This window comes from Streptomyces sp. NPDC091281, from assembly GCF_044757425.1.
Classification (GTDB): domain Bacteria; phylum Actinomycetota; class Actinomycetes; order Streptomycetales; family Streptomycetaceae; genus Streptomyces.
The window spans coordinates 663780-777170 of the sequence record NZ_JBIVUY010000002.1 but is presented as its reverse complement, the minus strand read 5'-3'; the positions used below and the strand labels follow the sequence as shown (position 1 = coordinate 777170).

General features: G+C 72.4%; 98 protein-coding genes, 1 tRNA gene and 4 pseudogenes (1 of these 103 cut by a window edge). 45 read left to right on the top strand and 58 right to left on the bottom strand.

The window, feature by feature from the left end; genetic code table 11:
• Positions 1-565: the 3' portion of a TetR/AcrR family transcriptional regulator gene (locus tag ACIQPQ_RS07995; RefSeq protein ID WP_401301087.1), read on the top strand. Its footprint begins 50 nt before the window's first position; only the last 565 of its 615 coding nucleotides appear in the window; its start codon lies beyond the left edge, outside the window; it ends in the stop codon at positions 563-565.
• Between the two features lie 140 nt (positions 566-705).
• Here ACIQPQ_RS07995 and ACIQPQ_RS07990 read toward each other — a convergent pair whose 3' ends face one another.
• The 4 genes from ACIQPQ_RS07990 to ACIQPQ_RS07975 all read right to left on the bottom strand — a co-directional run bounded on the left by ACIQPQ_RS07990 (position 706) and on the right by ACIQPQ_RS07975 (position 4914).
• A complete protein-coding gene (locus tag ACIQPQ_RS07990; RefSeq protein WP_401301084.1) occupies positions 706-2406 on the bottom strand; it encodes a methylmalonyl-CoA mutase in 1701 nt (566 codons plus the stop codon).
• A gap of 180 nt (positions 2407-2586) precedes the next feature.
• Positions 2587-2925: a DUF3817 domain-containing protein gene (locus ACIQPQ_RS07985; protein WP_401301081.1), complete on the bottom strand. Its 339-nt coding sequence runs from the start codon at positions 2923-2925 to the stop codon at positions 2587-2589.
• A 121-nt stretch (positions 2926-3046) separates the two neighbouring features.
• The gene (locus ACIQPQ_RS07980) at positions 3047-3556 is read right to left on the bottom strand and encodes a MarR family winged helix-turn-helix transcriptional regulator (protein WP_383779304.1); all 510 of its coding nucleotides are present in this window, start codon (positions 3554-3556) and stop codon (positions 3047-3049) included.
• Positions 3557-3567: 11 nt separating this feature from the next.
• Positions 3568-4914: an MFS transporter gene (locus ACIQPQ_RS07975; protein ID WP_401301077.1), complete on the bottom strand. Its 1347-nt coding sequence runs from the start codon at positions 4912-4914 to the stop codon at positions 3568-3570.
• 105 nt (positions 4915-5019) lie between these two features.
• Here ACIQPQ_RS07975 and ACIQPQ_RS07970 point away from each other — a divergent pair, with 105 nt between their 5' ends.
• Entirely contained in the window at positions 5020-6006 is a 987-nt protein-coding gene (locus ACIQPQ_RS07970; protein ID WP_401301074.1) for a DUF5937 family protein, read from the top strand.
• A 109-nt stretch (positions 6007-6115) separates the two neighbouring features.
• On the opposite strand, the gene ACIQPQ_RS07965 is transcribed toward ACIQPQ_RS07970, so the two are convergent.
• The gene (locus tag ACIQPQ_RS07965; RefSeq protein ID WP_401301071.1) at positions 6116-7162 is read right to left on the bottom strand and encodes a matrixin family metalloprotease; all 1047 of its coding nucleotides are present in this window, start codon (positions 7160-7162) and stop codon (positions 6116-6118) included.
• Positions 7163-7489: 327 nt separating this feature from the next.
• Between ACIQPQ_RS07965 and ACIQPQ_RS07960 the strand changes: the two genes are divergently transcribed.
• From ACIQPQ_RS07960 to ACIQPQ_RS07950, 3 genes are read left to right on the top strand one after another with little or no spacing between them, the layout of a single operon-like run.
• Complete coding sequence (locus ACIQPQ_RS07960; RefSeq protein WP_401301068.1) at positions 7490-8248, top strand: hypothetical protein; 759 nt, start codon at positions 7490-7492, stop codon at positions 8246-8248.
• Positions 8245-8925 (top strand): DUF4166 domain-containing protein, encoded by a 681-nt coding sequence (locus ACIQPQ_RS07955; protein WP_401301065.1) that lies wholly within the window; start codon positions 8245-8247, stop codon positions 8923-8925. Before ACIQPQ_RS07960 ends, ACIQPQ_RS07955 begins: the two co-directional genes overlap by 4 nt.
• Positions 8922-9575 (top strand): TetR/AcrR family transcriptional regulator, encoded by a 654-nt coding sequence (locus ACIQPQ_RS07950; protein WP_401301062.1) that lies wholly within the window; start codon positions 8922-8924, stop codon positions 9573-9575. The genes ACIQPQ_RS07955 and ACIQPQ_RS07950 overlap by 4 nt, the downstream gene beginning before the upstream one ends.
• Positions 9576-9652: 77 nt before the next feature.
• Here the strand turns inward: ACIQPQ_RS07950 and ACIQPQ_RS07945 are convergent, their stop codons facing one another.
• Positions 9653-9955: an MTH1187 family thiamine-binding protein gene (locus ACIQPQ_RS07945; protein WP_401301059.1), complete on the bottom strand. Its 303-nt coding sequence runs from the start codon at positions 9953-9955 to the stop codon at positions 9653-9655.
• On the bottom strand, positions 9952-10299 hold the full coding sequence (locus tag ACIQPQ_RS07940; RefSeq protein ID WP_383779291.1) for a DUF3817 domain-containing protein: 348 nt from the start codon (positions 10297-10299) through the stop codon (positions 9952-9954). The genes ACIQPQ_RS07945 and ACIQPQ_RS07940 overlap by 4 nt, the downstream gene beginning before the upstream one ends.
• 217 nt (positions 10300-10516) lie before the next feature.
• Between ACIQPQ_RS07940 and ACIQPQ_RS07935 the strand changes: the two genes are divergently transcribed.
• The 4 genes from ACIQPQ_RS07935 to ACIQPQ_RS07920 all read left to right on the top strand — a co-directional run bounded on the left by ACIQPQ_RS07935 (position 10517) and on the right by ACIQPQ_RS07920 (position 13260).
• Entirely contained in the window at positions 10517-11149 is a 633-nt protein-coding gene (locus ACIQPQ_RS07935) for an AIM24 family protein (RefSeq protein WP_383779331.1), read from the top strand.
• Position 11150: 1 nt separating this feature from the next.
• Positions 11151-11801, top strand: a complete 651-nt coding sequence (locus tag ACIQPQ_RS07930) for an AIM24 family protein (RefSeq protein ID WP_401301056.1) — start codon at positions 11151-11153, stop codon at positions 11799-11801.
• Positions 11798-12691, top strand: a complete 894-nt coding sequence (locus ACIQPQ_RS07925) for an AIM24 family protein (protein WP_401301053.1) — start codon at positions 11798-11800, stop codon at positions 12689-12691. Before ACIQPQ_RS07930 ends, ACIQPQ_RS07925 begins: the two co-directional genes overlap by 4 nt.
• 92 nt (positions 12692-12783) lie before the next feature.
• Positions 12784-13260, top strand: coding sequence for a MarR family winged helix-turn-helix transcriptional regulator (locus ACIQPQ_RS07920; RefSeq protein WP_383779285.1), 477 nt, complete (start codon positions 12784-12786; stop codon positions 13258-13260).
• Between the two features lie 34 nt (positions 13261-13294).
• On the opposite strand, the pseudogene ACIQPQ_RS07915 reads toward ACIQPQ_RS07920, so the two are convergent.
• Both ACIQPQ_RS07915 and ACIQPQ_RS07910 read right to left on the bottom strand, forming a co-directional pair.
• Positions 13295-14455, bottom strand: a pseudogene (locus ACIQPQ_RS07915) (sensor histidine kinase); the annotation flags it as partial.
• 443 nt (positions 14456-14898) lie between these two features.
• Positions 14899-15567 carry a response regulator transcription factor gene (locus ACIQPQ_RS07910; RefSeq protein WP_383779282.1) on the bottom strand — a complete coding sequence of 223 codons (669 nt, stop codon included), beginning with the start codon at positions 15565-15567 and terminating at the stop codon, positions 14899-14901.
• A 136-nt stretch (positions 15568-15703) separates the two neighbouring features.
• On the opposite strand from ACIQPQ_RS07910, the gene ACIQPQ_RS07905 reads away from it, so the two are divergent.
• Positions 15704-16426, top strand: a complete 723-nt coding sequence (locus ACIQPQ_RS07905; protein WP_401301049.1) for a PepSY domain-containing protein — start codon at positions 15704-15706, stop codon at positions 16424-16426.
• A gap of 692 nt (positions 16427-17118) precedes the next feature.
• Here ACIQPQ_RS07905 and meaB read toward each other — a convergent pair.
• Together meaB and ACIQPQ_RS07895 are read right to left on the bottom strand one after the other, a co-directional pair.
• On the bottom strand, positions 17119-18078 hold the full coding sequence (meaB, locus tag ACIQPQ_RS07900; protein ID WP_383779280.1) for a methylmalonyl Co-A mutase-associated GTPase MeaB: 960 nt from the start codon (positions 18076-18078) through the stop codon (positions 17119-17121).
• Positions 18079-18126: 48 nt separating this feature from the next.
• Positions 18127-19329, bottom strand: coding sequence for an acetyl-CoA C-acetyltransferase (locus tag ACIQPQ_RS07895; RefSeq protein WP_401301045.1), 1203 nt, complete (start codon positions 19327-19329; stop codon positions 18127-18129).
• Between the two features lie 151 nt (positions 19330-19480).
• On the opposite strand from ACIQPQ_RS07895, the gene mce reads away from it, so the two are divergent.
• The 7 genes from mce (at position 19481) to ACIQPQ_RS07860 (ending at position 29400) form a co-directional block, all read left to right on the top strand.
• A complete protein-coding gene (mce, locus tag ACIQPQ_RS07890; RefSeq protein WP_383779277.1) occupies positions 19481-19921 on the top strand; it encodes a methylmalonyl-CoA epimerase in 441 nt (146 codons plus the stop codon).
• 233 nt (positions 19922-20154) lie between these two features.
• Positions 20155-24036: a polarized growth protein Scy gene (gene scy, locus ACIQPQ_RS07885; protein WP_401301042.1), complete on the top strand. Its 3882-nt coding sequence runs from the start codon at positions 20155-20157 to the stop codon at positions 24034-24036.
• Between the two features lie 221 nt (positions 24037-24257).
• Positions 24258-25193: a cellulose-binding protein gene (locus ACIQPQ_RS07880; RefSeq protein ID WP_383779273.1), complete on the top strand. Its 936-nt coding sequence runs from the start codon at positions 24258-24260 to the stop codon at positions 25191-25193.
• Between the two features lie 192 nt (positions 25194-25385).
• Positions 25386-26354, top strand: a complete 969-nt coding sequence (locus ACIQPQ_RS07875) for an ABC transporter ATP-binding protein (RefSeq protein WP_401301038.1) — start codon at positions 25386-25388, stop codon at positions 26352-26354.
• Positions 26351-27127, top strand: a complete 777-nt coding sequence (locus tag ACIQPQ_RS07870; protein WP_401301566.1) for an ABC transporter permease — start codon at positions 26351-26353, stop codon at positions 27125-27127. Before ACIQPQ_RS07875 ends, ACIQPQ_RS07870 begins: the two co-directional genes overlap by 4 nt.
• A 111-nt stretch (positions 27128-27238) precedes the next feature.
• Positions 27239-28531 (top strand): ATP-binding cassette domain-containing protein, encoded by a 1293-nt coding sequence (locus ACIQPQ_RS07865; protein ID WP_401301035.1) that lies wholly within the window; start codon positions 27239-27241, stop codon positions 28529-28531.
• Complete coding sequence (locus ACIQPQ_RS07860; RefSeq protein ID WP_401301032.1) at positions 28531-29400, top strand: ABC transporter permease; 870 nt, start codon at positions 28531-28533, stop codon at positions 29398-29400. Before ACIQPQ_RS07865 ends, ACIQPQ_RS07860 begins: the two co-directional genes overlap by 1 nt.
• Positions 29401-29433: 33 nt before the next feature.
• On the opposite strand, the gene ACIQPQ_RS07855 is transcribed toward ACIQPQ_RS07860, so the two are convergent.
• Positions 29434-29766, bottom strand: coding sequence for an ATP/GTP-binding protein (locus ACIQPQ_RS07855; RefSeq protein WP_401301029.1), 333 nt, complete (start codon positions 29764-29766; stop codon positions 29434-29436).
• 243 nt (positions 29767-30009) lie between these two features.
• Between ACIQPQ_RS07855 and ACIQPQ_RS07850 the strand changes: the two genes are divergently transcribed.
• Positions 30010-31038: an LLM class flavin-dependent oxidoreductase gene (locus ACIQPQ_RS07850; protein ID WP_401301026.1), complete on the top strand. Its 1029-nt coding sequence runs from the start codon at positions 30010-30012 to the stop codon at positions 31036-31038.
• Between the two features lie 76 nt (positions 31039-31114).
• Here the strand turns inward: ACIQPQ_RS07850 and ACIQPQ_RS07845 are convergent, their stop codons facing one another.
• Complete coding sequence (locus ACIQPQ_RS07845; protein ID WP_383782060.1) at positions 31115-31507, bottom strand: SCO5389 family protein; 393 nt, start codon at positions 31505-31507, stop codon at positions 31115-31117.
• 269 nt (positions 31508-31776) lie between these two features.
• On the opposite strand from ACIQPQ_RS07845, the gene nucS reads away from it, so the two are divergent.
• Positions 31777-32448: an endonuclease NucS gene (gene nucS, locus ACIQPQ_RS07840; protein ID WP_383782062.1), complete on the top strand. Its 672-nt coding sequence runs from the start codon at positions 31777-31779 to the stop codon at positions 32446-32448.
• 100 nt (positions 32449-32548) lie between these two features.
• Here nucS and ACIQPQ_RS07835 read toward each other — a convergent pair whose 3' ends face one another.
• Positions 32549-35251 (bottom strand): ATP-binding protein, encoded by a 2703-nt coding sequence (locus tag ACIQPQ_RS07835; protein WP_401301022.1) that lies wholly within the window; start codon positions 35249-35251, stop codon positions 32549-32551.
• A 470-nt stretch (positions 35252-35721) separates the two neighbouring features.
• Positions 35722-36045: an STAS domain-containing protein gene (locus ACIQPQ_RS07830; protein ID WP_383782066.1), complete on the bottom strand. Its 324-nt coding sequence runs from the start codon at positions 36043-36045 to the stop codon at positions 35722-35724.
• 459 nt (positions 36046-36504) lie between these two features.
• Between ACIQPQ_RS07830 and ACIQPQ_RS07825 the strand changes: the two genes are divergently transcribed.
• The gene (locus tag ACIQPQ_RS07825; protein ID WP_401301019.1) at positions 36505-37077 is read left to right on the top strand and encodes a cob(I)yrinic acid a,c-diamide adenosyltransferase; all 573 of its coding nucleotides are present in this window, start codon (positions 36505-36507) and stop codon (positions 37075-37077) included.
• 221 nt (positions 37078-37298) lie between these two features.
• On the opposite strand, the pseudogene ACIQPQ_RS07820 reads toward ACIQPQ_RS07825, so the two are convergent.
• Positions 37299-37841 (bottom strand): annotated as a pseudogene (locus ACIQPQ_RS07820) (hypothetical protein); the annotation flags it as partial.
• A gap of 161 nt (positions 37842-38002) precedes the next feature.
• Between ACIQPQ_RS07820 and ACIQPQ_RS07815 the strand changes: the two are divergent.
• The 3 genes from ACIQPQ_RS07815 (at position 38003) to ACIQPQ_RS07805 (ending at position 41881) form a co-directional block, all read left to right on the top strand.
• Entirely contained in the window at positions 38003-39208 is a 1206-nt protein-coding gene (locus ACIQPQ_RS07815) for a sensor histidine kinase (RefSeq protein ID WP_401301016.1), read from the top strand.
• A gap of 64 nt (positions 39209-39272) precedes the next feature.
• Positions 39273-39914 carry a response regulator gene (locus ACIQPQ_RS07810; protein WP_401301013.1) on the top strand — a complete coding sequence of 214 codons (642 nt, stop codon included), beginning with the start codon at positions 39273-39275 and terminating at the stop codon, positions 39912-39914.
• A gap of 146 nt (positions 39915-40060) precedes the next feature.
• A complete protein-coding gene (locus tag ACIQPQ_RS07805; RefSeq protein WP_401301010.1) occupies positions 40061-41881 on the top strand; it encodes a glycosyl hydrolase family 18 protein in 1821 nt (606 codons plus the stop codon).
• 124 nt (positions 41882-42005) lie between these two features.
• Here the strand turns inward: ACIQPQ_RS07805 and ACIQPQ_RS07800 are convergent, their stop codons facing one another.
• From ACIQPQ_RS07800 to ACIQPQ_RS07675, 26 genes and pseudogenes are all read right to left on the bottom strand, one after another.
• Positions 42006-42452, bottom strand: a complete 447-nt coding sequence (locus tag ACIQPQ_RS07800) for a DUF2550 domain-containing protein (RefSeq protein ID WP_401301008.1) — start codon at positions 42450-42452, stop codon at positions 42006-42008.
• Between the two features lie 142 nt (positions 42453-42594).
• Positions 42595-42969 carry a F0F1 ATP synthase subunit epsilon gene (locus ACIQPQ_RS07795; RefSeq protein WP_383778521.1) on the bottom strand — a complete coding sequence of 125 codons (375 nt, stop codon included), beginning with the start codon at positions 42967-42969 and terminating at the stop codon, positions 42595-42597.
• 130 nt (positions 42970-43099) lie between these two features.
• Positions 43100-44536: a F0F1 ATP synthase subunit beta gene (atpD, locus tag ACIQPQ_RS07790; RefSeq protein ID WP_383778520.1), complete on the bottom strand. Its 1437-nt coding sequence runs from the start codon at positions 44534-44536 to the stop codon at positions 43100-43102.
• On the bottom strand, positions 44536-45453 hold the full coding sequence (locus tag ACIQPQ_RS07785; RefSeq protein WP_401301003.1) for a F0F1 ATP synthase subunit gamma: 918 nt from the start codon (positions 45451-45453) through the stop codon (positions 44536-44538). Before ACIQPQ_RS07785 ends, atpD begins: the two co-directional genes overlap by 1 nt.
• Before the next feature lie 20 nt (positions 45454-45473).
• Positions 45474-47063, bottom strand: a complete 1590-nt coding sequence (gene atpA / locus ACIQPQ_RS07780; RefSeq protein ID WP_383778516.1) for a F0F1 ATP synthase subunit alpha — start codon at positions 47061-47063, stop codon at positions 45474-45476.
• A gap of 126 nt (positions 47064-47189) precedes the next feature.
• Positions 47190-48005: a F0F1 ATP synthase subunit delta gene (locus ACIQPQ_RS07775; protein WP_401301001.1), complete on the bottom strand. Its 816-nt coding sequence runs from the start codon at positions 48003-48005 to the stop codon at positions 47190-47192.
• The gene (locus ACIQPQ_RS07770) at positions 48002-48559 is read right to left on the bottom strand and encodes a F0F1 ATP synthase subunit B (RefSeq protein WP_383778513.1); all 558 of its coding nucleotides are present in this window, start codon (positions 48557-48559) and stop codon (positions 48002-48004) included. Before ACIQPQ_RS07770 ends, ACIQPQ_RS07775 begins: the two co-directional genes overlap by 4 nt.
• A 43-nt stretch (positions 48560-48602) precedes the next feature.
• Entirely contained in the window at positions 48603-48842 is a 240-nt protein-coding gene (locus tag ACIQPQ_RS07765) for an ATP synthase subunit C (protein ID WP_005311859.1), read from the bottom strand.
• A 75-nt stretch (positions 48843-48917) separates the two neighbouring features.
• On the bottom strand, positions 48918-49754 hold the full coding sequence (atpB, locus tag ACIQPQ_RS07760; protein ID WP_383778524.1) for a F0F1 ATP synthase subunit A: 837 nt from the start codon (positions 49752-49754) through the stop codon (positions 48918-48920).
• A gap of 210 nt (positions 49755-49964) precedes the next feature.
• A complete protein-coding gene (locus ACIQPQ_RS07755; RefSeq protein WP_401301563.1) occupies positions 49965-50411 on the bottom strand; it encodes a hypothetical protein in 447 nt (148 codons plus the stop codon).
• A 327-nt stretch (positions 50412-50738) separates the two neighbouring features.
• Complete coding sequence (locus tag ACIQPQ_RS07750) at positions 50739-52100, bottom strand: MraY family glycosyltransferase (RefSeq protein WP_401300998.1); 1362 nt, start codon at positions 52098-52100, stop codon at positions 50739-50741.
• Positions 52101-52240: 140 nt separating this feature from the next.
• Positions 52241-53503, bottom strand: coding sequence for a serine hydroxymethyltransferase (glyA, locus tag ACIQPQ_RS07745; RefSeq protein WP_401300995.1), 1263 nt, complete (start codon positions 53501-53503; stop codon positions 52241-52243).
• Between the two features lie 103 nt (positions 53504-53606).
• Positions 53607-54284: a protein-tyrosine-phosphatase gene (locus ACIQPQ_RS07740; RefSeq protein WP_383778506.1), complete on the bottom strand. Its 678-nt coding sequence runs from the start codon at positions 54282-54284 to the stop codon at positions 53607-53609.
• Positions 54281-54928, bottom strand: coding sequence for an L-threonylcarbamoyladenylate synthase (locus ACIQPQ_RS07735; protein ID WP_401300992.1), 648 nt, complete (start codon positions 54926-54928; stop codon positions 54281-54283). Before ACIQPQ_RS07735 ends, ACIQPQ_RS07740 begins: the two co-directional genes overlap by 4 nt.
• 52 nt (positions 54929-54980) lie before the next feature.
• Complete coding sequence (prmC, locus tag ACIQPQ_RS07730) at positions 54981-55826, bottom strand: peptide chain release factor N(5)-glutamine methyltransferase (protein ID WP_401300989.1); 846 nt, start codon at positions 55824-55826, stop codon at positions 54981-54983.
• A 139-nt stretch (positions 55827-55965) separates the two neighbouring features.
• A complete protein-coding gene (gene prfA, locus ACIQPQ_RS07725) occupies positions 55966-57033 on the bottom strand; it encodes a peptide chain release factor 1 (protein ID WP_383778502.1) in 1068 nt (355 codons plus the stop codon).
• Between the two features lie 108 nt (positions 57034-57141).
• Entirely contained in the window at positions 57142-57363 is a 222-nt protein-coding gene (gene rpmE / locus ACIQPQ_RS07720) for a 50S ribosomal protein L31 (RefSeq protein ID WP_383778500.1), read from the bottom strand.
• 174 nt (positions 57364-57537) lie between these two features.
• Positions 57538-58740, bottom strand: a complete 1203-nt coding sequence (locus tag ACIQPQ_RS07715) for an LCP family protein (protein WP_401300986.1) — start codon at positions 58738-58740, stop codon at positions 57538-57540.
• 332 nt (positions 58741-59072) lie between these two features.
• Positions 59073-60806, bottom strand: coding sequence for a trypsin-like serine protease (locus ACIQPQ_RS07710; protein WP_401300984.1), 1734 nt, complete (start codon positions 60804-60806; stop codon positions 59073-59075).
• Between the two features lie 235 nt (positions 60807-61041).
• Positions 61042-63075, bottom strand: a complete 2034-nt coding sequence (rho, locus tag ACIQPQ_RS07705; protein ID WP_401300981.1) for a transcription termination factor Rho — start codon at positions 63073-63075, stop codon at positions 61042-61044.
• Positions 63076-63480: 405 nt separating this feature from the next.
• Positions 63481-64410, bottom strand: coding sequence for a homoserine kinase (gene thrB / locus ACIQPQ_RS07700; RefSeq protein WP_401300979.1), 930 nt, complete (start codon positions 64408-64410; stop codon positions 63481-63483).
• Positions 64411-64757: 347 nt separating this feature from the next.
• Positions 64758-65816: a threonine synthase gene (gene thrC, locus ACIQPQ_RS07695; protein ID WP_401300976.1), complete on the bottom strand. Its 1059-nt coding sequence runs from the start codon at positions 65814-65816 to the stop codon at positions 64758-64760.
• 6 nt (positions 65817-65822) lie between these two features.
• Positions 65823-67121, bottom strand: a complete 1299-nt coding sequence (locus tag ACIQPQ_RS07690; RefSeq protein WP_383778523.1) for a homoserine dehydrogenase — start codon at positions 67119-67121, stop codon at positions 65823-65825.
• Between the two features lie 175 nt (positions 67122-67296).
• Positions 67297-68688 carry a diaminopimelate decarboxylase gene (lysA, locus tag ACIQPQ_RS07685; protein ID WP_401300973.1) on the bottom strand — a complete coding sequence of 464 codons (1392 nt, stop codon included), beginning with the start codon at positions 68686-68688 and terminating at the stop codon, positions 67297-67299.
• A 24-nt stretch (positions 68689-68712) separates the two neighbouring features.
• Positions 68713-69867: an ArgS-related anticodon-binding protein NrtL gene (gene nrtL, locus ACIQPQ_RS07680; RefSeq protein ID WP_401300970.1), complete on the bottom strand. Its 1155-nt coding sequence runs from the start codon at positions 69865-69867 to the stop codon at positions 68713-68715.
• Between the two features lie 447 nt (positions 69868-70314).
• Positions 70315-70683: pseudogene (locus tag ACIQPQ_RS07675) on the bottom strand (response regulator); the annotation flags it as partial.
• 147 nt (positions 70684-70830) lie between these two features.
• Here ACIQPQ_RS07675 and ACIQPQ_RS07670 point away from each other — a divergent pair.
• A tRNA-Arg gene (locus tag ACIQPQ_RS07670) sits at positions 70831-70902 on the top strand.
• A 322-nt stretch (positions 70903-71224) separates the two neighbouring features.
• Here the strand turns inward: ACIQPQ_RS07670 and ACIQPQ_RS07665 are convergent.
• From ACIQPQ_RS07665 to ACIQPQ_RS07645, 5 genes and pseudogenes are all read right to left on the bottom strand, one after another.
• On the bottom strand, positions 71225-71404 hold the full coding sequence (locus ACIQPQ_RS07665) for a hypothetical protein (protein WP_401300967.1): 180 nt from the start codon (positions 71402-71404) through the stop codon (positions 71225-71227).
• Between the two features lie 405 nt (positions 71405-71809).
• Positions 71810-72744: pseudogene (locus ACIQPQ_RS07660) on the bottom strand (tyrosine-type recombinase/integrase); the annotation flags it as partial.
• Positions 72745-72889: 145 nt separating this feature from the next.
• Positions 72890-73903 (bottom strand): HNH endonuclease, encoded by a 1014-nt coding sequence (locus ACIQPQ_RS07655; RefSeq protein ID WP_401300965.1) that lies wholly within the window; start codon positions 73901-73903, stop codon positions 72890-72892.
• The gene (locus tag ACIQPQ_RS07650; protein WP_401300962.1) at positions 73900-74556 is read right to left on the bottom strand and encodes a class I SAM-dependent methyltransferase; all 657 of its coding nucleotides are present in this window, start codon (positions 74554-74556) and stop codon (positions 73900-73902) included. The genes ACIQPQ_RS07655 and ACIQPQ_RS07650 overlap by 4 nt, the downstream gene beginning before the upstream one ends.
• A 256-nt stretch (positions 74557-74812) precedes the next feature.
• Positions 74813-76018 (bottom strand): DNA sulfur modification protein DndB, encoded by a 1206-nt coding sequence (locus ACIQPQ_RS07645; RefSeq protein ID WP_401300960.1) that lies wholly within the window; start codon positions 76016-76018, stop codon positions 74813-74815.
• A gap of 688 nt (positions 76019-76706) precedes the next feature.
• Here ACIQPQ_RS07645 and ACIQPQ_RS07640 point away from each other — a divergent pair.
• The 4 genes from ACIQPQ_RS07640 (at position 76707) to ACIQPQ_RS07625 (ending at position 80753) form a co-directional block, all read left to right on the top strand.
• Complete coding sequence (locus ACIQPQ_RS07640; RefSeq protein WP_401300957.1) at positions 76707-77213, top strand: hypothetical protein; 507 nt, start codon at positions 76707-76709, stop codon at positions 77211-77213.
• Positions 77214-77414: 201 nt separating this feature from the next.
• Entirely contained in the window at positions 77415-79838 is a 2424-nt protein-coding gene (locus ACIQPQ_RS07635; RefSeq protein ID WP_401300955.1) for an RICIN domain-containing protein, read from the top strand.
• A 199-nt stretch (positions 79839-80037) separates the two neighbouring features.
• On the top strand, positions 80038-80502 hold the full coding sequence (locus ACIQPQ_RS07630) for a hypothetical protein (protein WP_401300952.1): 465 nt from the start codon (positions 80038-80040) through the stop codon (positions 80500-80502).
• Entirely contained in the window at positions 80499-80753 is a 255-nt protein-coding gene (locus tag ACIQPQ_RS07625) for a hypothetical protein (RefSeq protein WP_401300949.1), read from the top strand. The genes ACIQPQ_RS07630 and ACIQPQ_RS07625 overlap by 4 nt, the downstream gene beginning before the upstream one ends.
• 40 nt (positions 80754-80793) lie before the next feature.
• Here the strand turns inward: ACIQPQ_RS07625 and ACIQPQ_RS07620 are convergent, their stop codons facing one another.
• A complete protein-coding gene (locus ACIQPQ_RS07620; RefSeq protein ID WP_401300945.1) occupies positions 80794-81843 on the bottom strand; it encodes a Ku protein in 1050 nt (349 codons plus the stop codon).
• Between the two features lie 87 nt (positions 81844-81930).
• Here ACIQPQ_RS07620 and ligD point away from each other — a divergent pair, with 87 nt between their 5' ends.
• Positions 81931-82851 carry a non-homologous end-joining DNA ligase gene (gene ligD / locus ACIQPQ_RS07615; RefSeq protein WP_401300942.1) on the top strand — a complete coding sequence of 307 codons (921 nt, stop codon included), beginning with the start codon at positions 81931-81933 and terminating at the stop codon, positions 82849-82851.
• A 73-nt stretch (positions 82852-82924) separates the two neighbouring features.
• On the opposite strand, the gene ACIQPQ_RS07610 is transcribed toward ligD, so the two are convergent.
• The gene (locus tag ACIQPQ_RS07610; protein WP_401300939.1) at positions 82925-83725 is read right to left on the bottom strand and encodes a nuclease-related domain-containing protein; all 801 of its coding nucleotides are present in this window, start codon (positions 83723-83725) and stop codon (positions 82925-82927) included.
• 126 nt (positions 83726-83851) lie between these two features.
• Between ACIQPQ_RS07610 and ACIQPQ_RS07605 the strand changes: the two genes are divergently transcribed.
• The 7 genes from ACIQPQ_RS07605 (at position 83852) to ACIQPQ_RS07575 (ending at position 90971) form a co-directional block, all read left to right on the top strand.
• Entirely contained in the window at positions 83852-84358 is a 507-nt protein-coding gene (locus ACIQPQ_RS07605) for a protein phosphatase (RefSeq protein WP_383778474.1), read from the top strand.
• Positions 84359-84592: 234 nt separating this feature from the next.
• Positions 84593-85462 (top strand): hypothetical protein, encoded by an 870-nt coding sequence (locus ACIQPQ_RS07600; protein ID WP_401300935.1) that lies wholly within the window; start codon positions 84593-84595, stop codon positions 85460-85462.
• Positions 85459-86811 carry an ATP-binding protein gene (locus tag ACIQPQ_RS07595; protein ID WP_401300933.1) on the top strand — a complete coding sequence of 451 codons (1353 nt, stop codon included), beginning with the start codon at positions 85459-85461 and terminating at the stop codon, positions 86809-86811. Before ACIQPQ_RS07600 ends, ACIQPQ_RS07595 begins: the two co-directional genes overlap by 4 nt.
• Positions 86812-86957: 146 nt before the next feature.
• Entirely contained in the window at positions 86958-87317 is a 360-nt protein-coding gene (locus tag ACIQPQ_RS07590; RefSeq protein WP_401300931.1) for an SH3 domain-containing protein, read from the top strand.
• 89 nt (positions 87318-87406) lie between these two features.
• The gene (locus tag ACIQPQ_RS07585) at positions 87407-88777 is read left to right on the top strand and encodes an FtsW/RodA/SpoVE family cell cycle protein (protein WP_401300928.1); all 1371 of its coding nucleotides are present in this window, start codon (positions 87407-87409) and stop codon (positions 88775-88777) included.
• A gap of 95 nt (positions 88778-88872) precedes the next feature.
• Positions 88873-90333 (top strand): penicillin-binding transpeptidase domain-containing protein, encoded by a 1461-nt coding sequence (locus tag ACIQPQ_RS07580; protein ID WP_401301560.1) that lies wholly within the window; start codon positions 88873-88875, stop codon positions 90331-90333.
• 101 nt (positions 90334-90434) lie between these two features.
• Positions 90435-90971 carry a DUF3291 domain-containing protein gene (locus tag ACIQPQ_RS07575; protein WP_401300925.1) on the top strand — a complete coding sequence of 179 codons (537 nt, stop codon included), beginning with the start codon at positions 90435-90437 and terminating at the stop codon, positions 90969-90971.
• Between the two features lie 30 nt (positions 90972-91001).
• Here ACIQPQ_RS07575 and ACIQPQ_RS07570 read toward each other — a convergent pair whose 3' ends face one another.
• Complete coding sequence (locus tag ACIQPQ_RS07570; protein ID WP_401300922.1) at positions 91002-91322, bottom strand: hypothetical protein; 321 nt, start codon at positions 91320-91322, stop codon at positions 91002-91004.
• 187 nt (positions 91323-91509) lie between these two features.
• Here ACIQPQ_RS07570 and ACIQPQ_RS07565 point away from each other — a divergent pair, with 187 nt between their 5' ends.
• The 4 genes from ACIQPQ_RS07565 to ACIQPQ_RS07550 all read left to right on the top strand — a co-directional run bounded on the left by ACIQPQ_RS07565 (position 91510) and on the right by ACIQPQ_RS07550 (position 94777).
• The gene (locus ACIQPQ_RS07565) at positions 91510-92448 is read left to right on the top strand and encodes a diiron oxygenase (RefSeq protein ID WP_401300919.1); all 939 of its coding nucleotides are present in this window, start codon (positions 91510-91512) and stop codon (positions 92446-92448) included.
• Between the two features lie 59 nt (positions 92449-92507).
• Complete coding sequence (locus ACIQPQ_RS07560) at positions 92508-93158, top strand: TetR/AcrR family transcriptional regulator (RefSeq protein WP_401300916.1); 651 nt, start codon at positions 92508-92510, stop codon at positions 93156-93158.
• A gap of 36 nt (positions 93159-93194) precedes the next feature.
• Complete coding sequence (locus ACIQPQ_RS07555) at positions 93195-93470, top strand: hypothetical protein (RefSeq protein ID WP_401300913.1); 276 nt, start codon at positions 93195-93197, stop codon at positions 93468-93470.
• 158 nt (positions 93471-93628) lie between these two features.
• The gene (locus ACIQPQ_RS07550) at positions 93629-94777 is read left to right on the top strand and encodes an NlpC/P60 family protein (RefSeq protein WP_401300910.1); all 1149 of its coding nucleotides are present in this window, start codon (positions 93629-93631) and stop codon (positions 94775-94777) included.
• A gap of 46 nt (positions 94778-94823) precedes the next feature.
• Here the strand turns inward: ACIQPQ_RS07550 and ACIQPQ_RS07545 are convergent, their stop codons facing one another.
• From ACIQPQ_RS07545 to ACIQPQ_RS07525, 5 genes are read right to left on the bottom strand one after another with little or no spacing between them, the layout of a single operon-like run.
• Positions 94824-96077, bottom strand: coding sequence for a styrene monooxygenase/indole monooxygenase family protein (locus tag ACIQPQ_RS07545; protein WP_401300907.1), 1254 nt, complete (start codon positions 96075-96077; stop codon positions 94824-94826).
• Positions 96078-96108: 31 nt separating this feature from the next.
• A complete protein-coding gene (locus tag ACIQPQ_RS07540; protein ID WP_401300904.1) occupies positions 96109-96753 on the bottom strand; it encodes a GTP-binding protein in 645 nt (214 codons plus the stop codon).
• On the bottom strand, positions 96734-97162 hold the full coding sequence (locus ACIQPQ_RS07535) for a DUF742 domain-containing protein (RefSeq protein ID WP_383778448.1): 429 nt from the start codon (positions 97160-97162) through the stop codon (positions 96734-96736). Before ACIQPQ_RS07535 ends, ACIQPQ_RS07540 begins: the two co-directional genes overlap by 20 nt.
• Complete coding sequence (locus tag ACIQPQ_RS07530; protein ID WP_401300900.1) at positions 97159-97692, bottom strand: roadblock/LC7 domain-containing protein; 534 nt, start codon at positions 97690-97692, stop codon at positions 97159-97161. The genes ACIQPQ_RS07535 and ACIQPQ_RS07530 overlap by 4 nt, the downstream gene beginning before the upstream one ends.
• Complete coding sequence (locus tag ACIQPQ_RS07525; protein WP_401300897.1) at positions 97689-100631, bottom strand: nitrate- and nitrite sensing domain-containing protein; 2943 nt, start codon at positions 100629-100631, stop codon at positions 97689-97691. The genes ACIQPQ_RS07530 and ACIQPQ_RS07525 overlap by 4 nt, the downstream gene beginning before the upstream one ends.
• Positions 100632-101009: 378 nt before the next feature.
• Between ACIQPQ_RS07525 and ACIQPQ_RS07520 the strand changes: the two genes are divergently transcribed.
• Positions 101010-101795 (top strand): hypothetical protein, encoded by a 786-nt coding sequence (locus ACIQPQ_RS07520; RefSeq protein WP_401300894.1) that lies wholly within the window; start codon positions 101010-101012, stop codon positions 101793-101795.
• Between the two features lie 48 nt (positions 101796-101843).
• Here the strand turns inward: ACIQPQ_RS07520 and ACIQPQ_RS07515 are convergent, their stop codons facing one another.
• From ACIQPQ_RS07515 to ACIQPQ_RS07505, 3 genes are all read right to left on the bottom strand, one after another.
• A complete protein-coding gene (locus ACIQPQ_RS07515; RefSeq protein ID WP_401300891.1) occupies positions 101844-102335 on the bottom strand; it encodes a MarR family winged helix-turn-helix transcriptional regulator in 492 nt (163 codons plus the stop codon).
• A 260-nt stretch (positions 102336-102595) separates the two neighbouring features.
• Positions 102596-105019 (bottom strand): endopeptidase La, encoded by a 2424-nt coding sequence (lon, locus tag ACIQPQ_RS07510; RefSeq protein WP_401300889.1) that lies wholly within the window; start codon positions 105017-105019, stop codon positions 102596-102598.
• A 204-nt stretch (positions 105020-105223) separates the two neighbouring features.
• Positions 105224-106069, bottom strand: a complete 846-nt coding sequence (locus tag ACIQPQ_RS07505) for a rhomboid-like protein (protein ID WP_401300886.1) — start codon at positions 106067-106069, stop codon at positions 105224-105226.
• A 256-nt stretch (positions 106070-106325) separates the two neighbouring features.
• On the opposite strand from ACIQPQ_RS07505, the gene ACIQPQ_RS07500 reads away from it, so the two are divergent.
• From ACIQPQ_RS07500 to ACIQPQ_RS07485, 4 genes are all read left to right on the top strand, one after another.
• Positions 106326-107021 carry a spermidine synthase gene (locus ACIQPQ_RS07500; RefSeq protein ID WP_401300883.1) on the top strand — a complete coding sequence of 232 codons (696 nt, stop codon included), beginning with the start codon at positions 106326-106328 and terminating at the stop codon, positions 107019-107021.
• 133 nt (positions 107022-107154) lie between these two features.
• Positions 107155-107895, top strand: coding sequence for a response regulator transcription factor (locus ACIQPQ_RS07495; protein WP_383778432.1), 741 nt, complete (start codon positions 107155-107157; stop codon positions 107893-107895).
• Between the two features lie 197 nt (positions 107896-108092).
• Positions 108093-109145, top strand: a complete 1053-nt coding sequence (locus ACIQPQ_RS07490) for a sensor histidine kinase (RefSeq protein WP_401301557.1) — start codon at positions 108093-108095, stop codon at positions 109143-109145.
• A gap of 324 nt (positions 109146-109469) precedes the next feature.
• Positions 109470-113297: a multifunctional oxoglutarate decarboxylase/oxoglutarate dehydrogenase thiamine pyrophosphate-binding subunit/dihydrolipoyllysine-residue succinyltransferase subunit gene (locus tag ACIQPQ_RS07485; RefSeq protein WP_401300879.1), complete on the top strand. Its 3828-nt coding sequence runs from the start codon at positions 109470-109472 to the stop codon at positions 113295-113297.
• Positions 113298-113391 lie beyond the last annotated feature (94 nt).

Genomic DNA, 113391 nt, shown 5'->3' with positions numbered 1-113391 from the left:
CGCCGACGCCGCCATCCTGGCCGCGACGCGGGAGGCGCTGGTGGACCTCGGCTGGTCGAAGCTGACGCTCGGGGACGTCGCCACGCGGGCCGGGGTGGCGAAGACGACGCTCTACCGGCGCTGGGCGGGCAAGAACGAGCTGGTGCTCGACGCGGTGGCGGAGCTGTTCCACGAGCTGGAGCTGCCCGACCGGGGCAGTCTGGCCGCCGACATCGAGGGCGTGGTGCTCCAGTTCGCCGCGATCCTCGCCCGGCCGGAGGCGCGCAGCGGGCTGATGGCGGTGGTGGCGGAGTCGACGCGGGACGACGCGTTGCGGGAGCGCATCCGGGCGGCGGTGGTCGATCCGCAGAAGGATCTGGTGACGGAGGGGCGGGCTCGGGCGCGGGAGCGGGGGGAGATTCCGCCGGATGTCGATGCCGCGGAGGCGGCTCGGAAGGTGGATCTTGTGTTCGATGTGGTGGCGGGGGCTGTGGTGCATCGGACGTTGGTCAGTGCGGAGCCTGCGGACGAGCGGTGGGTGGGGGAGTTCACGCGGCTGCTCGTGCTGGGGTTGGCGGGGGCTTGAGCCCCGGGGGTGGTTCGCCCCCGCCGCCCCTTCCCGTCCCGAACCTGGGGGCTGCCGCCCCCAGACCCCCGCTTCGGCCCTTAGAGGGCCTCGTCCTCAAACGCCGGACGGGCTGAAAAGATCCGGCGTTTGAGGGGGTTCTAGAAGCCCGCGGGCTCCACGTAGATGCCCCACTCCTCCCTCAGGACTCCGCAGATCTCGCCGAGGGTGGCCTCGGCGCGGACGGCGTCGAGCATGGGGGCGATCATGTTGCCGCCGTCGCGGGCGGCGGTGAGCATGGCGGTGAGTCCGGCCTGTACGGCCGCCTCGTCGCGGTGGGTGCGGCGGGCGGTCAGGGCGCGGACCTGTTCGCGTTCGACCTCGTGGCTGACCCGCAGGATCTCCAGGTCGCCGGTGACCGAGCCGGTGTGGGCGTTGACGCCGACGACGCGCTTCTCGCCCTTCTCCAGGGCCTGTTGGTAGCGGAACGCCGACTCGGCGATCTCGCCGGTGAACCAGCCGTCCTCGATGCCGCGCAGGATGCCGGAGGTGATCGGGCCGATGGGGTGGCGGCCGTCGGGGTGCGCCCGCAGGCCGCGTTCCTTGATCTGCTCGAAGATCTTCTCGGCGTCGGCCTCGATGCGGTCGGTGAGCTGCTCGACGTACCAGGCGCCGCCCAGCGGGTCGGCGACGTTGGCGACGCCGGTCTCCTCCATGAGCACCTGCTGGGTGCGCAGCGCGATCTCGGCGGCCTGCTCGCTCGGCAGGGCGAGGGTCTCGTCGAGGGCGTTGGTGTGCAGCGAGTTGGTGCCGCCGAGGACCGCGGCGAGCGCCTCCACGGCCGTACGCACCACGTTGTTGTACGGCTGCTGCGCGGTCAGGGAGACCCCGGCGGTCTGCGTGTGGAACCGCAGCCACTGCGCCTTGTCGGTCCGCGCGCCGTAGACCTCGCGCATCCAGCGCGCCCAGATGCGGCGCGCGGCACGGAACTTGGCGATCTCCTCGAAGAAGTCGAGGTGCGCGTCGAAGAAGAAGGAGAGGCCGGGGGCGAACACGTCGACGTCCAGGCCGCGGGAGAGGCCGAGTTCGACGTACCCGAAGCCGTCCGCGAGGGTGTACGCCAGCTCCTGCGCGGCCGTCGCCCCGGCCTCCCGGATGTGGTAGCCGGAGACGGAGAGCGGCTTGTAGGCGGGGATGCCGGTCGCGCAGTACTCCATCAGGTCGCCGATCAGGCGGAGATGGGGCTCGGGCTGGAAGAGCCACTCCTTCTGGGCGATGTACTCCTTGAAGATGTCGGTCTGGAGCGTGCCGTTGAGGACGCCCGGGTCGACGCCCTGGCGTTCGGCGGCCACCAGGTACATGCAGAACACGGGCACGGCGGGCCCGCTGATCGTCATGGAGGTGGTCACGTCGCCGAGCGGGATGTCCTTGAAGAGGACCTCCATGTCGGCCGCCGAGTCGATGGCGACCCCGCAGTGGCCGACCTCGCCGAGCGCGCGCGGGTCGTCGGAGTCGCGGCCCATGAGGGTCGGCATGTCGAAGGCCACCGAGAGTCCGCCGCCGCCGTTGGCGAGGATCATCTTGTAGCGCTCGTTGGTCTGCTCCGCGTTGCCGAACCCGGCGAACTGGCGGATGGTCCAGGTCCGGCCCCGGTACCCGGTCGGGTGCAGCCCGCGCGTGTACGGGTACTCGCCGGGCCAGCCGATCCGCTCGAAGCCCTCGTAGGTGTCCCCGGGGCGTGGCCCGTAGACCGGCTCCACGGGGTCACCGGAGAGCGTGGTGAAGTCGGCCTCGCGGGTGCGCGCGGCGTCGTACCGGGCCTGCCAGCGTCGGCGGCCCTCCTCGATGGCGTCAGCGTCCATGCCACCGAATTTACTAGGACGTCCTAGTAAATGTCGATGGCAGACCGCCGTACGGGTTTCCGTACGGCGGCGGGCGGCCGATCGCCGCAGGTCCGGGCGCCGGGCCGGGAGCGGCGGGCGCCGGGCCGTTTCCGCCTCGGGCCTTCGCCGTTTCCGCCTCGGGCCTTCGCCGTGTCCGGCTTACGCCTTGGCCGTGACCGGGGATGCGTCGGTGGCCTTGGCGTCCAGTTCGCGCGTGATGTTCCGCTCGACGAAGAACGCGGCCGTCGGCACGGTCCCGGCGAGCAGCACCCACAGCTGCTTCCGTACCGGCCACTTCGCCTTGGAGCCCAGGTCGAAGGCGAAGACGAGGTAGACGACGTAGAGCCAGCCGTGCGCGATGGAGACGACACGCGTGACGTCCGCGGCCCCGTCCAGGTCCAGCACGTATTTGCCGATCATGCACAGGCACAGCAGCACCAGCAGCACACCGGTGACGTAGGCCATGACGCGGTAGCGGGTCAGCACGCTTCGTTTCATGGCGTCGAGCGTATCCAGGCGTTCCGGGCGATCTTGCCCCGGGGCACCCCTCGGGGCACCCGTCGGGGCATCTCTCGCGGCGCCCCTCGCGAGGGGTCCGCGCGGGCCCCTGCGGGTGGGCTCAGCTCTCGTCGAAGTCCTGGGCCGAGACCCGCAGCGGCCGGAGCATCGCGAAGATCTCCGCGCACTCCTCCGCGTCGTACGCGCCCAGCCCGAAGTCCATCGCCATCAGGTCGCGGGTGGCCGCCTCGACCACCTCGCGGCCCTTGTCGGTGATGACGGCGAGGGTGCCGCGGCCGTCGTTGGGGTTGGGGCGGCGGGCGACGAGACCGGACTTCACCAGGCGGTCCACGGTGTTCGTCACGGACGTCGGGTGCACCATCAGCCGCTCGCCGATCTTCGACATGGTCAGCTCGCCCTCCTTGGAGAAGGTGAGCAGCACAAGCGCCTCGTAGCGCGCGAACGTCAGACCGTACGGCTTGACCACCGCGTCCACCTCGGCGAGGAGGATCTGGTGGGCGCGCATGATCGAGGTGATCGCGGCCATGGAGGGCACGCTGCCCCAGCGTCGCTTCCAGAGTTCGTCGGCGCGGGCGATGGGGTCGAAGGGGAGGCTGAGCGGCTTGGGCACGGCACCAGACCCTACCCGGCGGTCATATCGCGGTCAGCACCGTCTCGTTCCTCGGTCCCCCGGGCCCGCCGCGCGCCCTTCCGCGGTCCGTCGGCGCCCGCCCCGGCGCGGCGCGCCTCCCACGCGAGCAGCACGCACACCGCCGTACCGAGGACGCCCGCGCCCGCGACGGCCGCCGGGACGCCCGCGACCTCCGCCGCGACCCCCGCCAGCGCCATGCCGACGCCCTGGAAGGTCATCAGCCCGGCCGAGAGCAGCGTCATCGCCCGCCCGCGCAGCTCCTCCGGCACCGCCCGCACGAACCACTGGTCCACGCCCAGGGTGTACGCCGCTCCCGCGCCGGAGACCACGAGCAGCAGCACGGACACGACGAGGCCGGGCCGCAGGGCGTAGCCGAGGTACGGCAGCAGGGTCAGGCAGACCAGCGGCAGCGCGATCCGTTCCCGGACCGCCGGGCGCAGCCGGGCCCCCGCGAACACCTCGCCCGCCAGCGTCCCGACGGGCAGCGCGCACATCAGCAGGCCCAGACCGGCCGATCCGGCGCCCAGTCCGTCGGCGTACGGCGCCGCCAGCGCCTCGGGGGCCACGGCGAAGGTGGGCGGCAGCCAGAAGAGGAGCAGCAGGACCCGCACCCGGCGGTCGGCCAGGACGTGCCGGGCACCGCGCAGCGAGTCGGCGACCAGGGCGCCGCCGGTACGGGCGCGGGCCGGGCGGCGGCGGGTGCCGACGCGCAGGAACGCCGCCGAGGCGAGGAAGGTGCCGACGGTGATCAGCAGGGCCTGGCGGGGCGAGGCGGCCGTGAGGAGCAGTCCGCCGAGGCCGTAGCCGACGAGGAGGCCGCTCTGCGCGGTGATCCGCAGCAGGGAGCGGCCGAGGACGAAGAGGTCCCCGTCGCCGAGGATGTCCGCGAGGGTGGCCATCCGGGTGCCGGAGAAGACCGGCGCGACGGCGGCGAGGCAGCAGCGCAGGACCAGCAGCACCGCGATCGGCGCGCCCGGCGCCGCCATCGGCACCACGCAGGCCGCGCAGACCAGGTCGCAGACCACCAGCACCCGGCGGGCCGGGAAGCGGTCCGCGACACCGGAGAGCAGGGTGCCGCCGACGACGTACGGCAGGAAACCCAGCGCGAGGGTGAGGGCGCTCAGCAGCGGGGAGCCGGTCAGGTCGTAGACCAGCACGGAGAGGGAGATCTCGGCGACGACCAGGCCGAGCATCGACAGCACGTGCGCGGCGAACACCGCGCGGAACTCGCGCACGGCGAAGACGGCCGCGTAGCCGGTGCGGGGCGGGGTGGGAGCGGCGGAGGGGGTGGACGCGGTGGAACCGGTCGGGGCCGGTGGTGGGGGCGGGGCTGACATGAGGAGCAGCGTGCGGGGTGGGCGGCGGGCGGCCTAGAGTTTCGGGCAGGGCCGAATGTTCGGCTCGGGAGATCCGGGTGTCAGGGCTCGGGAGAGGGGCGTGGGATGCCGTCGCTGCTGCACTTCGGGCAGGAGGACCTCCTGCGCTGCCGGTTCGCGGTGTCGGCGCTGTGGGAGACCCAGGAGATCGTCCGGACGCTCGCCCGGCCCCACCGGCAGGGCTACCACGGGCCCTGGCTGCGGCGGGCACGGGCGGTCGCGGACACGCTCGACCTGTCGGGGCTGTGGCTGCTCATGCCCCGCCGCGGCCACACCCCCGACTGGCTGTTCCCGCCCGCGGTCGGTACCGCCGCCGGGTTCGAGGAGGAGATCGCCGCCGTACGGTCCGCCGACCCCGACGCCGGCCGCGCCGACTCGGCCCGCTCCCTCGCGGACACCCCGGGCGCGCTGGAGACGCCGACGGCACGGGCCTGGCTCGCCGACCCCGCCCGCATGATCGAAGAACTGGCCGACACCCTCGAAACCGTCTGGCACGCCCTGCTCGCACCGGACTGGCCCCGGCTGCGCGCCCTCCTCGACGCCGACGTCGCCTTCCACTCCCGGCGGCTCGCCGAGGTCGGGCTCGGCGGACTGCTGCCCGAGATCGACCGGCGCTGCGGCTGGCGGTCCGGGACGCTCACCATCGACGGGCAGGCCGAGCACGAACGGCACCTGGGCGGGCAGGGGCTGGTGCTCATGCCGAGCGTCTTCGTCTGGCCGGACCTCGTCAGCGGCTTCGAGCCGCCCTGGCAGCCGACGCTGGTCTATCCGGCCCGCGGCATCGCGGGACTGTGGGCCGACCCCGCGGAGGGCTCCGCCGCGTCGCTCGTACGGCTCCTGGGGCGGGGGCGGGCGGCGGTCCTGGGCGGGGTGGACGAGCCCGTCGGTACGACCGTGCTGGCCGCGCGGTTGGGGCTGGCCGCGTCGTCCGTGTCGGAGCATCTGACGGTGCTGCGGGAGGCGGGACTGGTGGTGGGGCGGCGGTACGGCCATCAGGTGCTGTACGAGCGGACGCCGCTGGGGATGGCGTTGGTCGCGGGGGGCGGTGCGTGAGGGGGCTTCGCGGATGTGCGGGCAGGCGGGGTCGGGGTGGGGGTGCGGGGAGTTCGCCGGGTGCGGGTGGGTGGGGGCTCGGCGCGCGGTTCCCCGCGCCCCTTCGGGGTCAGTACAGGTCCCGCAGGCCCAGGACGTCTCCCTTGCCGAGGGTGCGGGCGGTGGTGGAGCAGGTGAAGGAGTTGGTGTACATCGTCTGGGTCTCGTGGCCCGCGCCGACGTGGGCCAGGCCGAAGACGTGGCCGGCCTCGTGGGTGGCCACGCTCCGCAGGTCGTACTCCTTGTCGCAGCGCTCGCCGGGGCGGTCGGTGAAGGCGTGGTCGCGGATGTTGAAGCGGACGTCGGCCTCGCGCAGTTCGTCGGGGCCGCCGCCCTCCGCGGCCCGGCTCCAGGAGCAGGTGGTGGCCACCACTCCGGGCACCAGGTCCCCCGCGTCCCAGACGCTCACCCCGTCCCGCGCCATGCAGCGGGCCTCGCGGTCGATGTCGGCCTCGCTGCCGGTGCGGGAGAGATAGCGGGCCCGCGCGCCGACGGTGTCGCCGAGGCCGCAGTCGTTGCGGCTCGCGGTGATGGTGCCGATGGCGTCCTCGAAGGCGCGGCGGACCTCGTCGGCGGAGAGGTTCCCGGGCAGCGGGCCGTCCCCGAGGAACCACTCGTACGTGCCGTACTCCTTGTGCCCGGCGGTGGCGTAGGCGCCGTCGGCGCACGCGGCGCGGGCCGCCCCGGCGGGGGACGCGGGTGCCGCGTGGGCGGAGCCGTGGGAGTGTGCCGCGTCGCCTGGCTCCTCGAAGGCGTAGGAGACCGTTCCGTCGGCCGCCACCGCCACGGTGAAGCCGTGCCGGGAGCCGTTCACGGTGAGGGCGTCGACGGTGGCCCGCTCGCCGGGGGCGGGGACCGTGAGACCGGCCCCCTCGTGGACGACGAGGCGTCCCACGGCCGCGCAGTCCACCGCGGAGGCACCGTCCGGCAGGTCCGACGGGGTCAGCGGGTCGGTCGGCGGCAGGCCGCACGCGCCGGCCGGGATCGCCCGGACGGGTGACATCGGGCGGGGTGCCGGGTGGACAGGTCCCGCGTCCTCGGGCGGCAGCCACGCCAGGGCGAGGGCCGACGACGTCGCGGCGACCGACACCGCCACCGCGCCCCGGACCCACCACACCCCCCGGCCCGTCCGCCCCGGACGGGCCGTCCGCGCCGTCCGTCCTGTCCCGCCCGCCGGTACCGGCCCGCGCCGCCCTGCCACTTCGCCTCCGTCTGACTGCCCGTCCGACCGGTCGCCCGACCGCCGTCCGTCCCCGGACGGTCCTCGCCCGGACGTGTTCCGGACCGGCGTCTGTTCCCGGCCCCGGGAGAGGTTAGCCATACCGGGCGACCGGTAATCCCCTCCCCACCTCACCTGTTTGAGCGACCGCTCAAACAGGTGTACCGTCCCGGTCACAGAGTTTGAGCGATCGCTCAAACAAGCGTGTACCCAGGGGGGACACACATGGGGCTCTACATCGAGGCACGGATCCGCGCCGACCTGGACGAGCTGTGGCACCGCACCCAGGACCCGGCCCACCACCAGCGCTGGGACCTGCGGTTCACCGAGATAGCCCACCTCCCGCGCGCGGAGGGCGACCCGCAGCGGTTCCGGTACGCCACGCGCGTGCTGCCGTTCCTGACCGTCGCGGGGACCGGCGTCTCGGCGGGCGAGCGGGAACGCCCCGACGGCACCCGCACCTCCGCGCTGCGCTTCTCCTCCCCGCACCCCCTCTCCCTGCTCGCCGAGGGCAGCGGCTACTGGCGTTACGTCCCCGACGGCGACGGGGACGGCGTGCGGTTCCTCACCGGCTACGACTACCGGCCCCGCTGGGGCGCCTTCGGCGCGCTCACCGACCGGCTGGTGCTGCGCCCGCTGATGGGCTGGGCCACGGCCTGGTCGTTCGACCGGCTGCGGCTCTGGCTGGAGCGGGGCGTCACTCCGGAACGCGCGCTGCGCAACTGGCTGCTGGAGCTGACCGTGCGCGCGCTCGTGATCGCCGTCGCCTGCACGGGGCTCGGCCTGGAGTCGGCGCTGCTCCTGCTCGGCCCGTTCGCCGCGTCGATGGCGTACGCCTGTCCGCTGCTGCTGAGCGTCGCGGTGTGCGGGGCGCTGTTCGCGCCGCCGCGGGCGCACACGCCGGCGGCCCGCCGCTGTCTGCGCACCCCGCCGGGCCGCGTCCGCGCGCCCCGGCTCCTCGGCACCCTGGAGAGCCCGCGATGACCTCGATCTTCCGTACCGCGATGGGCGCCGACTTCGAGCGGCTGCACCCGGCGCTGCGGCGCCGCTTCTCGGTGGGCCTGGCGAGCGGGGAGGCGTGCACCGGGCGGGGCGTCATGGACCGGATCTGGCACGGCGGGGCGTTCGTGAAGCCGTTCCTCGCCCTCGGCGCGACGCGGAACATCCTCGTGCCGCGCACGGGCCGCCGGGTGCCGTTCGTGATCGAGAACGTGCCGTACGCGGACGGCTTCGGCCGTGAGACGGTGAGCTTCGTGCGTACCTTCGACCTGCCCGGACGGCCCGCCCGGTTCGACGCCCAGATGGTGCTCGGCCCCCGCGGCGACCGTGTCCTCGACTACCTGGGCACCCATCAGCACCTCGCCACCGACCTCCACTTCCGGGCCGAGCCCGACGGCTCGCTGCTGATCCGCTCCGGCGAGCACCGTTTCCGGGAGGGCGTGATCGACGCGCGCGTGCCCGACCTGATCGGGGCGACCGCTCAGGTGCGGGAGTCCTACGACGACCGGACGGGCCGCTTCCGTGTCCGGGTGGATGTGGTGAACCGCCGCTTCGGCCCGCTCTTCGGCTACGAGGGGTCCTTCACGGTGACGTACGCCGACGTGCGGTCCCAGGGCGTGCGCGCGGGGCTGCGGCCGGTGCGCGAGGAGGCGCGCGCGTGAGCCCGGAGACCGCCAAGTCGGCGGAGACCAAGGCGCGGCTGCTGGAGGGCGCCCTGCGCACCCTCACCGAGCAGGGCATCGCCCGGACCTCGGCCCGGACGGTCGCGGCGGCGGCCGGGGTCAACCAGGCGCTGGTCTTCTACCACTTCGGCTCGGTCGACGAACTCCTCGCCGCGGCCTGCCGGTACGGCGCGGAGTCCTCGGTGTCGCGCTACCGGGACCGCTTCGCGGCCGTCGCCTCGCTCTCCGAGCTGCTCGCCCTGGGACGGGAGATCCACGAGCAGGAACGGGCGGCCGGTCATGTGGCGCGCCTCGGGCAGCTGCTGGCGGGCGCGCAGACCCACGCGACGCTCGGACCGGCCACCGCGGCGGGCCTCGACCTGTGGATCACGGAGATCGAGCGGGTCCTCGAACGGGTCCTCGCGGACACCCCGTTCGGCGAGTTCGCCGACCCGCCGGGCCTCGCGCGCGCGGTCGCCGCGTCCTTCGTGGGCATCGAGCTGTACGAGGGCGTCGACGCGGCGGGCGCCACGGCCGCCCTGGAGGCGCTGGAGCAACTCGGCCTGCTGGTGGGCGCCCTGGAGGAACTGGGCCCGGTGGCCCAGCGGGCGGTACGGCAGTATCTGCGGCGCGCTTCGGGCCGCCGCTGAGAGGCCGGGGGGCCGGCAGTCACCGAGGCGCGGCGCCCCGGGGACGCCGTACGCCCCGGCGACGGCTCAGGGGCCGCTCACGCCTCCGGAGTCGCCAGGTGCCGTTCGACGGTCTCGATCTTGGAGGTGAGGCCGTCGGTGACGCCGGGGCGGATGTCGGCCTTGAGGATGAAGGAGACGCGCGGGGCGCGCGCCTCGACGGCGGCGACGGCGCGGCGGACGACGTCCATGACCTCGTCCCACTCGCCCTCGACGGTGGTGAACATGGCGTCGGTGCGGTTCGGCAGGCCGGACGCGCGGACCACGCGCACGGCGTCGGCGACGTACTCGCCGACCTCCTCGCCGACGCCGAGCGGGGTGACGGAGAAGGCGATGATCACGACGCCTCCACCACGCCCTGGTGGCGGGCGCGGGAGGCGATGACCGCGTCCTCGGCCTCGCGGCGCAGCCTGCGGTCGGCGAAGAAGCCGCCGGTCGGCAGGACGGACAGGACCAGGTAGAGGGCGGCGATCGGCAGCGACCACTTGGCGCGCACCCAGGCGTCCAGCCAGAACAGCAGGTAGAGCACGAACAGCACGCCGTGCACCATGCCCATCACCGGGACCGCGTTGAACTCCGTGGTGCGCTTGAGCACGGAGCAGACGAGCAGCAGCAGGAACGAGATGGCCTCCGGGCCGGACACCAGGCGGAGGCGGCGGAGGGCGGAGGCTGTCTTGAGGTCCACGGGTCCCCTTCGGTGGGAAGGCGCGCCACTGATCTTTTGTGAACGCGCGCACAAGCGTTCCGCCATTGTGGCAAACGTCAAGAACGGGCAAGGAACGGGGTCCGGGCCTCCCGGTCACCGTGCCGCCGGGGTCCCCTAAGGGGACACTCAGGGACGATCTCCACCCCCGGGACCTGTCGGTGGAGGCCCCGCGGGGGCTACCTTTCGCAGCGTGGCGATGTTTCGACTCCAAGGCAGCAAGGTGCTGGCCGTCGACATGACCGGGGACGCCGTGAAGGCCAAGAACGGCTCCATGGTCGCGTACGACGGTCAGATGGCCTTCAAGAAGATGAGCGGCGGCGGCGAGGGCCTGCGGGGGATGGTGACCCGGCGGCTCACCGGCGAGCAGATGACGGTGATGGAGGTGAAGGGGCAGGGGACCTGCTGGTTCGCCGACCGGGCGTCCGAGATCAATCTCGTGAGCCTCCAGGGCGACAAGCTGTACGTCGAGTCCAGCAACCTGCTGGCGACGGACGCGGGCCTGCGCACCGGCACGACCTTCACCGGCCTGCGCGGCGCGACCCAGGGCAACGGGCTGTTCACCACGACCGTCGAGGGGCACGGCCAGGCCGCGATCACCTCCGACGGTCCGGCGATCGTGCTCCGGGTCAGCCCGCAGTACCCGCTGACGGTCGACCCCGGCGCCTATGTGGCGCACCAGGGCAACGTCCGGCAGTCCTTCCAGTCCGGTGTGACCTTCCGCACCTTCCTGGGCGAGGGCGGCGGCGAGGCCTTCCAGATCCGCTTCGAGGGCGACGGCCTGGTGTACGTCCAGCCCAGCGAGCGCAACACGATCGCGGGAGACGTGTGACATGCCCTTCCGGGAGATCAACTCCAAGATGGTCGAGGCGACCGTGCTGCCCGGCCAGCGGCTGTTCAGTCAGCGCGGCGCGATGCTCGCGTACAAGGGCGAGGTGTCCTTCACGCCCAACATGCAGGGCGGGCAGGGCGGGGTGATGTCCATGATCGGCCGCCGCCTGGCCAACGAGGACACGCCCCTGATGTCCGTCGAGGGCAGCGGCACCGTCCTGTTCGGGCACGGCGGCCACCACGTCCAGGTCATCAACCTCACCGGCGACACCCTGTTCGTGGAGGCGGACCGGCTGCTCGCCTTCGAGGGCACCCTCGAGCAGGGCACCATGTTCATGGGCTCGCAGGGCGGCGTCATGGGCATGGTCCGCGGCCAGATCAGCGGCCAGGGCCTGTTCACCACCACCCTCAAGGGCCACGGCTCGGTCGCCGTGATGGCCCACGGGGGCGTCTTCCAGGTCCCCATCACCCCCCAGCGCCCGGTCCACGTGGACCCCCAGGCCTACGTCGCCCACCACGGCGACGTCCGCAACAAGCTCTCCACCGCCCTCGGCTGGCGGGACATGGTGGGCCGCGGCTCGGGCGAGGCGTTCCAGCTGGAGCTGAGCGGCAACGGCGCGGTCTACGTCCAGGCGTCGGAGGAGAAGCTGTGAGCACCTATCCCGGCAACCCCGGCTACCCGGGCAACCCCGGCCGGCCCGGCTATCCCGGTCAGCCCGGCTACCCGCCCGCACCGGGCGGCCCCGGCGGCGGCTACGGACCCCCCGGCGGGCCCACCGTCCTCGACCCGGCGACCCTCCCGGTCGACGACAACGTGAACGCGTACACCTTCTCCGTGGAACTGAAGGGGAGCCAGTGGTTCCTCCAGAAGGGGAAGATGATCGCCTACTACGGGTCGATCGAGTTCAACGGCGTCGGACACGGCCGTCTGGACCGCCTGGTGCGCACTTCGTTCCATTCGCCACTGCACGCGAGCGACTGGGTCGTGGCGGAGGGCTCGGGCAAGATGCTCCTCGCCGACCGGGCCTTCGACGTGAATTCCTATGACCTGGACGAGGGCAACCTGACCATTCGCTCCGGCAACTTGCTCGCTTTTCAGCCAAGTCTCGCGCTGAAGCAGTCCATCGTTCCCGGATTCCTGACCCTGATCGGAACCGGAAAGTTCGTCGCGGCCTCGAACGGCCCGGTGGTCTTCATGGAGCCGCCGATCCGCGTCGATCCGCAGGCGCTCGTCGGCTGGGCCGACTGCCCGTCCCCGTGCCACCACTACGACCACGGCTACATGACGGGCGTGATGGGCGGTCTACGTGCGCTGACGGGCCTGGGCGGGGCGTCCGGGGAGGAGCACCAGTTCGAGTTCGTGGGGGCGGGCACGGTACTGCTCCAGTCCTCCGAGGCGCTCATGGCGGAGCAGGCGGCGGGGGTCGTTCCGCATGAGCCGGGGGTGCCCGGAGGGGGCGTTCCCGCGGGCCACGGAGGGCAGAGCGGGGCACCGCGCCTTCCCGGACAGCTGGGAGACCTCCAGCGTCGCTTCGGGCTGTGAGCGGTAGTCTGCGGAGTGTGACGTCGAACGCGTGCGCACTGTCACACGACCCTCACTAGTTCGCATTTCAACATTTTAGGTAGACTTCACATATGGAGACTGAGACGGCCACGCGCTGGCTGACCGATGCGGAGCAGTGCGCCTGGCGCACCCACCTGGAGGTCAACAGGCTGTTGACGTACCAACTGGAGAAGGACCTCCAGCCGTTCGGACTGACCATGAACGACTACGAGATCCTGGTGAACCTCTCCGAGTCGGAGGACGTGCGGATGCGGATGAGCGACCTCGCGTCCGCCACCCTCCAGTCCAAGAGTCGCCTCTCGCACCAGATCACCCGCATGGAGGGCGCCGACCTGGTGCGCCGGGAGAACTGCGAGTCGGACCGCCGCGGTCTGTACGCGGTCCTCACCGAGCACGGCATGGAGACGATGCGGAAGGTCGCCCCGCACCATGTGGCGTCCGTCCGGCGCCACTTCATCGACCTGCTCTCCCCCGAGGCCCTCGCGGAACTCGACAAGTCCCTCATCCCCATCGCGGACCACCTCCGCGAGCAGCGGGGCCGCCCCTGACGGGCCCCACCCCAGGGGGCCCTCGGGCACACCCCTACGGCGCGACCGGCAGGCGGAGTTCGAACAGGGCTCCGCCTACCGGCGTCTGCCCGGCCGTGAGCGTGCCGCCGTGCCGGACGGCCACGTCGCGGGCGATGGCGAGGCCCAGCCCGGCGCCGCCGTCGTCGCGGCTGCGGGCCGCGTCGAGCCGGACGAACCGTTCGAAGATCCGCTCCCGGTCGGCCGCGGGGACGCCCTCCCCGTCGTCCGCGACCGCCACCACGGCGACCGGACCCGCCTCGCCGACCCCGTCTCCTCGCCCGCCCGCGGCCTCCCGGCGCACGGACACCGTGACCGCCGAGCGGGCGTGCCGGGCGGCGTTGTCCAGCAGGTTCGCCAGCACCCGCTCCAGTTGCCCGCGCGACCCGGCCACCTCCACCGGCCCCGCGGGCTCCGGATCGACGGCCACCCCCGCCCGGCCCGCCGCCGTCTCCCGGACCAGGTCCGCCAGATCGACCCGCCCGTCCGCCGGGCGCTCCCCCGCGTCCAGCCGGGCCAGCAGCAGCAGATCCGCGGCGAGCCGCTGGAGCCGTACGGTGTCCGCCACCGCGCCGGGGACGTCCAGCAGGTCGGGATGGGCGGCGCCCACCTCCAACTGGGTGCGCAGCGACGCGATGGGGCTGCGCAGTTCGTGGGAGGCGTCGGCGACGAACCGGCGCTGGCGCTCCACGGCGCTCTGGAGGGCGGCCAGCGTCTCGTTGGTGGTCCGCGCCAGGCGGGCCACCTCGTCGTGGGTCCCCGGCTCGGGCACCCGCCGCGCCAGGTCGGCGGAGGCGGTGATCGCGGCCATCTCGCGCCGGATGCCCTCCACCGGGCGCAGCGCCCGCCGGGTGACCAGCCAGGTCACGGCGGCGACGACGGCCAGCAGCAGCGGGAAGCCGATCAGCATCACGGTGAGCGCGGTCCGGACGGCGGAGCGCTCCGCGGCGAGGGGGGCGCCCGCGTGGACGGTGAGCGTGCCGCGGTCGCCGGTGTCGACCTCGACGGCGGCGAAGCGGTAGTCGGCGGTGTCGCCGTCGACGGTGGCCGAGCCGTCCCGGAACACGGTGTCCTCACCGATCTCACCGGGCCGGAGCGTGCCGCCCCCACCGGAGTCGGAGTCGTCGTCCGAGGAGTCCGAGGAGTCGGAGCCGTCCGAGGAGTCGTCGGTGTCGTCGTCGCCCGCCTCGTCGGACGCGTCGTCGTCGCCGGTGGGGCTCGGCGGGCCGGACGGGCTCGGCGCGGCGCTGGGGATCGGTGTGGGTGCCGTGGGTGACGTGGGGGCCGGGGACGCCGTCGCGGGCCGGACGGCGGCCGTGCCGGTGCCGGTGATCCGCTCCAGGTGCTCGGTGGCGGCGACCAGCGTGCCGCCCTCGGTGACGACCTGGACGGGGCTGTCGTCGTCGTCCAGGGACAGCGCGCCGTAGGGCTGTCCTGCGGCGAGCTGGACGGCGACCTCGCGGGCGGTGCGCTCGGCCGCCGCGCCCGCCTGGCCGCCGAGGTTGGCCACCAGCGACAGCAGGACGGCCGTCCCGGCGGCCACCAGGGCGACGGCGACGACGAGCGTGGCACCCAGGGTGGCGCGGGCCCGTACCGAGCGCAGACGGCGCAGACGGCGGCTCACCGGCCCGCCTCCAGGCGGTAACCCGCGCCCCGGACGGTACGGATGAGTCCGGCGCCGAGCTTGCGGCGCAGGGCGCTGACGTAGACCTCCACGATGTTGGGGTCGCCGTCGTAGGCGAAGTCCCAGACGTGTTCGAGGATCTCGGACTTGGAGACGACCGTGCCGGGGCGGGTCACGAGTTGCTCCAGGACGGAGAACTCCTTCGCGGTGAGCGGCACCTCGGTGCCCGCGCGCAGGACGCGGCGGGCGGCGGTGTCGACCCGCAGGTCGCCGACCTCGTGCACGGGCGAGGCGCCGGGGCCCGGTCCGCGGCGGCGCAGCAGCGCCTTCACGCGGGCGACCAGGACGACGTAGGAGAACGGCTTGGTGAGGTAGTCGTCGGCGCCGGTGTCCAGGCCCTCCGCCTCGTCGTACTCGCCGTCCTTGGCGGTGAGCATGAGGATCGGCACGTCGTTCCCGGCGGCGCGCAGGGCGGCGCAGACGTGGTAGCCGTTCATGCCGGGCAGCATGATGTCGAGGACCAGCAGGTCGTACGGTGTCTCGCTCGCGCGGTGCAGGCCCTCCCGTCCGTCGTGGACGACGTCGACGGCGTAGCCCTCGGCGGTCAGGCCGCGGGCGAGGGAGAGGGCGAGCCGCTTCTCGTCCTCCACGATCAACAGGCGCATGCGTCCCAGGGTCGCAAACCGAAGCTGAAGTGATCTTCAGGTGGCTTCAGGTTCCCCTCAGCGTCGGTTCGCGAAGGTGGTTCCCGTCGGCACCGAGAACGGTGGCCGGCACCACGACCGCTCGGGAGGAACCACCATGAAGCGCAAGATCGCCATCGCCGCAGTCGCCACGTCCCTCGTCCTCGGCGGCGGAGCGGCGGTCGCCTTCGCCGACGACGACGGCCGCGACGACACGAAGAACACGGCGCGCGACGTCACCGCCGACGTCCGGGCCGCGGCCCCGGCCCCGGCCGCCGACGGCTCCGCGCAGGTCACCGCCGCCGCCGGGGCGAAGCTCACCGCCGCCGAGGCCATCGCGAAGGCGCTGGAGGCGCAGCCGGGCACGGCCGTCTCCGCGGACCTCGACACCGACGCGGACCGCGACGACGACGGGGACGACCGCCACCGCGGCTGGGAGGTCGACATCCTCGGCAAGGGCAGCACGTCCTACCAGGTCGTCCTCGACCCGTCCTCGGGCCGCGTCCTCGACACCCGCACCGACCGTTCCGACGACGACGCGCGCCAGGACCGGGCGCTCCTGAAGGGCGCCGACGTGACGGCCGCCGAGGCCGCGAAGGCGGGCGCCGCGAAGGGCGTCGTCACCTCGGTCGACCTCGACGACGACGGCAAGGGCGCCTGGGACGTGGAGACCGACGGCGACACGGCGAAGGAGCGCGACTGGAACGTCGACCTGGCCTCCGGTGCCGTCACCGCCGACCGCACGGACGACAACGCTCGCGCGACGGGCGCCAAGACGACGGACGACGACCGGGACGACGACGCCGACGACCGCGACGACCGCGACGGCGACGACGACTGACGTACGGCCACCCGGCCCACCGCCACCTCCCCCGGAACCAGCGCCCCCGTCCCCCACGACAGCGTCCCCGCCGCCCTCCTCAGGGCCCGGCGGGGACGCTGTCGGCGTTCCCGGCTGCCGTGGGAGAGCGACCCTTCCCGGGGGAGGGCGTCCCTGGCCGTGCAGGGCGCGAGGGCGCAGGGCCGGAACTCCGGGCAGCGCGCCCGCTCCCGTACGCGCCCACGCCTCCGGGCCCCCGGCACCGGCCTACTCGGCGCCGGAACGTTCTGGCGCCGCGCCCCCGGGCCGAGCGTCACCGAGCCGCCGGGGCACCGAGCCGACGGGTCACCACGCCAACAGGCGCCGGGCAGCGTCCGGGGCACGTACAGGGCCGGGCAGCCCCGTACAGCGAGACACCGGGCACTCCGCACGCGGGCACCCGGCAGCCGTGCCGCACGCGCACCCGCCCCAGCACAGACGGTGTCGGCGCTCCCGCCGGGAGAGGGCGGGGACGCGGAGGCACAGGGGCGTGGACGCACGAAGGGGCACGGCCGACCACCGCGCGACGCTCCCGTTGCCGCCCGATGCGGCCCGCTGCCGCCCCACCGGGCCCGGCCCCGCCGCCCTCTCAGGGCCCGGCGGGGACGCTGTCGGCGTTCCTGCGCAAGGGTGCGGGCGCGTCCGGCGCGGACCGCCCCCGCTGCTCCGTCCCGCTACTCCGCCCCCGTCAGCTCCGCCACCAGTTCGTCCGCCGCGCGGTACGGGTCCAGGTCGCCGGTGACGATGCGGTCGGCGAGGGAGTCGAGGCGGCGGTCGCCGTGGAGGTCGCCGATGCGTTCGCGGAGGGCGGTGACGGCGATGGTCTCGACCTCGCGGGCGGCGCGGGCGCGGCGGCGGCGGGCGAGGTCGCCGTGCTCCTCCATCCAGGCCCGGTGCTTCTCCAGCGCCTCGACGACCTCGTCGATGCCCTCGGCGCGGGCGGCGACGGTCTTGACGATCGGCGGGCGCCAGTCGCCGGGGGCGCGGGACTGGCCGAGGCCGAGCATGTGGTTCAGCTCGCGGGCGGTGGCGTCGGCGCCGTCGCGGTCGGCCTTGTTGACGACGTAGACGTCGCCGATCTCCAGGATTCCGGCCTTGGCGGCCTGGATGCCGTCGCCCATGCCGGGGGCGAGCAGGACGACGCTGGTGTCGGCCTGGGAGGCGATCTCGACCTCGGACTGGCCGACGCCGACGGTCTCCACGAGGACCACGTCGCAGCCCGCCGCGTCGAGCACCCGGATGGCCTGCGGGGCCGCCCAGGCGAGCCCGCCGAGGTGACCGCGGGTGGCCATGGAGCGGATGTAGACGCCGGGGTCGGAGGCGTGGTCGGACATCCGGACGCGGTCGCCGAGGAGGGCGCCGCCGGAGAAGGGGGACGACGGGTCGACGGCGAGGACGCCGACCCGTCTGCCCTGCTTGCGGTAGGCGGTGACCAGGGCCGAGGTGGAGGTGGACTTGCCGACGCCGGGCGAGCCGGTGAGGCCGACGACGTAGGCGTTGCCGGTCAGCGGGGCGAGGGCCGCCATGACCTCCCTGAGCTGCGGTGACGCCCCCTCCACCAGGGAGATCAGCCGGGCCACGGCCCGCGGCCTGCCGTCCCTGGCCTGGGCGACCAGCGAGGAGACGTCCTGCATCACAGCTCCGTTCGGAAGTGCACGTAACGCGTGGTGGCGGCGGTCGGGTCAGGCCTTGGGGACCCGCACGATCAGGGCGTCGCCCTGGCCGCCGCCCCCGCACAGGGCGGCCGCGCCGACGCCGCCGCCGCGCCGCTTCAGCTCCAGCGCCAGGTGCAGCACCAGGCGGGCGCCGGACATGCCGATCGGGTGGCCGAGGGCGATGGCGCCGCCGTTGACGTTCACCTGGTCGGTGGTGACGCCGAGGTCCTTCATCGACTGGACGGCGACGGCCGCGAACGCCTCGTTGATCTCGATGAGGTCGAGGTCGGAGACGGCCAGGCCCTCCTTCTTCAGGGCGTGGGCGATGGCGTTGGAGGGCTGCGACTGGAGCGAGTTGTCCGGTCCGGCCACATTGCCGTGGGCGCCGATCTCGGCGATCCACTCCAGGCCCAGTTCCCGCGCCTTGGCCTTGCTCATCACGACCACCGCGGCGGCGCCGTCGGAGATCTGCGAGGCGGAGCCCGCGGTGATGGTGCCGTCCTTGGCGAAGGCGGGGCGGAGCTTGCCCAGGGACTCGGCGGTGGTCTCGGGGCGGATGCCCTCGTCCTTGCTGAAGACGACCGCGTCGCCCTTGCGCTGCGGGATCTCGACCGGGGTGATCTCGGCCTCGAACAGCCCGTTCTTCTGGGCGGCGGCGGCCCGCTGGTGGGAGAGGGCGGCGAACGCGTCCTGCTCGGGGCGGGCGATGCCGAGGCGGGTGTTGTGCTTCTCGGTGGACTCGCCCATCGCGATGTTCTCGAAGGCGTCGGTGAGGCCGTCGTACGCCATGGCGTCGAGCATCTCGACCGCCCCGTACTTGAAGCCCTCGCGGGACTTCGGCAGCAGGTGGGGGGCGTTGGTCATGGACTCCTGGCCGCCCGCGACGACGATGTCGAACTCGCCCGCGCGGATCAGCTGGTCGGCGAGGGCGATCGCGTCGAGCCCGGAGAGGCACACCTTGTTGACGGTGAGCGCCGGGACGTTCATCGGGATGCCGGCCTTGACGGCGGCCTGGCGGGCCGGGATCTGACCGGCGCCCGCCTGGAGCACCTGGCCCATGATCACGTACTGCACCTGGTCGCCGCCGATGCCGGCGCGGTCCAGGGCCGCCTTGATGGCGAAGCCGCCGAGGTCGGCGCCGGAGAAGGACTTCAGCGAGCCCAGCAGCCGCCCCATGGGCGTCCGCGCGCCCGCGACGATCACCGAGGTCGTGCTGTTCGTTCCAGTCATGAGCTGCGATCCCCTTACCGGCCTTGCACGGGCCGAGGAGTGAACGAGGGTTTACTTCGAATGTACTGAGCGGTCGCCTCGGCCGTCATCGGGCCGTCGGTGTGATCGCGCGCACGTTGCGTAACCGCCCCGGCCGCGCTGCACTGACAGCATGCTGACGCGAATCGACCACATCGGGATCGCCTGTCACGACCTCGACGCCACCGTCGAGTTCTACCGGGCCACGTACGGGTTCGAGGTCTTCCACTCCGAGGTCAACGAGGAGCAGGGCGTCCGGGAGGCCATGCTCAAGATCAACGATACGTCCGACGGGGGCGCCTCGTACCTCCAGCTGCTGGAGCCGACCCGTGAGGACTCCGCGGTGGGCAAGTGGCTGGCGAAGAACGGGGAGGGCGTCCACCACATCGCCTTCGGTACGGCGGACGTCGACGGCGACGCCGCGGACATCCGCGGGAAGGGCGTACGCGTTCTGTACGACGAGCCCCGACGCGGTTCGATGGGGTCCCGGATCACTTTCCTGCACCCGAAGGATTGCCACGGAGTCCTGACAGAACTGGTCACATCGGCGCCTGTTGAGTCACCTGAGCACTGACCCTCGTACATAGGGGCCGGTAGGGTTGGGGTCGGTCGCCGCTCCAGCCAGGGCGACCGGTGTCCTGCCGTCCTGGCAGGACCCGTCCGGGGTCCGGGTTTCGGGGGACGAGCGTCGGGGCGCAGGCCTGTGCTCCGTCGTCGATCTGACACCATTCCCCGGGGGCCCCGTCCGGCCGAAGGACGGAGCTCGTACGGAGAAGCTTGCGACCAGGGGACGGATGGGACCGCGCAGTGCGGGGCTACGAGAGCCAGGAGCGGGAGCCGGCGGCTGACGTCGACCACCTCACTCGGTTCGAAGCCGAGATGAAGCGGCTGAAGACCGAGCGGGAAAAGGCGATCCAGCACGCCGAGGACCTCGGCTACCAGGTCGAGGTGCTGCGCGCCAAGTTGCACGAGGCGCGGCGCACCATCATGTCCCGGCCCTCCTTCGACGGCGGGGACCTCGGCTACCAGGCCGAACAGCTGATGCGCAACGCGCAGATGCAGGCCGACCAGATCCGCGCCGACGCCGAGCGCGAGCTGAGCCAGGCCCGCGCGCAGACGCAGCGCATCCTCCAGGAGCACGCCGAGCAGGCGGCCCGGCTCCAGGCGGAGCTGCACCAGGAGGCGGTGGCCCGGCGCCAGCAGCTCGACCAGGAGCTGGCGGAGCGCCGCCAGACCGTCGAGTCGCACGTCAACGACAACGTGGCGTGGGCGGAGCAGCTTCGCGCCCGCTCCGAGTCGCAGGCCCGCCGGCTGGTCGACGAGTCGCGCGCCGAGGCCGAGCAGGCGCTGAGCGCCGCCCGCGCCGAGGCCGAACGGGTCGCCGCGGAGGCCCGCCAGCGGCTCCAGGCCGAGGCCGAGTCGGCCCGCGCGGAGGCCGAGCAGCTGCTCGTGCGCGCCCGCACCGACGCCGAACGCCTCCTGAACGCCGCGTCCACGCAGGCCCAGGAGGCCAGCGACCACGCCGAGGCGCTGCGCAGCTCCACGGCGAACGAGTCGGACAGCGCCCGCCGCCAGGCCGGTGAGCTGAGCCGCGCCGCCGAGCAGCGGATGGCGGAGGCGGAGACCGCGCTGCGCGAGGCCCGCGCCGAGGCGGAGAAGCTGGTCGCCGAGGCGAAGGCCGCCGCCGAGAAGGCCCTGACGGGCGCCGAGTCGGCCAACGAGCAGCGCACCCGGACCGCCAAGGAGCAGGTCGCGCGGCTGGTCAGCGAGGCCACCAAGGAGGCCGAGGCCACCAAGGCGGACGCCGAGCAGGTCGTCGCGGACGCCCGCGCCGAGGCCGAGAAGATCGTCGCGGAGGCCGCCGAGAAGGCGCGCACGCTGACCGCCGAGGAGAGCGCCACCCAGCTGTCCAAGGCGGCCAAGACCGCCGAGGACGTCCTCAACAAGGCGCAGGAGGACGCCCGGCGCACCACGAAGGCGGCCACCGAGGAGGCCGAGCGCATCCGCCGCGAGGCGGAGACCGAGGCGGACCGGCTGCGCGCGGAGGCGCACGACATCGCCGAGGAGCTGAAGGGCTCCGCGAAGGACGACACCAAGGAGTACCGGGCCAAGACGGTCGAACTCCAGGAGGAGGCCCGCCGGTTGCGCGGCGAGGCCGAGCAACTGCGCGCCGACGCCGTCGGCGAGGGCGAGAAGATCCGCGCGGAGGCCCGCAAGGAGGCCGTCCAGCAGATCGAGGAGGCCGCCCGCACCGCCGAGGAACTCCTGTCCAAGGCACGGGCCGACGCCGACGAACTGCGCCAGAAGGCCACCGCCGACAGCGAGAAGGTCCGCACCGAGGCCATCGAGCGGGCCACCGCGCTGCGCCGCCAGGCCGAGGAGACCCTGGACCGCAGCCGCAAGGAGGCCGAGCACCTCCGCGAGGAGGCCGCCGAGCAGGCCGGGGCCGTCGCGGCCGACGCCGAGCGGGCCGCGGCCGAGCTGCGCGAGGAGACCGAGCGGGCGATAGAGGCCCGGCAGGCGGAGGCCGCCGGAGAGCTGACCCGGCTGCACACCGAGGCCGAGCAGCGGCTCGCCGCCGCCGAGGAGGCGCTCACCGACGCCCGCGAGGAGGCCGCGCGCATCCGCCGCGAGGCCGCCGAGGAGAACGAGCGGCTGCGCGCCGAGTCCGCCGAGCGCATCCGTACGCTCCAGCAGCAGGCCGAGACCGAGGCCGAGCGGCTGCGCACCGAGGCCGCGGCCGACGCGTCCGCCTCCCGCGCCGAGGGCGAGAACATCGCCGTCCGGCTGCGGTCGGAGGCGGCGGCGGAGGCCGAGCGGCTGAAGACGGAGGCGCAGGAGAGCGCGGACCGGGTGCGCGCCGAGGCGCGGGACGCGGCCGAGCGGCTGGCCGTCGAGGCGTCCGAGACGCTGGCCGCCGCCCAGGAGGAGGCGGCCCGGCGGCTACGGGAGGCCGAGGAGTACCTCGGTTCGGCCCGGCAGGAGGCCGACCAGGAGCGGGAGCGGGCCCGCGAGCAGAGCGAGGAGCTTTTGGCGTCGGCGCGCAAACGCGTCGACGACGCCCAGGCCGAGGCCGTCCGGCTGGTCGAGGAGGCGGACCGGCGGGCCGGCGAGATGGTGTCGGCGGCCGAGCAGCACGCGCAGCAGGTGCGGGACTCGGTGGCGGGGCTGCACGAGCAGGCGCAGGAGGAGATCACCGGGCTGCGTTCGGCCGCCGAGCACGCGGCGGACCGCACCCGCCGGGAGGCGCAGGAGGAGGCGGACCGGGTCCGCGCCGACGCCTACGCCGAGCGGGAGCGGGCCTCCGAGGACGCCGGGCGGCTGCGGCGGGAGGCGGGCGACGAGGCGGAGGCCGCGCGGTCGCTGGCCGAGCGGACCATGGCGGAGGCGATCGCGGAGGCGGAGCGGCTGCGTTCGGACGCGTCGGCGCACGCCCTGCGGGTGCGCACCGAGGCCTCGGACACCGTCGCGCAGGCCGAGCAGGACGCGTCCCGCACGCGGGCCGACGCACGCGACGACGCCAACCGCATCCGGTCGGACGCGGCGACGCAGGCGGACACCCTCATCACCGAGGCCCGGTCGGAGGCGGAGCGGCTCCAGACGGAGACCCTCGCGGAGGCCGAACGGCTCCAGAGCGAGACGGCCGCCGAGGCGGAGCGGCTGCGCGCGGAGTCCGTGGCGCGCGCGGAGAAGCTGATCGGGGACGCCACCGGGGACGCGGAGCGGCTGCGCGCCGAGGCCGCCGAGACGGTCGGTTCCGCGCAGCGGCAGGCCGAGCGCATCCGGGTCGAGTCGGAGCGGGTGAAGGCGGAGGCCGCCGCGGAGGCGGACCGGATGCTGAGCGTGGCCCGCGACGAGGCCGACCGGACGCAGGACGAGGCGCGCGCGGAGGCCAACAGGCGGCGCTCGGAGGCGGCCGAGCAGGTCGACACCCTCATCACGGAGACCGCCGCGGAGGCGGACAAGCTGCTCACCGAGGCGCAGCAGCAGGCGCAGCAGACCACCGCGGACGCGGAGGCGCAGGCCGACTCGATGGTGGGCGCGGCCCGCACCGAGGCGGAGCGGCTGGTGTCGGAGGCGACGGTGGAGGGCAACTCCCGTGTGGAGCGGGCCCGTACGGACGCGGACGAGCTGCTCGTCGGCGCGCGCCGGGACGCGACCGCCATAAGGGAGCGGGCGGAGGAGCTGCGCGACCGCATCACCTCGGAGATCGAGGAGCTGCACGAGCGGGCCCGCCGGGAGGCCGCCGAGACGATGAAGTCGACGGGCGACCGGTGCGACGCGCTGATCAAGGCGTCGGAGGAGCAGCTCGTCAAGGCGCAGGCGAAGGCGAAGGAGCTGGTGTCCGAGGCCAACTCGGAGGCGGGCAAGGTCCGGATCGCCGCGGTGAAGAAGGCGGAGGGGCTGCTCAAGGAGGCCGAGCAGAAGAAGGCCACGCTGGTCCGGGAGGCCGAGGAGCTGAAGGCCGAGGCGATCCGGGAGGCGCGGCGCACGGTCGAGGAGGGCAAGCGCGAGCTGGAGGTGCTGGTGCGCCGTCGCGAGGACATCAACGTGGAGATCTCGCGGGTGCAGGACGTCCTGGAGGCGCTGGAGTCGTTCGAGACCCCGGGCGGGAACAAGGACGGCGGGGTCAAGGCCGGTGCGACGGTGGGCGCGCCCCGATCGGGTGGCAAGGCCTCGGAGGGCTGACGGTGAACGGGCCGACGGGAGCGGGGATTTCTCGTCGGCCGGAGGTGAGGATTCCGTTGAGACCTGGGGGGTTTGACCCTTTTTTTGGCAAGCTGTCCGATAGCAGGCCACTCAAAAGGGGTGTCATTCTCCAGATCAAACACGTATCCGCTCGATGACACACCGCTTCGGCCCCTAGGATTCCACCTATCACCTCACCGGTCTCATTCGACAGGAACCCCATGAGCGACACTTCCCCCTACGGCTTCGAGCTTGTGCGGCGTGGGTACGACCGCGCTCAGGTGGACGAACGGATCTCCAAGCTCGTCTCCGACCGTGACAGCGCTCTCGCCCGCATCACCGCCCTGGAGAAGCGCATCGAGGAGCTGCACCTCGAGACGCAGAACGCCCAGGCCCAGGTGAGCGACGCCGAGCCGTCCTACGCCGGTCTCGGCGCCCGGGTCGAGAAGATCCTGCGCCTGGCCGAGGAAGAGGCCAAGGACCTGCGCGAGGAGGCCCGTCGCGCGGCGGAGCAGCACCGCGAGCTGGCCGAGTCGGCCGCCCAGCAGGTGCGCAACGACGCGGAGTCGTTCGCCGCGGAGCGCAAGTCCAAGGCGGAGGACGAGGGCGTCCGGATCGTCGAGAAGGCGAAGAGCGACGCGTCGCAGCTGCGTTCCGAGGCGCAGAAGGACGCGCAGTCCAAGCGGGAGGAGGCGGACGCCCTCTTCGAGGAGACCCGCGCCAAGGCCGCGCAGGCCGCCGCCGACTTCGAGACCAACCTGGCCAAGCGCCGCGAGCAGTCGGAGCGCGACCTGGCGTCCCGTCAGCAGAAGGCGGAGAAGCGCCTCGCGGAGATCGAGCACCGCGCGGAGCAGCTGCGGCTGGAGGCGGAGAAGCTGCGCACGGACGCCGAGCGCCGCGCCCGCCAGACCGTCGAGACGGCGCAGCGTCAGGCCGAGGACATCGTGGCCGACGCCAACGCCAAGGCGGACCGCATCCGTTCGGAATCCGAGCGGGAGCTGGCGGCCCTCACCAACCGCCGCGACTCGATCAACGCCCAGCTGACGAACGTCCGCGAGATGCTCGCCACGCTGACGGGTGCCGCGGTCGCCGCCGCCGGTTCCCCCGTGGAGGACGAGTCGGTCTCCCGCGGCGTGCCCGCGCAGCAGACCCGCTAGTCCCGGTGACGGGCCGCTAGGCACCGCACCGCACAGCACAGCACCGCCGGAAGGGGCGGAGGACACCGAGTCCTCCGCCCCTTCCGCGTGCCCCGCGAGAGCGCGCCGTACCGGCGCCCGTCACCCGCGCGCGGCCCTCCGTTCGGCCGTACGCGGTGGCAGGCGCCGCGGGGCGGTCATAGCGTGGCCCGCATGATCGAGCTGGAGGGCCTCACCAAGCGGTACGGCGGGAAAGTGGCGGTCGACGGGCTGACCTTCACCGTCAGGCCGGGCATCGTGACGGGCTTCCTCGGTCCCAACGGCGCCGGAAAGTCCACGACCATGCGGATGATGCTCGGCCTGGACCGGCCGACCGCCGGGGACGTCCGCATCGACGGACAGCACTACGACCGGCTGCGGGACCCGCTGAAGTACATCGGGGCGCTGCTGGACGCGAAGGCGATGCACGGCGGGCGCAGCGCCTACCACCACCTGCTCTGTCTGGCGCAGAGCAACGGCATCCCGGCGAGCCGGGTGCACGAGGTGCTGGACACGGTGGGTCTGACCTCGGTGGCGAAGAAGAAGGCCAAGGGGTTCTCGCTGGGCATGGGCCAGCGGCTGGGCATCGCGGGAGCGCTGCTGGGCGACCCGCGCATCCTGATGTTCGACGAGCCGGTGAACGGTCTCGACCCCGAGGGCATCCACTGGATCCGCACCCTGATGAAGTCGCTGGCGGCGCAGGGCCGCACGGTGTTCGTCTCCAGCCACCTGATGAGCGAGATGGCCCTGACCGCCGACCACCTGGTCGTGATCGGCCAGGGACGGCTGCTCGCGGACACCTCGATGGCGGAGTTCATCGCGGAGAACTCCCGCTCGTACGTCCGGATCCGCACCCCGCAGCGCGAGCGGCTGCTCGACGTGCTGCACCAGGCGGGGGTCACCGTGGTGGAGGCGGGCGGCGGGGTGCTGGAGGTGGACGGGAGCAAGTCCGAGCGGATCGGCGAACTGGCCGCGCAGCACCATCTCGTGCTGCACGAGCTGAGTCCGCAGCAGGCCTCCCTGGAGGAGGCGTTCATGCAGTTGACCGCGGAGTCCGTGGAGTACCACGCGCACAGCGGCGAGCCCGCTCCCGGACCGGCGCCGCAGGCGCGGTCGTGGGGCGACGACTGGAAGAAGGACTGACCATGGCGGCGACCCAGGTGCTGCGGTCGGAGTGGACGAAGATCCGTTCCGTCGCCTCGACGGTCTGGACGCTCTCCCTCGCCGTGATCGTCACGATCGGCCTCGGCATGCTGATCTCGGCGCTGTCGAAGAACGAGTTCGACGACCTCAGCCGCGACGACAAGCTCTCCTTCGACCCCACCTTCATCAGCTTCGCCGGGATGACCCTCGGCCAGCTCGCGATGATCGTGTTCGGGGTGCTGGTGGTGTCCAACGAGTACAGCACCGGCATGATCCGCACCTCGCTGGCGGCGGTCCCGCAGCGCGGCACCTTCCTCGCCGGGAAGATCGCGGTGGCGGCCGGACTGGCGCTGGTGGTCGGGATGGCGACCAGCTTCGCCGCGTTCTTCCTCGGGCAGGCGATGCTCGGCGACCTCAGGGCCTCCCTCGGCGACACGGGCGTGCTGCGGGCGGTGCTCGGCGGCGGCCTCTACATGACGCTGATCGCGATGTTCTCGATGGGCGTGGCCGCGATGCTGCGCTCCCCCATGCTGTCGCTGGGCATCCTGATGCCGTTCTTCTTCCTCATCTCCAACATCCTCGGCAACGTCAGCGCAACGAAGAAGATCGGCCAGTACCTGCCCGACCAGGCGGGCAGCAAGATCATGCAGGTGGTCACGCCGATCGACGACGACACCCCGTACGGGCCCTGGGGCGGCCTCGGCATCATGGCGCTGTGGGTGCTGGCCGCGCTCGTCGGCGGACTGGTCCTGCTGAAGAAGCGCGACGCGTGAACCTCAGGGCTTTGCTTTGATTTGAGCGGAACCGTCAGCGCGCGGTTATCCTCCTAACCCTTACGGGGGGCGTGTGCCCCGCTGTCCTGAACCTGTCGATGGGTGCGGAGCATGATCGAGGCAGTCGGCCTGACCAAGCGCTACGGCGACAAGACCGCTGTGTACAACCTTTCCTTCCAGGTGCGGCCGGGTGCCGTCACCGGCTTCCTCGGGCCCAACGGTTCCGGCAAGTCGACGACGATGCGCATGATCCTCGGCCTGGACAACCCGACCGCGGGCTCGGTCACGATCGGCGGCTTCCCCTACCGCAAGCTGCCCAACGCGCCCCGCCAGGTCGGCGCGCTGCTGGACGCCAAGGCAGTGCACGGCGGGCGGCACGCCCGCAACCACCTGCTGAGCCTGGCCCAGCTCTCCGGCATCCCGGCCCGCCGGGTCGACGAGGTACTGGCCGTGGTCGGCCTCACGGAGGTGGCGAAGCGCCGCTCCAAGGGCTTCTCGCTCGGCATGGGACAGCGGCTCGGCATCGCCGCCGCGCTCCTCGGCGACCCGCAGGTGCTGCTCTTCGACGAACCGGTCAACGGCCTCGACCCCGAGGGCATCCTCTGGGTGCGCAACCTGATGAAGTCGCTGGCCGCCGAGGGCCGCACGGTGTTCGTCTCCTCGCACCTGATGAGCGAGATGGCCCTCACCGCCGACCACCTCATCGTCATCGGGCGCGGCCAGCTCCTGTCCGACATGAGCGTCTCCGCGTTCATCTCCGCGAACTCCGCCGACTTCGCGCGCGTGCGCACCCCGCACACCGAGCCGCAGGCCCGCGAGAAGCTGGCCGCCGCGCTCACCGAGGCGGGCGGCCACGTCCTGCCCGAGCAGGACGGCGCGCTGCGCGTGACAGGCCTGCCGCTGCCGCGCATCAGCGACCTGGCGCACGAGAGCGACGTACGGCTGTGGGAGCTGTCGCCGCACCAGGCGTCGCTGGAGGAGGCGTACATGCGGATGACCCAGGGCGCCGTCGACTACCGCTCCAGCATCGACCAGAGGTCGGGCCTCCAGCAGCCGCTGCCGCCGGGCGCGCAGCCCGTGCTGCCGGTGCCGGGCCAGGGCCAGCCCGGCTGGTACGCCCCGCCGCCCCCGCAGCAGACCGGCTACGCGCCCCCGCAGCCCGCCCAGGGCGCCCCCGCGGGCCCGTACGGCGCTCCGGGCGCCCCCGCCGCGGACGGCGCCAACCCGTACGCCCAGCAGGCGCCCGCGCAGCCCGCCGCGGCCCCCGCGCCCGCCCCGCAGGCGCCCGCCGCTCCCCCGGCCCCGCAGGCGCAGGCCGCCCCGGCCGCCGCCGCGCAGCCGCCCGCCGCGCCCGCCGACGCCCCGTCCGCCGCCGACGCCCCGAACCTGACCAAGGACGCCTGATGAGCACGCCTCCGCCCCCGGCCCCGCAGGCCGCGCCCGCCTGGCAGGCGGCGCCCGGCCCCTCGTACCCCGGCTACACCTCGCCGATCCCGGTGGTGCGCACGCACCTCGGGCACGCCCTGGCCTCCGAGTGGACCAAGATCCGGTCGGTGCGCTCCACGATGTGGACGCTCGGTGTGTTCGTGCTGCTGGTGCTCGGCATCGGCTTCCTGGTCGCCGCGCTCGTCGCCGCCAACACCCAGGAGGGCGACCTCGGCAACGAGACCGCCCTGTCGTTCGGCTTCTTCGGGCTGCTGCTGGGCTGCATGTGCGTCATCACGCTGGGCGTGCTGACCACCGCCTCGGAGTACGGCACCGGCATGATCCGCACCACGATGACGGCCTGCCCGTCGCGCGGCCGGGTGCTGGCGGCCAAGGGGATCGTCTTCTTCGGGGTGGCGTTCGTGACCACGCTGGTGTCGACGGTGATCGTCGCGCTGGTGGACGTGGCGCTGCTCACCGACGCCCGGGAGCCCACCTCCGGCGAATGGCTGAAGGCCACCGTCGGCATCTCGCTCTACATCGCGCTGCTCGGGCTGCTCTCGCTGGCCGTCGGCTCGATCATCCGGCACTCGGCGGGCGCCATCACGATCATGATCGCGCTGGTGCTGGCGCCGCTGGTGATCGCGCTGTTCATGTTCAGCGAGTCGCTGTCGGACCTGCGCGAGGCCCTGTTCGAGTACTCGATCCCCAACCAGCTGAGCGTCTTCTACTCGACGTCGCTGACCGACTCCGGCCCCTCCGGCTGGGACCCGCTGTGGATCGCGCTCGGCGTCACCGCCGTCGCGTTCGGCGCCGCGTTCACCCTGCTGGAGAAGCGGGACGTCTGACGCAGCGGCCGACCGGGCCCGCCGTCCGGCCGGTCAGAACTTGGGCGCGTTCCTGGACCGCCGTACCCCCGGGGTGCGGCGGTCCCGCGCGTTCCAGCACGCCTTGTGCCAGTGCCGCCGGTCGTCCACGCCCGCGTGCTCGGGCCAGGCCACCAGGTGCGGTACCCCGTCCGGGATCAGCTGGTCGCACCCCGGGCAGCGGTACGACTTGCCCTGCGCGCTGGCGCCGGCCACGTGCCGCACGCTCCACTCCTCGCCGTCCCAGCTGACGCTGGTCTGCCAGCCGCCGTAGCGGCTCGCGCGGTCGTCCTCGGCGCTGCGGCCGGACGGGCCGTCGTCCTTGGATCGGTTGCGACGCGGGGACACAGGACACCTCACAGGGCTCTCCAGGGGGCACGTTCGCCGTCCAGCCTACGCGGCACGGGCGGGGGCACCCGGAGGGCGCAGAACACCACAAGCCGCCGCCAAGTCCCGCGCCGAAGTGGCCGATTCTGCACACAATCCGGAAATCTTTTCGCAGGCCGTGTCCTCGGCACGTGTCGCCCGGTTATGCGCCGTGGGGGGAGCCACGCGTCGGTCCAAGGAAGCCCAAGGAAGCAGGAAAGTCCCATGCGCGTCGGAAGTTTCGTGGTGGCGGCCCAGTTCCCGGGGCAGGGCCCGGGGGAGGCGCTGCACCGCGCGGTCCGCTCCGCCGAGGTCGCCGAGGAGGCGGGCCTGGACTCGGTCTGGCTGGCCGAGCACCACTTCGTGCCGTACGGCACCTGCCCGTCCGCCGTCACCCTGGCCGCCCTGCTGCTGGGCCGCACCCGGCGCATCCGGGTCGGCACCGCGGTGAGCGTGCTGCCCACCGGGCACCCCGTCGCCGTCGGGGAGCAGGCCGCCCTGCTGCACCTGACGAGCGGCGGCCGCTTCTCGCTCGGTGTGGGGCGCGGCGGCCCCTGGATCGACCTGGAGGTGTTCGGCGGCGGCCTCGCGGCGTACGAGTCGGGGTTCCCGGAATCACTCGATCTGCTGCTGCGCTGGCTGCGCGAACCGGCCGTCGGCGCGGACGGCGAGCGGTACCGCTTCCGCGAGGTGCCGGTGGTGCCCCGGCCGTCCGAGGCGCTCACCGACGCCGACGGACCCGAGGTGATCGTGGCCTGCACCTCCCCCGCGAGCGTCCGGCTGGCCGCCGAGCGCGGGCTGCCGATGCTGCTCGGCATGCACATCGGGGACGAGGAGAAGGCCGAGATGGTCGGAGCGTGGCGGCGGCACGCGCGCTCCGCCGGACGCTCCCCGGACGAGATCCGGGAAGCGGGGCACGTGTCGGCCGGGGTCTGCCAGATCGCGGACCGCCGCACCGACGCCGTCGAGACCCTCGTGAAGGCGATGCCGGGCTGGCTGAAGCAGGGCCTCGACGCCCATGTGACGGTGGACGGCCGCGCCCGCGGCATGCGGGACCCGGTGGCGTACACCGAACTGCTCTGCGGGCTGCATCCGGTGGGCACCCCCCGGCTGTGCGCCGACCGCCTCGCGGCGACCGGCGAGCGCACCGGCATCTCCCGTTTCGCGCTGCTCGTCGAGGGCTCGGGCGACCTGGCGGCCACCGAGGAGAACGTACGGCGGCTGGGCTCGGAGGTCCTCCCCCACCTCCGGTGAGCGGCCCCGCCGCCGTAGCGGTGCCTGCCGCTCCGCGATGTCACGGCTCCCGGGCCGGGAGCGGCAAGCGACGTCCTCAGCAGTCCCGGAACTCCGGCGACTGGTTCAGCACCTGGCTGCGCACCGACGTGAAGCGGGCCAGCGACGCGTCGACCGTGGTGTCCAGCGGGAACACCGCGACCCGGTGGCAGTTCTGGAACGCCAGCCGGACGCCGAAGTGCCGCTGGAGCGCGCCGCGTATCGCGTCACTGGCGAGCGCGCGCAGCAGCTGCCCGCGTGCCTGCTCGTCCGGCGGCGGCGTCTGGTTGTCGGCGAACTGACCGCCGTCGACCTTCAGCTGGGCCACCAGGGAGCTGATCATCTCCCATGCGTAGGGCAGGGAGGTCCGGACGCAGTCGACGAATTCTGCTTCGTCGACCTCGCCTCGCTCGGCCTGTTCGAGTAGGGCCGGTGAGACGTCGAGCGACATGGGTACTCCTCTCGCACCCCCGGGGCGCGGGGGTTGCCGGACAGGGAAAGGGAGACCGACCCGCGGGCACGGCGAGCACGGCGGACACCGGGCACGCTGAGTACACGCATCGCGACCTCCCGTTCTCTACGGTAGGCAACCGCCCCTGCCCGCACCAGGAGAACGGGCACAAAGGGAGCGGTGGTTGGGCGCACTATCGGCCACTGGCGAACCTGGGTTTTCCAGGGCGAATCGCGTGGCGCGTGGGGCGTCGGATAGCGTTGCCGACCATGCGTCTCGTCATCGCCCGATGCTCCGTCGACTACGCGGGCCGGCTCACCGCCCATCTCCCCTCCGCACCCCGTCTGATCCTGGTGAAGGCGGACGGGAGCGTCTCCGTCCACGCGGACGACCGGGCCTACAAGCCCCTCAACTGGATGTCCCCGCCCTGCACGTTGAAGGAGGGCACGGGCGAGGAGGAAGGCGTCTGGACCGTCGTCAACAAAGCGGGCGAAAAGTTGATCATCACGATGGAGGAGATCCTGCACGACTCCTCGCACGAACTGGGCGTGGACCCGGGGCTGATCAAGGACGGCGTGGAAGCGCACCTCCAGGAACTCCTCGCGGACCGCATCGAGACGCTCGGCGAGGGCTACACCCTCATCCGCCGCGAATACATGACGGCCATCGGCCCGGTCGACATCCTCTGCCGGGACGCCGAGGGTGCCACGGTCGCGGTCGAGATCAAGCGGCGCGGCGAGATCGACGGTGTCGAGCAGCTCACCCGCTACCTCGAACTCCTCAACCGCGACCCGCATCTCGCTCCGGTGCGCGGTGTGTTCGCCGCCCAGGAGATCAAGCCCCAGGCCCGCGTCCTGGCCACGGACCGCGGCATCGGCTGCCAGGTCCTGGACTACAACGCGCTGCGCGGCATCGAGGACGACAAGCTGCGGCTGTTCTGAGGACCGTCCGGGACCCGTCGGTCCGGGACACACGAGGGGCCCGGCGCGATGCCGGGCCCCTCACGTGTGCCCGGCCCGGGGCCGGGTCGGTGCGCCGGGCTCAGATGAAAGTGCCGGTGCCGTCCGCGGGGGCGGAGGTGTGCGGGTCCTCGGGGGTCGCGGCGTCGGTGCTGTCCGACGTCGCCGTGGCGGACGCCGTCGCCGTGTCGCTGGCGGTGACGGAGGTCTCCGGGCTGCCGGTCGGGGTGTCCGTGGGCGTCTCGGTGGGGGTCTCCGACGGCTCCTCGGACTCGGTCGGCGTCGGCGGTGGGGTCGAGGACGTCGACGGCTTCGGCGGGCTGCTGCTCGGGCGGGTCGACTTCGACGGCTTCGGCGAGGAACTGCCCTTGCCGGGCTCCTTCGTGCCGCTCGGGTCGTCGGAGGGGCGGGCGGACTCGCTGGGCGTCGGGTCGTCGGAGGTGCCCATGGTGCCGTCCGGGCCGGGGTCGGTGGGCCTGCTGACCGCGCCGCCCGTCTCGCCCGGGTCGCCGCTGTCGTCGCCCGAGGGGTCGGTGCCGAGGCCGCCGTCGTCCTCGCCCGCGCCCGCGGTCGGGTTGACGTTGACACCGTCGGAGGGGACGTTCGCGTCGTTGTTGGAGGTCGCCCCGAGGGTCACGACCGTGCCGAGCACGGCGACCAGGAGGGCGCCCGCCGCGGAGGCGACGAGGTTGCGCCGGACCAGGCCGCGCACACCGCGCCGCCGCTGTCCCGGCTGCGGCGGGGGGACGACGGCGCCGGTACGGGTGCTGACCAGGGCGGGTTCGGCGGCCAGCGCCGGGAAGCGGACCGGGGTGGCGGAGCGCGCGGGGGCGGGGTCCTCGGGCCGGGCGGCGAGGGTGTCCTCGTCGCCGGGGACGGGCACCGACACCAGGCCGGGTATCTCGCCGGAGCGGTCCGCGACCAGGGCGAGGGCGCGTCGGCCCGTCGTACCGCCCCGCTTGTCGGTGAGGGAGTCGCGCAGCGCGAGCGAGGCCTCCAGTTCGGAGCGGGCCCGGTCGAGCTGTCCGGCGCACAGGGCGAGGACGCCGAGTTCGTGGTGGAAGTAGGCGCGGTCGGCGCTCTGTCCGGCGAGCCGGGCGGCCTCGGCGCCCTCGTACAGGGCCTGTTCCCAGGCGGTCCAGCGCAGTCCGGCGGCGAGGGCGGGCGCGGCGGTGCGGGCCAGCTCCACGGCGGGGGCCTGTTCACCGTCGGCGGGGGGTTCGGTGGCCGGGCCGGTGACCGCGAGGACGGCAAGGACGGCGTCGGCCTCGGCGCAGACCTGCTCCGGGGTGACGGAGGGGTGGCCGGTCCACCAGGCGTAGTGCTGGGCGGCGGTCCGGGCGCGTCCGGTGAGGTCGTCGGCGTATCCGGCGGTCTCCAGCTGGGCGCGGATGCCGGTGGCGAGGCGGTAGCGGGAACCGACCGGGGAGACGAGGCCGCAGGCGACGAGTTCGCCGAGGGCGGCGTCGGCGTGGGTGTCGCCGGTCAGGGCGGGCAGGTGCGCCTGGTGGGGGGTCTCGCCGCCGAGGGCGACGGCGAAGCGGAGGGTGGCGCGGGCGGAGGGGCTGAGCCGGGCGGCGAGCAGCGCGGCGGGCGCGGCGGCCTCGCCGAGGGAGGGCAGGGGTATCTCCTCCGCCTCGTCGGCGGGCTCGTCGCCGGGGGCGACCGGGGCGGCGGAGGTGACGGACGAGGCGGTGAAGGGGCGGGCGTCCTCGAAGACGCCGAGTTCGTCGACGGCGCGGGCGCTGGCCCGCAGCCGGTCGCGCTGGCGGAGGAGGGCGCCGGCCTGGACGAAGCGCAGCGGCAGGCCCTCGGACTCGAACCAGAGGTCACCGGCCCAGTTGGACTCCTCCTCGGTGAGGACGCGGCCGACGGTCCGCTCGATGACCTCGACGCCGTTCGCGCGGTCGAGGCCGCTGAGGTGGACGGCCTCGACGGCCGCGTCGGGCGAGGGCGGCGGGGTGTCGGGGGCAACGGCGAACAGGAAGGCGCACTCGGGGGTGGCCTCCAGGAGCACGTCGAGGTCGGCGCCGCCGGACTCCAGGTCGTCGACGACGACGACCGCGCCGATCTCGCGGACGAGGGCGCGCAGTTCCTCGTCGCCGGGGCGGTGGCGGGGGGCGTCGTAGACGGTGTGGAAGAGGTCCTGGAGGAGGTCGGCAGGGGTGCGGCGGTAGCCGCTGAGGCGGACCACGCCGTCGGGGGCGAGGTCCTCGCAGTCGTCGGCGACCAGGTCGAGGAGGCTGGTGCGGCCGGAGCCGGAGGGGCCGGTGAGGGAGACGGAGCGGCCGCGGGCGAGCATCCGGACGAGGTGTTCGCGCTCGTCCTGGCGGCCCAGCAGGGAGTGGGCGGGGAGCGCGGGACCGGCGGGCACCGGGGGCCGGGCGGCGCGGTCGGTCTCGGCGCGCTGCTCGGGGGTGCGGCGGACGGGCGGCCGGGGGCGGGTGTCGGTCCCGTCGGCCGGGTCGGCGGTGTCCGGAGCGTCGGCGGGGCGGGCCGCCTTGGTGAGGCGGGTGGGGCGGGCCGTCGCGGGGGGCGTGGTGTCGCGGGGCGGGCCGAGTTCGATCTCGCTGCCGTCGACGGGGTTGACGGTGAGGACGTACTCCCCGGCGAAGAGCCGCACGATCCGGGCCTGGGCGGACGCGTGCTGGGCGTAGTCGGGGGTGAGGGGGTCGCGGGCCGGGCGCGGGCGGGCGGGAGGGGCGGCGGCGTCCAGCTCACGCGGCCGGGTGGTGCCCCCGTCGTCGTGGCCGTGGTCCTCGGGGCCTCGGGTCGTCGGGTCCATGGGTACAGCCCCCCAAAAGAAAGCGTCGTGTGGAGAAGTGGAGAAGTGGAGAAGGAGAAAGCCCCTGCCGGCCTCGCCGCACACCGCGCTGTCGCTTCTGGTCCGGTGCCCGCGCGAAGGGCTCTGCGGGCGGCGGGCAGACGAACCGTAAACCTTCGGACAGTATCTACGACAGCCCGGGGTGGCGGTCGGTCCGAGACATCACGGTCCGATGTGGATTGCGGGACTCCGGTGTGTTCGGGAGGGGCCCAAACCCGTCCGTCCCCGGCCAGAAAGCCGTTGCTCCGGGGGGTGCCGCGGTCCGCCCCCGCATCTCGCGCACGGCTTCCGCACAGGTGCCTCACACGCGGGTCGGCCGTGGTGCGGTCGCCTCGGCGGGAGCGGTCCGGGTGAGGTCGCGTCAGCGCGGGCGGTCCGGCGGGGCACTGCGGCGGGGGAGCCGCGGCAGAGGTGCTGCGGCGGGGCGCGTCTCAGACGCGGGGCAGGGACTCCACGCCGATGCCGCCCTCGATGGCGAGGATGCGGTGCAGCCGGGTGGCCACGAGCAGGCGCTGCATCTGGGGCGGGACGGCGCGCAGTACGAGGCGGCGCCCGCAGCGGCCGGCCCGTCGGTGGGCGCCCATGATGACGCCGAGGCCGGTGGCGTCCCACGAGTCGAGTTCCGACAGGTCGAGCACCAGGTCACCGACGCCGTCGTCGACGGCCGAGTGCAGGACCGTACGGGCGTCCGCGGCGCTGCGGACGTCGAGGCGGCCCCCGACGGCCAGCTCGACGTGGTCGCCCCTGATGTGCATAGCGCTCCCCTAAGCGTGCGTCCGTGCTCCGGTTGCTCCGCGGTGCGATGTTCCGTGGTGCAACCTCTGACTGCGTGAAGCTGCCGGAGGTTGCCGTCCGTGAGCGAACCGATACCGAATTCACCCGCAGGAGTGAGGCCCCTGGGGCCTGTGCGGTTTCCGTGCCCGCTGAAGCCCTGCCCGTTCCGGTGTCCGATGTCACCGGCGTCAGCCGTCCGGCGCAGCGCGCACCGGCGAACGCGCACCGGGGGAAACGGACGCTCCTCCGGATGGCCCTCTGGCCGGACACTAGCGGCCGTGGGGCGCGGTGTGACCGCGAAGTAACGCGTTTCACGTCTCAGCGCGTGAGATGCCGGTCACGTCGTCAATTCCTGCCGGATTCGGGGCGATTGGCCCCGGCCTGGGCGGGCGTGACGCAGGGCACGACGGGGGCCGCGGCGGACGGTCTAGATTGGCGGCATGGTCAATCTGACGCGCATCTACACGAGGACCGGCGACCAGGGCACCACCGCTCTCGGTGACATGAGCCGGGTCGCCAAGACCGACCTGCGGATCACGGCGTACGCGGACGCGAACGAGGCGAACGCGGTCATCGGGACGGCGATCGCGCTGGGCGGTCTGGACGAGGGGATCGTCGCGGTCCTGACGCGGGTGCAGAACGACCTGTTCGACGTGGGCGCGGACCTGGCGACGCCGGTCGTCGCGGACCCGGAGTACCCGCCGCTGCGGGTGGAGCAGTTCTACGTCGACAAGCTGGAGGCCGACTGCGACCTCTACAACGCGGAGCTGGAGAAGCTGCGGTCGTTCATCCTGCCCGGCGGCACCCCGGGCGCGGCCCTGCTGCACCAGGCGTGCACGGTCGTCCGGCGCGCGGAGCGCTCGACCTGGGCCGCGCTGGAGGCGCACGCCGAGGTGATGAACCCGCTGACGGCCACCTACCTCAACCGTCTCTCGGACCTCCTGTTCATCCTGGCCCGCACCGCCAACAAGGGTCCGGGGGACGTGCTGTGGGTGCCGGGGGGCGAGCGGTAGGGGCGGGAGGGGGCCTGGGGTACGCCGGGGCGCGCTCCGGGGGCAGCCGCCTAGAGCTTCTCCGCCGGGGCCTTCCCCTTGCCGCGCCCGAGGTCTGTCCCGGGCCCCGTCTCGGCGTCGGTCCGGGGGGCGGTCCGGGGGTCGGTCCCGGGGTCCGTCCGCGGGGTCTGCGCCAGCGCCTGCTCCGGCATCTGGCCCGGCTCCTGCTCGGGCGCCTGCCCCGGTACCCGCTCCGGCGCCTTCTTCGGCCAGATCACGTACGTCAGGGCCACCAGGCCGTGGACGGCGGCGGCCCGCCAGGCGGTCCAGCGCCAGCTCTCCAGGGAGCCGGTGCGGGCGGGGTCGTCGACGTACCAGATCGCCAGCTGGAGCAGCGCGGTCGCGACGGCGGCGGCGACGACCGTGCCGAGCCAGACCGTGCCCTCGTGGCGGGCGCGGGCCATGCCGTGACGGGGCGGTCCGGCGGGCTTCGGCGCCCCGGCGAACCGGTGGGCTGCGTGCCCGTCGAGCCACCGCATGGTGCGGTGCCCGTGGCCGACGGTGTAGCCGATGTAGACGGCGGCCAGGCCGTGCTTCCAGCTCGGATCGGCGCCGTTCTTCAGGTCCAGCGCGGTCACCACCAGCAGCACGACCTCCAGCAGCGGCTCGCACAGCAGCAGCGCCAGGCCGGTGCGGGGCATCCGCAGCACGTAGCGGGCGCCCAGCCCGGCGGCCAGCAGCACCCAGAAGCCGATCTCACAGACGGCGATCAACGCGACGATCACGGTTCGCTCCTCTCGGTCGCCCCTCCAGGCTTCCGTGCCGGACGGCCGACCTCGTCGTCGCCGGTGAGGAAACCGCGGGGCGCCGCGGTACATCGAACGATGCAGTCGGGACCGTCCCCCGGCATCGGGCGCGGGCCCGCCGGGCCGTGTTGGATGGAGTCATGGCCCGCCCGTTCCCCCGCCCGCACCGCTTCGACGTCGTCCTGGCCGCCGCCGGGCTGCTCGGCGGCCTGCTGGTGTGGGGGCTCGGCCTGGCGACGCGTCCGGCGGGCGAGCCGACGGTGCTCCTCGACGGCCGCTGGTGGGTGCTGCCGCCGCTGGTCGTCACGGCGAGCTGCGAGCTGCTGCGCCGGACGGCGCCGCGCACGGCGCTGCTGGTCGCGACGGCCGCGCTGATCCTCGACACGCTGACCCGCGGCAGCCTGGTGACGCTGCTCATGTTCACCGACGTGCTGTACGCCTGCGTGCTGTACGGGCCGCCCGCCTCCGCCCGGCGCGTCCCCCGGATCACCGGACTGCTGACGGTCGCGGCGACCGTGGTGCCGTACGCGCTGTGGCGGGTGCCGGAGGCGCTGCTGATCGGGGTGCTGACGGGGGTGGTGGCCTTCGCGCCCGCCTCCACGGGGCTGATCGTGCGCAACCACCGGGACGCGGCGCTCTCGGCCCGGCTGCGCGCCGAACAGACCGCGCTGCTCGCCGAGGTGGACCGCAGCCAGGCGGTGGTGGCCGAACGGGCGCGGATGGCACGGGAGTTGCACGACATGGTCGCCAACCACCTGTCGGCGATCGCCATTCACTCGACGGCCGCGCTCTCCCTGGACGACCCGCGCACCTCGAAGGAGTCGCTGGCGGTGATCCGGGAGAACAGCGTGCAGGGGCTGGCGGAGATGCGGCGGCTGATCGGCATCCTGCGCGAGGGCAGCGGGGACCACGAACCGGCCGCCGCCCCGACCCTCGACGGGCTCGGCGCCCTGGTGGACGGCGCCCGCGCCAACGGCCTCGACGTCACTCTCGACACCGGGAGCCCACCGGCGCCGGGGGACGCCGACGGAAGCGGCCCCGAGGTGCCCACCCCGGTCGGGCTGGCCGCGTACCGCATCGTCCAGGAGTCCCTGACCAACGCGCTCAAGCACGCCTCGCCCGGCCCGGTCACCGTCACCCTGGCCCGGCGGGACGGGGTGCTCGACGTGCGGGTGAGCAGCCCGTACGGCCACCGGGACGGGCCGCGCGCGCCCGGTTCGGGGGCGGGGCTGGTCGGGATGCGGGAGCGGGCCGCGCTGCTGGGCGGCACCTTCGCGGCGGGGCCCGAGGACGACCGCTGGACGGTCCGTGCGGCGCTCCCCGTCGACGGGCCGGAGCCCCCGTGACCGCCACCGCCGGTCCCTTGGCCCGTTCCGGCGCGCGTCGCGCCCCGTCCCCGGAGGAGTCCGCATGATCCGCGTCCTGGTCGCCGAGGACCAGTCCGCCGTCCGCGCCGGTCTGGTCCTGATCCTGCGCAGCGCTCCCGACGTGGAGGTGGTCGGGGAGGCCGCGGACGGCGAGCGGGCGGTGCAGCTGGCCCGTGAACTCCGGCCGGACCTGGTGCTGATGGACGTGCAGATGCCCCGGCTGGACGGGGTGGCGGCGACCCGGCAGGTGGTCGGGGAGGGGCTCGCGGAGGTGCTGGTGCTGACCACCTTCGACCTCGACGCGTACGTGTTCGGCGCGCTGCGCGCGGGCGCGGCCGGGTTCCTGCTGAAGAACACGGAGGCCGCCGACCTCATCGCGGCGGTCCGTACGGTCGCGCGCGGCGAGGGCGTCGTGGCACCGGCCGTCACCCGGCGGCTCATCGCGGAGTTCGCGGCCACCGCCCCGCGCGAGCCCGGCACCGATCCGGCGGTGCTGGAGCCGCTCACCCGGCGGGAGCGGGAGGTGCTCTCCTGCCTCGGGGAGGGCCGGTCCAACGCGGAGATCGCGGAGTGCCTGGACATGGCCGAGGCGACGGTGAAGACGCACGTCAGCCGACTGCTGGCCAAGCTGGGGCTCCGCAGCCGGGTGCAAGCGGCGGTGCTGGCGCAGGAGTTGGGGATCTGACGCTCGCCCCGCCACTCACCCCGCTCCCCGACTGTCAAGTGGTCTGGACCTATTGACCTGTGGTCCAGACCTTTCTATTCTCGCGGCACCGTGGGCATGAAGGCTCAGTCATGCCCCTGACACCCTTATCAAGAGGGAGGCGCACCATGCGCTTCAGACACAGAGCCGCGGCAGGTTTCGCGACCCTGTTGCTCCCGCTGGCCGGCATGGTCGGTCTCGCGAGCCCGGCCCAGGCCGCCACATCCGCCACCGCCACCTACGCCAAGGCCTCCGACTGGGGCTCCGGCTTCGAGGGCAAGTGGACGGTCAAGAACACCGGCACCACGAGCATCAGCTCCTGGACCGTCGAATGGGACTTCCCGAGCGGTACGTCGGTCACCTCCGCCTGGGACGCCGACGTCACCTCCTCCGGCAGCCACTGGACCGCCAAGAACAAGTCCTGGAACGGCAGCCTGGCACCCGGCGCCTCCGTCTCCTTCGGCTTCAACGGCTCCGGCACCGGCTCCCCCAGCAACTGCAAGCTCAACGGCGGCAGTTGTGACGGCACGTCGAACCCGCCCGGTGACGCTGCCCCCTCCGCGCCGGGCACCCCCACCGCCTCCGACATCACCAACACCTCGGTGAAGCTCTCGTGGGGCGCGGCGACCGACGACAAGGGCATCAAGAACTACGACGTGCTGCGCGACGGCGCCAAGGTCGCCACCGTGACCACCACGTCGTACACCAACACCGGTCTGACCGCCGGGACGAACTACTCCTACACGGTCCAGGCGCGCGACACCGCCGACCAGACCGGCCCGGTCAGCGGTTCCGTCGCGGTCCGCACCACCGGCGGCACGACCGACCCGCCCACCGGGGACAAGGTCAAGCTGGGCTACTTCACCGAGTGGGGCGTCTACGGCCGCAACTACCACGTGAAGAACCTGGTGACCTCCGGCTCCGCGTCGAAGATCACCCACATCAACTACGCGTTCGGCAACGTCAAGAACGGCCAGTGCGTCGTCGACGACACCTACGCCGCCTACGACAAGGCGTACACCGCCGACCAGTCCGTCAGCGGCCAGGCCGACACCTGGGACCAGCCGCTGCGCGGCAACTTCAACCAGCTCCGCCAGCTGAAGGCCAAGTACCCGCACATCAAGGTGCTGTACTCCTTCGGCGGCTGGACCTACTCGGGCGGCTTCGCGCAGGCCGCGGCCAACCCGGCGGCGTTCGCGGCCTCCTGCAAGGCCGTGGTCGAGGACCCGCGCTGGGCCGACGTCTTCGACGGCATCGACATCGACTGGGAGTACCCGAACGCCTGCGGTCTCACCTGTGACACCTCGGGTCCGGCGGCCTTCAAGAACCTGGTGTCGGCGCTGCGGACCTCGTTCGGTTCCAACTACCTGGTCACCGCGGCCATCACCGCCGACGGCTCCAACGGCGGCAAGATCGACGCGGCCGACTACGGCGGCGCCTCCTCGTACCTCGACTGGTACAACGTGATGACGTACGACTACTTCGGTGCCTTCAACGCGCAGGGCCCGACCGCGCCGCACTCGCCGCTCACCTCGTACAACGGCATCCCGCAGGCGGGCTTCAACTCCGCCGACGCGATCGCCAAGCTCAAGGCGAAGGGCGTGCCGTCCGCCAAGCTCCTGCTCGGCATCGGCTTCTACGGCCGCGGCTGGACCGGCGTCACCCAGGCCGCCCCCGGCGGCACGGCGACCGGAGCGGCGCCGGGCACCTACGAGCCCGGCATCGAGGACTACAAGATCCTCAAGAACTCCTGCCCGGCCAACGGCACCATCGCGGGCACGGCGTACGCCTACTGCGGCAACAACTGGTGGTCCTACGACACCCCGGCCACCATCGCCGGGAAGATGTCCTGGGCCAAGAACCAGGGCCTCGGCGGCGCGTTCTTCTGGGAGTTCAGCGGCGACACCAGCAACGGTGAACTGGTGAGCGCCATCAACAGCAGCCTGTGACAGGCTCCTGAGGGACGCTCCGGTTCACCGGAGCGTCCACCCCCCACAAACGAACACCCTCAAGCAACGTTGACGCTCCCCCAGACTTCGTCCGGGGGGACCCCCACCCAGCGCGTGAATGTGGCTACGCCACATTCACGCGCTGTCCGGGCGGGGCTGCCTCCAGCCACGCGAGAAACCCGGTCAGCGCGTCTTCGCTCATGGCGAGTTCGAGACGGGTGCCGCGATGGACGCAGACGAGGATCACCGCGTCGGAGAGCAGCGCCAGTTCCTCCTCGCCCTCGGACAGCCGCCGCCCGGCGACCTCGATCGAGGCACGCTCCAGAGTGCGGCGCGGACGGTAGGCGTACGAGAAGACGCGGTACCACTCGATCTTGTCGCCGGTGTAGCGGGCGACGCCGTAACTCCAGCCTTTTCCGCTCGTGTCCGGTTTCTCGGGGACGTCCCAGCGCAGCGAACAGTCGAAGGTGCCGCCGGAGCGCTGGATGAGTCTGCGCCGCAGGCCGAACACGAACAGCCCCAGCACCACCAGGGCCACGACGATTCCGCACACAGTCAGAGCGAGGACCATCGACACCGACCTCCTCGTCTCCTAGGTACCGAAAATAGGTAACGGAACGGAAAAAACATCCAGATCTGCCACAGCCGCGGCCGGCTCCGGATCGCTCCGGTGCCGGCCGCGGCTGAGTGACGTCCTCACACGGCGAGCTGGGTCAGCTCGCCGCCGCGGCGCGCAGTCGTACGTCCGCGCGGCGCTCGGCGGTGGCGTCGCCCTCCGCCTTCGCACGCTCCAGCTCGCGCTCCGCGCGCTGGACGTCGATCTCGTCCGACAGCTCGGCGATCTCGGCCAGCAGCGACAGCTTGTTGTCCGCGAACGAGATGAAACCGCCGTGCACCGCGGCGACGACCGTCCCTCCCTCGCTCGTACGGATCGTCACGGGGCCCGACTCCAGCACACCGAGCAGCGGCTGGTGACCGGGCATGACGCCGATGTCGCCGGACGTGGTGCGCGCGACGACCAGGGTGGCCTCGCCGGACCAGACCTCTCGGTCGGCCGCGACCAACGCGACGTGCAGCTCAGCAGCCAAGGTGGCTCCTCGGGTCACCACCCGGCGGTCGCGCCGGGTGTTGGTTACAAGTCTAGTGGGCGTGGCAGAGGGGGCGGGACGAACCCCGCCCCCTCCGGTGTGAGCCGTACGGCTCAGTCACTGCTCGGCGTCAGGAGACGCCCAGCTCCTTGGCGTTGCTCTTCAGGTCCTCGATGCCACCGCACATGAAGAACGCCTGCTCCGGGAAGTGGTCGTACTCGCCGTCGCAGATCGCGTTGAAGGCCGCGATCGACTCGTCCAGCGGGACGTCCGACCCGTCGACGCCGGTGAACTGCTTGGCGACGTGGGTGTTCTGGGACAGGAAGCGCTCCACGCGACGGGCACGGTGGACGACGAGCTTGTCCTCCTCGCCCAGCTCGTCGATACCGAGGATCGCGATGATGTCCTGGAGGTCCTTGTACTTCTGCAGGATCGTCTTGACGCGCATGGCGGCGTCGTAGTGGTCCTGCGCGATGTACCGCGGGTCCAGGATGCGGGACGTCGAGTCCAGCGGGTCCACGGCCGGGTAGATGCCCTTCTCGGAGATCGGACGGGAGAGAACCGTCGTCGCGTCGAGGTGGGCGAACGTGGTGGCCGGGGCCGGGTCGGTCAGGTCGTCCGCGGGGACGTAGATCGCCTGCATCGAGGTGATCGAGTGACCGCGGGTCGAGGTGATGCGCTCCTGGAGGAGACCCATCTCGTCGGCCAGGTTCGGCTGGTAGCCCACCGCGGAGGGCATACGGCCGAGCAGGGTCGACACCTCGGAACCGGCCTGCGTGAAGCGGAAGATGTTGTCGATGAAGAACAGCACGTCCTGCTTCTGCACATCGCGGAAGTACTCCGCCATGGTCAGACCGGCGAGGGCCACGCGCAGCCGGGTGCCCGGCGGCTCGTCCATCTGACCGAAGACCAGCGCGGTCTTGTCGATGACGCCGGAGTCCGACATCTCCTCGATGAGGTCGTTGCCCTCACGGGTGCGCTCACCGACACCGGCGAACACGGAGACACCGTCGTGGTTGTTGGCGACGCGGTAGATCATCTCCTGGATGAGCACCGTCTTGCCGACGCCGGCACCACCGAACAGACCGATCTTTCCACCCTTGACGTACGGGGTGAGGAGGTCGATGACCTTGACGCCGGTCTCGAACATCTCGGTCTTCGACTCGAGCTCGTCGAAGTTCGGGGCCTTGCGGTGGATGCTCCACCGCTCGCCGTCGTAGGTCTCGTCGACGTTCAGCACCTCACCGAGGGTGTTGAACACCTTGCCCTTGGTGAAGTCACCGACGGGGACGGTGATGCCCGTACCGGTGTCGGTGACGGCGGCCTGGCGGACCAGACCGTCGGTGGGCTGCATGGAGATGGTGCGGACCAGGCCGTCACCCAGGTGCTGGGCGACCTCCAGGGTCAGCGTCTTCTTCTCGCCGGCGTTGGCCGGGTCGGCCACCTCGACGTGCAGCGCGTTGTAGATCTCCGGCATCGCGTCGACGGGGAACTCCACGTCGACGACCGGGCCGATGACCCGGGCGACGCGGCCCGTGGCCGTCGCGGTCTCAACAGTGGTGGTCATTAGCGGTCACTCCCCGCGGTCGCGTCGGCCAGGGCGCTGGCGCCACCGACGATCTCGCTGATTTCCTGGGTGATTTCGGCCTGGCGGGCCGCGTTGGCAAGCCGGGAGAGCTGCTCGATCAGGTCTCCGGCGTTGTCGGTGGCCGACTTCATCGCGCGCCGCGTGGCGGCGTGCTTGGAGGCGGCCGACTGGAGAAGCGCGTTGTAGACGCGGCTCTCCACGTAGCGGGGCAGGAGGGCGTCGAGGACGTCCTCCGCCGACGGCTCGAAGTCGTACAGCGGAAGGATCTCGTCCTTCGTCGCCGACTCCTCCGCCACCTCGTCGAGGCTGAGCGGCAGCAGACGGTCGTCGAGCGCCGTCTGCGCCATCATCGACACGAACTCGGTGAACACGATGTGGATCTCGTCCACACCGCCGTCCGCCGTCTCCGTCTCGATCGCCTCGATCAGCGGGGCCGCGACCTTCTTGGCGTCCGCGTACGTCGGCTCGTCGGTGAAGCCCGACCACGACCCCGCGACCTTGCGCTCACGGAAGTTGTAGTGGGCGACACCACGGCGGCCGACGATGTACGTGACGACCTCCTTGCCCTCGCGCTCCAGCCGCGCGGTGAGCCGCTCGGCCTGCTTGATGGCGTTGGAGTTGAAGGCACCGGCCAGACCGCGGTCGCTCGTCAGGAGCAGCACCGCGGACCGCGTGACCGTCTCGGCCTGCGTGGTCAGCGGGTGCTTTGTGTTCGAACCGGTCCCCACCGCGGTGACCGCGCGGGTCAGCTCGGTCGCGTACGGCGCGGAGGCGGTCACCTTGCGCTGTGCCTTGACGACACGCGAGGCGGCGATCATCTCCATCGCCTTGGTGATCTTCTTGGTCGCGGTGACGGATCGGATGCGACGCTTGTAGACCCGGAGCTGGGCTCCCATGAGTCAGGTCCCTTCCTACGTCACTTGGCGGCGGGCGAAGCGTCCTCGCCGAGCAGCTTGCCGTCGCTCGTCTCGAACTGCTTCTTGAACTCCGCGATCGCGTCGGCGATGGCCGTCAGCGTGTCGTCGGAGAGCTTGCCGCCCTCGCGGATGGAGGTCATGAGGCCCTGCTCCTTGCGGTGCAGGTACTCCAGGAGCTCCTTCTCGAAGCGGCGGATGTCGACGACCGGGACGTCGTCCATCTTGCCGGTGGTGCCGGCCCACACCGAGACGACCTGGTCCTCGGTCGACATCGGCTGGTACTGGGCCTGCTTCAGCAGCTCGACCATGCGCTGACCGCGCTCCAGCTGCGCCTTCGACGCGGCGTCCAGGTCGGAACCGAAGGCGGCGAACGCCTCCAGCTCACGGAACTGGGCCAGGTCCACGCGCAGACGGCCGGAGACCTGCTTCATCGCCTTGTGCTGGGCGGAACCACCGACGCGGGAGACGGAGATACCGACGTTCAGCGCGGGGCGCTGACCGGCGTTGAAGAGGTCCGACTCCAGGAAGCACTGGCCGTCGGTGATGGAGATGACGTTGGTCGGGATGAACGCCGAGACGTCGTTGGCCTTGGTCTCGACGATCGGCAGACCGGTCATCGAGCCGGCGCCCTCGCCGTCGGAGAGCTTCGCGCAGCGCTCCAGCAGACGGGAGTGCAGGTAGAAGACGTCACCCGGGTAGGCCTCGCGGCCCGGCGGGCGGCGCAGCAGCAGCGACACGGCGCGGTAGGCGTCGGCCTGCTTCGACAGGTCGTCGAAGATGATGAGGACGTGCTTGCCCTCGTACATCCACTGCTGACCGATGGCCGAACCGGTGTACGGCGCCAGGTACTTGAAGCCGGCCGGGTCGGACGCCGGGGCGGCGACGATGGTCGTGTACTCCAGCGCGCCGTTCTCCTCCAGCGCGCCGCGGACCGACGCGATGGTCGAGCCCTTCTGGCCGATGGCGACGTAGATGCAGCGCACCTGCTTGTTCACGTCGCCCGAGCGCCAGTTGTCGCGCTGGTTGATGATCGTGTCGACGGCCAGGGCGGTCTTGCCGGTCTGACGGTCACCGATGATCAGCTGACGCTGGCCACGGCCGATCGGGGTCATCGCGTCGACGGCCTTGTAGCCCGTCTCCATCGGCTCGTGGACCGACTTGCGCTGCATGACCGTGGGGGCCTGCAGCTCCAGCGCGCGGCGGCCGGACGTCTCGATCTCGCCGAGGCCGTCGATCGGGTTGCCGAGCGGGTCGACGACGCGGCCGAGGTAGCCCTCGCCCACCGCGACGGACAGGACCTCGCCGGTACGGCTGACCGGCTGACCCTCCTCGATGCCGCTGAACTCACCGAGGACGATGGCGCCGATCTCGCGCTCTTCCAGGTTGAGCGCGAGGCCGAGGGTGCCGTCCTCGAACTTCAGCAGTTCGTTGGCCATGGCCGAGGGAAGACCCTCGACCTTCGCGATGCCGTCGCCGGCAAGGGTGACCGTACCGACCTCCTCGCGCGAGGCCGCGTCCGGCTTGTACGACTGGACGAAGTTCTCCAGCGCGTCCCGGATCTCCTCCGGCCGGATCGTGAGCTCCGCCATCTGGGTTCCCTGCTCTCCTTGTTGGGCCCGAAGTTTCTTGGGGGATCTGGGGGTTCCCCCCAGAAACTTTGCATCCACTGCACGGCCCAACGAGGGCCGTCCGTACTCCTGCTTGTTCTGTTGCTGCTAGCTCGCCATGCGGCGGGCGGCGTCGTCGATACGGTCCGCGAGGGAACCGTTGATCACCTCGTCACCGACCTGCACCCGGATCCCGCCGAGGACCGCGGGGTCCACGTCCAGGTTGAGGTGCATACGGCGGCCGTAGAGCTTCGCCAGGCTGTCGGCCAGGCGCTGCTTCTGCCGGGCGTCCAGCGGGACCGCCGAGGTGACGACGGCCACCATGCGGTCGCGGCGGTCGGCGGCGAGCTTGGACAGGGACTCGAGTCCCGCTTCCAGGCTACGGCCTCGCGGCGCGGTCACAAGGCGCGTCACCAGACGCTCGGTGGCCGCGTCGGCCCGGCCGCCGAGCAGGCTGCGCAGCAGCGTGCTCTTCGCCGGGGCGGTGGCCTTCCGGTCGGTCAGTGCGGCGCGCAGCTCGGTGTTCGAGGCGACGATCCGGCCGAAGCGGAACAGTTCGTCCTCGACGTTGTCGAGCCGGTTCGCCCGCTGGGCGGCCGTGAGGTCGGCGGTGTCCGCCAGCTCCTCCAGCGCGTCCACCAGGTCACGCGACTGGGACCAGCGGGCGCGCACCAGTCCGGCCACCAGGTCGGCGGTCGTGCCGTCGACCTGCCCGCCGAGCAGGCGCTGGGCCAGCTCGGCCTTGGCCTCACCGGACTGCGCCGGGTCGGTCAGGACCCGACGCAGCGACACCTCGCGGTCGAGCAGCGCGGTGACCGCGGCCAGCTCGTCGGCGAGCCGCGCCGCGTCCACGGACACGCGGTCCGTCAGCGCGTCGAGACGCTCGCGTGCGGCTGCCAGGGCATCGCGGCTCGCTCCGTTCATCGCGACGCCTCGGCCTTCGTCGCCTTGTCATCGAGTTCGTCGAGGAAACGGTCGATGACGCGGCTCTGGCGGGCGTGGTCCTCCAGGGACTCACCGACCAGCTTTCCGGCCAGCTCGGTGGCGAGCTTGCCGACGTCCTGGCGCAGCGCGGACGCGGCGGCCTTGCGGTCGGCCTCGATCTGGGAGTGACCGGCGGCGACGATCTCCTCACGCTGCCGCTGGCCCTCGGCGCGCATCTCAGCGATGAGCGTCGCGCCCTGCTCCTGCGCCTCCTGGCGCAGGCGCGCGGCCTCGTGCCGGGCCTCGGCGAGCTGAGCCTTGTACTGCTCCAGCACGCTCTGTGCCTCGGTCTGCGCGGCCTCGGCCTTCTCGATACCGCCCTCGATGGCCTCGCGGCGCTCTTCCAGAACCTTGTTGATGTTCGGAAGGAGCTTCCAGGCAAGGAAGCCGAAGACGATGACGAAGGCGAGCAGGCCGATGACAAGCTCGGGGATCGGCGGGATGAGGGGGTTCTCAGCCTCCCCTTCAGCCGCCAGGATGAGCAGCTGGCTCATGTCGTTGCCTTTCGTCTGGGTTGCTGGTCGTCAGCCTGAGTGATCAGGAGCCGTAGACGAACGGCATAACCAGACCGATCAGGGCGAGCGCCTCACAGAAGGCGAAGCCGAGGATCTGGTTGGCGCGGATCAGACCGGCCGCCTCGGGCTGGCGGGCCAGGGCCTGGGTGCCGTTACCGAAGATGATGCCGACGCCGACGCCGGGGCCGATGGCGGCGAGACCGTAGCCGATGGAGCCGAGGGCCTTCAGGTCACCGGTGACAGCGGCGAGAGTCTGGGACATGCCAGTTCTTCCTTCTCTTTCAAGGACCGGTGGGGGTTGGCCACCGGACGTCTGCGGGGTGGGAGTTGGCGGTGCTCAGTGGTGCTCGGCGAGCGCGCCCTGAATGAAGCTGCAGGTCAGGAGCACGAAGACGTACGCCTGAAGGGCCTGAACGAAGAGCTCGAAGGCCGTCATGACGATGACCATGATGAACGAGACACCGGCGTAGGCGATCCCGATGCCGTTCAGCAGGTACCAGCTGGCGATCGTGAAGAGCAGCAGCAGCGTGTGGCCCGCGAACATGTTCGCGAAGAGTCGCACCGCGTGCGTGAACGGTCGGACGAGCAGGTTCGAGAAGAACTCGATCGTCATCGACAGCGGCAGCACCGCACCCAGCGACTTGTCGTATCCGGTGAAGTTCTTGAAGGCACCGACGAACCCGTGACGCTTGAAGGTGAGCGACACCCAGAGGATGTACACGATCAGAGCGAGCACGAGCGGGTACGAGATGATCGACGTCACCGGGAACTGGGCGATCGGGATGATCGACCAGAGATTCATCATCCAGATGAAGAAGAACAGGGAGACGACGAGCGGGACGTACTTCTCACCTTCCTTCTTGCCGATGGTCTCGTAGACGACACCGCGGCGGATGAAGTCGTAGCCGGCCTCGGCCACCATCTGGAGCTTGCCCGGGACCACCTTCGGCTTGCGGAAGGCGGCCCAGAAGAAGCCGATGATGACGACCGAGCCGAGCAGCGCCAGCAGCATCGTCTTGTTGAAGTAGACGGCGTCGTCCTGGTGACCCCAGATGGGCTCGAACAGGAACGAGTGCAGGCCCGGAGCCGGGAAGCCACAGCCGTCGAAGATGTGGCAGTCGGTCTCGAAGGCGAGCACCTGCGTCGGGTCAGCACTCACCGCGGGCTCCTTCAGCGTGGCGCATAGGTACGGCAACCTCGTTGTGTCGGCGCGGCGCGGGGCCGCGGTTCGGCACGGGACTGGTGTAACGGATGTGAGGGCGGCTGGGGGGCATCTCGCCTCGCGATTGAGCAGGCGTCAGCTCGGATGCCCGCGCCCGCGATGCCGCAGTTGGCACCGGACGATAGCAGGATCTCTCAGACGTCTTTATCCCGCCCCTACCCGTCACGACGAGTGCCCCGTTTTGTGGGCTTTCTCGTGGTGCGCGGAGGAGGTCGAATCAGGTTCGACGTAGAGGGTCTTGGCCTTCATGTGGGCCCGCGTCTGCGCCGCGGTCCAGGCCAGCGTGCCGACCAGCAGCGTGATGGCGAACGCCCGGGGATTGAACAGCGTCGTGTTCTTGAACGCGGCCAGGAAGACGAACAGCAGCAGGATCTGGGCCGCGTAGAGCATGAGCCCCATGGCCTGGAACAGGTGCGGAAGCGTTTTCGCGGTGCGCTGGAGGACGTAGAGGCCGAGTCCCATGAAGAGGATGACCACCACCGTCGCGACGGCGGCCCCGACTGCCCCCTTGCCGCCCGCGACCACGCCGCTGACAGCGGCGGCGATCGCGCCGACGGCAGCCGTGGGCACGGCGGCCTGGGCCAGGGTCCGGACGTCGTTGGACGGCATGGCGGCATCTCCGCTTTCAACGGGGGGCAGGGGTGTCGTCATGGACGAGCGTAGTCCCCGTCCGAGGGGCGAGAGACAGCCTGCCTACCTCGCACCAAGAGGCCGTCGCACTGCGGCCCTTCGGCTCTGTCGGGGGTTCTCGTGAACCGTATCACAAACTATTTGATGAGGTCTTTACCTGGATGGTGTGCTTGCTGTCACACGTGAGGGTGAAGGTGCACGTCTGTGCAGGTGAGGCGCCCACTTGTCTGGTATTAGGGGCCTTTGCCCGCCCGCGCTTTCCCCACGGTTTGGCAATGCTCTCGTCAGATTCTTACCTTGCCGCGGTCAGCGGGCGGTCCGGGAGCGGGGCCCGACGGCCGTCGCCCCGTTGACGCGGGAGGCGCCCGCGGCGACCGGCGTACGGTCCCCGGCGGCGTCCGGCACCGCCCCGGCGGCCGTCTCCGTGCCCGCCGTACCGCCGGCCTCCTCCGCAGCCCCCTCGGCCCCCGTGGTCCCCGCCTCGCCGGCCGCCTCCGGCCGGGCCTTGCGGCGCCGGTAGCGCGGCGGGACGAACGCCTCCGCCCAGCGCGGCGCCCGCGGCGTGAAGCGGGGCAGCAGGAGCAGCAGGAGCCCGATCGCGCTGAGGATCACGACACCGAGGACGATCCACATGGACGCCGAGTTGACCGAGTAGGCCAGGGCGCCGAACGCGATCAGCGCGGACCAGAAGTACATGATCAGCACCGCCCGGCTGTGCGAGTGCCCGGTCTCCAGCAGCCGGTGGTGCAGGTGCCCCCGGTCCGCGGCGAACGGCGACTGCCCGCGCCAGGTGCGGCGCACGATGGCGAGGATCAGGTCGGCGGCCGGGATGGCGATGATGGTGAGCGGCATCAGCAGCGGGATGTAGACGGGCACCATCTGGTGCACGGTGCTGCGCTCGGAGCCGCCGAACAGCCGGTCGGGGTCGACCTGTCCGGTGACGGAGATCGCCCCCGCGGCCAGCACGAGGCCGATGAGCATCGACCCGGAGTCGCCCATGAAGATGCGGGCCGGGTGCATGTTGTGCGGGAGGAAGCCGAGGCACATGCCCATGAGGATCGCGGCGAAGAGCGTCGCGGGGGCGGCGGCCTCGATGCCGTACGAGTACCAGATGCGGTAGGCGTACATGAAGAACGCGGCGGCGGCGATGCAGACCATGCCCGCGGCGAGACCGTCGAGGCCGTCGACGAAGTTGACGGCGTTGATGGTGATGACGACCAGGGCCACCGTCAGCAGGGTGCCCTGCCACTGGGTGAGCGCGACCGTGCCGACGCCGGGGATGGGCAGCCACAGGATGGTGAGGCCCTGGACGACCATGACGCCCGCGGCGATCATCTGCGCGCCCAGCTTGATGAGGGCGTCGATCTCGAACTTGTCGTCGAGGACGCCGACCAGCCAGATCAGGGCGGCCCCGGAGAGCAGGGCGCGCGGCTCGTTCGACTTCACGAAGACGTCGTTGAGGTTGGTCAGGTGGTCCGCGACGAGCAGGCCCGCGCAGAGGCCGAAGAACATCGCGATGCCGCCCAGCCGGGGCGTGGGCTCCCGGTGCACGTCCCGTGCCCGGATCTCCGGCATCGCTCCGGCCACGATCGCGAACTTCCGTACCGGCCCTGTCAGCAGATACGTCACCGCGGCCGTGACGCAGAGCGTCAGGAGGTATTCACGCACGGGCTTCCCCACAGGTCTCGCTGGCCGTCTCAGCCCCACACCCTAGCGATGTGCGCATATGGTTGGGGACTTCCGGGTAGCGACGATGGTTGCACGTACGGCTGTGTGCGGGAGCGCGCAGGCCTCGGACCGGTGTCCGATCAGCGCGGTCCGGGCGGGAATTCCCCGGCCAGTTCCCGTACGTCGTCCCGTGCCCGGCGGGCGTCGAGGTCGCCGCGCAGCACGCCCGCGAGGAGTACGGCGATGCGGACCATCTCCTTCTCGGCCATTCCCTGCGTGGTCACCGCGGCGGTGCCCAGGCGCAGGCCGCGCACGTCCGCCTCCGCGGTGTCGGGGCCCCCGGTGTGCGGCAGGGCGCAGCAGTCCAGGACGATTCCGGCCGCCGCGAGCCTGGCGCGCGCGGTGCGGCCGTCGGTGCCGAGCGGGGCGGGGTCGGCGGTGATCAGGTGGGTGTCGGTGCCGCCGGTGACGACGGTGAGGCCCTCCTCGGCGAGGCGGGCGGCGAGGACGCGGGCGTTGGCGACGACCTGGCGGGTGTAGGCGGCGAACTCCGGGGTGGCCGCCTCCCCGAAGGCGACGGCCTTCGCGGCGACCGCGTTCATCTGGGCCCCGGCCTGGGTGAAGGGGAACACCGCGCGGTCGACGCGGCCCGCCAGGTCGGCGCCGCAGAGGATCATGCCGCCGCGCGGCCCGCGCAGCACCTTGTGGGTGGTGGCGCAGACGATGTCGGCGTACGGCACCGGGCTGGGGGCCGCTCCCCCGGCGACCAGGCCGATGGGGTGGGCGGCGTCGGCGATGAGGTAGGCGCCGGTCTCGTCGGCGACCTCGCGGAAGAAGGCGTGGTCGAGGTGGCGGGGGTAGGCGATGGAGCCGCAGACGATCGCCTTGGGCCGGTAGGTGCGGGCCAGGGAGCGGACCTGGGCGTGGTCGACCAGCCCGGTGGCGGGGTCCAGGCCGTAGGGCACGAAGTCGAACCAGCGGCCGGAGAAGTTCGCGGGCGAGCCGTGGGTGAGGTGGCCGCCGTGGGAGAGGCCGAGGGCGAGGACGGTGTCGCCGGGGCGCAGCAGGGCGGCGTAGGCGGCGAGGACGGCGGTGGAGCCGGAGTGCGGCTGGACGTTGGCGTGGTCGGCGCCGAAGAGCGTCGTGGCGCGGTCGATCGCGAGGCGTTCGGCGGCGTCGACGACGTCGCAGCCGCCGTGGTGGCGGGCGCCCGGGTAGCCCTCGGCGTACTTGTTGGCGAGCGGGGAGCCGAGGGCGGCGAGGACGGCGGCGGAGGTGAAGTTCTCGGCGGCGATCAGCTGGAGCGTGGACGCCTGCCGGTCCTGCTCGGCGTCGACGAGGGCGGCGACCTCGGGGTCCCGCCCGCGCAGGACGTCGGCCGCGGTGGCGGGGGTGACCGGCATGGCGGACTCCGGGGCGTCGGCGGTGACGTACGTCCAATGTAGGCCGACGCGGCGGCGGGCGCCTGCGGGTGGGGCGGCGGGCGGGCCGGAGTGGCCGCGCGGGTCAGGTGCGGGCCGTCACGCCGGTCAGGGCGGTGACCACGGGGTCCAGGGCCTGGTGTATCTCGTCGCCGATGGAGCGGAAGAACGGCAGGGGCGCGCCGTAGGGGTCGTGGACCTCGTCGGCCTCGACGGTGGGGGCCAGCAGCCAGCCGCGCAGGGCGGCCGCCGCGCGGACCAGGGCGCGGGCCCGCATCACCACGCCCTCGTCGAGCGGGGGCAGGGTGGCCGGGTCGATCGCGTTGACCAGGCGGGTGAACTCCTTGAGCGTGAAGGTGCGCAGGCCCGCGGAGTGGCCCATGGAGATGACCTGGGCGCGGTGGTCGCGGGTCGCGGTGAGCACCAGGTCGGCCATGATCACGTGCTCGTCGAGGAGTTCGCGGCCGGTGAAGCCGGTGGCGTCCGCGCCGAAGTCGGCCAGCACGGTCTCGGCGTTGCTCTCCATCGGCGCGCCCTCGTGGCCCCAGGTGCCCGCGCTCTCCACGATCAGCCCGCCGCCGAGCACGCCGAGGCGCTGGGAGACGAAATGGCGGGTCAGCCGCTCGGTGATGGGCGAGCGGCAGACGTTGCCGGTGCTGACGTGGAGGATGCGGAACGTGTCGCGCGGGAAGCCGAACGTCGTCGTCTGTTCCGCGGCGCGCTCCACGGCGCCTATGCCACGCCCCGCGTCAGGGGCTGTCAATTCGCCACCTCGAGGTCGGGTACGACCTTGCGCAGCTCGTCCGCGGAGATCGCGCCGGCCCGCAGCAGGACGGGGACCTCCCGGCTGACGTCGACGATCGAGGAGGGCACGATGCCGGGCGTGGGGCCGCCGTCGAGGTAGACGGAGACGGAGTCGCCCAGCATGTTCTGCGCGGCGTCGCAGTCCTCCGGCGCGGGGTGGCCGGTGAGGTTGGCGGAGGAGACGGCCATGGGGCCGACCTCGGTGAGCAGCTCGATGGCAACGGGGTGCAGCGGCATGCGGACGGCGACCGTGCCGCGGGTGTCGCCGAGGTCCCACTGGAGAGACGGCTGGTGGCGGGCGACGAGGGTGAGGGCGCCGGGCCAGAAGGCGTCGACGAGTTCCCAGGCCAGCTCGGAGAAGTCGGTGACGAGGCCGTGGAGGGTGTTCGGGGAGCCGATCAGGACGGGCGTGGGCATGTTGCGGCCGCGGCCCTTGGCGTCGAGCAGGTCGGCGACGGCCTCCTTGGAGAAGGCGTCGGCGCCGATGCCGTAGACCGTGTCGGTCGGCAGGACGACCAGCTCGCCGCGGCGGACGGCGGAGCCTGCTTCGCGCAGACCTGTCACGCGGTCGGTCGCGTCGTTGGTGTCGTATCGCCGTGCCATGTCTAACGGGCCTCCTCGTGCACGTACTGCGCGGAATGACGTTCGGGGTCGGTCACGGCGTCGCCCTGCGGGCGGTGGCGAAGCGCGGACGCTTGTTGAGGTCGGGGTGGTCGGCCGCGTCGGCCCAGCCGCGTTCCTCGGTGAAGATCCACGGGACCTGGCCGCCCTGGGTGTCGGCGTGCTCGATGACGACGACACCGCCGGGGCGCAGCAGGCGGTGGGCGGTGCGTTCGATGCCGCGGATCAGGTCGAGGCCGTCCTCGCCGGAGAACAGGGCGAGTTCGGGGTCGTAGTCGCGGGCCTCGGGGGCGACGTACTCCCACTCGGTGAGGGGGATGTACGGCGGGTTGGAGACGACGAGGTCGACCTGGCCGTCGAGGTCGGGGAAGGCGTCGAGGGCGTTGCCCTGGCGGAGGTCGACGCGGGACCCGGCCATGTTCTTGCGGGTCCACACGAGGGCGTCCTCGGACAGCTCGACGGCGTGCACGCGTGAGCGGGGGACCTCCTGGGCGAGGGCGAGCGCGATGGCGCCGGAGCCGGTGCACAGGTCGACGATGAGCGGTTCGACGACGTCCATGGCGCGTACGGCGTCTATGGCCCAGCCGACGACGGACTCGGTCTCCGGCCGGGGCACGAACACTCCGGGGCCGACCTGGAGTTCCAGGTAGCGGAAGAAGGCGCGGCCGGTGATGTGCTGGAGCGGCTCGCGCTGTTCGCGCCGGGCGATGACCTCCCAGTACCGGGCGTCGAAGTCCGCGTCCTTGACGGAGTGCAGCTCGCCCCGCTTCACACCGTGCACGAACGCGGCGAGCTCCTCCGCGTCGTTGCGCGGCGAGGGCACGCCGGCGTCGGCGAGCCGCTGAGTGGCCTGGGCCACCTCTGCGAGCAGCAGGTTCACGCAAGTCCTCCGTGTGGTCGGCGGGGGGCGGCGGGGTCGGCGGTGGTACTCGTCCCGTACGCGTCCGTAGCTTCGTACGTCGCTTACGTGGCTGGGGTGCGGGGGGCTTGCGGGGCGGCGGGGCTGCGGCTGTGCGGGGTCAGGCGGCGGCGAGCTTCGCGGCGGAGTCGGCGTCGACGCAGGCCTGGATGACGGCGTCGAGGTCGCCGTCGAGGACCTGGTCGAGGTTGTACGCCTTGAAGCCGACGCGGTGGTCGGAGATGCGGTTCTCCGGGAAGTTGTAGGTGCGGATCTTCTCGGAGCGGTCGACGGTGCGGACCTGGCTGCGGCGGGCGTCGGCGGCCTCCCGCTCCGCTTCCTCCACGGCCGCCGCGAGCAGCCTGGAGCGCAGGATACGCATCGCCTGCTCCTTGTTCTGGAGCTGGCTCTTCTCGTTCTGGCAGGAGGCGACGACGCCGGTGGGGAGGTGGGTGATGCGCACGGCGGAGTCGGTGGTGTTGACGGACTGCCCGCCAGGCCCGGAGGAGCGGTAGACGTCGATGCGGAGGTCGTTGGGGTTGATCTCGACGTCGACCTCCTCGGCCTCGGGGGTGACGAGGACACCGGCGGCGGAGGTGTGGATGCGGCCCTGGGACTCGGTGGCGGGGACGCGCTGGACGCGGTGCACGCCGCCCTCGTACTTGAGGCGGGCCCACACGCCCTGGCCGGGCTCGGTGGTGCCGCGGGTCTTCACGGCGACCTGGACGTCCTTGTAGCCGCCCAGCTCGGACTCGGTGGCGTCGATGATCTCGGTCTTCCAGCCGACGCGCTCGGCGTACCGCAGGTACATGCGCAGCAGGTCCCCGGCGAACAGGGCGGACTCGTCGCCGCCCGCGCCCGCCTTGACCTCCAGGATGACGTCCTTGTCGTCGTTGGGGTCCCTGGGTACGAGCAGCAGGCGGAGCCGGTCGGTGAGGTCCTCGCGCTGCTTCTCCAGCTCCTTGACCTCGGCGGCGAAGTCCGGGTCGTCGGCGGCGAACTCGCGAGCGGTCTCGATGTCGTCGCCGGTCTGCTTCCAGGAGCGGTAGGCGGTGACGATCGGGGTCAGCTCGGCGTACCGCTTGTTGAGCTTGCGCGCGTTGGCCTGGTCGGCGTGGACCGACGGGTCGGCGAGCTTCGTCTCCAGATCGGCGTGCTCACCGATGAGTTCCTCGACGGCCTCGAACATCTCTGGCTCCTGATACTGCGGACGGAAGGGAAGGCGGGCGACCAAAAACGCCGGTCCCGGCGCGCCCCCGGGCGGGAGCGCGGCCGTGGACCGGCGGTTGGGGGCTCGCTACTTCTTGGAGCCGGCGGCCTTGCCGAAGCGGGCCTCGAAGCGGGCCACGCGGCCACCGGTGTCGAGGATCTTCTGCTTGCCCGTGTAGAACGGGTGGCACTCGGAGCAGACGTCGGCGCGGATGGAACCGGCCTCGATCGTGCTGCGGGTGGTGAACGACGCGCCGCAGGTGCAGCTGACCTGCGTCTCGACGTACGTGGGGTGGATGTCGCGCTTCAAGGTGTCTCCTAGGTTTCGGGAGGGCGCCGGGTCGCAGACCGCGGGATGCGGAAGCGTGAACCGGAGCCGACGGACCAGTCTGCCAGGACTGGCCGCATCCCCCAAAACCGGGGGGCGGGGTGATCTATTCCCCGGCGGGCGCGGGCGGGGCGGGCGCCCGCCGGGGAGCGGAGTTCACGGCGTCGGGGCGGACGCGGGGGCCGGGGTGGGGGTGGCGGTGACGACGCCGTCCGCGTCGCCGGTGGCGTTGCCCTCGGTGGCGCTCTTCGGGATCGGCCGGTCGTTCTTGAGCGCCGTCCAGACCTGCTCGGCCTTCTTCTCCTCGACGACGACCCGGTTGGGGTCGGCGGGGTCGTAGCGGACCGGCATGGTGACCATGGTCATGCCGGAGGAGTCGATGCTCTTGAGGCCGTTGGCAAAGGACATCAGCGCGTTGAGCGAGCCGAGGTCGGAGTCGGTGGTGACGGCTTTGGTGGCGGTGTCGGCGAGGCCGTAGAGCCGGGGGCCGGTGGAGAGCAGCCCGAGGTGCTTGACCTGGTCGACGAGGGCCTTGACGAAAGCCTGCTGGAGCTGGATGCGGCCGAGGTCGGAGCCGTCGCCGACGCCGTGCCGGGTGCGGACCAGGGCGAGGGCCTGCTTGCCGTCGAGGGTGTGCGTGCCGGCCTTGAGGTTCAGGTGGCTCTCGTGGTCCTTGATGTCCTCGGTGGTGGTGATCTTCACGCCGCCGAGTTCGTCGATGAGCTTGCGGAAGCCGGTGAAGTCGACCTCCAGGTAGTGGTCCATGCGGATGCCGGTCATCTTCTCGACGGTCTTGACGGCGCAGGTCGCGCCGCCGGTGGTGTACGCCGAGTTGAACATGACGTTGCGGGCCGCGTCCTGGGTGTCGCCGTCGGGGCCGGTGCAGGCGGGGCGGTCGACGAGGGTGTCACGGGGCACGGAGACGACGCTCGCGCTCCGGTGGCCCTCGTAGACGTGCACGATCATCGCGGTGTCGGAGCGGGCGCTGCCGTCGTCGGTGCCGCCGCCGAGCTTCTTGTTGGCGCCGGAGCGGGTGTCCGAGCCGAGGACGAGGATGTTCTCCGAGCCGTCGTCGACCTTGACGGGCCGGTCGGTGCCGAGGGCCTGGTCGATGTCGACGCTCTGGATGTTGCCGTTGAGCTTGAAGTAGACGTACCCGAGTCCGGCGCCGCCGAGGAGGACGATCCCCGCGGCGGCCCAGGCGGCGATCAGCAGGCCCTTGCGTCTCGCGCGGCGGCGGCCGTCGGCGGGTGGACCTCCGGCGGATTCGCCGTCGGTGGCGTCGGCGGGGTCCCCGCTGCTTCCCGGTGTGCCGGAGGAGCCCGGTATTCGGGGCTGCGGCGTGTTCTCGGCGGTCATGCGCTCCTCGGTTCTCGTCCCCGGTCGGTTACCCCCTGCGGCCGGGGTCAGGCCTGGCCCGCCGGTCGGGAAGCGCTCCCGAACCGCCCCGAACCGGTCTCCGGACCGCCCGGACGCGGTCGGGAAGTGTCCCGGACCGTTCCGGAGCCGATCCCGGATCGTTCCGGAAAAGACCCTTACGCACCATGGTCACTCCGTCCGGTCAGACGGCGAAACTCGGGGAAAGGTTGCGCGACGCCCTGTGCCCGGTCCGTGGCGGACCGGGCACAGGGCGTCGGCGGTGAGCCGGGCGGCGGCGGTGGTCCGGGCCGCCGCCCCGTCCACCCGCGGCGTCAGCCGAAGAGGTCGTACTGCTTGAAGGTGGTGCCCAGCGAGAGGCGGGCGGCGAAGGCCGCGCTGCCGGACTTGCCGGTGCCGCGCAGCAGGTAGAGCGTCCCGCCGGGAGTGCGGGCGAGGAAGTCGGCCCGGCTGTCGCCGTTGACGTCGCCGACGGCCGCGAACGCGTTGTACGCGCTGCCGCTCCAGGTCGTGATCTTCACTCCGGCGGCGAAGGTGCCGTTGCCGCGGCCCTTGTAGAGGTAGACGGCGCCGTTGCTCTTCTTGCGGGCGACGAGGTCGGCGATGCCGTCGCCGCTGAAGTCGCCGTGGCCGCGGACCCAGCTGAAGGACTTCCAGCCGGTACCGGCCTTGACGCGGGCGGCGAACGTGCCGTTGCCCTTGCCGGGGTAGACCCACAGGACGCCCGCGGAGTCGACGGAGACCAGGTCGGGCTGGTAGTCCCCGGTGACGTCGCCGGGCGCGAGGACGGCGAGCCTGCTCTTCCAGTTGTCGCCGACGAGCTTGGTGGACCAGGCGTTGCGGGAGGGCACGAAGTGCTTCCAGAAGACGTCGCCGTCGGAGGCGCGCCGCACCAGCAGGTCCTGGTAGTCGTCGCGGTCGAGGTCGGTCTGGAGGACCAGGTCGAAGCCGCTCCAGTCGCCCCAGGACTCGCGTCCGGCGAGCGAGGTGCCCTTGGAGTCCCGCTCGTAGCCGGTCCGGCCGCTCGCGGTGCGCATCCACAGGTCGGCGTAGTGGTCGCCGCTCAGGTTGGTGTCGTCGAGCCGGGGGTACGTCACGCCGACGTACGTGGAGACCTTGGTGAAGACGCTGTACGCGCCGCGCGCGACGCAGTCCCGCACGCCCCAGGAGACGACGCCCGCGATCCGGCCGCCGACGACGAGGGGGCCGCCGGAGTCGCCGTTGCAGGACGACGTGGTGCCCGTGTCGGAGCCGCTGGCGGGGGCGCCCGCGCAGACGTTGTGGCCCTTGATGAAGTCGGCGCCGTAGAAGCCCGCGCAGGTCGCGTCGGACCGGATCGGCAGATCGGCCGTCTTCAGGGTGGCGGAGAGGTCCTGCGTGGTGGAGGTGGTGCGGCCCCAGCCGTAGACCTTCGCCGCGGTCCCGGCCTTGTACGAGGCGGTGTCGGCGGCCGTCGTCATCCGGATCGGGGTGACCTTGACCGGCACGTTCAGGGTGAGCACCGCGATGTCGTTGTCGATGGTGACGGAGTTGTACGACGGGTGGTTCCACTGGCGCCAGACGCCGACGGCGGTGCCGCCGTGCAGGCTGTCGGCGTCGGCGAGCGTGGTGGCGCCGACGACGGCGGTGCCGTGGGCCTTCCAGTTGTAGCCCTTGACGCAGTGCGCGGCGGTGAGGATCTTCGTCGGGGCGACGACGGCGCCGCCGCAGAAGAAGCCGATGTCGTCGGCGGTGGAGGCGGTCCCCCGGTCGTCGCCGTACCAGAGCTGCGCCATCCAGGGCGCCTTGGCGATGGTCGTCGTCGTCCCGCCGATGATCTTCGGGTCGATGCGGCCCGTGCGGGTGTCCGCGGCGCCGCTGAGCGCCGACCTGGACGTGGCGCCGGGCAGGTCGTCACCGGCGGTGGCGACGGCGAGGCGGTGGTTCAGCTCCTTCGCCGACGCGGTCGCGGACGCCGGACGCGCGGGCGACGGCGGGTTCGACGCCGCCTGGGCCGGCGTCAGGAAGAGGGCGCCTGCCACGGCCGCGGCGACACCGGCCGCGGTCATGGGAAGGGCGATGCGCCACGGCCGTCTGTGCCGTCCGCCCCCGGACGCGGTGGTACCCACTCAAGTCCCCCCTGGGATCTGAAGTTGTGAAGGTTCTCGGTCGAATGCGTGACCGAATCGCGTGATCGTACCCCGGCCCGGAACAGCGGAAAGGGCCGCCCCCCACGCGGTACTTCACGTGGGGGGCGGCCCTTCGCGATCCGGTCGGTCCCGGACGACGCGTCGCGGTCGGCGACTAGTCGTTGTTGTTGCCCGGGGTAGGCGTCGTCTTCTGGATCTGCATGAGGAACTCGCCGTTGGACTTCGTCTGCTTCATCTTGTCGAGAAGCAGCTCGATGGCCTGCTGCTGGTCGAGGGCGTGCAGCACCCGGCGGAGCTTCCAGACCACGGCCAGCTCCTCGTTGCCGAGCAGGATCTCCTCCTTGCGGGTGCCGGACGCGTCGACGTCCACCGCGGGGAAGATGCGCTTGTCGGCGAGCTTGCGGTCGAGCTTGAGCTCCATGTTGCCGGTGCCCTTGAACTCCTCGAAGATCACCTCGTCCATGCGGGACCCGGTGTCGACCAGCGCGGTGGCGAGGATGGTGAGCGAGCCGCCGTCCTCGATGTTGCGGGCCGCGCCGAAGAACCGCTTCGGCGGGTAGAGGGCGGTCGAGTCGACACCACCGGACAGGATGCGGCCGGAGGCGGGCGCGGCCAGGTTGTAGGCGCGGCCCAGACGGGTGATGGAGTCCAGCAGGACGACCACGTCGTGGCCCAGCTCGACGAGGCGCTTGGCGCGCTCGATGGCCAGTTCGGCGACGGTGGTGTGGTCCTCGGCGGGGCGGTCGAAGGTCGAGGAGATGACCTCGCCCTTCACCGACCGCTGCATGTCGGTGACCTCTTCCGGACGCTCGTCGACGAGGACGACCATCAGGTGGCACTCGGGGTTGTTGTGGGTGATCGCGTTGGCGATCGCCTGCATGATCATGGTCTTGCCGGTCTTCGGCGGGGCCACGATCAGACCGCGCTGGCCCTTACCGATCGGCGACACGAGGTCGATGATGCGGGTGGTGAGCACGCCCGGGTCCGTCTCCAGGCGGAGGCGGTCCTGCGGGTAGAGCGGGGTGAGCTTGTTGAACTCCGGCCGCCCGCGGCCGTGTTCGGGCGCCATGCCGTTGACGGAGTCGAGGCGGACGAGCGCGTTGAACTTCTCGCGCCGCTCGCCTTCCTTCGGCTGGCGGACCGCGCCGGTGACGTGGTCGCCCTTGCGCAGGCCGTTCTTGCGGACCTGGGCGAGCGAGACGTACACGTCGTTCGGGCCGGGCAGGTAGCCGGAGGTCCGGATGAAGGCGTAGTTGTCGAGGATGTCGAGGATGCCCGCGACGGGGATCAGGACGTCGTCGTCGGCGAGCTGCGGCTCGGCGGTGCCGATCTCGTCGCGTCCGCGACGGCCCCGGCGGTCGCGGTAGCGCCCGCGACGGCCGCGACGGCCGCCCTCGAAGTCGTCGTCGTCCTGCGGACCGGCGTTGCGGTCGCTCCGGTCACTGCGGTCGCTGCGGTCGCTGCGGTCCTGACGGCCGCCGCTCTGCTGCTGGCCCTGCTGCTGGCGCTGGCCGCCCTGGCCGCCCTGCTGCTGGTCGTCGCCCTTGCCGCGGCGGTCGCGGTCGCGGCCCCGCTCGCGGCGGTCGCGGCGACGGCCCTCGGCGCCGTCGGCGTCACCCTGCTGCTGGTTCTGGTCGCCCTGGCCGGACTGCGCGGCCGCGGCGGGGGCGGTCTCGGTCTTCTGCGCGCTCTTCGCCTCGGCCGTGACGGTCTCGGGGCTGCCCGCCTCGGCGGTGGCGCGGCGGCGACGGCGCTCGACGGGGGCGTCGTTGCTGGCCGGCTGACCGGGGATCTCGATCTGCTGCTGGGCGGTGGCCTTCTCGGCGGGGGCCTCGGCCGGGGCCGCGTCCGCGGCCTTCTCGGCGGCGGCGTCACCCGTACGGGCCTTGGAGGTGGCGCGGCGCTTGGGCTTGGTCTCGGCGGGGGCCTCGGCCTTCGCCGCCGGGGCACCGCCTCCGGCCTGCGCCTCCTTGATGACCTCGATCAGCTGGCTCTTGCGCATCCGCGCGGTGCCCCTGATGCCGAGGCCCGAGGCGACCTGCTGCAGCTCGGCCAGCACCATGCCCTCGAGGCCGGTTCCCCGGCGCCGCCGGGAGCCGGCACCGGTGGCAGGCGCGGAGGCGTCCGTGGCGGGCGCGGCAGCGGTCTCCTCGACACGTGCGCCCATCAGATCGGTGGTGTCGCTCACGAAGGGTCCTTCCCTGGAGCGGACGTCGGCCTGTCTGGCTCGGCGACCGGTTGTGCTGTCCGGCTTCGGTCCTTGCTGTGGCGAAACCGGGGCGGTGGTCCGCCTAAGCGGCGGAAGAGATTTCTGGTGATGGCGCTTCCCCGACGTGTCGTGACACCCGGTGTCACGTGGCGCGGTCGCACCGATTCCGGAGCGTGCCCGTCGGACCGCTCAACGTCGCCGTACGGCGTACTGCCCAGGTACGACATACGGAACGCAGTGCGGCGTGGGGAGCTCCCGGAAGAATGTCTGTCCCGAAGGGGGACACGAGGCACCGCGCCATGGTGGGGTCGGGTGCAGACTTGAGGTTAACACTACCGGATGCAACAAACATTCCCCCTCTCGAAATCCGGCGACCGTGCGCTGTCACAGGTCGCCGGAGGGCGCGAGCGGCAGCACGCTCGCCCCCTGAAGGTCCAGGCTGAGCCGGTTGGCCGCCCAGTCCGCGCCCGCCAACTGCTCGACCTTGTCGGCCGTTCCGGCGTCGGCGAGCGCCATGACGGTGGGTCCGGCACCGGAGATCACCGCGGGAATCCCGTCGCCGCGCAGCCGCTCGACGAGGGCGGCGCTGTCCGGCATCGCGGGGGCGCGGTACTCCTGGTGCAGCCGGTCCTCGGTGGCGGGCAGCAGCAGTTCGGGACGCCGGGTGAGGGCTTCGACGAGCAGGGCGGCGCGGCCGGCGTTGGTGGCGGCGTCGACGTGCGGGACGGTGCGCGGGAGCAGGCCGCGGGCGGTCTCGGTGAGGACCGGCTTGCCGGGGACGAAAACCACCGGAACGATGGAATCGGAGGGTTCCATCCTGATGGCGCGGGCGGCGCCGGCCTCCATCCAGGACAGCGTGAAGCCGCCGAGCAGGCAGGCGGCGACGTTGTCGGGGTGGCCCTCGATCTCGGTGGCCAGTTCCAGCAGGGCGGCGTCGTCGAGACGGGCCTCACCGCCTATGGTCACGGCGCGGGCGGCGACGATCCCGGCGCAGATGGCGGCGGAGGAGGAGCCGAGGCCGCGGCCGTGCGGGATGCGGTTGGCGCAGACGATCTCCAGGCCGCGCGGCTGGCCGCCGAGGACGTCGAAGGCGGTGCGCAGGGAGCGGACGAGGAGGTGTTTCTCGTCGCGCGGCAGGGTTTCGCTGCCCTCACCCGCGATGTCGATGTGCAGCCCGGAGTCGGCCACCCGGACGACGACGTCGTCGTAGAGCCCCAGCGCGAGGCCCAGGGCGTCGAAGCCCGGACCGAGGTTGGCGCTGGTGGCGGGGACGCGCACCCGGACGGCGGCGGCGCGGAACGCTGGACCGGCCATCGCTCGTTGACTCTCCTTGAGCTGCGTGATGGTCGAAGGACATTCGATGACGGAATGACGGAATGACGGGGTGACGAGGTGGAGGGGGCTGTGGCGGGCCGGGGCGGAGGATCGGGGATCAGGGGATGGTGTACGGGAGACCCTGGTCCGCTGCGTCCGGCGCGGCGCCGACGACGGCGCCCTCACACGGAAGGCATATGCGGGAGGCGGGTTCGGTACAGCCTATCGAAGGAAGGTTCTGTGGCGACATAGGGCGCACAGGAGGCGCACGATGCGTGTCGTAAGCCCCCCGTGCACCCCCTGATCACGGTGCTCCCGGTGCCGCCGGGCGGGTCCGCCGGGTGCGGTCAGGCGAGTCCGAGCCGGGCGGCCGCGGTCACCGCGTCGACGGGGACGGTCACCGGCTGCGGAGCGCCGGCCACGGCCCAGTCCGGGTCCTTGAGGCCGTTGCCGGTGACGGTGCAGACGATGGTCTGGCCGGAATCGACCTTGCCCTGCTCGGCGGCCTTGAGCAGACCGGCCACCGACGCGGCCGACGCGGGCTCCACGAAGACGCCCTCCTGCGCGGCCAACAGCCGGTAGGCGCGCAGGATCTCACGGTCCGTCACCTCGTCGATGAGCCCGCCGGACTCGTCGCGGGCGGCCAGCGCGTACTGCCAGGACGCCGGGTTGCCGATGCGGATCGCGGTGGCGATGGTCGCGGGGTCCTTGACGACCTCGCCGCGCACGATGGGCGCGCTGCCGGAGGCCTGGAAGCCCCACATGCGCGGGGTGCGGGAGGCGATGCCGTCGGCGGCGTACTCCTTGTACCCCTTCCAGTACGCGGTGATGTTGCCCGCGTTGCCGACGGGGAGGACGTGGAGGTCGGGGGCGTCGCCGAGCATGTCGACGATCTCGAAGGCGGCCGTCTTCTGGCCCTCGATGCGCACCGGGTTGACCGAATTGACCAGCGCCACCGGGTAGTTGTCGCTCAGCTCGCGGGCCAGGGTGAGGCAGTCGTCGAAGTTGCCGTCGACCTGGAGGATCTTCGCGCCGTGCACGAGGGCCTGGCCCATCTTGCCGAGCGCGATCTTGCCCTGCGGGACGAGGACGGCGGAGACCATCCCGGCGCGCACCGCGTAGGCGGCGGCGGAGGCGGAGGTGTTGCCGGTGGAGGCGCAGATGACCGCCTTGGCGCCCTCCTCCTTGGCCCGGGTGATCGCCATCGTCATGCCGCGGTCCTTGAAGGACCCGGTGGGGTTCGCGCCCTCGACCTTGAGGTGGACCTCGCAGCCGGTGCGCTCGGAGAGCACCTGTGCGGGCACGAGGGGCGTACCGCCCTCGCGGAGCGTCACGACGGGCGTGCTGTCGGAGACGGGGAGCCGGTCCCGGTACTCCTCGATGATTCCGCGCCACTGGTGGGTCATTGCTCGTTACTCTCCTTCAACCCGCATGATGCTGGCGACACCCCGCACGGTGTCGAGCTTGCGCAGCGCCTCGACGGTCCCGGTGAGGGAGGCGTCGGACGCGCGGTGGGTGACGACGACGAGGGAGGCCTCGCCGCCCCCGTCCGGTCGGCTCTGCTGGCGGACCGTGTCGATGGACACGCCGTGCTCGGCGAAGACCGTGGCGACCTGGGCGAGCACGCCCGGCTTGTCGGCCACGTCGAGGCTGATGTGGTAGCGGGTGACGACCTCGCCCATCGGCGACACGGGCAGCGCGGCGTACGCCGACTCGCCGGGGCCGGTGCTGCCGTCGAGCCGGTTGCGGCAGACGGCGACGAGGTCGCCGAGGACGGCGGACGCGGTCGGGGCGCCGCCCGCGCCGGGGCCGTAGAACATCAGGCGGCCGGCCGCGTCGGACTCGACGAACACGGCGTTGTACGCGCCGCGCACCGAGGCGAGCGGGTGCGTCAGCGGAATCATCGCGGGGTGGACGCGCGCGGTGACGGAGGCGCCGTCGGCGGAGCGCTCGCAGATGGCGAGGAGTTTGATGGTGCAGCCCATCGCCTTGGCGGAGGCGAAGTCGGCGGCGGTCACCTCGGTCATGCCCTCGCGGTAGACGTCGTCGAGGCGGACGCGGGTGTGGAAGGCGATCCCGGCGAGGATGGCGGCCTTGGCGGCGGCGTCGAAGCCCTCGACGTCGGCGGTGGGGTCGGCCTCGGCGTAGCCGAGGGCGGTGGCCTCGTCCAGGGCCTCCTGGTAGCCGGCGCCGGTGGAGTCCATCTTGTCGAGGATGAAGTTGGTCGTGCCGTTGACGATGCCCATCACCCGGTTGATCTTGTCGCCCGCGAGGGACTCGCGCAGCGGGCGGATCAGCGGGATGGCTCCGGCGACGGCGGCCTCGTAGTAGAGGTCGCGGCCGTGCTCCTCGGCGGCGGCGTGCAGGGCGGCGCCGTCCTGGGCGAGGAGGGCCTTGTTCGCGGAGACGACGGAGGCGCCGTGCGCGAACGCGGTGGTGATGAGGGTGCGGGCGGGCTCGATGCCGCCGATGACCTCGACGACCACGTCGATGTCGCCCCGTTTGACCAGCGCGGTGGCGTCGGTCGTGACCAGCTCGGGCGCGATGCCCTCGCGCACCTTGGAGGGCCGCCGCACGGCGACCCCGGCCAGCTCGACCGGGGCGCCGATGCGGGCGGCGAGGTCGTCGGCGTGCGTCGTCATGATGCGCGCCACCTCTGAGCCGACCACTCCACAGCCCAGCAGCGCCACCTTCAGCGGACGCGTACGCATCATCCGACCTCGTTTCCTCATACCGTCTACGGTTGCACCAGTCTCACGCACCGGACCGGACTTTCTGCCCATGGTCCGGATCGTGAGACATCTATTTCATTTTCACGGGGCCGCGAGCAGGAGATCTTGCACCCGAAGGCCCACGGCCCCGCTACGCGTGGATCCGGGGATGGGTCTATCCGACGTCCAGACGGAGCAGATCCTCCTCGGTCTCCCGGCGGACGACGACCCGCGCCTCGCCCTCGTGCACGACGACGACCGGCGGACGCGGCACGTGGTTGTAGTTGCTGGCCATGGACCGGCAGTACGCGCCGGTGGCGGGCACCGCGATCAGGTCACCCGGTGCCAGGTCCGCGGGCAGGAAGGCGTCGCGGACCACGATGTCGCCGCTCTCGCAGTGCTTGCCGACCACGCGGGACAGCATCGGCGCGGCGTCGGAGACGCGGGAGACGAGGGCGACGCTGTACTCGGCGTCGTACAGCGAGGTGCGGATGTTGTCCGACATGCCGCCGTCGACGGAGACGTACGTGCGCAGCCCGTCGAGCGGCTTGACGGTGCCGACCTCGTAGAGGGTGAAGGCGGTGGGGCCGACGATGGCGCGGCCGGGCTCGACGGAGATGCGCGGGGTGCGCAGCCGGGCGGCGTCGCAGGCGCGGGTGACGATCTCGTGGAGCGCCTTGGCGATCTCGTGCGGTTCGCGGGGGTCGTCGGCGCTGGTGTAGGCGATGCCGAGGCCGCCGCCGAGGTCGATCTCGGGCAGTTCGACGCCGTGCTCGTCGCGGATGTCCTTGAGGAGCGACACGACGCGCTGGGCGGCGACCTCGAAGCCGGACATGTCGAAGATCTGCGAGCCGATGTGGGAGTGGATGCCGACGAGTTCGAGCCCGTCGAGCTGGAGGGCGCGCCGTACGGCCTCGGCGGCCTGGCCGCCCGCGAGGGGGATGCCGAACTTCTGGTCCTCGTGGGCGGTGGCGATGAACTCGTGGGTGTGGGCCTCGACGCCGACGGTGACGCGGATCTGCACCTTCTGGCGGCGGCCGAGGGACTGCGCGAGGTGCGCGACCCGCACGATCTCCTGGAAGGAGTCGAGGACGATGCGGCCGACGCCCGCCTCGACGGCGCGCCGGATCTCGTCGGTGGACTTGTTGTTGCCGTGCAGGGCGATGCGCTCGGGGGGCATCCCGGCGGAGAGCGCGGTGGCGAGTTCGCCGCCGGAGCACACGTCGAGGTTGAGGCCCTCCTCGTGCAGCCAGCGCACGACGGCGCGGGAGAGGAAGGCCTTGCCCGCGTAGAAGACGTCGGCGTCGGCCCCGAAGGCGCCGCGCCAGGCGCGGGCGCGGTCGCGGAAGTCGGCCTCGTCGAGGACGTAGGCGGGGGTGCCGTACTCCTCGGCGAGGGTCTTGACGTCGATCCCGCCGACGGTGACGACGCCGTGCTCGTCGCGGCCGACGGTGCGCGACCAGATCTTGGGGTCGAGGGCGTTGAGGTCGGCGGGCGGGGCCGCGTAGTGCCCCTCGGGCAGGACGTCGGCGTGACGGGGCCCGGCGGGGTGTGCGGAACGGCTCATGGTGGGCGTGCTCTCCGTGCTCTCTCAGAGGTGTTCGGGTGCGTCGATGCCGAGCAGGGACAGGCCACCGGCGAGCACCGCCCCGGCGGCTTCGGCGAGCGCGAGCCGGGAACGGTGGGCGGCCGTGGGTTTCCCGTCCCCCTGCGGGAGGGCGCCGGGCAGCAGCGGGAGCGCGGCGTCGGCGACGGCCACGAGATGCCGGGCGAGCCGGGAGGGCGCGGCGGGCACGAGCGGCGACGCGGGCGCGGGGCGGCCGGGGTCGGCGGGCTCCGGGGCGACCGGCAGGAGGAGCCGGGGGTGATCGGCGAGGAGGGCGAGCAGCGGCGCGGCCCCGGGGTCGGCCTCGGCCGATGGTTCCGGCCGGATGCCCAGATCGGCGGCGTTGCGCCGTACGGCGTGGGTGCGGGCGTGGGCGTACCGGACCCGGAAGAGGGGGTTGCTCTCGCGCTGCACGAGGTGGTCGGCGCTGATCCGGGGCCGGTCGTGCGGGGCGGGATGCAGCAGCGCCCAGCGGGCGGCGTCCGGGCCGAGGGGGGCGGGGTCCTCGGGGGCGGGGACGGGGCGGAGGGGGTGGGGGTCCCGGGGAGGGGTGGGGAGGTGCCGGGGGGCGGCGGCGCGCCTGGGGGTGACGGCGCGGGGCCGGCCATGGGGTCCGGCGGCGTGGAGCGGGACGCGGCGGGCGGGGGCGCCGGCGGTCCGGGGCCCGGCGGGCTGGGCGTGCGTGACGTCGAGCCGCCCGCCCTGCGCGCCGACCATCCGCGCGAGGACGTCGGCGACGACCTCGGCCCGCACCTCGTACGGCACGGTCAGCGCGAGCACCTGTCCGGCGAGGGCGTCGCCGTGGCCGTAGCCGGGCCCCTCGCGCAGGACGCGGCGCACGAGTTCGGCGTCGGAGCCGCCGCCGAGGCTGACGTTGAGGAACCCGGGCCCGGTGATGTCGACGGCGCGCACCCCGTGGACCCGCGCGAGATGCGGCCGGATGACCTCGGCGACCCGCAGCGGACTCTGCCCGGCGGGGCGGGCCAGCTGGAGGGCGACATTGGTGGCGTAGTCCCCCCGGCCCCCGGCCCCCGGCGGCGCGACCCGCACCCGCGCGGGCACGACGACATCCAGCTCCCCGGCGTCGACGGCACACCGCACTGCGTACAGCACGGCGCGAGACAACTCGACGGGGGTCACGGGACAAGCCTAGGGGAGGAAGGGGGCGGGGTTGCGCGGTGGAGGGGGAGGGTCCGGGATGTGGACGGCGGGGGCGTGAGGGGATGGGGGGCTCGGACGCGGTGAGTCTCCCGGGGACGTCGGGCGTCAGACGTCGGGCGGTGAGGTCTGCCGGAGGCGTCAGGCGTCGCTGACGCGGGCGGCGCGGGAGTGGGGGTGACGGGTGTGCGCACGCTGGGGGTGCGAGGGCAGGGGTGACGGCTCGCCGGGATGGCCGGGCGAGGGCGGGGTGGCAGCGTCGGACCGGGAGCCGGCCGGGGGCCTGGCTGATTCCGACAGGGCCGACCCCGGCGGGACCGGGGCCTCGGTGGAGGAAACAGCAGCGTGCCCCACCACGTCGCCACCCCCGCTCTCCTCCCCCTGCTCCCTCTGCTCTCCCTGCTTCTCCCGCTTGTCCTGCTTTCCTTGCTCCAGGAGGCGTCGGACGAGATCGACGAGGGCGTCGGGCTCGAAAGGCTTGGCGAGAAAGCCGTCGACACCGGACTCCAGCCCGACCTCGACCTCGTACTGGGTGCAGGCGCTGATGATGGCGACCGGAAGATCGCGGGTACGGGGGTCGGCGCGCAGCCGGGCGGCGGTCCGCAGCCCGTCGAGCCGGGGCATGACGACGTCGAGGGTGACCAGGTCGGGCTGGACCTGATGGACGACATCCAGACACTCGGCACCGTCGGACGCGGTCACGACCTCGATGCCCTCCAGCTCGAGATTGACCCTGATCAGCTGCCGGATGACCTTGTTGTCGTCGACAACAAGCACCCGGCCCGACGCGCCTGGCACACCTCGAGAGTAGGCCGGACGCGCCCACCGCGTCCGGCTTTTCCCGACTTCCACCCCGGCCGACCGACGCCCCCGCAAACCCGTTCCTGATCACCCCACCGAAGCTGGTAGTGTTCTACCCGTCGCCGCGAGCAACACGCCCGACACGCCCCCGTAGCTCAGGGGATAGAGCAACGGCCTCCGGAGCCGTGTGCGCAGGTTCGAATCCTGCCGGGGGCACCTTGTATTTAGGCGCCCAAGACCCCGTCACCAGCGGAAACGCTGAGGCCGGGGTCTTCGCGTATGTGCAGGCGTACGCCGCTCAAAGCGGGCGTATGTCGGGGTCTGTGCACGAGGCATGGACGGGATCTTGAGGCATTGCCGCAGGTGGGCTTCCGGAAACGATGAGAGTCGCACCACCAGCCATCCCATCCTGGACATTGCTCATGTCGCGGAGGCCGCCACCGTCCACCCGCAAGGATGGCCGACACTCCAGTGCGACGCACCGGCTCGGACTCACAGTCGATCGGCTCGATCAAGAGCGGCTTGGTCAGCCCAAGTGCTACAACGACTGATGGTCATCGGTCATGCCGTCTCGCGGGGTGTCCCGCAGAGCTCTACAGACCTCACGCCAGGCCGAGAACAGCTCGGGGAGCTGACGCAGCAGGGCTGCCATAAGGGTGATGAAGAGGCCCAGGAAGCCGAAGACGGCCAGGGCACCACTGATTGCGACGTGTTCCATGACGATGAGCATGGGTCTGGCCTCTGACCAGGGCAAACGTCGAAGGCGGACGTAGCCTTCCTGTTTTTGGGCAGGCCTACGTCATGGGCTTATGTCGCTCCACAGCCACGCTCCTGCAAATTGGAGGAGCCGTGAGCTGCGCTGACCCAATTCTTCGGCAGCCACACGCTTATTCAAGCGACTCCGCTTGAGAAATATGAACACCTAAGAAAGTCGGTTGGAAAGTTGGCCTGAAACATTCATCCTTGGCTAAAATAGATCTCTTGACAGCTAGCTGAAGGTGCTCCAGCCCTGATAGCTGGGGCATCGAACACGGCGCGAATTGACCAACCGCCGCTGCGGTATCCCCGGCACAAGCGAGGCCCATGGATAAGGTTCCAAGGGCCTCGGAGTGAGACGGGTGTCTCACTCGTATTCGCGCAGTAGGCCCTCTATGCGCCGGTTGGCGACGTCCTGCCGTTTGTCGAGGCACTTCGCGTAGCGGGTCAGCAAGACTTCGACGCTGTTGCCGGCGCGCTCGGCCACCTCAGTAGGGTCGACACCCGCGTTGAGCCACGTCGACAGCGCCGAGTGCCGAAGGCCGTACGGCCGACTCGCGAGCGGCGAGGAGGCTGCGGACGGCGGGAGCGCGAGGAGCCGGGCTTCCTGCCAGACGCGGTAGTAGGTCGAGGAGGGGACGAGCGCACCCTTCTCGCTGAAGAAGAGCCGTCCGTCGCCCGCCATGCCGGCGGTCTCCAAGTGCTCGCGGAGTGCAGCGACGAGATGGGGCGGGATCGGCACTCGCCTGGCGTCCTCGCTCGGCCGGTTCTTCAAACCGCCATCGTCGTGGGTCTCCCCCGAGTCGGTCCACTGCTTGCCGACCGACGGTCGAGTCCGATGGAGCAGCGCCGACCCCCAGCCCTGTTCGGGGAGGTTCAGGTCTGTCTCAACTAGGCCGACCGCTTCAGCCAGCCGGAGACCGCCGAAGTACTTGGCGGCGAAGAGACCCACCAGGCGCCGATCGCGAGCCCGCCGGTGGCCGCCCACGTAGGAAACGGCCGCCAGGAGATTCCGAGCCTTCTCGAGGTTCGCGACAACGCGAGGGTCAACCTGGTTGGAGACCTTCGGCTTCTGCCAGCGAAAAGCCGTGATCGGGTTGTCACGCGGCTCCCCCAGTTCGACCGCGTAGTTCGCGGGTTGACGAGCGTCCGGAGCTTGCGCCGTACGGTTTCGGCCACTGCGGCTGTACCGTCCAACTTGAGCTTCAGCGAGTCCAGCACCGCACGGGCCGTGACCGGTTCAGCGAGATCGGCCAGCGGTCGCGATGCCTTCGACACCTAGTGGAGGACGTTCCGCACGTCGACCAGCGTCATCGTCCGGCCGTCGTATAGTCGCCGACGGTATCTGGAGCGGAATTGGATCGAACTCCTAAAACGATCTCATCCGTCGCGCTCACTCCTGATCCATGCACGCCGTCCGTAATGGCCCAGGACTCTTGGGTCGCACTCAGAATGCTGTCTGAACCGCTCCCAGGAACTCGATCCACGAGGGTGCCTTCTGGTCAGGCAAGGCAAGTTTCAGGCTGAGTTGCAGTGTGCGGCGCAGGGGATGGGGGGACTGCGTGATTGCGTCATTGCGGGCCGCGAGGCGGACGAGTTCGGCCGGGGTGGGCAGTCGGTCGCTCTTGGATCCGTTGCAGGTCGCATGTGCGGGGGCAAGGTTCCACAGGGCGTCCAGATCTGGACCGTTCCAGGAGCCGACGCTGCCGAAGCGACGCATCAGGGAGAACGGGAAGACGTGGTCGACGGCGATGGCGTCCCCCGGGGCCAGAACATCGCCGCAGATCAGGCAGCGGCCGTGTTGAAAACCGACCGTGGCGTCAACGATGCCGGTCACCGAGCGACGTCGGCGTTTGTCCGTGATCTTAAGGGTGTCCCAGTCGACCGTGACACCCTCCTCGACAAGGCTGCGCCCGACGCTGGCAGCGAAGGAGCTCTCCACGATGCTCCAGCGCGCACCCAACTCCGCAGCTAGGACTGGTGCTTGCTCCGACTGCGCCAGTCGCAACAGGTCAGGAGTCAGGCGCACGACACGCTGCCGTCCCGTCCCTGCCAGCTCGTAAAAGCTGTGGGGCACCGCTGTTTCACCGCTGAGATTGTGGAACTTCTGCATCACCATCATCGGCATGGAACGCACTGCGGCTGCCAGCAGACGCTCGGTGGGCCGGCCGAGTTGCAGTGTCGCGGCTCTCTCCTCCTCAGCGACGGTCAGGAAGTCTTTCTCGCCTAGCTCCACCGTCTGCGGCGCCTGCGGATCCTGGGCCAAATGATGCACCAGGCCCAGGCTGTAGACAGCGGCGAGCTCGGCAAGTGGGATCTCCTCTCGCCCGGTCCGCCCGAACTCCAGCAGGGCCTGCCCGAGAGCGAACTTGTAGGTGCGCGAGTTGGCCCCCATCAGCACTGCCAACCGCCACGACGCGCGCGCCGAGGCATCCTGGGCGTAGAACTCGCGCCCGCTCACTCGCCCCCCTTGCGCAGGACAACCGTCTGCCACCACACCTCTGCACGGCCGAGCCGGTCCGCGCCCTCCTCTACCAGTCGCACCAACCGCAGCGCCTGCCGCTCCCCGTCTCGCACGACCTCCTCCGCGGGCACATCGAACATCACCCGGTCTGTCGGCGGGACTCCGCGCCGAAGCGAGACGACCAGCAGCCCCGCCGGAGTCAGCAGCGTGGCCAGCCGCTCCATCGCCTGCCCACGCTCGGCCGGCGCCAGGTGCATCCACACAGCCGACAGCAGCACCAGCTCAAAAGGCCCTTGCAGGTGGGACAGTGCGGGCAGCGAGTCCTCGACCCAACGGACGTCCTCGCACGGGTTGAAGCTCTTCGCGACCTCCCGAAGCTCACGGACCGGCTCCGCCGCCACCACCTGGTAACCGCGTCGTGCGAGTGCCACGGCGTCCCGCCCAGTGCCAGCACCTACGTCCAACACCTTCGCCGACGTCGGCGGAAGCAGATCTACCACCCCGCCATGCACTTCCTCAAAGGTAACGCTCCCGTACCTCTGCCCCAGCAATTCGGCGCGCTGCGCGTAGTAAGGCTGGACGCCCGCAGTGGGCTGGCCCACCGCCGACGACTCGTCGAGGTGAGGGAAGTTCTCGCCTGTACCAACCATGGCTTCAAGCTACGGGACCGCACTGACAACGGCCGACGCATGAAGACGAGGGGTGGGCGTGGAGTCATTCGGCACCCCGGGCAGACGTGCCAGAACCATGCCATGTCGTGCGGGAAGCCACGGGGAATACCTAGGGACACCGCGTGATCAAGGTGTCAGTACGAGAGGGTCCAAGAGGAAACGCGGCCACGAGCTGCAGGCCCAAAACGAAATCGGCTCCTGCCCAAACTTGCTGGTCAGGAGCCGATACCTACAGCTAGAACCGTCCGCGGATCTGCTTACCCGTGTCGCTCTCCGGGTGGTTCAGCGCGTCGTAGACCTTGTGTCCGGAGTCACGGGCACCGCCCGCCCAGGAGACGGCCCCCCGGTCAGTCACCTTGGCCGCGATGCCGCTCCAGTACTTCGCCTCACGCTCCCACTGGATACCTTCCAGCATTCGCTCCAGGGTGATGCCCTCAGGCATGGGGTCGGCGCTCCAAGACATGGTGCGGTTCATGGTCGCGCCGAGGCCGGCCACGACGGCGGGGGCGGTGACTGCAGTCTTGGCGTGGAAGAGCGCGGCGTGCTGCTGGAGAAACGCGCCCACCGTCTCCATGACCTCACGCTGAACGACCGCCTTGTCCGGTCGATCGCCGCTCTCGTTGGCGGGGATGTCCTCATGCTCGATGCCGGTCGACGCGGCGTGGATACCGGCCTTGCCGAGCATGGCCGTGGCAATGAGGGTCCGCAGGACCGACATCGTCATCCACTCCGGGGCCTTGTCCGACACCTGGCGCTTGCCGGTGAGGATCAGGCTGGACAGCGGAACCGTGGTCTCCCCGGCCGGCACCTTCAGCGACTCCATCAGCTTGCGCGTGACGGTGGTGCCGAAGTCGCGGCCGTCCATGGACATGGCCAGGGACTTGTCGACCGGAACGCCCTTCAGGTTACGGTCGTGGAAGATCTGGCGGGCGGCCATGACGCTGATGCCGTGGAAGATCTCGAACGACAGCGGGATCGCGCCGAAGTCGCAGTCCTCCAAGCCGTACGCGCCCGGGTGCTTCTTGATCCGGTGCCAGGCGGTGACCTGGGTCTCGCTGTCGAGCGCGTAGAGGCCGTCCTTGATCGGCAGGGCCGACGAGCCGTCCTCAGAGATGATCAGCGGGCGCGGCGACCACAGGGTGATCTGCGGCAGCGACCAGGCGTCGTCGTAGTCCCCTCGCAGGCCGGCCGCAATGTAGTCGGCGTACTCGCCGACGTTTTTGGCCTTCTTGCTGCCCGCAGTGCCCAAGAGCCGCTGGATCTCAGCGCGCGTGCGGGCATACTCGCTGATCGGCTGTCCGGCCTTCTGCGCACGCTTGGTGGCGTCCTCGATCTCCTGGGGATCGTTGACGATCGCCAAGAGGTTTTCACAGTCAATGACGCCGTTCGCCATGACCCCCTTGCGGATCTCTCGAAGGTCGACGGGCAGGCCGGTGGTCACCGGCTTCAAAGACGTAGGCATGCTCAAACTCCCCACCCCGCGGGCGTCAATTTGACGCGCCGTCACGTGCGATGACGCTAGTAGACTCACCGTCAGGGCGTCAACTGAGGTGAACGAGAATCCCCGACAGCCATACCGCAGTTATGGACTTTGGACTGCGGTGGAGATCCCTACCCTGCAGATGCGACCGCGGCGGGTAATTCTCGGTCACATGAGTCATCCGCGGACAAGGGGACGGCCCCATCAGGAGCGCACCTTGATCAGCTCAGGTGACAACGGTCACGCTTGAGTATCCGACTCCACCGCAACCGCTCCGGACGACGTCTGACCACCAAGGAGTGCTGCTCCGGGGTGGCAGGGACCGGGGACCTTCACGCACCGTGATGTACGCGGCCACCGTGGACTATCCGTGGACGAACCTTGGGCCGTCGTGGGTTCACAAGGGTCTGACCGGTGCTTTTCTCCAGGACTCGAGCGTCCTCCCGAGCCGTGTGCGCAGTTCGAATCCTGCCGCAGGCACCTTGGATCAGGTGCCCAAAAGACCCCGCCGTCAGTGAAGCCGCTGAGGACGGGGTCTTGGCGTGTCTGCGGGCGAGTGCCGGCGGTCGCGACGGTCTGTCAGCGATCGGGGGCTCGTGAGTATTGCCGTCCGGCAGCGCGGCGCGGTGTTGCGGGCTACAAGGTACTCATGAACCTCAACTCACCTGTGGTCGTCGCACTCTTGGCCGCTGTGGTGTCCGTGGTCGGCACTCTGTTGACTGTGCGTGCTGCCATCCGGACCAACCACAATGCCGCTGTTCAAGCGCAGTTCCAGGAGATCATCAAGAAGAGGATCGAGTTTTATCCCAAGTTGTGGAAGATTCATATTCACTATGAGACCAACTGGACGCTTGACGGGATGCCCAAGACACGGGAATGGGCTGAGCAGTATCTGAGAGAACTCAGTGAGTTCAATCTGGAAGGTGGCGTTTTCTTTTCTCAGCCCGTGTATGAGCGGTTCTTCGCGTTGCGCAGGCATCTGCATGAGGCCGTCGAGGTGACTCGGCCGGGGGCGGAGGTCTCGGGTGAGGTGGCGCGGGCGATCAGGCTGAGCGTGTATGGCGGGCCCGGTCATGGCCGGGGTCTGGCGAACCATGTCAAGGACGATCTCGGTAGTTATCAGAGTGCGTCCCTGGTGAAGGGGCACGGGAAGTAGTCCTGCCCGCCTGCAGACCATGGAGGCCTTGCCCTCCGGGCCCCGCGGGGTGGGTGTGGTGAGTGGTCTGGACAGGGGGACGGGGGCGTGCTGTCATGCCAACGGGCGCCATTTACAACGTAGTACAGGTGCGGGGTGGCGTGCTTTTGCCTGGTGCGGAATGGGTTCCGGTCGCTTCTTCGGAAGGTGGGTCGTCCTCGTATGTCCATGAACAGGCGGGCGCTTCTTCGGGTCGGGTCAGTGGTGGTGGGGGCCGCTTCGGCGGGTGGGACGGGGAGGGGGGTGGCGGCTGCCGCCGAGGGCGGGTCGGGGGATCGGGTGGCTGCGGGGGTGGTGGCGGATCGGTTCACGCGGCTGGCTCCGGGGAGTGTGACCGCGCGGGGGTGGCTCGCCGGGCAACTGCGGTTACAGCTCGCCGGGTTGTGCGGGCGGTTCGAGTCGTACTCGCATTTTCTTGATTTCTCGGCCAGCGGGTGGGTGCGTCCGGAGCGGGGCGGGTGGGAGGAGGTGCCGTACTGGCTGCGCGGGTATCTGCCGCTGGCCATCGCCACCGGGGACGCCGCCGCGCTCGGGCGGTCGCGGGCCTGGATCGACGCCGTCCTCGCCACGCAGGAGGCGGACGGGTTCTTCGGGCCCCGCGCGCTGCGGACCTCGCTCAACGGCGGGCCCGACTTCTGGCCGTTCCTGCCGCTGCTCCAGGCGCTGCGGACGTGGGAGGAGTACGCGCGGGACGCCCGTGTGGTGCCGTTCCTGGTGCGGTTCGCGCGGTTCATGAACGCGCAGGGGGCGGGGGCCTTCGACTCCAGCTGGGTTTCCTACCGTTGGGGGGACGGGCTGGATGTGGTGGTGTGGCTGTACCGGCGGACCGGGGAGGCCTTCCTGCTCGATCTCGCCGCCAAGATGCATACGCACGGCGCCGACTGGACCGGGGCGACGCCCAGTCGGCACAACGTCAACATCGCGCAGGGGTTCCGGGAGCCCGCGCAGTACGCGCAGGTCAACGGGTCCGTCGCGCTGACGCAGGCCACGTATCGGGCGTACGACAGTGTGATGGGGGCGTACGGGCAGTTCCCCGGGGGCGGGCTGGCCGGGGACGAGAACTACCGGCCCGGGTTCGGTGATCCGCGGCAGGGGTTCGAGACGTGCGGGATCGTCGAGTTCATGGCCAGCCACGAACTGCTGACGCGGATCACCGGCGACCCGGTCTGGGCGGACCGGTGCGAGGACCTGGCGTTCAACATGCTGCCCGCCTCACTCGACCCGCAGGGCAAGGCGATTCACTACATCACCAGCGCCAACTCGGTCGACCTGGACAACCGGGCGAAGACGCAGGGCCAGTTCCAGAACGGCTTCGCCATGCAGGCGTACTTCGCCGGGGTCGACCAGTACCGGTGCTGCCCGCACAACTACGGCATGGGATGGCCCTACTTCACCGAGGAGTTGTGGCTCGGCACGCCCGACGGAGGGCTCGCCGCCGCGCTGTACGCGCCGAGCGTGGTGCGGGCGAGCGTCGCGGGCGGGACGCGGGTCACCGTCACCGAGTCGACCGGATACCCCTTCGCCGACACGCTCACCTTCACCGTCAACACGCCCCGGCCCGTGCGGTTCCCGCTCCTGCTGCGGATTCCCGGGTGGTGCGACGGGCCGCAACTGGCCGTCAACGGGGCGGCCGTGGCGGCGCCGGACGGGCCCGCCTGGGCCCGCGTGGAACGGACCTGGCGCGACGGGGACGTCGTACGGCTGCGGCTGCCGCAGCAGGCCCGGTTGCGGGAGTGGGGCGGGCAGGGCGGGGCGGTGAGTGTGGAGCGGGGGCCGCTCGTCTACTCGCTCAAGATCGGTGAGCAGTACGTCCGTTACGACGGCGGCGGCGCCGACGCCGCGTTCCCGGCGTACGAGGTGCACGCGACCACGCCGTGGAACTACGGGCTCGTCCCCGACACGCCGCTGACCGTCTCCGGGGTGGGGGCGAGTGTGCCGGAGCAGCCGTTCACGCAGGACAGTGTGCCGCTGCGGATCTCCGCGCGAGCGCGGCGCATACCGGAGTGGGTCGCGGACGACGAGCACGTCGTGGCGCCGCTCCAGGACAGTCCCGCGGGCAGTGACGCGGCCGTCGAGACCGTCACCCTCGTGCCGGCGGGCGCGGCGCGGCTGCGGATCACGTCCTTCCCGACCGTCACACCGGGCGGGCGGCGCTGGACTCCCGAGCCCGCGTTCCGCCGTATCCAGAACAAGCACAGCGGGAAGGTGCTCGCGGTCGACGGGATGTCCGTCGAGAACAGCGCGCGGGTGGTGCAGTTCGACAACTCCCGTACGAGCGACCACGCGTGGCAGCTCGTCGACAAGGGAGACGGCTGGTACCTCATCCGGAACGGCAACAGCGGGAAGGTCCTCGGCGTCGACCGCATGTCGGTCGAGAACAGCGCGCTCGTCGTGCAGTTCGAGGACAACGGCACCGCCGACCACCTGTGGCAACTGGTCGAGGACACCGACGGGTGGTACCGGGTCCGCAACCGCAACAGCGGGAAGGTGCTGGGCGTCGACCGGATGTCCACGGCGAACAGCGCGCAGGTGGTGCAGTTCGAGGACAACGGGACGGCCGACCATCTGTGGCGGTTCGTGCCGTAGGGGCGTCCCGGACGCGGGCCAGGAGGCCGCGCGTTGACCCCACCCGGAGGGCGAGCCCGCAGCAGGCATCGTTTTTGCAGCTCAGCGCCATGGCCGGGAGGGTCACTCCTGGCGGTGAGGCTCGTGGGCGGCGCGGAACCCGAGGTGGGGCGCGGCTGTTGATCCTGGTGTCCTCCAGGAATCAGCAGAAGGGCTCGCCATGGCCGGTCGTCGCGCGGCACGTCTCCTCACCGCTCTGGTCTGCGTCGGCGGCGTCCTCACGGCGGGGACCGGTCCGGCCCGGGCCGGTGCGGCGGGATCGACCCCGGTGCAGACCTTCGAGTACAGCGTCGGTGGCGTGACGATGAAGGTGCCGACCGGCTGCATGTTCACGCACGTGATCCGCGGCAGCGGCAAGCGGATCACGTACCAGAACGCGGGCGTCGACTGCGGCTTCGTCGCCGCACTCGGCAGCGGCTTCTGCAACTGGCGCATCGACTTCTCGTACGCCGACACGGACAACCGGACGTATCGAACCTCCCGGGGCGCGACGCACGCCGAGTGCAAGATCGACCCGATGAGGAACAACGCTCCGCAGCGGCTGCCCCGTTACGGCAAGGCGTGCGCCCGTCTCTACGTCAACGGCGTCCAGCGGGCGGCCCAGTGCCACCACATCACGAAGTGAGCTCCGACATGGTCGAACAGCAGCAGCGGCGGGGCGCGTCCCGGGAGGTACGGCGGAGGCGCGCGGGCATCCTCGGCTTCGCCGCAGGCGCCGCCGCGGTGTTCGCCTTCTTCGCGTTCTTCCCGGGGCTCCCGCACGTGATCGACTGGGGAGCGGTCCTCGCGGCGCTCGCGGTCGGTGCGCTGGTGCGCTGGGGGGTCCTGGTGTGGTGGGCGAAGACGGACGAGCGGGACGGGGGAGACGTCGGCTGAGCCGTCCGCTGTGCGGGGAGGGCCCGGCGACGCGGAGGAGTCACGCCGTGCGTTTGCGGGGAGTCGCCTTCTTGGGTTGGGGCTTCTTGGCCGTGGTGGATTTCGCCGTGGTGGATTTTGCCGTCGTCTTCTTGGCGGTTGCGGTTTTTGAGGCCGTCGTCTTCTTCGCTGTCGATCGGGCTGTCGTCGATTTCTTCGTCGCCGCCGTCTTGGATGTCGACTTCTTCGTGTCCGTCTGTTGTTTCGGGGTCTGTTTGCGGGGTGGGAGGTGGCGGACCTCGGCTTCTGCTTTCCCGTCCGGTTCGCCTCGGGACTGTTGTGCCGCTCGGACGCTGTTCTCCAGGGCCGCCATCAGGTCGAGGACCTTGCCGCTGGAGGAGGGGGCCGGGGACTCGGGGGGTGTCTCGCCCGCCGCCTTGGCCGCGACGACCTCCTCGACGGCCTCGCGGTACTCGTCGTGGAGGGACTCCAGGTCCACCTCGCCCAGGGTGTCCATCAGGGCGTCCGCCAGGTCGAGTTCCTTGTCGCGGACCGTGACGTCGGTGTCGGGGGCCACGCCCTCGGGGGCGCGGACCTCGTCGGGCCAGAGGAGGCCGTGCATGGCGATCGCGTCGCCGACCACGCGCAGCATCCCGAGGCGTTCGCGGCCGCGCAGGGCGTACTTGGCGATGGCCACTTTGTGGCTGCGCTTGAGGGCCTCGCGCAGCAGCGTGTACGGCTTGGCGGCGGGCGCGCCGCCCACCTGGAGGTAGTACGCGGCGTCCATCTGGAGCGGGTCGATCCGGTCCGCCGGGACGAAGGCGACGATCTCGATGGTCTTCGCGGTGGGCAGCGGGAGGTGGGCCAGGTCCTCGTCGGTGATCGGGATGATCGTGCCGTCGGCGTCCTCGTACCCCTTGCCGATCTCGGCCGACGTGACCTCGCGGTCCTCCAGCTCGCAGATCTTGCGGTAGCGGATGCGGCCGCCGTCCTCGGTGTGGATCTGGCGGAAGGAGATCGCGTGGTTCTCGGTGGCGTTCACCAGCTTGATGGGGATGCTCACCAGGCCGAAGGAGATGGCGCCGTTCCATATGGATCTCACGTGCCGCACCTTTCCCAGGGTCCGTCGACGGGATCGGCGTACGTCACATACGCCTCATACATGCGCATACCGCACTGAACGTGTGATTCTCATCGTATGACGCCGATCACGGAGGTGGAGGGGCGGCGGCTGGCGCTCAGCAACCTCGACAAGGTGCTGTATCCGGCGACCGGGTTCACCAAGGGCGAGGTGCTGCACTACTACGCCACCGTCGCCCCGGTGCTGCTGCCGCATCTGCGGGACCGGCCGGTCTCCTTCCTGCGGTATCCGGACGGGCCGGACGGTCAGGTCTTCTTCACCAAGAACGTGCCGCCCGGCACACCCGACTGGGTCACCACCGCCGAGGTGCCCCGCTCCGAGGGGCCCGCCCGGATGGTGCTCGTGCAGGATCTGGCGAGCCTCGTGTGGGCCTCGAACCTCGTCACCGAGTTCCACACACCCCAATGGCTGATCGACGGGCCCGGACAGGCCGACCGGCTCGTCCTCGACCTCGATCCGGGGGCGCCCGCGACCGCCGTCGAGTGCTGCGAGGTCGCGCTCTGGCTGCGGGAGCGGCTGGCCGCCGACGGGATCACGGCGTACGCGAAGACCTCCGGGGCCAAGGGGCTGCACCTGCTGGCCGCCGTGCGCGGGGCCTCCTCCGAGCAGGTCAGCGACTACGCCAAGCGGCTCGCCCTCGAAGCGGAACGGGCCCTGCCGCGCCTCGCCCTGCACCGGATGACCCGGAGTCTGCGGCCCGGCAAGGTCTTCGTGGACTGGAGCCAGAACGCCGCCCGCAAGACCACCGCCACCCCCTACACGCTGCGCGCCCGGCCCGAGCCCACCGTCTCCGCGCCCGTGACCTGGGAGGAGGTGGCGGAGTGCCGGACCCCGGACGCCCTCGTGTTCCGCCCGGAGGAGGTGGTGGCGCGGGTGCGGGCGTACGGGGACCTCCTCGCACCGCTCACGGAGGAGGGGCAGGAAGGGGAGGAGGGGAACGAAGGGGAGGCGGGGCGGCTACCGACCGGGCCGACGTGACCGGGGTGGCACAGGCCGGTCCTCAGCCCGCCCACGTCCCCCGCCCACGTCCCCCGTCCCCGTACCCCGCCCTTCAGTCCACCCACGTCCCCCGGTCCCTCGCCATCGCGTGCAGGGCCTCCACGTCCGCCGGTTTGAGGACGCCGCCGAGGCGGGCGAGGTCCGGCAGGTCGGTGTCGCGCAGGACGCGGACCTCCCGCGGCGGGCGGACCGTCCGCAGTTCCGCCGCGCCGACCAGGACGAGTACGGGGCGTACCTCGGCAGTGAGGGCGTGGGTGGCGCGGTCGGCTTCGGCGCGGACCCGGCGCAGCACCGGTCGCGGGTCGCGGCGGCCGAGGGCGACGGCCGGGTCGGCGACAAGGACGCGCTGCCTGCGGGCGTACAGCGTGTGCACGGCGAAGAGGCCGGCCGGGCCGATGGCCAGGTGGTGGATGCGGTCGCCGCCGGGCAGCGGGACCGAGTGCAGGGTGCGCCAGCCCGCGCCGTCGAGCCGGTCCAGGGCGGCGCCGACCGTCTGCTCGGCCTCCAGCGCGCGGCGCCGCGGGTCGGGGCGCAGCCGGTGCGCGGGGCCGGGGTCGCGGTCGAGGGCGTGCACAAGGGCCTCGCCGGGGCGGTTGGGGGCGAGGTCGTCGTCGGGGTGGAGGGCGAGGCGGGCCAGGTCGGCGGGGGTGGGGACGGGCGGCGGGCCGACGGCGACCGGGCCGGTGACGAAGGGGCCGAGGGCCGTGAGGACGGCGTCGCGCAGGTCGTCGGCGAGGAGGTCGACGCGTCCGGCGTCCCGGTCGTACCAGGCGAGGGCGCGGCCCTCGGTGTCACAGACGTAGAGGCGTTCCCGGCCGTGGCGCCGGGTCGGTACGACGCGGAGTCCGCTCATGCTCCATCACCCCACCACCATGGGAACAGGGGGGCGCTCCGGGGGCAAGAAGGCGGTTGACCGGTCGGGCGGGCGGGAATGCCTCAGGGACCCGGAACGCGTCAGGGACCCGGTGGGGAGGCGTCGGTGCGGACCCGCAGGACGGAACCTGGCGTTCCGGCTCCGGACACCCCGTGGAGCGAGATCGTGCCCGGTCTGTGGATGGGCGGGCACGAGTTCCGGGGGCGGGCCGGTCAGCCCGAGTTCGCCGTCGTACGGGACGAGTTCGATCTCGTCCAGACCCTGTTGCGGCTGCCCGGACACGGGCCGGACCGGGGGGTGCCGCACCAGGTGTGGCCGATTCCGGACGGGCCGCTGGACGGCACCCAGCTCGCGGGGGTGATGCGGCTGGCGCAGGCGGCCGGGGAGGCACTGGACGAGGGGCGGTCGGTCCTGGTCCGCTGCTGGCACGGGTACAACCGGTCGGGGCTGGTCGTCGCCCACGCGCTGGTGCGCCGGGGGCACTCGGTGGACGACGCGATCGGGCTGATACGGTCGCGGCGCTCGCCCCTGGCCCTCCACAACGAGCTGTTCGTCGCGTACCTGCGGACCGGCCTGGCGACGGCCCGGCTGCTGGAGGAACTCGCCGAGTAGCGGATGAGCGGACCGGCCGACGGGGCGGCGGGGTGGGACGGGTGCACCGGCGGGCGGGCGACTGTGCCGAGCAACGGGACCACTCGCCGCGGCGGACGCGAACCGCCCGCCGCTCCGTACGCGGACCGCCCGCGACCCGCCCCCGCTCCGTACGCGGCCCGCTCGGTGCGCAAAAGGGACGTGACCCTGAATATGGTGTACGGGGCCGACCACCGTCATGATCACAGGAGCCCCGTGCCGCACCACCGTCCCGCCCCTCCCCCGCGCGCCGACCGGCACGTCCGCGCGCGCGGAACCCGGCGCGGCGTCCGGCGTGCCGTCCTCGCCGCGGGCGTCGTCGGGCTGCTGGTGGCGGCGGGCGCGGCCTGCGGGGACGCGGGCGGGCTGGAGGGCGCCGGGTCCACCCCGACCGCCGTCAGCCCCGAACGGCTCTGGCCCGACCTGCCGCCCGCGTCGAGCCCCGCCTTCGACATCGACGAGGTCAACACCGAGGTCGTCAAGGGCGTCACCGTGCCCGGCGGCGCGATCCGCCGGGTGGCCCCGGTCGAGGTCGTACGGCGGGAGATCGCCGCGCACCCGGACGACTACGACGGCTCGACGGCCCCGTACCGGGGGACGGCCGCGCGGATGCCCGACTGCGACGGGAGCGGACCGGAGCGCGGGCGGTGCCCGGTGCTGCGCGCCTACTACCGGGATCTGACCGGGGACGGGCGGGACGAGCTGACCCTGGGCTTCCGGCTGCTGCCGGGCGAGCTGACCGCGGTCCGGGTCTACACCGTCGAGAAGGGGCGGCTGGTGCAGATCATGGGCTGGGAGGACGCGGTGAGCGGGGTCGAGCTGGCCGGGCGGTCGCTGATCATCCGCTCGCCGTCGGAGGTCGCGGGGTACGAGTACCGGCTCCAGTGGACCTGGGACGCCGACCAGAACGCGATGCTGCTGACGCACGACGAGATGCGGCGCACCGGCGGACGGCCCCACGCGCCCCGCCCGGCCCGCACCCCCGGCGCCACGCCCGCCCCGTCGGGTACGGGCACCGGCTCGCCCTCCGGTGCGGCGACGGCGTCCCCCTCCCCCACGGGCACGGCCGCGGTCGGCGGGCGATGAGGCTCGCGCGCCCCCGGTGGGCGGGGACGCTCGCGGTGAAGGCCGCCGTGTTCATCACCGTGATGTGCTGCGCCCTCGCCGCGCTGCTCGGCGTCCTGGTGCACGTCTCCGTGACGCATCAGACCGTCGGCCAGGCCCGTGACCTGGCGCTGGAGCGGCTGGAGGACGCGACGACCGCGTTCGAGACGGGGGAGACGCTCGGACCGGGCGCGGGCGTCGACCCGCCGGGGCTGCCGCCCGCGCTGCGCGCGCTGGCGGTGTCCGGCGAGCGCGGCACCGTCGTCGCCGAGCACCGCGGCCGTCCGACGATGTGGGCCGCCGGGCCCGCCGACGGCCGTCGGGCCCTCGGCGTCGAGGTCGACTACGAGCAGAGCGCCCGCACCATCGAGGGCCTGGACCGGGCCATCCTCTGGTCGTCGGCGCTGGCGATCGGGGCGACGCTGCTGGTGGGCGCGTTCGCGGTGACCCGCGTGACGCGGCGGCTGCACGCCACCGCGCGGGTGGCCCGGCGGATCAGCGCGGGCGACCTGGACGCGCGCGTGGACGACCCGCGCACCCGCGACCCGGCCCGGCTGCCGCAGGACGAGGTGGCCGCCGTCGCCCTCGCGCTGGACTCGATGGCCGCCTCGCTCCAGGGCAAGCTGCTGAGCGAGCAGCGCTTCACCGCCGACGTGGCGCACGAGCTGCGCACCCCGCTGACCGGGCTGCACGCGGCGGCCGAACTGCTGCCGCCGGGACGGCCGACGGAGCTGGTGCGCGACCGGGTGGCGGCGCTGCGCACCCTCACCGAGGACCTGCTGGAGATCTCCCGGCTGGACACCCGGCGGGAGCGGCTGGAGCCCGACACCGAGGAACTCGGCGCGCTCGCGCACCGGGTGGCGCGGGCGGGCGGCGGGACGACCGTGACGGCCTCTGCCGCCGGGACCCCCGAGACCCCCGGAACCTCCGAGACTCCCGGAGCCGCCGGGACCGAGGTGCGGGTGGTGCGGGACGCACGGGTGGAGACCGACCGGCGGCGGCTGGAGCGGGTGCTCGGCAACCTGCTGGCCAACGCGCACCGGCACGGGCGGGCGCCGGTGGTGCTGACCGTCGACGGCCCGGTGGTGACGGTGCGCGACCACGGCGGCGGCTTCCCCGACTACCTGGTGGCGCACGGCCCGCAGCGGTTCCGTACCGAGGGCGGGGCGCGGGGGCACGGGCTCGGGCTGACCATCGCGGTCGGGCAGGCGGAGGTGCTGGGCGCCCGGCTGGCGTTCACCAACGCGGCCGACGGCGGGGCGGTGGCGACGCTGACCCTGCCGAGCCCGGCCGCGCGGGCGCAGGAGGAGCCGACGGGGCCGGGGGCGTAGGGCCGACGGGGCCCGGTGCCCCAGCAGGCGGGGGTGGGCGGGGCCGCTCCGATGGCGCAGTCCGGGGGGCGGCCCCGCCGGGGTGTCCCTAATGTGGCGGAGAGTCAGTTGTGCCCCATCCTCCCCACCCCCCACGGAGGTACGCCATGACCCCGCGCTCCGCGCTCGCCCGTCTCTCCATAGCCGTCGGCACCGCCGCTCTCGTCGGCGCCGCCGCCCTCACCCCGGCCGCCGCCGCGAGCGAGCCGGAGCCGGGCACCCGCGCCGCGCCCCGGCTGTACAAGGGCGTCGTCACCGCGAGCCGGCTGCTGCTGCGCAGCGCGCCCGACCGGGGCGGCAAGGTCGTCCGGGTCGCTCTGCGGAACGACATCGTGACGGTGTACTGCCGGACCACCGGCCAGAGCGTCGACGGCAACAACCGCTGGTACCTCCTCACGGACGGCGCCTGGGCCTACGGTTCCGCGCGGTACATCCGCGACCTGGGACCGGCGCCCCGCTGGTGCTGACCCCCGCGCCGGGCCGGCCGCGCGACGCGCGCCGCCCGCACCCGCAGTCACACGGCTCACAAGGAGCCCCCTTTGGGTAAATTCCGGACATGACGCACGCCGGAGCCGAGGTCATCACGCCACCGGCCGGGGCACCGGCCCCGGCCGCCCCCCGCCTGCCCCGGCGGCGCGGCGTCGAACTCTCCCTCATCGTGCTGGCCGTCCTGCTGTCGGTGTACGGCTACTGCGCCGTCGGGCTCGCGCACGACGGCAGCGTCCCGCCCGGCGCCGCCGGTTACGGCGCCGGGCTCGGCGTGCTGGCGCTGCTGGCGCATCTGACGGTCCGGCTGCGGGCGCCGTACGCCGATCCGCTGCTGCTGCCGATCGGGGTGCTGCTCAACGGGACCGGGCTGGTGCTGATCTACCGGCTGGACCTGGAGACGCCCGGCGACCGGGCCGCGCCGACCCAACTGGTGTGGTCCACGCTGGGCGTGGCCCTGTTCCTCTTCGTCGTGGCCGCGCTGCGCGACCACCGGGTGCTCCAGCGGTACGCGTACGTGTGCGTGGTCGCCGCGCTGGTCCTGCTGACGCTGCCGATCCTGTTCCCGGCGGTCAACGGGGCCCGGATCTGGATCAGGATCGCCGGATTCTCCATCCAGCCCGGCGAGTTCGCGAAGGTGCTGCTGGCGGTGTTCTTCGCCGCGTACCTGGCCGCCAACCGCACGGCGCTCGCGCACGCCGGGCGCCGTGTCCTGGGCGTGCAGCTGCCCACCGGCCGGGTGCTGGGGCCGGTGCTGGCGATCTGGCTGCTGAGCGTCGGCGTGCTGGTCCTGGAGCGCGACCTCGGCACCTCGCTGCTCTTCTTCGGCCTCTTCGTGGTGATGCTGTACGTGGCGACCGGCCGGATCGGCTGGATCGCGGTGGGGCTGGTGCTGGCCTCGCTGGGCGCGGTCGCCGTCGGCTGGCTGGAGCCGCACGTGCACAGCCGTGTCGAGGACTGGCAGCACCCGTTCGCGTCGATCGAGGCGGGCGAGGGCGCCAACCAGCTGGCGCAGTCGCTGTTCTCCTTCGCGGCGGGCGGCGCGTTCGGCACCGGCCTGGGGCTCGGGAACTCGATCCTGATCGGCTTCGCCGTGAAGTCGGACTTCATCCTGGCGACGGCCGGTGAGGAACTGGGTCTGGCGGGCCTGTGCGCGCTGTTCCTCCTGTACGGCCTGCTGGTCGAGCGCGGCTTCCGGGCGGGCGTCGAACTGCGCGACCCGTTCGGGCGGCTGCTGGCGGTCGGGCTCGCCTCGATCTGGGCGCTCCAGGTCTTCGTCGTCGCGGGCGGGGTGACCGGCCTGATCCCGCTGACCGGCATGCCGATGCCGTTCCTCGCGCAGGGGGGTTCGTCGGTGGTCAGCAACTGGGCGATCGTGGCGCTGCTGATCCGGGTGAGCGACTCGGCCCGGCGCCAGTACGACGGGAAGGCGGCACCGTGAGACGGCGACCGGGCGATCGTGGCGACGGGCTCGGCGGACCCGCCGCTCCCCCGGGCCGGGGCGGCGCGGCGGTCGGCGGGCGGCCCGCGCCGGTGATGACCCGGCACATCCGGCACGCCGCCGTCTTCTGCGCTCTGCTCCTGCTGGCCCTCCTGGCCAACGCGGCCCGGGTGCAGGTGGTGCGGTCGGACGGCTACGACGACAACCCGGCCAACCGGCGCACCGCCATCGCCCGCTACGGGCAGCCGCGCGGCGACATCGTGGTCGGCGGCTCCCCGGTGACCGGCTCCCGCGACACCCGCGAGCAGCTGCGCTACGAACGGACCTACCAGGAAGGGCCGTTGTACGCGCCGGTGACCGGGTTCGCCTCGCAGGTGTACGGGACGACGTTCCTGGAGCACGCCGAGGACGGGCTGCTTGCCGGGACGGACCCGCTGCTGTCGCCGCTGCCCCTGTGGAACGACGTGACCCGGGGCCGCCCGGCGGGCGGGGACGTGGTGACGACGCTCGATCCGGGGGCGCAGCGGGCGGCGTACGAGGGGCTGGCGGGGCGCAAGGGGGCGGTGGCGGCGGTGGAGCCGTCGACGGGGCGCATCCTGGCGCTGGTGACGGCGCCCTCGTACGATCCGGCCGAACTCTCCGGGAACGGGCCCGCGGTGGCGGCGGCGTGGGAGCGGCTGAACGCCGACCCGGACCGGCCGATGCTGAACCGGGCGGTGCGGCAGACGTATCCGCCGGGGTCGACGTTCAAGGTGGTGACCGCGGCGGCGGCGCTGGACGCGAGGGTGATCCGCGACCCGGACGCGCCGACCCGCTCCCCCGCGCCGTACCGGCTGCCCGGCACGACGACGCTGCTGACCAACGAGGGCGAGGGCTGCGAGGACGCGCCGCTGCGCGAGGCGTTCATGTGGTCGTGCAACACGGTGTTCGCCAAGCTCGGTGTCGATGTGGGGCTGGAGCGCATGGTGGGGACGGCGGAGGCGTTCGGGTTCAACGCGGCCGATGTGCGGGTGCCGTTCTCGGTGGCGCGCAGCACCTTCGACCGCACCCTGGACCGGGCCCAGTTGGCGCTGTCGTCGATCGGGCAGTACAACACGCGGGCCACGCCGCTGCAGATGGCGATGGTGGCGGCGGCCGTCGCCGACGGGGGGCGGCTGCGGACGCCGTACCTGGTGGAGCGGACCACGCGCAGCGGTGGCGCGACCGTCGCCACGGCGGGTGCGCGGCCGGTGCGGCAGGTGATGCGGCCGTCGACGGCGCGGACGATGCGGGAGCTGATGACGGACGTGGTGCGCGAGGGCACCGGCGGGAACGCGGCGATCCGGGGCGCGACGGTCGGCGGCAAGACCGGCACCGCGCAGCACGGCGTCGGCAACGCCGGTACGCCGTACGCCTGGTTCGTGTCCTGGGCGCAGGGCGAGCGGGACGCGGAGCCGAGTGTGGCGGTCGCGGTGGTGGTGGAGGACTCGGCGGCGCGGCGCGGCGACATCACCGGCGGCGGTCTCGCGGCGCCGGTGGCGCGGGCCGTGATGGAGACGGTGCTCGGACGCCGATGAGCGGCCGGATGCGGTGAGTTGAGGGGTGAGGCGGAGGCGGGCACGGGCCGGGCGTGAGACGGGGGTACCGGCGGGTCCGGGGGGCGTCCTACGGTTCGGCCATGACCGACATCGCCGCCGCCACGCCCGCCGCGCCCGCCGCCGCCGAACTCGCCCAGGTCAACATCTCGCGCCTCCTCTTCCCGCTGGACTCACCGGAGTTGAAGGACTTCGTGGACGCGCTCGACCCGGTCAACGCGGACGCGGAGGCCGCGCCCGGCTTCGTCTGGCGGCTCCAGTCGGCGGAGGGGAACGCCACCGACGTGGCGGTCTTCGGGGACGCCTGGCTGATCCTCAATCTGACGGTGTGGCGGGACACCGACGCGCTGACGGCGTACATGTACCAGGGACGGCACCGGGAGATGCTGGCCCGCCGCCGCGAGTGGTTCGCGCGGGTGCGGGAGGCGATGACCGCGCTGTGGTGGGTGCCGGCCGGGCACCGTCCGACGGTGGCCGAGGCGGAGGCCCGGCTGCTCCATCTGCGCACCCACGGCCCGACGCCGTACGCCTTCACCCTGCGCGAGCCGTTCCCGGCCCCCGGCGACGGCACGGCGGCGGAGCCCTTCACGGCGCCGGAGGGGCTCGGCTGCCCGGCGTGAGGGGCGCGCCCCGCGGCCGGGCCGGGCCGGTCAGGGCGGCGGAGGCCGGAACGGTCCCGGCGGCAGCGGCCGTTCGTGGCCGCAGTCGATCTCCTCGCCCGCCTCGTCGCCGACGTAGGCGGGCAGGCTCTCGGCGTACACGGTGATCCGGCCGGGCTCGTGGTCGACCTCGAAGGGGACCCCGGACGGCGGGCCGAGGGTGTAGACGACGAAGGTGACGCCGGGGCGGAGCCAGTGGTCGCTGCCGTACGGCTCCAGGAGGAGTTCCAGCAGGTGCGGGCCGCGGTTGTGCACCCGCAGCACGGGGAACGGCTCCGCGGCCGCCACTCCCTCGTCGTCCCGCTCGTCCATGTCAGCCCCCCGGAGTCGTGCGGCGGCCCAGTGTGCCACGCGGGGCGGGTCCGGCCCCGGCGCGGGACCGACAAGTCCCGCGCAGGGGATTGACGAGCTTGCTGACAGGCAGTCTCATAAGAGCGTCACCGTACCTCCGCACCGGTACGTCCGCGTACCCGTCCCCGTACGACGAGGTGGATCAGCCATGACGACCCTGACGGAAGCCGACGCCCTCGACGGCCTGCGCGACGCGCTCGGGCTGCTCAAGGACCGGGAGCAGGTGGCCGAGCGGCTCCTCGCCTCGTCCGCCAAGCACTCCTTCGACCCCGACAAGGAACTCGACTGGGACGCCCCCTTCGAGGACGGCAAGTGGTTCTGGCCGCCGGAGCTGGTGTCGCTGTACGACACCCCGCTGTGGAAACGCATGGGCGAGGAGCAGCGCCTGCTGCTGTCCCGGCACGAGGCCGCCGCGCTCGCCTCCCTCGGCATCTGGTTCGAGCTGATCCTGATGCAGCTGCTGGTCCGGCACATCTACGACAAGTCCGCGACGAGCGCGCACGTCCGCTACGCGCTCACCGAGATCGAGGACGAGTGCCGGCACTCCAAGATGTTCGCCCGGCTGATCGCGCAGGGCGGCACCCCGTACTACCCGGTGAGCCGCGCGCACCAGACCCTCGGCCGCGTCTTCAAGACCATCTCCACCACCCCCGGTTCCTTCACCGCGACACTGCTCGGCGAGGAGGTCCTCGACTGGATGCAGCGGCTGACCTTCCCCGACGAGCGGGTGCAGACCCTCGTGCGGGGCGTCACCCGCATCCACGTGGTGGAGGAGGCCCGGCACGTGCGGTACGCGCGGGAGGAGCTGCGCCGCCAGATGGTGACCGCGCCCAAGTGGTCGCAGGAGTTCACCCGCGTCACCTCCGGCGAGTTCGCGCGGGTCTTCTCCATCGCCTTCGTCAACCCGGACGTCTACACCAACGTCGGCCTCGACCGGCGGGAGGCGGTCGCCCAGGTGAAGGCCAGCGGCCACCGCCGGGAGGTCATGCAGAACGGCGCCCGCAAACTGACCGACTTCCTCGACGACATCGGCGTGCTGCGCGGCGTGGGGCGGCGGCTGTGGCAGGCGTCCGGACTGCTGGCCTGAGCGGCGGCCCGGCGGCCGGACGGGGCCACGGCCGGGGGCGGACGATTACGCTGCTGGGCATGAGCCCCGCCGCCCCCGCCTACCGTCGCCTCAGCGTCGAGGAGCGCCGCAGCCAGCTCCTCGACACCGCGCTGTCCCTCTTCGCGCACCGCGCCCCGGAGGACGTCTCGCTGGACGACGTGGCCGAGGCCGCCGGGGTCTCCCGGCCGCTGGTCTACCGGTACTTCCCCGGCGGCAAGCAGCAGCTGTACGAGGCCGCGCTCAGCTCCGCCGCCGACGACCTGCGGCACTGCTTCGACGAGCCCCTCGAAGGACCCGCCCTCGCCCGGCTGGGCCGCGCCCTCGACCGCTATCTGACGTTCGTCGCCGAGCACGACGCCGGGTTCAGCGCCCTCCTCCAGGGCGGCAGCGTCGTCGAGACCTCCCGGACGACGGCCCTGGTGGACGGCGTACGGCGGGCCGCGGCCGAGCACATCCACCGCCACCTCGGGGTGAGCGACCCCGGCCCCCGGCTGCGGATGACGGTGCGGATGTGGATCACGGCGGTGGAGGCGGCCTCGCTGATCTGGCTCGACGAGGACAAGGACCCGCCCGCCGGTGAGCTGCGGGACTGGCTCGTGGACCAGTTCGCGGCGCTCCTGACGGTGACGGCGGCCCGCGACGCGCAGACGGCCGCGCTGCTGCGGGACGCGCTCGCGTCGGAGGCCTGACGGACGCGCCCGGCGGGCCTGACCGACACTGGGGGCGTGAAGAGCGAAGACACCTCCTTCGAGGGCGGGCCCCTGGACGGCCGCGTCCTCCCGGTCCTGCTGGGTCCGACCGGCCACCCGCCGAAGACGTACCGCGTGCCCGTGCCCGACCCGTCCGGCGGCCCGGACACCGTGCTGGTCTACCGGCGCGAGCCGCGCGCCCACCCCGGGAAGCTGGGGCTGACCCGCGGCTGGAAGTACGTGTACGACCCGGAGGGCAGGAAAGGCGACCGGCTGCGCTGGCCGTGGTCGAAGCGCGGCACCACCCCGTGACCGGCTTGCACGGCGCCACGCCGGGCGGCAAGCGGGACGACGCCGAGGGGTGACGCGGTTGCGCCGAACCGCGTACGTCCGGCGCGCGGACCGCGCGTCCGGCCCGGATGCTCGCCGTGCGGGGCGGAACGGCCGCCCCTCCCGGCGGAGGTGATGAGGTGTCAGGAAGGCTGCTGCGACTGGTCTGTACGACGGCCCTGGCCGCACAGGCCCTGCTCGCCCCCGGGGTCGCGGTGGCCGCGCCCGAACCACCGGCGCCCGGCGGGCGGTCGCCCGCCGCGCTGCTGACGGACCTTCAGAAGCTGTACCGGGAGGCCGAGCAGGCCACCGAGGCCTACAACGCCACCGAGGAACGGCTCACCGAGCGCCGGGCGGAGGCGGCACGCCTCGGCGCCGCCCTGACCCGCACCCGCCTCTCCCTCCAGGAGAGCCGGGGCGCGGCGGGACGGCTGGCCCGGCAGCAGTACCAGAACAGCTCGGCGCTCTCCCCGTACGTACGGCTGCTGCTCGCGCGGGACCCGCAGCACGCGCTCGACCAGGGGCATGTGATCGACCGGGTGGCGCGGGAGCGGGCGCGGACGGTGGGGCGGCTGGAGGGCGGGGAGCGCGCGGCGGACGGGCTCGCCCGCCGGGCCCGCGCCGCCCTCGACGCCCAGCTCACGCTCACCGAGCGGAAGAAGAAGGCCCGCGACAACGTACGGCGGCGCCTCGACGGCGTCCAGGCGATGCTGGCCTCGCTGTCCGCCGGGCAGCTCGCCGCGGTCGCCGCCGCCGAGCGGGCCGGGGTCGCCGAGGCCCAGGAGGAGATCACCGCGTCCGGCGCCCTCCCCGCCGACGACCGCCCGCCGTCCGCCGGCGGCGAGCGCGCCCTGCGGTACGCCGTCGAACAGCTCGGCAAGCCGTACGAGTGGGGCGCCGAGGGCCCGGCCTCGTACGACTGCTCGGGTCTGACCTCGGTGGCGTGGGCCCGCGCCGGGACCCCGATCCCCCGCACCAGCCAGGAGCAGTGGGCGGAGCTGGACCGGGTCCCCCTGGACCGGCTGCGCCCCGGCGACCTGGTCGTCTACTTCCCCGAGGCCACCCATGTCGCCCTCTACCTCGGGGAGGGCCGCGTGGTGCAGGCCCCGCGCACCGGCGAGCGGGTCAAGGTGACCCCGATCGCGGCCCTGCCGGTACTGGGCGCGGTCCGCCCGGACCCGGCGGGGAAGCCGCTGCGGACGCCGTACACCCCGCCCGCGGCGGAGCCGGCCCCGCGCCCGGAGCAGACGGGCCCGCTGCGGCGGACCGGCCCGCTCGGACGGCTGTGACCCCGGCGGGGACGGGCGGGGCGCGGACGGGCCCCCGGGGCGCGGCTCAGGCGCCGCCGACCTCGGCGAGGTAGGCGGCGGCCTTCTCCGGGTCGTAGAAGAAGTTCTCGAAGTCGGCCGGGTTGTCGAAGCCGTTGGCGAAGCGGTCGGCGACCGGCTGGAGCTGACCGGCGGCGCCGAGCAGATTGACGATGTGCTCCGGCGGCGGGGCCAGCATGGCGTTGGTCCACTTGGTGACGTGCTGGGCGGTCTCCCAGTAGCGGTCGAAGGTGGCCCGCATCCACGCCTCGTCGAACTCCCGGTCGCCGTGCTCCAGGATCGCGTCGAGGTAGGCGGCGGCGCACTTGGCCGCCGAGTTCGAACCCTGGCCGGTGATCGGGTCGTTGGCGACGACGACGTCCGCGACACCGAGGACATGACCGCCGCCGGGCAGCACGCCGACCGGGTTGCGGACCGTCGGCGCGTACCGTCCGGCGAGGGTGCCGCCCGCGTCGGTCAGCTCGACCTTGGTGGCGCGCGCGTACTCCCACGGCGTGAAGCGCTCCATCAGCTCCAGCGTGAGGGCGAGGTGCTCCGCCGGGTCCTTGACGCCCTGGAACGCGTCCAGCGGGCCGCCGGGGACGCCCTCCCAGAACAGGATGTCGGCGCGGCCCGAGGTGGTGAACGTCGGCATGACGAACAGCTCGCCGACGCCGGGCACCAGGTTGCAGCGGACCGCGTCGAACTCCGGGTGCTCCGGGCGCGGGCCGAGGCCGTGGACGTAGGCCACCGCGAGGGCGCGCTGCGGCTCGGTGTACGGGGAGCGGGCGGCGTCGCGGCCGAACATCCGCACCAGCTCGCCCTTGCCCGCCGAGACGAGGACGAGGTCGTAGGCCCGGGAGAAGTAGTCGAGGTCGGAGACGGCCGCGCCGTGGATGACGAGCTGCCCGCCGCGCTGGGCGAAGGTCTCCATCCAGCCGGCCATCTTCACGCGCTGGTCGACGGACTGGGCGTACCCGTCGAGGCGGCCGACCCAGTCGATCGCGCGCTGGGTGGGGCCGGGGTCGTGCGAACCGGGGGCGGCCACGGAGACACCGAGGCCCTCGATCCTGGGGGCCTGCTGCTCCCAGAAGTTGAGCTGGAGGTCGCGCTCGTGCTGGAGCGCGGTGTGGAACATGCACTGCGTCGACATGACCCGGCCCGCGCGGATCTCGTCCGCGGTCCGGTTCGACATCAGGGTGACCTCGTACCCGTTCGACTGGAGGCCGAGGGCGAGCTGGAGACCGGACTGGCCGGCCCCCACGACGAGTATCTTCCGCATGCGGGGTGTCTCCTAGCCGGCCCCGGGGGGCCTACTCGGGGGTTTCGTCCAGCGCGTGGCCCACGAGGGACAGCAGGGTCTCGATCACCGAGATCTTGCGGCGCGCGTCCATGATCATGACAGGTATGTGCCGCGGGACCGTCAGGGCCTCCCGCACGTCCTCCGGGGCGAACGGCTCGCTGCCGTCGAAGTGGTTGACCGCCACCACGTACGGCAGGCCGCAGCTCTCGAAGTAGTCCAGCGCGGGGAAGCAGTCCTTCAGGCGGCGGGTGTCGGCGAGGACGACCGCGCCGATCGCGCCGCGCGTCAGGTCGTCCCACATGAACCAGAACCGCTGCTGGCCCGGCGTGCCGAACAGGTAGAGCACCAGGTCGTCGTCGAGGGTGATGCGGCCGTAGTCCATGGCGACCGTGGTGGTCACCTTGTCCGGGGTGCCGCTGAGGTCGTCGGTCTCCTCGCTCGCCTCGGTCATCAGCGCCTCCGTCTGGAGGGGCGTGATCTCCGAGACCGTCCCGACGAGGGTGGTCTTGCCGACGCCGAAGCCGCCCGCCACCACGATCTTGGTGGCGACGGGGGCGCGGGTGCGGTCCTGCTGCCAGGGCAGGAGGGGTTCCTCGGCGCGGGAGGCGTCGGGGAACGGGCTGACACCGGCGGCGTCAGAGACGACGGAGTCCACTCAGCACCCTTTCCAGCAGAGCGCGGTCGGGACGGCCCGTACCGTGGGCGGTACCGGTGCCGTACACACGGATCTTTCCCTGGTCCGCGAGGTCGCTGAGGAGCACCCGGACCACGCCGAGCGGCATCTTCAGCAGCGCGGCGATCTCGGCCACCGTGCGCATCCGGCGGCAGAGTTCGACGATGGCCCGCAGCTCCGGCATGACGCGGGTGGTGAGGGAGCCGTTCGTCAGCTCCTTGCGCTCCTCGGGCGCCTCCAGCTCGGCCGTGGTCGCCACGAACGTCTCGACGAGCAGGACGTGACCGAAGCGGGTGCGCCCGCCGGTCAGCGAGTAGGGCCGGACCCGGGCGGGACGGCGGTCGCCGCCGCGCACGGGGAGCTGCTGCCGGTTGCGGGGGCCCGTGGTCATCGCGCGCTCCCGGTGCTCGTGGCCGCGGCCCGCGCTTCCGCGTCCGGCTCGGACTCCAGCGACTTGCGGAGTTCGGTGCGGAGTTCGGGGGTCAGGACGTGTCCGGCGCGGCCCACGAAGAGCGCCATGTGGTACGCCACCACGCTCATGTCGCAGTCGGCGGCGCCGTGCACCCCGAGGAGGGAGCCGTCGCTGATCGACATGACGAAGAGGCTGCCCTCGTCCATGGCGACCATGGTGTGTTTGACCCCGCCGAAGTCCATCAGCTTGGCGGCCCCGACGGTGAGGCTGCCGACACCGGAGACGATGGTGGCGAGGTCGGCCGCCGAGCCCCGGGGGCCGGCGGGTCGGGCGTCCTGCGGACGGCGGGCCGCGTCGACGCGGTCCTGGTCCGAGGAGAGCAGCAGCAGACCGTCGGAGGAGACGACGGCGACCGAGCGGATGCCCGGCACCTCGTCCACCAGGTTGGTCAACAGCCAGTGCAGGTTTCGGGCTTCACTGCTCAGTCCGAAGGTACTCGGCGCGGTCAACTGCTTGCCTCCTCGACTGTGCCCCCCGTGTCATCTTCGGCGTGTGCGTGTGCTTCTTGAGCCGTCCGGGCCCGTGCGTCGCGATCCGGCCGGGCCCGTCCGCCGTCCGGCTGTCCGGTGGTCTCGGCGGCGACCTCGCGGTATCCGGCCTCCGCCCCGCGGCGGAAGCCGCCCAGTCGGCGGCGGAGCGCGTCGGCGTCCACGGAGCCGCCGCGCCGGCTCGGTGCGGCCTGGGGGGCGGTGATCTTCGGCGTCCGCTTGGGCAGGCCCTTGTCGGTGAGCGGCTCCTCGTCGGGGGTGTGCGGGTCCCCGTCGGGGGTGCGCTGGTGTTCGCTCTCGTCGGGAGCCGCGGTGGCCGCTGGCTCCGCCGGGATGGACTCCGGCTCGCCCTGGGGGGCGGGGATCAGGAGTTCCATCGTGGTCTCGGCGGGAGCCGAGGGGGCGGGGCGCGTCGGGAGGTGGACGCCGGTGCCGGTGACGGTCTCGCTGTCGGCGCGGGGGGCGGCGTCGGGGGCGGTGGGGGCCTCGGGGGTGGTGGGGCCCTCGGCTTCGGCTTCGGCTCGGGCGGGTGCCTCGGCTTCGGTCCGGGCGGGTGCCCCGGTGGCCGGGGCCGCCTTCGCGGGCTGGGGCTCGGGCTCGCCCGCGTCCCCTGCCGCCGCCGGTTCCCCGGCTTCCGCCGCGTCCTCGGCCTCGGCCTCGGCCTCCCGTACGGCGCGTTCGGCGGCCTCGACGAACGGGTCGGCGCCCTGCTTCGGGCGGCCCGGCAGGACGTTGGAGTTGGCCTCGGCGTCGGCGCCGGGCAGGGAGAGGGTGCCCGTGCCCGCGGCCGGGGCGGTCGACGGGACCGCCGTGGCCGACGAGGGGGCGAGCAGCGGCTGCGGCAGAACGACGACGGCCGTGAGCCCGCCCTGCTTGTGCTCGCGCAACTGCACCCGCACCGCGTGCCGGTGGGCGAGCCGGGCCACGACGTACAGCCCGAGGCCCAGCCCTTCCTCGCCCTCCTGCTCGTACGGCGAGTCCGCGTCGAACTCGGCGAGGCGGGCGTTGAGGCGTTCCAGCCGCTCCTCGGGCAGGCCGATGCCCTCGTCCTGGACGGAGAGCATGACCTCGCCGCTCTCCAGCAGCCAGCCGGAGATCTCGACGGGGAGGTCCGGCGGGGAGAACGAGGTGGCGTTCTCCAGGAGTTCGGCCAGCAGGTGGCTCAGGTCGTCGGCGGCGAACCCGGCGACGTGCGCGTGCGGCGGCAGCGCGGCGATGCGGACGCGTTCGTAGCGCTCGATCTCGCTGACGGCGGCGCGGACGACGTCGACCAGCGGGATGGGGCCCGCGTGCTGCTGGACGTGCTCGGTCCCGGCGAGGACGAGGAGGTTCTCGCTGTGCCGGCGCATGACGGTGGCGAAGTGGTCGAGCTTGAAGAGGGTGGCGAGCCGGTCGGGGTCCTGCTCGCGCTCCTCCAGCCCCTCGATGACGGCGAGTTGCCGCTCGACGAGGCCGAGGGTGCGCAGCGACAGGTTGACGAAGGTGCCGCCGATGCTGCCGCGCAGCCGCTCCAGGTGGGCGGTGGACTCGCTGAGTTCGGCGCGCAGTTCCTCGCGGGCGTCGGCCATCTTCTGGCGCTGTCCGACGAGGTGCTTGCGGTCGGACTCCAGGGTGGTGACGCGTTCGTGGAGGGCGACGGCGTGCGCGTGCAGGGCGTTGACGGAGCGGACGGCCTGGGCGAACTCGTCGTTGCGGCCGGTGAAGCGCAACGGCTCCTCGGCGCCCGGGTGTTCGGCCCCGGCCAGCCGGGCGGTGCCCAGGCGCAGGACGGCCAGCGGGCGGGTGAGGCCGCGGGCCATGCCGGCGGCGACGGCGACGGCGAACAGGACCAGCGCGCCGAGCAGGGCGAGGCGGATCTCCCAGGCGGTGACGTCGTCGTCGCGGAGCCGGGCGAGGTCCTTGGTGCGGCCGTCGTAGAGGGAGGACTCGACGCCGCGCATCAGGTCGACACGGGCGGAGAGCGCGGCGTCGAGCTTCTTGGCGGGGGTGTCGAGTTCGTCGTCGGACAGCGTGGGCTGGTCGGTGAGGTCGGCGAGGTACTTCTCGGCGGTCTCGGTCTCGCCGCCGGTGACCGAGGCGTCGTAGGAGGCGACGGCCGCGTCGGTGCCGCTCTCGCGGAAGGCGGCGAGGGCCGCGTCGGAGCGGAGGCGGGCCTGCTGGGCGGCGGCGGTGAGGGCGTCGCGCTTCTTGGCGTCCGCGCCGGAGGAGACCTTCTCGGTGGTGGAGAGGCCGGTGGCGGGGTCGTAGACGCTCTCGGTGCTGGTGGGCACGGCGAGCGCGGCGAGCAGCAGTCCGCGGACCGCTCCGGCCTGCTGGACGGCGGTGTCGAGTTCGGCGAGGGCGTGCGCGCCGGAGCCCGCGCGGGGCGGCATCTGCTCGGCGAGCCGCTCGGCGAGGCCGTGCAGGGCGGTGACGGCGGCGGAGTACGCCTCGTGGGCCCGGAGCGCGTCGCTGCGGCCGGTCAGGGCCTCCTGCCGTACGGACGGCAGGGCGTCGAGGCTCTTGCGCAGGGCGGCGGGCAGGTCGGTGGCGGTGGCCAGTTCCCGTGCCTGCCGGTCCACGCGGGCGCTGCCCTCGGTGGACGGGGCGCGGGACTTGGAGCGCCCGGCCGCTATGTAGACGGTGACCTGGTCGCGCTCGTCGGCGATCGACTGGGCCAGCGCCAGCGCGTCCTGCGTCTGTTCGGCCAGGGTGACCAGGTCCTGGGAGTCCTTCAACTGCCCGGAGGCGTCGAGGACCGAGGGCGCTCCCGCCGCGGCGACGGCGGCGGCCACCACGGCCACCGCGACGATCAGCCGGTTGCGGACGTGGGTGGGACGGCCCTTGCCGACCGGGGCGCGCTCCGCGTCCCCTTCGGAGGCCGTCCTGCTGCCTGTGCGCCGAGGCCGCGTCTTCTGCACCGGTGCTCGCATTCCTGACTCGTGTACCCATGGGCCGGATGACGCCCCGTCGACCGATCGTTGCGTCCGGTACGGTGTCCGACCCTCCCAGTGCCGGTGGACAGGGGCCGCGCATCGCGGGGCCCGCCACCCGAAGGAGTGAACATCGGAGGGGAGTTGGCGGGCAAGTTCCCGTGGCCTGTGCGACGGCTGTGCGGGGCGGGCCGGTTGGACGTGGGCGGCCGCCTTTGGCAGGATGCGCCGCCACGCGTCGCCAAGGCGCCGCACTTCCCTCCGAATTCACGCCAAATCAGGCGTCTGACCTGCGTGGTCCGGCCGGGCTCGGCAACGTTGCCAAGCATTCGCGCAGAGTGTGGAGGCCTGGTGCAGACTGGCCGGATGCGTACGGAACTTGTGTCGGAGCCCGGCGACCGGAACCGGCCCAACGAGGACTTCGCGAGTGTCGGACTGCCCGCGTCGGGGCAGGGCGGTTCGGTCGTCGTGCTCGACGGGGTCACGCCGCCGCGGGACGGCGGGGGGTGTCTGCATTCGGTCCCCTGGTTCACGGCGCGGCTCGGCGGGGCGCTGACCGAACTGACCGTTTCCCTCCCGGATGTTCCGCTGACGGAGCTGCTGGCGCGCGCGGTGGCGCGTACCGCCGAGGCGCACGCCGGGACCTGTGACCTTTCTCACCCGCGTACCCCGCAGGCAACCGTGGCGGTCGTGCGCTGGTCAGCGGACTCGGTGGACCATCTGGTGCTGTGCGACGCGGCGGTGCTGCTCGGGGGCGTGTCCGGGGAGGTCACGCCGGTGCTGGACGACCGGCTGGCGCGGGTGCCGAGGGAGCTGCTGGTGAGCGCGGAGGTGTGCGACGCGCGGGCCCGCAACAAGGAGGGCGGCTTCTGGACGGCCGCCGCCGACCCGTCGGTGGCCGACCGCGCGGTGACCGGTTCGGTGCCGCGGACGTCCGTGGCGCGGCTGGCGGCGCTGAGCGACGGCGTGACCCGGTGGACGGAGACGTTCCGCGAGGGCGACTGGACGGACCTGTTCGCGTACGTCGCCGGGAAGGGCGCCCGCGCGGTGGTGGACCGGGTGCGCGAGCTGGAACGGGCCGACGAGGCAAGGGCGTTGCTCGGCCGGGGCAAGCGGCACGACGACGCGACGGCGGTGTACGTCGAGCTGTGAGGCTCCGGCGCGGGCCGGCGGGCGGGGACATCGCCCGCCGGGGCGGGACTACTTGGCCATGCCGATGTTCAACTGGTTGAGCAGCCGGGCCAGTTCGGCGACCTCGCCGCGGTCCCAGTGGGCGAGCTGGCTGACGTAGCGGGCGCGGCGGGCCTCGCGGACGCGGCCGACGCGGGTGCGGCCCTCCTCGGTGAGGTCGACCAGCCAGGCCCGGCCGTCGGCCGGATCGGGCTCGCGGGCGATGAGGCCGAGCTGCTCCAGGGCGCGCAACTGGCGGGACATGGTGGCCTTGCCGACGCCGATGTAGGCGGCGAGTTCGGTGGCGCGCTGACGGCCCAGCTCCTCCAGCCGGACGAGGAGGCCGTACGCGGCGGACTCCAGGTCGGGGTGGACCTCGCGGGCCATCTCGCCCTGGCTGGCGCGGGCGCGGCGCAGCAGCACCGTCAGCTCCCGCTCCAGGGAGAGGAACTCCCGGTCCGCACCCGCCGGGCCGGGCCCGGGGCCGCGCCCCTGCCCCTCGCCGTTGCCGTCCTCGCGCACGTCTGCACCTCTGATCCGGGAAATTTCCGCTGCGGCGGGCCGGCCGCCCGCGTCCGCCGCTCGCACGGCGCCCCCAGTATTTCGCAGGTGAGGGCCGGACGCCGCCTTCGGCTCCCGCGGACGGGCCGCGGATCTACGGGCGTAGCGTCGCGGGGGCGGTCCCTCGCGCGATCCGTCGCGGGGCGGGCCCGCGTGTCCCCTTCGGTACGGCAGGGGCCCGGCTCGGGGAGAGCCGGGCCCGCCGTCTCCGGTCGCGTCCGTCACGCCGCGACCGGAACCTCCGGGGCCGCCCCGTTCGTCGCCGGGGACAGCGCCAGTTCCAGGACCTGGCGGACGTCGGTGACGGCGTGGACGTCGAGGGTGTCCAGCACCTCCGCCGGGACGTCGTCCAGGTCGGGCTCGTTGCGCTTGGGGATGATCACGGTGGTGACGCCCGCCCGGTGCGCGGCGAGCAGCTTCTGCTTCACGCCGCCGATGGGCAGGACCCGCCCGGTGAGGGAGACCTCGCCGGTCATGGCCACGTCGGTGCGGACCAGGCGCCCGCTCAGCAGGGAGGCCAGGGCCGTCGTCATCGTGATGCCCGCGCTCGGGCCGTCCTTGGGGACCGCGCCCGCCGGGAAGTGGATGTGCACACCCCGGTCCTTGAGGTCGGCCACCGGCAGTTCCAGTTCGGCGCCGCGCGAGCGGAGGAAGCTGAGCGCGATCTGCGCCGACTCCTTCATCACGTCGCCGAGCTGACCGGTCAGGGTCAGTCCGGCCGCGCCCGTCTCCGGGTCGGCCAGCGACGCCTCGACGTAGAGGACGTCTCCCCCGGCCCCGGTGACCGCGAGCCCGGTCGCGACACCGGGCACGGCGGTACGCCGCTCGGCGGGGTCCTGGGCGGACTCGGGCACGTGGTGCGGGCGGCCGATCAGGTCGCGCAGGTCCGCGTCGGTGATCGTGGACGGCAGCTTCCGCTCGCCCAGTTCGTGCTGGGCGGCGACCTTGCGCAGCAGCCGGGCGATGGCCCGCTCCAGGGTGCGGACCCCCGCCTCGCGGGTGTACTCCCCGGCCAGCCTGCGCAGGGCGCTCTCGTCGAGGGCGACCTCGTCGGGCTGGAGACCGGCCCGCTCCAGCTGGCGCGGGAGCAGGTGGTCGCGGGCGATGACGACCTTCTCGTCCTCGGTGTAGCCGTCGAGACGGACCAGCTCCATACGGTCGAGCAGGGCCTCGGGGATGGCTTCCAGGACGTTGGCGGTGGCGAGGAAGACCACGTCGGAGAGGTCGAGTTCGACCTCCAGGTAGTGGTCGCGGAAGGTGTGGTTCTGCGCCGGGTCCAGGACTTCCAGGAGGGCGGCGGCCGGGTCGCCCCGGAAGTCGGAGCCCACCTTGTCGATCTCGTCGAGGAGCACGACCGGGTTCATCGACCCGGCCTCCTTGATCGCGCGCACGATCCGGCCGGGCAGGGCACCGACGTACGTACGGCGGTGGCCGCGGATCTCGGCCTCGTCGCGGACGCCGCCGAGGGCGACGCGGACGAACTCCCGGCCCATCGCGTGCGCGACGGACTCGCCGAGCGAGGTCTTGCCGACGCCGGGCGGCCCGACGAGCGCGAGCACGGCCCCGCCGCGCCGCCCGCCGACCACGCCGAGGCCCCGGTCGCTGCGGCGCTTGCGCACCGCGAGGTACTCGGTGATGCGTTCCTTCACGTCCTCCAGGCCCGCGTGCTCGGCGTCGAGGACCGCGCGGGCGCCCTTGATGTCGTACTGGTCCTCGGTGCGCTCGTTCCACGGCAGTTCGAGGACGGTGTCGAGCCAGGTGCGGATCCAGGAGCCCTCGGGCGACTGGTCGGAGGAGCGCTCCAGCTTGTCGACCTCCTTGAGGGCGGCCTCGCGGACCTTCTCGGGCAGGTCGGCGGCCTCGACGCGGGTGCGGTAGTCGTCGGACTCCTCGCCCTCCTGCTCGCCGTTCAGCTCGCGGAGTTCCTTGCGGACGGCCTCCAGCTGACGGCGGAGCAGGAACTCGCGCTGCTGCTTGTCGACGCCCTCCTGGACGTCCTTGGCGATGGTCTCGGCGACGTCCTGTTCGGCGAGGTGGTCGCGGAGCTGGCGGGTGGCGAGGCGGAGCCGGACGACCGGGTCGGCGGTCTCCAGCAGCTCGATCTTCTGCTCGGTGCCGAGGAAGGGCGAGTACCCGGAGTTGTCGGCGAGCGCGGAGACGTCGTCGATGGCCTGCACGCGGTCGACGACCTGCCAGGCGCCGCGCTTGCGCAGCCAGGCGGTGGCGAGCGCCTTGTACTCGGTGACCAGTTCGGTGACGTGACCGGGCAGCGGCTCGGGCACGCTCTCGTCGATCCGGGTGCCCTCGACCCACAGCGCCGCGCCCGGCCCCGTGGTCCCCGCGCCGATCTTCACGCGGGCCCGGCCGCGGATGAGGGCGCCCGGATCGCCGTCGGCGAGCCGGCCGACCTGCTCGACGGTGCCGAGCACACCGGTGCTCGCGTACGCCCCGTCGACGCGGGGCACCAGCAGCACCCGGGGCTTGCCGGGCCCGGACCGGGCGGCGGCCTGCGCGGCCTCCACGGCGGCGCGGACGTCGGTGTCGTTGAGGTCGAGCGGAACCACCATCCCCGGCAGCACGACCTCGTCGTCGAGCGGCAGCACGGGCAGGGTGAGCGGTGTGAACGCTGCGGACTCAGCAGCCATGATCTCCCCTTAGGCAGTCAAGTTGAGTTATGCCGACTCAATGCATGTGAGCGCCTGGATGTTCCCCGCGGGGTGCCGCGTTCGCTGTGGGCGATCAACGGCACCCCGCGAGCCGCCGCTCCAGCCGGCCCCGCGAGCCGCCCTTCCGGCCCGTCCCGCGAGTCGCCCCTCCGGCCGGTCCCCGCGCGCCCCCGCCTCGTCCGGTCAGACCGCCGGAACCGCCCCGCCCGCCCGCCTCGCGCCCGTCGGCGTCGCGCCCGCCCAGCGCCGTACCCACGGCCAGGTGCCGACGCCGACGGTGAGGGCGATGAGGTGGCCCCAGCTGGTCAGGGGGTCGACGGCGGCCAGGAGGTCGGGGAGGAGGGCCGCGGCGCACCCGGCCAGGAGGGGCCACCGGAGCCAGGGGGTGAGGAGTCCGGCCAGGGCGCCGACGCTGGCGGCGACGCCGAAGCTGATGCCGTAGTCGAGGCGGTGCAGGGAGGTGTCGGGGAGGTGGCCGACGAGGACGGCCAGGCCGACGGGGACCTCGGTGGCGAGGGTGGCCAGGACGTGGCCGAGGAGGAAGACGAGGGCCGTGCGGACCCCGCCGAGCCGCCGCTCCAGCGCCGTGAGCACCACGAGAAAGGCGAGCGAGAAGGGGGAGGTGAGTGCGCCCGCGACCCACAGGGCGCTCGCCACCAGCACGAACACGGGCGCATGCAGCAGGTGGGCCACGTCGGTGCTGGAGCCCTGGTGCAGCGTGTGCACGAGGGCGGGGTCGGCGTGCGCGGCGACGTAGGAGGTGACGGCGAGGACGACGCCGTAGCCGAAGGTGAAGGGGGTGCCGGTGGGGGTCGGCACGAGGCGGAGGAGGCGGCGGAGGGTGGCGGCGGGGCGCCGGTCGCGGGGGCGGCCGGGTACGGGGGCGGGCTGGCGGGGGATGCCGTCGAGCGGGGCGGCGGCGCGGGGGGCCGTGGCCGGGCGCCGGGCCCTGCACGTACCGGTCGCCCGGTTTCCGGGCGTGATCTTCGACGCGGGCTCGGGCCCGTCCGCCACCGCGTGTTCCGTCACCGTGAGGCTCTCCTCCCGCGTTCCCGTGCCGTCCACCCTTCGCGCCCCGCCACCCCCTGTCTGTGACCGGGGCCACTTCGACAGGGGATCAACAGCCGATCGACAGCCCGCCGACGGGGTCCCGCGGACCCGTGGCGGACGCCCCTGCCGCAGGGCGCGGCCCGCCGGTCCCGCGCGCCCCCTTCACTTCCGGAACCAACCCCTCGCCCCGCCTATTTCCCTGCTCCCCACCGGGCACCGCTGCCAGAATGGGCCGATGTCCGATCCCCACTCCGCCTACGCCTCCCCCGCCGCGCCCCAGGTGCTCGACCGTCGCGAGGGGCCCTACGGCGAGGTCGTGCTGCGGCGCCACGGCGACCTGCTCCAGATCATCGCCAACGGCTGCTTCCTGATGGACACGTCCGACGGGCGCTCGGAGCGGCTCCTCGTGGACGCGGCGCTGGCCGCCCTCGACGGCCGCCCCGCCCCAGGGGTGCTGATCGGCGGTCTCGGTGTCGGCTTCTCCCTGGCGCACGCCGCCGCCGACCCGCGCTGGGGCCGGATCACCGTCGTCGAGCGCGAACCGGCCGTCATCGGCTGGCACCGCGACGGCCCGCTCGGCGCGCTCTCCGCGACCGCGCTCGCCGATCCGCGCACGGAGATCGAGGAGGCCGACCTGCTCGATTACGTGCATGAGACATCCGCCACGTTCGACGCGCTCTGCCTCGACATCGACAACGGCCCCGGCTGGACCGTCACGGAGGGCAACGACAGCCTCTACTCACCGGCCGGACTGGCGGCGTGCGCACGGGTGTTGAGGCCCGGCGGGGTCCTCGCGGTCTGGTCCGCGCAGCCCTCGGCGGAATTCGAGGGAACCTTGGGGAATGCCGGGTTCCAGCAGGTCCGTACCGAAGAGATCCCCGTTGCCCGAGGCGTGCCGGACGTCGTGCATCTCGCCGTCCGTCCTGGATAGCAAAGCCACGGTGACTCCCCGTACGCTGCTGCCCTGACGCCGATCAACCAGTCGATCACCCGGGCGTCAACCGCAGTCATGCGCACACAAGGAACCACCCCACTGGTTCCGGAAAAGCACTCAGGGGCGGGCGATGGAGCAGACACACACCTCGCACAACGGCGCGGCCACGGCGACCCAGGGCGCACAGCGCCGGGTCCTGGTGGTCGAGGACGACCAGACGATCGTCGACGCCATCGCGGCCCGCCTGCGCGCCGAGGGGTTCCTGGTACAGACGGCGGGTGACGGTCCCTCCGCCGTCGACACCGCGGAGGCCTGGCAGCCCGATCTGCTGATCCTCGACATCATGCTGCCCGGCTTCGACGGCCTGGAGGTCTGCCGCCGGGTGCAGGCCGCCCGGCCGGTGCCGGTGCTCATGCTCACCGCGCGCGACGACGAGACCGACATGCTCGTCGGGCTCGGCGTCGGCGCCGACGACTACATGACCAAGCCGTTCTCGATGCGGGAGCTGGCCGCGCGCGTGCACGTCCTGCTGCGCCGCGTCGAGCGGGCCACGATCGCCGCCTCGACCCCGCGCAGCGGCATCCTGCGCCTCGGCGAGCTGGAGATCGACCACGCGCAGCGCCGGGTACGGGTGCGCACGGAGGACGTGCACCTCACGCCCACCGAGTTCGACCTGCTGGTCTGCCTGGCGAACACCCCGCGCGCGGTGCTCTCCCGCGAGCAGCTGCTGGCCGAGGTCTGGGACTGGGCGGACGCCTCCGGCACCCGCACCGTCGACAGCCACATCAAGGCACTGCGCCGGAAGATCGGCGCCGAACGCATCCGCACCGTGCACGGCGTGGGCTACGCGCTGGAGACCCCGACGCCATGAGCCGCGGGCCGGACGGACCGGGAGGGGCGCGGCGGACCGGGGGCCCGAGGGCGTCGAGGGGCCCGAGGAGGCCGCGCGGCGCCGGGAGTGCCACCGCCGTGGGGACCGCGGACCACGTCGGGTCCGCCCCGCGCGGCGCGGGCGCCGTACCGCCGGGGTTCCCGCCGCGTCCCGGGCCCGCCCGGGGCGGCGCCGGGGTGCGCCCCTTCTCGATCAAGACCAAGCTGGGCGCGCTCGTCGTCATCTCGGTGCTGATCACCACCGGCCTGATGATGATCGCCCTGCGCACCGACACCGAGCTGCGCTTCATCACCGTCTTCTCGATGATCGCCACCCTGCTGATCACCCAGTTCGTCGCGCACGGCCTCACCGCGCCGCTGGACGAGATGAACACGGTGGCCCGCGCCATCTCGCACGGCGACTACACCCGCCGGGTCAGCGAGAACCGCCGCGACGAACTGGCCGACCTGGCGCACACGATCAACGCGATGGCCGACGAGCTGGAGGCCCAGGACCGGCAGCGCAAGGAGCTGGTGGCGAACGTCTCGCACGAGCTGCGCACCCCGATCGCGGGCCTGCGCGCCGTCCTGGAGAACGTGGTCGACGGCATCGCCGAGGCCGACCCCGAGACCATGCGCACGGCGCTGAAGCAAACCGAACGGCTGGGGCGGCTGGTGGAGACGCTGCTGGACCTGTCCCGCCTGGACAACGGCGTCGTCCCGCTGCGGCGGCGCCGCTTCGAGGTGTGGCCGTACCTGTCGGGCGTGCTGAAGGAGGCCAACATGGTCGCCTCGGCGCGCGCGACGACCGGTTCGGGCGGCAGCCACACCCGTACCGACGTCCATCTGCACCTCGACGTGTCGCCGCCGGAGCTGACCGCGCACGCGGACCCCGAGCGCATCCACCAGGTCGTCGCCAACCTGATCGACAACGCCGTCAAGCACAGCCCGCCGCACGGGCGCGTCACCGTCAAGGCGCGGCGCGGGGCGCTGCCGGACTCGCTGGAGCTGGAGGTCCTGGACGAGGGGCCCGGCATCCCGCGCTCCGAGTGGCACCGGGTGTTCGAGCGGTTCAACCGGGGCGCGGCGAGCCGGCCGCACGGTCCGGGCAGCGACGGCGGGACCGGGCTGGGGCTGGCGATCGCGCGCTGGGCGGTCGAACTGCACGGCGGCCGGATCGGGGTGGCCGAATCCGATCGGGGTTGCCGGATTCTTGTCACTCTTCCGGGAGACCCGGTTGTGCCAAGTTGACGTAAAGTTCCCAGCGGAGCCGCGTGATCCACGGTCGTCCGAGCACCCGTAGCGGTGCCGGACGCGTGTGAGCAGGCAGAGGATCGGCGAGGGTGCCGACACGGACGGCCCGGGGTCCGCGCGCGGGGCGCGCGTGACCGGTTCCGTCGTTCCGTTTCGCAGCGCAACCGCGTTTGTTTCCCGCCATTTCCGCCCCCGAAACAGACCATCCGATGTGACTTACACGACGATGCGGTGGCCCGGCCTGACCTTCGCCCTCCGGGGGGCGTAGCCTTTATTCCCGCTGTCCATAACCTTGTGAAGCGGAAGAGGGCGGTTGCCGCCGTGTCGCCACAGTCCCCCAGTAACGCATCGAGCATCTCGACCGACGCAGACCAAGCGGGCAAGAACCCCGCTGCCGCGTTCGGACCGAACGAGTGGCTCGTCGACGAGATCTATCAGCAGTACCTCCAGGACCCGAACTCGGTAGACCGTGCCTGGTGGGACTTCTTCGCCGACTACAAGCCCGGCGCGGCCTCCGCCCCGGCACCGGCGGGTACTGCGGCCGCGGGGGCCGCAGCCACCTCCACCGCACCCGCGGCGCCCGCCGCCCCGGCGCAGGCAGCACCGGCACCCGCCGCCCCGGCTCCGGCCGCGCAGCCCGCCCCGGCCGCCCCGGCCCCGGCCGCCGCGAAGCCCGCCGCCGCCGCTCCGGCCGCCCCGGCGCCCGCGAAGGCGGCGCCCGCCGCGAAGCCGGCCGCCGCCGCCAAGGCCGCGCCCGCCGCCGCAGCCCCCGCCGCGCCCGAGGGCCCGGAGTTCGTGACGCTGCGCGGCCCGGCCGCCGCGGTCGCCAAGAACATGAACGCCTCCCTGGAGGTGCCCACGGCCACGTCCGTGCGCGCCGTCCCGGTGAAGCTGCTGTTCGACAACCGCATCGTCATCAACAACCACCTCAAGCGCGCCCGGGGCGGGAAGATCTCCTTCACGCACCTGATCGGCTTCGCGATGGTGCAGGCCATCAAGGCCATGCCGTCGATGAACTGGCACTTCGCGGAGAAGGACGGGAAGCCCACCCTCGTCAAGCCCGCGCACGTCACCTTCGGCCTCGCCATCGACCTGGTGAAGCCCAACGGCGACCGCCAGCTCGTCGTGGCCGGCATCAAGAAGGCCGAGACGCTGAACTTCTTCGAGTTCTGGCAGGCCTACGAGGACATCGTCCGCCGCGCCCGCGACGGCAAGCTGACGATGGACGACTTCTCCGGCGTCACGGTCTCGCTGACCAACCCCGGCGGCCTCGGCACCGTCCACTCCGTGCCCCGCCTGATGCCCGGCCAGTCGGTCATCATGGGCGTCGGCTCCATGGACTACCCGGCGGAGTTCCAGGGCACCAGCCAGGACACCCTGAACAAGCTCGGCATCTCCAAGGTCATGACGCTCACGTCGACCTACGACCACCGGGTCATCCAGGGCGCCGCCTCCGGCGAGTTCCTGCGCGTCGTCGCCAACCTGCTCCTCGGCGACAGCAGCTTCTACGACGAGATCTTCGAGGCGCTGCGCATCCCCTACGAGCCGGTCCGCTGGCTCAAGGACATCGACGCGTCCCACGACGACGACGTCACCAAGGCCGCCCGCGTCTTCGAGCTGATCCACTCCTACCGGGTCCGCGGCCACGTCATGGCCGACACCGACCCGCTGGAGTACCGCCAGCGCAAGCACCCCGACCTCGACATCACCGAGCACGGGCTCACCCTGTGGGACCTGGAGCGCGAGTTCGCCGTCGGCGGCTTCTCCGGCAAGTCCCTGATGAAGCTGCGCGACATCCTCGGCGTGCTGCGCGACTCGTACTGCCGCACCACCGGCGTCGAGTTCATGCACATCCAGGACCCCAAGCAGCGCCGCTGGATCCAGGACCGCATCGAGCGCCCGCACACCAAGCCGGAGCGCGAGGAGCAGCTGCGCATCCTGCGCCGCCTGAACGCGGCGGAGGCCTTCGAGACCTTCCTGCAGACGAAGTACGTCGGCCAGAAGCGGTTCTCCCTGGAGGGCGGCGAGTCCGTCATCCCGCTGCTGGACGCCGTCCTCGACTCGGCCGCCGAGTCCCGCCTGGACGAGGTCGTCATCGGCATGGCCCACCGCGGCCGCCTCAACGTCCTCGCCAACATCGTCGGCAAGTCGTACGCGCAGATCTTCCGCGAGTTCGAGGGCAACCTCGACCCGAAGTCGATGCACGGCTCCGGCGACGTGAAGTACCACCTGGGTGCCGAGGGCACCTTCACCGGCCTGGACGGCGAGCAGATCAAGGTCTCGCTCACCGCCAACCCCTCCCACCTGGAGGCGGTCGACCCGGTCCTGGAGGGCGTCTCGCGCGCCAAGCAGGACATCATCAACAAGGGCGGCACGGACTTCACCGTCCTGCCGGTCGCCCTGCACGGCGACGCGGCCTTCGCGGGCCAGGGCGTCGTGGCCGAGACCCTCAACATGTCGCAGCTGCGGGGCTACCGCACCGGCGGCACGGTCCACGTGGTCATCAACAACCAGGTCGGCTTCACCGCCGCCCCGGAGTCCTCGCGGTCCTCCATGTACGCCACCGACGTGGCCCGCATGATCGAGGCCCCGATCTTCCACGTGAACGGCGACGACCCGGAGGCCGTGGTCCGCGTCGCGCGGCTCGCCTTCGAGTTCCGCCAGGCGTTCAACAAGGACGTGGTGATCGACCTCATCTGCTACCGCCGCCGCGGTCACAACGAGTCCGACAACCCGGCCTTCACCCAGCCGCTGATGTACGACCTGATCGACAAGAAGCGCTCGGTGCGCAAGCTCTACACCGAGTCCCTCATCGGTCGCGGCGACATCACCCTGGAAGAGGCCGAGCAGGCGCTCCAGGACTACCAGGGCCAGCTGGAGAAGGTCTTCACCGAGGTCCGCGAGGCCACCTCGCAGCCCGCCGCGGGCAGCTCTCCCGACCAGCAGGACACCTTCCCGGTCGCCGTCTCCACGGCCGTCTCCGCCGAGGTCGTCAAGCGGATCGCGGAGTCCCAGGTCAACATCCCCGACCACATCACCGCCCACCCGCGCCTGCTGCCGCAGCTCCAGCGCCGGGCCGCGATGGTCGAGGACGGCACCATCGACTGGGGCATGGGCGAGACCCTCGCGGTCGGCTCGCTGCTGCTGGAGGGCGTGCCGGTCCGCCTGGCGGGCCAGGACTCCCAGCGCGGCACCTTCGGCCAGCGCCACGCGGTCATCATCGACCGCGAGACGGGCGAGGAGTTCACGCCGCTGATGTACCTCGCCGAGGAGCAGGCGCGGCTGAACGTCTACAACTCCCTGCTCTCCGAGTACGCGGCCATGGGCTTCGAGTACGGCTACTCGCTGGCCCGCCCGGACGCCCTCGTGATGTGGGAGGCCCAGTTCGGCGACTTCGTCAACGGCGCGCAGACGGTCGTGGACGAGTTCATCACCTCCGCCGAGCAGAAGTGGGGCCAGACCTCCGGCGTCACCCTGCTGCTGCCGCACGGCTACGAGGGCCAGGGCCCGGACCACTCGTCCGCCCGCCCGGAGCGCTTCCTCCAGCTCTGCGCGCAGAACAACATGACGGTCGCGATGCCGACCCTGCCGTCGAACTACTTCCACCTCCTGCGGTGGCAGGTGCACAACCCGCACCACAAGCCGCTGGTCGTCTTCACCCCGAAGTCGATGCTGCGCCTCAAGGCCGCCGCGTCGAAGGCGGAGGAGTTCACCACGGGCCAGTTCCGCCCGGTCATCGGCGACGCCTCGGCCGACCCGGCCGCGGTCCGCAAGGTCGTCTTCTGCGCGGGCAAGGTCTACTACGACCTGGAGGCCGAGCGGCAGAAGCGCGGCGCGACGGACGTGGCGATCATCCGCATCGAGCGCCTGTACCCGCTGCCGGGTGCCGAGCTGCAGGCCGAGATCGCCAAGTACCCGAACGCCGAGAAGTACCTGTGGGCCCAGGAGGAGCCGGCCAACCAGGGTGCCTGGCCGTTCATCGCCCTGAACCTGATCGACCACCTGGACCTGGCCGTCGGCGCGGACGTGCCGCACGGCGAGCGCCTGCGCCGCATCTCGCGCCGGCACGGCTCGTCCCCGGCGGTCGGCTCGGCCAAGCGCCACCAGGCCGAGCAGGAGCAGCTGGTGCGTGAGGTGTTCGAGGCCTGAGCCTGTCGGGCTCGTTGCGCCATGCCGGCCGGGCCGCACCCCCCGTCTCACGGGGGTGCGGCCCGGCCGTCCTCGTGTCGGCGGGGCGCACTTA

What these genes read in the sequence shown, in the direction of transcription:
- ACIQPQ_RS07990 (WP_401301084.1), bottom strand. Translation starts at nt 2,406, where the DNA reads ATGGACGCTGACGCCATCGAGGAGGGCCGCCGACGCTGGCAGGCCCGG.
- ACIQPQ_RS07985 (WP_401301081.1), bottom strand. Translation starts at nt 2,925, where the DNA reads ATGAAACGAAGCGTGCTGACCCGCTACCGCGTCATGGCCTACGTCACC.
- ACIQPQ_RS07975 (WP_401301077.1), bottom strand. Translation starts at nt 4,914, where the DNA reads ATGTCAGCCCCGCCCCCACCACCGGCCCCGACCGGTTCCACCGCGTCC.
- ACIQPQ_RS07970 (WP_401301074.1), top strand. Translation starts at nt 5,020, where the DNA reads ATGCCGTCGCTGCTGCACTTCGGGCAGGAGGACCTCCTGCGCTGCCGG.
- ACIQPQ_RS07960 (WP_401301068.1), top strand. Translation starts at nt 7,490, where the DNA reads ATGGGGCTCTACATCGAGGCACGGATCCGCGCCGACCTGGACGAGCTG.
- ACIQPQ_RS07955 (WP_401301065.1), top strand. Translation starts at nt 8,245, where the DNA reads ATGACCTCGATCTTCCGTACCGCGATGGGCGCCGACTTCGAGCGGCTG.
- ACIQPQ_RS07935 (WP_383779331.1), top strand. Translation starts at nt 10,517, where the DNA reads ATGTTTCGACTCCAAGGCAGCAAGGTGCTGGCCGTCGACATGACCGGG.
- ACIQPQ_RS07930 (WP_401301056.1), top strand. Translation starts at nt 11,151, where the DNA reads ATGCCCTTCCGGGAGATCAACTCCAAGATGGTCGAGGCGACCGTGCTG.
- ACIQPQ_RS07920 (WP_383779285.1), top strand. Translation starts at nt 12,784, where the DNA reads ATGGAGACTGAGACGGCCACGCGCTGGCTGACCGATGCGGAGCAGTGC.
- ACIQPQ_RS07910 (WP_383779282.1), bottom strand. Translation starts at nt 15,567, where the DNA reads ATGCGCCTGTTGATCGTGGAGGACGAGAAGCGGCTCGCCCTCTCCCTC.
- ACIQPQ_RS07905 (WP_401301049.1), top strand. Translation starts at nt 15,704, where the DNA reads ATGAAGCGCAAGATCGCCATCGCCGCAGTCGCCACGTCCCTCGTCCTC.
- meaB (WP_383779280.1), bottom strand. Translation starts at nt 18,078, where the DNA reads ATGCAGGACGTCTCCTCGCTGGTCGCCCAGGCCAGGGACGGCAGGCCG.
- ACIQPQ_RS07895 (WP_401301045.1), bottom strand. Translation starts at nt 19,329, where the DNA reads ATGACTGGAACGAACAGCACGACCTCGGTGATCGTCGCGGGCGCGCGG.
- mce (WP_383779277.1), top strand. Translation starts at nt 19,481, where the DNA reads ATGCTGACGCGAATCGACCACATCGGGATCGCCTGTCACGACCTCGAC.
- ACIQPQ_RS07880 (WP_383779273.1), top strand. Translation starts at nt 24,258, where the DNA reads ATGAGCGACACTTCCCCCTACGGCTTCGAGCTTGTGCGGCGTGGGTAC.
- ACIQPQ_RS07875 (WP_401301038.1), top strand. Translation starts at nt 25,386, where the DNA reads ATGATCGAGCTGGAGGGCCTCACCAAGCGGTACGGCGGGAAAGTGGCG.
- ACIQPQ_RS07865 (WP_401301035.1), top strand. Translation starts at nt 27,239, where the DNA reads ATGATCGAGGCAGTCGGCCTGACCAAGCGCTACGGCGACAAGACCGCT.
- ACIQPQ_RS07860 (WP_401301032.1), top strand. Translation starts at nt 28,531, where the DNA reads ATGAGCACGCCTCCGCCCCCGGCCCCGCAGGCCGCGCCCGCCTGGCAG.
- ACIQPQ_RS07850 (WP_401301026.1), top strand. Translation starts at nt 30,010, where the DNA reads ATGCGCGTCGGAAGTTTCGTGGTGGCGGCCCAGTTCCCGGGGCAGGGC.
- ACIQPQ_RS07845 (WP_383782060.1), bottom strand. Translation starts at nt 31,507, where the DNA reads ATGTCGCTCGACGTCTCACCGGCCCTACTCGAACAGGCCGAGCGAGGC.
- nucS (WP_383782062.1), top strand. Translation starts at nt 31,777, where the DNA reads ATGCGTCTCGTCATCGCCCGATGCTCCGTCGACTACGCGGGCCGGCTC.
- ACIQPQ_RS07835 (WP_401301022.1), bottom strand. Translation starts at nt 35,251, where the DNA reads ATGGACCCGACGACCCGAGGCCCCGAGGACCACGGCCACGACGACGGG.
- ACIQPQ_RS07830 (WP_383782066.1), bottom strand. Translation starts at nt 36,045, where the DNA reads ATGCACATCAGGGGCGACCACGTCGAGCTGGCCGTCGGGGGCCGCCTC.
- ACIQPQ_RS07825 (WP_401301019.1), top strand. Translation starts at nt 36,505, where the DNA reads ATGGTCAATCTGACGCGCATCTACACGAGGACCGGCGACCAGGGCACC.
- ACIQPQ_RS07815 (WP_401301016.1), top strand. Translation starts at nt 38,003, where the DNA reads ATGGCCCGCCCGTTCCCCCGCCCGCACCGCTTCGACGTCGTCCTGGCC.
- ACIQPQ_RS07810 (WP_401301013.1), top strand. Translation starts at nt 39,273, where the DNA reads ATGATCCGCGTCCTGGTCGCCGAGGACCAGTCCGCCGTCCGCGCCGGT.
- ACIQPQ_RS07805 (WP_401301010.1), top strand. Translation starts at nt 40,061, where the DNA reads ATGCGCTTCAGACACAGAGCCGCGGCAGGTTTCGCGACCCTGTTGCTC.
- ACIQPQ_RS07800 (WP_401301008.1), bottom strand. Translation starts at nt 42,452, where the DNA reads ATGGTCCTCGCTCTGACTGTGTGCGGAATCGTCGTGGCCCTGGTGGTG.
- atpD (WP_383778520.1), bottom strand. Translation starts at nt 44,536, where the DNA reads ATGACCACCACTGTTGAGACCGCGACGGCCACGGGCCGCGTCGCCCGG.
- ACIQPQ_RS07785 (WP_401301003.1), bottom strand. Translation starts at nt 45,453, where the DNA reads ATGGGAGCCCAGCTCCGGGTCTACAAGCGTCGCATCCGATCCGTCACC.
- atpA (WP_383778516.1), bottom strand. Translation starts at nt 47,063, where the DNA reads ATGGCGGAGCTCACGATCCGGCCGGAGGAGATCCGGGACGCGCTGGAG.
- ACIQPQ_RS07775 (WP_401301001.1), bottom strand. Translation starts at nt 48,005, where the DNA reads ATGAACGGAGCGAGCCGCGATGCCCTGGCAGCCGCACGCGAGCGTCTC.
- ACIQPQ_RS07770 (WP_383778513.1), bottom strand. Translation starts at nt 48,559, where the DNA reads ATGAGCCAGCTGCTCATCCTGGCGGCTGAAGGGGAGGCTGAGAACCCC.
- ACIQPQ_RS07765 (WP_005311859.1), bottom strand. Translation starts at nt 48,842, where the DNA reads ATGTCCCAGACTCTCGCCGCTGTCACCGGTGACCTGAAGGCCCTCGGC.
- ACIQPQ_RS07755 (WP_401301563.1), bottom strand. Translation starts at nt 50,411, where the DNA reads ATGCCGTCCAACGACGTCCGGACCCTGGCCCAGGCCGCCGTGCCCACG.
- glyA (WP_401300995.1), bottom strand. Translation starts at nt 53,503, where the DNA reads ATGCCGGTCACCCCCGCCACCGCGGCCGACGTCCTGCGCGGGCGGGAC.
- ACIQPQ_RS07735 (WP_401300992.1), bottom strand. Translation starts at nt 54,928, where the DNA reads ATGGCACGGCGATACGACACCAACGACGCGACCGACCGCGTGACAGGT.
- prfA (WP_383778502.1), bottom strand. Translation starts at nt 57,033, where the DNA reads ATGTTCGAGGCCGTCGAGGAACTCATCGGTGAGCACGCCGATCTGGAG.
- ACIQPQ_RS07715 (WP_401300986.1), bottom strand. Translation starts at nt 58,740, where the DNA reads ATGACCGCCGAGAACACGCCGCAGCCCCGAATACCGGGCTCCTCCGGC.
- ACIQPQ_RS07710 (WP_401300984.1), bottom strand. Translation starts at nt 60,806, where the DNA reads ATGACCGCGGCCGGTGTCGCCGCGGCCGTGGCAGGCGCCCTCTTCCTG.
- thrB (WP_401300979.1), bottom strand. Translation starts at nt 64,410, where the DNA reads ATGGCCGGTCCAGCGTTCCGCGCCGCCGCCGTCCGGGTGCGCGTCCCC.
- thrC (WP_401300976.1), bottom strand. Translation starts at nt 65,816, where the DNA reads ATGACCCACCAGTGGCGCGGAATCATCGAGGAGTACCGGGACCGGCTC.
- ACIQPQ_RS07690 (WP_383778523.1), bottom strand. Translation starts at nt 67,121, where the DNA reads ATGCGTACGCGTCCGCTGAAGGTGGCGCTGCTGGGCTGTGGAGTGGTC.
- lysA (WP_401300973.1), bottom strand. Translation starts at nt 68,688, where the DNA reads ATGAGCCGTTCCGCACACCCCGCCGGGCCCCGTCACGCCGACGTCCTG.
- ACIQPQ_RS07665 (WP_401300967.1), bottom strand. Translation starts at nt 71,404, where the DNA reads ATGGAACACGTCGCAATCAGTGGTGCCCTGGCCGTCTTCGGCTTCCTG.
- ACIQPQ_RS07650 (WP_401300962.1), bottom strand. Translation starts at nt 74,556, where the DNA reads ATGGTTGGTACAGGCGAGAACTTCCCTCACCTCGACGAGTCGTCGGCG.
- ACIQPQ_RS07640 (WP_401300957.1), top strand. Translation starts at nt 76,707, where the DNA reads ATGAACCTCAACTCACCTGTGGTCGTCGCACTCTTGGCCGCTGTGGTG.
- ACIQPQ_RS07635 (WP_401300955.1), top strand. Translation starts at nt 77,415, where the DNA reads ATGTCCATGAACAGGCGGGCGCTTCTTCGGGTCGGGTCAGTGGTGGTG.
- ACIQPQ_RS07630 (WP_401300952.1), top strand. Translation starts at nt 80,038, where the DNA reads ATGGCCGGTCGTCGCGCGGCACGTCTCCTCACCGCTCTGGTCTGCGTC.
- ligD (WP_401300942.1), top strand. Translation starts at nt 81,931, where the DNA reads ATGACGCCGATCACGGAGGTGGAGGGGCGGCGGCTGGCGCTCAGCAAC.
- ACIQPQ_RS07610 (WP_401300939.1), bottom strand. Translation starts at nt 83,725, where the DNA reads ATGAGCGGACTCCGCGTCGTACCGACCCGGCGCCACGGCCGGGAACGC.
- ACIQPQ_RS07595 (WP_401300933.1), top strand. Translation starts at nt 85,459, where the DNA reads ATGAGGCTCGCGCGCCCCCGGTGGGCGGGGACGCTCGCGGTGAAGGCC.
- ACIQPQ_RS07590 (WP_401300931.1), top strand. Translation starts at nt 86,958, where the DNA reads ATGACCCCGCGCTCCGCGCTCGCCCGTCTCTCCATAGCCGTCGGCACC.
- ACIQPQ_RS07585 (WP_401300928.1), top strand. Translation starts at nt 87,407, where the DNA reads ATGACGCACGCCGGAGCCGAGGTCATCACGCCACCGGCCGGGGCACCG.
- ACIQPQ_RS07580 (WP_401301560.1), top strand. Translation starts at nt 88,873, where the DNA reads ATGACCCGGCACATCCGGCACGCCGCCGTCTTCTGCGCTCTGCTCCTG.
- ACIQPQ_RS07575 (WP_401300925.1), top strand. Translation starts at nt 90,435, where the DNA reads ATGACCGACATCGCCGCCGCCACGCCCGCCGCGCCCGCCGCCGCCGAA.
- ACIQPQ_RS07570 (WP_401300922.1), bottom strand. Translation starts at nt 91,322, where the DNA reads ATGGACGAGCGGGACGACGAGGGAGTGGCGGCCGCGGAGCCGTTCCCC.
- ACIQPQ_RS07565 (WP_401300919.1), top strand. Translation starts at nt 91,510, where the DNA reads ATGACGACCCTGACGGAAGCCGACGCCCTCGACGGCCTGCGCGACGCG.
- ACIQPQ_RS07560 (WP_401300916.1), top strand. Translation starts at nt 92,508, where the DNA reads ATGAGCCCCGCCGCCCCCGCCTACCGTCGCCTCAGCGTCGAGGAGCGC.
- ACIQPQ_RS07545 (WP_401300907.1), bottom strand. Translation starts at nt 96,077, where the DNA reads ATGCGGAAGATACTCGTCGTGGGGGCCGGCCAGTCCGGTCTCCAGCTC.
- ACIQPQ_RS07535 (WP_383778448.1), bottom strand. Translation starts at nt 97,162, where the DNA reads ATGACCACGGGCCCCCGCAACCGGCAGCAGCTCCCCGTGCGCGGCGGC.
- ACIQPQ_RS07520 (WP_401300894.1), top strand. Translation starts at nt 101,010, where the DNA reads ATGCGTACGGAACTTGTGTCGGAGCCCGGCGACCGGAACCGGCCCAAC.
- lon (WP_401300889.1), bottom strand. Translation starts at nt 105,019, where the DNA reads ATGGCTGCTGAGTCCGCAGCGTTCACACCGCTCACCCTGCCCGTGCTG.
- ACIQPQ_RS07500 (WP_401300883.1), top strand. Translation starts at nt 106,326, where the DNA reads ATGTCCGATCCCCACTCCGCCTACGCCTCCCCCGCCGCGCCCCAGGTG.
- ACIQPQ_RS07495 (WP_383778432.1), top strand. Translation starts at nt 107,155, where the DNA reads ATGGAGCAGACACACACCTCGCACAACGGCGCGGCCACGGCGACCCAG.